The sequence below is a fragment of the Streptomyces sp. NPDC002734 genome (assembly GCF_040295685.1).
In the GTDB taxonomy this organism is placed as follows: Bacteria; Actinomycetota; Actinomycetes; order Streptomycetales; family Streptomycetaceae; genus Streptomyces.
This window is the reverse complement of the sequence record NZ_JBEOVU010000017.1, coordinates 1-108,325: the sequence shown is the minus strand read 5'-3', so window position 1 is coordinate 108,325 and position 108,325 is coordinate 1. Positions and strand designations below refer to the sequence as shown.

The 108,325-nt window shown below is 71.6% G+C and carries 109 protein-coding genes and 10 pseudogenes (1 of these 119 cut by a window edge); 62 read left to right on the top strand and 57 right to left on the bottom strand.

Annotation, left to right across the window (positions count from 1 at the left end; all coding sequences use genetic code 11):
* From ABT026_RS17500 to ABT026_RS17480, 5 genes are all read right to left on the bottom strand, one after another.
* On the bottom strand, positions 1-1,361 hold the 5' portion of the coding sequence (locus tag ABT026_RS17500; protein ID WP_351115379.1) for an oxygenase MpaB family protein. It extends 109 nt beyond the left edge of the window; the window shows 1,361 of its 1,470 coding nt (coding positions 1-1,361); it begins with the start codon at positions 1,359-1,361; the stop codon falls past the left edge of the window.
* Positions 1,358-2,044, bottom strand: a complete 687-nt coding sequence (gene uppS / locus ABT026_RS17495) for a polyprenyl diphosphate synthase (RefSeq protein ID WP_502968001.1) — start codon at positions 2,042-2,044, stop codon at positions 1,358-1,360. The genes ABT026_RS17500 and uppS overlap by 4 nt, the downstream gene beginning before the upstream one ends.
* 430 nt (positions 2,045-2,474) lie before the next feature.
* Entirely contained in the window at positions 2,475-2,903 is a 429-nt protein-coding gene (locus ABT026_RS17490; protein ID WP_351115376.1) for an STAS domain-containing protein, read from the bottom strand.
* Positions 2,904-3,130: 227 nt separating this feature from the next.
* Entirely contained in the window at positions 3,131-3,667 is a 537-nt protein-coding gene (locus ABT026_RS17485) for a MarR family winged helix-turn-helix transcriptional regulator (RefSeq protein WP_351115375.1), read from the bottom strand.
* A 136-nt stretch (positions 3,668-3,803) separates the two neighbouring features.
* The gene (locus tag ABT026_RS17480) at positions 3,804-4,454 is read right to left on the bottom strand and encodes a hypothetical protein (RefSeq protein WP_351115373.1); all 651 of its coding nucleotides are present in this window, start codon (positions 4,452-4,454) and stop codon (positions 3,804-3,806) included.
* Between ABT026_RS17480 and ABT026_RS17475 the strand changes: the two are divergent.
* Both ABT026_RS17475 and ABT026_RS17470 read left to right on the top strand, forming a co-directional pair.
* A pseudogene (locus ABT026_RS17475) lies at positions 4,447-5,067 on the top strand (carbohydrate binding domain-containing protein); the annotation flags it as partial. The gene ABT026_RS17480 and the pseudogene ABT026_RS17475 sit on opposite strands and share 8 nt — an antisense overlap.
* Before the next feature lie 51 nt (positions 5,068-5,118).
* Positions 5,119-6,129, top strand: a complete 1,011-nt coding sequence (locus tag ABT026_RS17470) for a right-handed parallel beta-helix repeat-containing protein (RefSeq protein ID WP_502968000.1) — start codon at positions 5,119-5,121, stop codon at positions 6,127-6,129.
* A gap of 57 nt (positions 6,130-6,186) precedes the next feature.
* On the opposite strand, the gene ABT026_RS17465 is transcribed toward ABT026_RS17470, so the two are convergent.
* From ABT026_RS17465 to ABT026_RS17455, 3 genes are all read right to left on the bottom strand, one after another.
* The gene (locus tag ABT026_RS17465; RefSeq protein ID WP_351115372.1) at positions 6,187-7,677 is read right to left on the bottom strand and encodes a gamma-aminobutyraldehyde dehydrogenase; all 1,491 of its coding nucleotides are present in this window, start codon (positions 7,675-7,677) and stop codon (positions 6,187-6,189) included.
* Positions 7,678-7,842: 165 nt separating this feature from the next.
* Complete coding sequence (locus tag ABT026_RS17460) at positions 7,843-9,213, bottom strand: aspartate aminotransferase family protein (protein WP_351115371.1); 1,371 nt, start codon at positions 9,211-9,213, stop codon at positions 7,843-7,845.
* A gap of 13 nt (positions 9,214-9,226) precedes the next feature.
* Positions 9,227-10,735 carry a CoA-acylating methylmalonate-semialdehyde dehydrogenase gene (locus ABT026_RS17455; protein WP_351115370.1) on the bottom strand — a complete coding sequence of 503 codons (1,509 nt, stop codon included), beginning with the start codon at positions 10,733-10,735 and terminating at the stop codon, positions 9,227-9,229.
* A gap of 149 nt (positions 10,736-10,884) precedes the next feature.
* Between ABT026_RS17455 and ABT026_RS17450 the strand changes: the two genes are divergently transcribed.
* Positions 10,885-12,486, top strand: coding sequence for a PucR family transcriptional regulator (locus ABT026_RS17450; protein ID WP_351115368.1), 1,602 nt, complete (start codon positions 10,885-10,887; stop codon positions 12,484-12,486).
* A 29-nt stretch (positions 12,487-12,515) separates the two neighbouring features.
* Here ABT026_RS17450 and ABT026_RS17445 read toward each other — a convergent pair whose 3' ends face one another.
* Positions 12,516-13,502: an alpha/beta fold hydrolase gene (locus ABT026_RS17445; protein WP_351115367.1), complete on the bottom strand. Its 987-nt coding sequence runs from the start codon at positions 13,500-13,502 to the stop codon at positions 12,516-12,518.
* A 141-nt stretch (positions 13,503-13,643) separates the two neighbouring features.
* Here ABT026_RS17445 and ABT026_RS17440 point away from each other — a divergent pair, with 141 nt between their 5' ends.
* The 8 genes from ABT026_RS17440 (at position 13,644) to ABT026_RS17405 (ending at position 22,600) form a co-directional block, all read left to right on the top strand.
* Positions 13,644-14,246 carry a helix-turn-helix domain-containing protein gene (locus ABT026_RS17440; protein WP_351115365.1) on the top strand — a complete coding sequence of 201 codons (603 nt, stop codon included), beginning with the start codon at positions 13,644-13,646 and terminating at the stop codon, positions 14,244-14,246.
* A 180-nt stretch (positions 14,247-14,426) separates the two neighbouring features.
* Complete coding sequence (locus ABT026_RS17435; RefSeq protein WP_351115440.1) at positions 14,427-15,608, top strand: ROK family transcriptional regulator; 1,182 nt, start codon at positions 14,427-14,429, stop codon at positions 15,606-15,608.
* 159 nt (positions 15,609-15,767) lie between these two features.
* Positions 15,768-17,276 carry a sugar ABC transporter ATP-binding protein gene (locus ABT026_RS17430; RefSeq protein WP_351115438.1) on the top strand — a complete coding sequence of 503 codons (1,509 nt, stop codon included), beginning with the start codon at positions 15,768-15,770 and terminating at the stop codon, positions 17,274-17,276.
* Positions 17,273-18,322 carry an ABC transporter permease gene (locus ABT026_RS17425; protein ID WP_351115364.1) on the top strand — a complete coding sequence of 350 codons (1,050 nt, stop codon included), beginning with the start codon at positions 17,273-17,275 and terminating at the stop codon, positions 18,320-18,322. The genes ABT026_RS17430 and ABT026_RS17425 overlap by 4 nt, the downstream gene beginning before the upstream one ends.
* 31 nt (positions 18,323-18,353) lie before the next feature.
* The gene (locus ABT026_RS17420) at positions 18,354-19,391 is read left to right on the top strand and encodes a substrate-binding domain-containing protein (RefSeq protein WP_351115363.1); all 1,038 of its coding nucleotides are present in this window, start codon (positions 18,354-18,356) and stop codon (positions 19,389-19,391) included.
* A gap of 102 nt (positions 19,392-19,493) precedes the next feature.
* Positions 19,494-20,687, top strand: coding sequence for a Gfo/Idh/MocA family protein (locus ABT026_RS17415; RefSeq protein WP_351115362.1), 1,194 nt, complete (start codon positions 19,494-19,496; stop codon positions 20,685-20,687).
* 92 nt (positions 20,688-20,779) lie between these two features.
* Entirely contained in the window at positions 20,780-21,781 is a 1,002-nt protein-coding gene (locus ABT026_RS17410; RefSeq protein WP_351115361.1) for a sugar phosphate isomerase/epimerase family protein, read from the top strand.
* A 528-nt stretch (positions 21,782-22,309) separates the two neighbouring features.
* Positions 22,310-22,600 carry a hypothetical protein gene (locus tag ABT026_RS17405; protein ID WP_351115359.1) on the top strand — a complete coding sequence of 97 codons (291 nt, stop codon included), beginning with the start codon at positions 22,310-22,312 and terminating at the stop codon, positions 22,598-22,600.
* Between the two features lie 165 nt (positions 22,601-22,765).
* On the opposite strand, the gene ABT026_RS17400 is transcribed toward ABT026_RS17405, so the two are convergent.
* Entirely contained in the window at positions 22,766-23,254 is a 489-nt protein-coding gene (locus ABT026_RS17400; RefSeq protein ID WP_351115358.1) for a DUF4265 domain-containing protein, read from the bottom strand.
* 281 nt (positions 23,255-23,535) lie between these two features.
* Positions 23,536-25,680 (bottom strand): MMPL family transporter, encoded by a 2,145-nt coding sequence (locus ABT026_RS17395; protein WP_351115357.1) that lies wholly within the window; start codon positions 25,678-25,680, stop codon positions 23,536-23,538.
* Positions 25,681-25,771: 91 nt separating this feature from the next.
* Here ABT026_RS17395 and ABT026_RS17390 point away from each other — a divergent pair, with 91 nt between their 5' ends.
* On the top strand, positions 25,772-26,284 hold the full coding sequence (locus tag ABT026_RS17390; RefSeq protein ID WP_351115356.1) for a MarR family winged helix-turn-helix transcriptional regulator: 513 nt from the start codon (positions 25,772-25,774) through the stop codon (positions 26,282-26,284).
* A 61-nt stretch (positions 26,285-26,345) separates the two neighbouring features.
* On the opposite strand, the gene ABT026_RS17385 is transcribed toward ABT026_RS17390, so the two are convergent.
* Entirely contained in the window at positions 26,346-27,242 is an 897-nt protein-coding gene (locus ABT026_RS17385) for a helix-turn-helix domain-containing protein (protein WP_351115355.1), read from the bottom strand.
* A 284-nt stretch (positions 27,243-27,526) separates the two neighbouring features.
* Between ABT026_RS17385 and ABT026_RS17380 the strand changes: the two genes are divergently transcribed.
* Positions 27,527-27,787: a hypothetical protein gene (locus ABT026_RS17380; protein WP_351115353.1), complete on the top strand. Its 261-nt coding sequence runs from the start codon at positions 27,527-27,529 to the stop codon at positions 27,785-27,787.
* 102 nt (positions 27,788-27,889) lie between these two features.
* On the opposite strand, the gene tpg is transcribed toward ABT026_RS17380, so the two are convergent.
* The 5 genes and pseudogenes from tpg to ABT026_RS17355 form a co-directional block, all read right to left on the bottom strand.
* Positions 27,890-28,447, bottom strand: coding sequence for a telomere-protecting terminal protein Tpg (gene tpg / locus ABT026_RS17375; RefSeq protein WP_351115352.1), 558 nt, complete (start codon positions 28,445-28,447; stop codon positions 27,890-27,892).
* A gap of 15 nt (positions 28,448-28,462) precedes the next feature.
* Positions 28,463-30,438: pseudogene (tap, locus tag ABT026_RS17370) on the bottom strand (telomere-associated protein Tap); the annotation flags it as partial.
* Between the two features lie 423 nt (positions 30,439-30,861).
* Positions 30,862-31,023: pseudogene (locus ABT026_RS32180) on the bottom strand (hypothetical protein); the annotation flags it as partial.
* Positions 31,024-31,035: 12 nt separating this feature from the next.
* Positions 31,036-31,401 carry a hypothetical protein gene (locus ABT026_RS17360; protein ID WP_351115348.1) on the bottom strand — a complete coding sequence of 122 codons (366 nt, stop codon included), beginning with the start codon at positions 31,399-31,401 and terminating at the stop codon, positions 31,036-31,038.
* A gap of 157 nt (positions 31,402-31,558) precedes the next feature.
* Positions 31,559-32,032: an HIT family protein gene (locus ABT026_RS17355; protein WP_351115347.1), complete on the bottom strand. Its 474-nt coding sequence runs from the start codon at positions 32,030-32,032 to the stop codon at positions 31,559-31,561.
* Between the two features lie 104 nt (positions 32,033-32,136).
* Between ABT026_RS17355 and ABT026_RS17350 the strand changes: the two genes are divergently transcribed.
* A complete protein-coding gene (locus ABT026_RS17350) occupies positions 32,137-32,694 on the top strand; it encodes a GNAT family N-acetyltransferase (RefSeq protein WP_351115346.1) in 558 nt (185 codons plus the stop codon).
* A 65-nt stretch (positions 32,695-32,759) separates the two neighbouring features.
* On the opposite strand, the gene ABT026_RS17345 is transcribed toward ABT026_RS17350, so the two are convergent.
* From ABT026_RS17345 to ABT026_RS17330, 4 genes and pseudogenes are all read right to left on the bottom strand, one after another.
* The gene (locus ABT026_RS17345; RefSeq protein ID WP_351115344.1) at positions 32,760-33,485 is read right to left on the bottom strand and encodes a septum formation family protein; all 726 of its coding nucleotides are present in this window, start codon (positions 33,483-33,485) and stop codon (positions 32,760-32,762) included.
* Between the two features lie 164 nt (positions 33,486-33,649).
* Positions 33,650-33,880 (bottom strand): annotated as a pseudogene (locus ABT026_RS17340) (DUF4190 domain-containing protein); the annotation flags it as partial.
* Between the two features lie 104 nt (positions 33,881-33,984).
* A pseudogene (locus ABT026_RS17335) lies at positions 33,985-34,427 on the bottom strand (nucleotidyltransferase family protein); the annotation flags it as partial.
* 22 nt (positions 34,428-34,449) lie between these two features.
* Complete coding sequence (locus ABT026_RS17330) at positions 34,450-35,100, bottom strand: ribonuclease FAU-1 family protein (protein WP_351115343.1); 651 nt, start codon at positions 35,098-35,100, stop codon at positions 34,450-34,452.
* A gap of 18 nt (positions 35,101-35,118) precedes the next feature.
* Between ABT026_RS17330 and ABT026_RS17325 the strand changes: the two genes are divergently transcribed.
* A complete protein-coding gene (locus tag ABT026_RS17325) occupies positions 35,119-35,271 on the top strand; it encodes a hypothetical protein (protein ID WP_351115342.1) in 153 nt (50 codons plus the stop codon).
* Between the two features lie 20 nt (positions 35,272-35,291).
* Here the strand turns inward: ABT026_RS17325 and xynA are convergent, their stop codons facing one another.
* The gene (gene xynA, locus ABT026_RS17320; RefSeq protein ID WP_351115341.1) at positions 35,292-35,978 is read right to left on the bottom strand and encodes an endo-1,4-beta-xylanase XynA; all 687 of its coding nucleotides are present in this window, start codon (positions 35,976-35,978) and stop codon (positions 35,292-35,294) included.
* A 312-nt stretch (positions 35,979-36,290) separates the two neighbouring features.
* The gene (gene map / locus ABT026_RS17315; RefSeq protein ID WP_351115340.1) at positions 36,291-37,058 is read right to left on the bottom strand and encodes a type I methionyl aminopeptidase; all 768 of its coding nucleotides are present in this window, start codon (positions 37,056-37,058) and stop codon (positions 36,291-36,293) included.
* A 71-nt stretch (positions 37,059-37,129) separates the two neighbouring features.
* Between map and ABT026_RS17310 the strand changes: the two genes are divergently transcribed.
* Both ABT026_RS17310 and ABT026_RS17305 read left to right on the top strand, forming a co-directional pair.
* The gene (locus ABT026_RS17310; RefSeq protein ID WP_351115339.1) at positions 37,130-37,405 is read left to right on the top strand and encodes a helix-turn-helix domain-containing protein; all 276 of its coding nucleotides are present in this window, start codon (positions 37,130-37,132) and stop codon (positions 37,403-37,405) included.
* Positions 37,402-37,923, top strand: coding sequence for a hypothetical protein (locus tag ABT026_RS17305; protein WP_351115337.1), 522 nt, complete (start codon positions 37,402-37,404; stop codon positions 37,921-37,923). Before ABT026_RS17310 ends, ABT026_RS17305 begins: the two co-directional genes overlap by 4 nt.
* Before the next feature lie 140 nt (positions 37,924-38,063).
* On the opposite strand, the gene ABT026_RS17300 is transcribed toward ABT026_RS17305, so the two are convergent.
* From ABT026_RS17300 to ABT026_RS17290, 3 genes are all read right to left on the bottom strand, one after another.
* On the bottom strand, positions 38,064-38,426 hold the full coding sequence (locus ABT026_RS17300) for a hypothetical protein (RefSeq protein ID WP_351115336.1): 363 nt from the start codon (positions 38,424-38,426) through the stop codon (positions 38,064-38,066).
* Positions 38,427-38,482: 56 nt separating this feature from the next.
* Positions 38,483-39,346, bottom strand: a complete 864-nt coding sequence (locus ABT026_RS17295; protein WP_351115335.1) for a site-specific integrase — start codon at positions 39,344-39,346, stop codon at positions 38,483-38,485.
* 108 nt (positions 39,347-39,454) lie between these two features.
* Positions 39,455-40,402, bottom strand: a complete 948-nt coding sequence (locus ABT026_RS17290) for a helix-turn-helix domain-containing protein (protein WP_351115334.1) — start codon at positions 40,400-40,402, stop codon at positions 39,455-39,457.
* 124 nt (positions 40,403-40,526) lie between these two features.
* Here ABT026_RS17290 and ABT026_RS17285 point away from each other — a divergent pair, with 124 nt between their 5' ends.
* From ABT026_RS17285 to ABT026_RS17275, 3 genes are all read left to right on the top strand, one after another.
* A complete protein-coding gene (locus ABT026_RS17285) occupies positions 40,527-41,555 on the top strand; it encodes a saccharopine dehydrogenase family protein (RefSeq protein ID WP_351115333.1) in 1,029 nt (342 codons plus the stop codon).
* A 114-nt stretch (positions 41,556-41,669) separates the two neighbouring features.
* Positions 41,670-42,467: an aminoglycoside adenylyltransferase family protein gene (locus ABT026_RS17280; protein WP_351115332.1), complete on the top strand. Its 798-nt coding sequence runs from the start codon at positions 41,670-41,672 to the stop codon at positions 42,465-42,467.
* Positions 42,454-43,140, top strand: coding sequence for an HAD family hydrolase (locus tag ABT026_RS17275; protein WP_351115331.1), 687 nt, complete (start codon positions 42,454-42,456; stop codon positions 43,138-43,140). The genes ABT026_RS17280 and ABT026_RS17275 overlap by 14 nt, the downstream gene beginning before the upstream one ends.
* Positions 43,141-43,225: 85 nt before the next feature.
* Here ABT026_RS17275 and ABT026_RS17270 read toward each other — a convergent pair whose 3' ends face one another.
* Both ABT026_RS17270 and ABT026_RS17265 read right to left on the bottom strand, forming a co-directional pair.
* A complete protein-coding gene (locus ABT026_RS17270) occupies positions 43,226-44,572 on the bottom strand; it encodes a hypothetical protein (protein WP_351115330.1) in 1,347 nt (448 codons plus the stop codon).
* A gap of 9 nt (positions 44,573-44,581) precedes the next feature.
* On the bottom strand, positions 44,582-45,346 hold the full coding sequence (locus ABT026_RS17265; protein ID WP_351115329.1) for a helix-turn-helix transcriptional regulator: 765 nt from the start codon (positions 45,344-45,346) through the stop codon (positions 44,582-44,584).
* Positions 45,347-45,500: 154 nt separating this feature from the next.
* On the opposite strand from ABT026_RS17265, the gene ABT026_RS17260 reads away from it, so the two are divergent.
* The 3 genes from ABT026_RS17260 to ABT026_RS17250 are packed head-to-tail and all read left to right on the top strand — an operon-like array spanning position 45,501 to position 47,668.
* Positions 45,501-46,415 carry an SDR family NAD(P)-dependent oxidoreductase gene (locus ABT026_RS17260; RefSeq protein WP_351115327.1) on the top strand — a complete coding sequence of 305 codons (915 nt, stop codon included), beginning with the start codon at positions 45,501-45,503 and terminating at the stop codon, positions 46,413-46,415.
* Positions 46,416-46,431: 16 nt separating this feature from the next.
* Positions 46,432-46,998, top strand: a complete 567-nt coding sequence (locus ABT026_RS17255) for a TetR/AcrR family transcriptional regulator (protein WP_351115325.1) — start codon at positions 46,432-46,434, stop codon at positions 46,996-46,998.
* Positions 46,999-47,053: 55 nt separating this feature from the next.
* Positions 47,054-47,668 (top strand): DUF4865 family protein, encoded by a 615-nt coding sequence (locus ABT026_RS17250; protein WP_351115324.1) that lies wholly within the window; start codon positions 47,054-47,056, stop codon positions 47,666-47,668.
* 24 nt (positions 47,669-47,692) lie between these two features.
* Here the strand turns inward: ABT026_RS17250 and ABT026_RS17245 are convergent, their stop codons facing one another.
* Entirely contained in the window at positions 47,693-48,787 is a 1,095-nt protein-coding gene (locus ABT026_RS17245) for a DUF2332 domain-containing protein (RefSeq protein WP_351115323.1), read from the bottom strand.
* An 83-nt stretch (positions 48,788-48,870) separates the two neighbouring features.
* On the opposite strand from ABT026_RS17245, the gene ABT026_RS17240 reads away from it, so the two are divergent.
* Positions 48,871-49,215: a DUF6233 domain-containing protein gene (locus ABT026_RS17240; protein WP_351115321.1), complete on the top strand. Its 345-nt coding sequence runs from the start codon at positions 48,871-48,873 to the stop codon at positions 49,213-49,215.
* A 160-nt stretch (positions 49,216-49,375) separates the two neighbouring features.
* Here ABT026_RS17240 and ABT026_RS17235 read toward each other — a convergent pair whose 3' ends face one another.
* From ABT026_RS17235 to ABT026_RS17220, 4 genes are all read right to left on the bottom strand, one after another.
* Complete coding sequence (locus ABT026_RS17235; protein WP_351115320.1) at positions 49,376-50,812, bottom strand: GH1 family beta-glucosidase; 1,437 nt, start codon at positions 50,810-50,812, stop codon at positions 49,376-49,378.
* 55 nt (positions 50,813-50,867) lie between these two features.
* Positions 50,868-51,797 carry a carbohydrate ABC transporter permease gene (locus ABT026_RS17230; RefSeq protein WP_351115318.1) on the bottom strand — a complete coding sequence of 310 codons (930 nt, stop codon included), beginning with the start codon at positions 51,795-51,797 and terminating at the stop codon, positions 50,868-50,870.
* Positions 51,798-51,809: 12 nt separating this feature from the next.
* On the bottom strand, positions 51,810-52,802 hold the full coding sequence (locus tag ABT026_RS17225) for a carbohydrate ABC transporter permease (protein ID WP_351115317.1): 993 nt from the start codon (positions 52,800-52,802) through the stop codon (positions 51,810-51,812).
* A gap of 92 nt (positions 52,803-52,894) precedes the next feature.
* Positions 52,895-54,205: an ABC transporter substrate-binding protein gene (locus ABT026_RS17220; protein WP_351115316.1), complete on the bottom strand. Its 1,311-nt coding sequence runs from the start codon at positions 54,203-54,205 to the stop codon at positions 52,895-52,897.
* Positions 54,206-54,528: 323 nt separating this feature from the next.
* Between ABT026_RS17220 and ABT026_RS17215 the strand changes: the two genes are divergently transcribed.
* A complete protein-coding gene (locus ABT026_RS17215; protein ID WP_351115315.1) occupies positions 54,529-55,545 on the top strand; it encodes a LacI family DNA-binding transcriptional regulator in 1,017 nt (338 codons plus the stop codon).
* Positions 55,546-55,628: 83 nt separating this feature from the next.
* Here ABT026_RS17215 and ABT026_RS17210 read toward each other — a convergent pair whose 3' ends face one another.
* Complete coding sequence (locus ABT026_RS17210) at positions 55,629-56,411, bottom strand: DUF899 family protein (protein ID WP_351115313.1); 783 nt, start codon at positions 56,409-56,411, stop codon at positions 55,629-55,631.
* A 188-nt stretch (positions 56,412-56,599) separates the two neighbouring features.
* Between ABT026_RS17210 and ABT026_RS17205 the strand changes: the two genes are divergently transcribed.
* A complete protein-coding gene (locus ABT026_RS17205) occupies positions 56,600-56,851 on the top strand; it encodes a ribbon-helix-helix protein, CopG family (protein ID WP_351115312.1) in 252 nt (83 codons plus the stop codon).
* Positions 56,851-57,222, top strand: a complete 372-nt coding sequence (locus tag ABT026_RS17200) for a toxin Doc (RefSeq protein ID WP_351115311.1) — start codon at positions 56,851-56,853, stop codon at positions 57,220-57,222. Before ABT026_RS17205 ends, ABT026_RS17200 begins: the two co-directional genes overlap by 1 nt.
* 525 nt (positions 57,223-57,747) lie before the next feature.
* Here ABT026_RS17200 and ABT026_RS17195 read toward each other — a convergent pair.
* Positions 57,748-58,096 (bottom strand): annotated as a pseudogene (locus ABT026_RS17195) (transposase); the annotation flags it as partial.
* A gap of 291 nt (positions 58,097-58,387) precedes the next feature.
* On the opposite strand from ABT026_RS17195, the gene ABT026_RS17190 reads away from it, so the two are divergent.
* The gene (locus ABT026_RS17190; RefSeq protein ID WP_351115437.1) at positions 58,388-59,152 is read left to right on the top strand and encodes a GNAT family N-acetyltransferase; all 765 of its coding nucleotides are present in this window, start codon (positions 58,388-58,390) and stop codon (positions 59,150-59,152) included.
* A 165-nt stretch (positions 59,153-59,317) separates the two neighbouring features.
* Here ABT026_RS17190 and ABT026_RS17185 read toward each other — a convergent pair whose 3' ends face one another.
* Positions 59,318-59,848, bottom strand: a complete 531-nt coding sequence (locus ABT026_RS17185; protein WP_351115310.1) for a hypothetical protein — start codon at positions 59,846-59,848, stop codon at positions 59,318-59,320.
* Between the two features lie 410 nt (positions 59,849-60,258).
* Here ABT026_RS17185 and ABT026_RS17180 point away from each other — a divergent pair, with 410 nt between their 5' ends.
* Positions 60,259-60,792 carry a CbrC family protein gene (locus tag ABT026_RS17180; RefSeq protein ID WP_351115309.1) on the top strand — a complete coding sequence of 178 codons (534 nt, stop codon included), beginning with the start codon at positions 60,259-60,261 and terminating at the stop codon, positions 60,790-60,792.
* Positions 60,793-60,808: 16 nt separating this feature from the next.
* Here the strand turns inward: ABT026_RS17180 and ABT026_RS17175 are convergent.
* The 5 genes and pseudogenes from ABT026_RS17175 to ABT026_RS17155 form a co-directional block, all read right to left on the bottom strand.
* Positions 60,809-60,970 (bottom strand): annotated as a pseudogene (locus tag ABT026_RS17175) (transposase); the annotation flags it as partial.
* 329 nt (positions 60,971-61,299) lie between these two features.
* On the bottom strand, positions 61,300-62,001 hold the full coding sequence (locus tag ABT026_RS17170; RefSeq protein WP_351115308.1) for a response regulator: 702 nt from the start codon (positions 61,999-62,001) through the stop codon (positions 61,300-61,302).
* 27 nt (positions 62,002-62,028) lie between these two features.
* Positions 62,029-63,300 (bottom strand): sensor histidine kinase, encoded by a 1,272-nt coding sequence (locus ABT026_RS17165; RefSeq protein WP_351115306.1) that lies wholly within the window; start codon positions 63,298-63,300, stop codon positions 62,029-62,031.
* 121 nt (positions 63,301-63,421) lie between these two features.
* Positions 63,422-63,991 carry a DUF4232 domain-containing protein gene (locus ABT026_RS17160; RefSeq protein WP_351115305.1) on the bottom strand — a complete coding sequence of 190 codons (570 nt, stop codon included), beginning with the start codon at positions 63,989-63,991 and terminating at the stop codon, positions 63,422-63,424.
* A 434-nt stretch (positions 63,992-64,425) separates the two neighbouring features.
* Positions 64,426-64,893: a MarR family winged helix-turn-helix transcriptional regulator gene (locus ABT026_RS17155; RefSeq protein ID WP_351115304.1), complete on the bottom strand. Its 468-nt coding sequence runs from the start codon at positions 64,891-64,893 to the stop codon at positions 64,426-64,428.
* Positions 64,894-64,923: 30 nt separating this feature from the next.
* Here ABT026_RS17155 and ABT026_RS17150 point away from each other — a divergent pair, with 30 nt between their 5' ends.
* Positions 64,924-66,042, top strand: a complete 1,119-nt coding sequence (locus tag ABT026_RS17150) for a GNAT family N-acetyltransferase (protein ID WP_351115302.1) — start codon at positions 64,924-64,926, stop codon at positions 66,040-66,042.
* 172 nt (positions 66,043-66,214) lie between these two features.
* The gene (locus ABT026_RS17145; RefSeq protein ID WP_351115301.1) at positions 66,215-67,513 is read left to right on the top strand and encodes a vanadium-dependent haloperoxidase; all 1,299 of its coding nucleotides are present in this window, start codon (positions 66,215-66,217) and stop codon (positions 67,511-67,513) included.
* Between the two features lie 150 nt (positions 67,514-67,663).
* Here ABT026_RS17145 and ABT026_RS17140 read toward each other — a convergent pair whose 3' ends face one another.
* The 3 genes from ABT026_RS17140 to ABT026_RS17130 form a co-directional block, all read right to left on the bottom strand.
* Complete coding sequence (locus ABT026_RS17140; protein ID WP_351115299.1) at positions 67,664-68,137, bottom strand: hypothetical protein; 474 nt, start codon at positions 68,135-68,137, stop codon at positions 67,664-67,666.
* 108 nt (positions 68,138-68,245) lie between these two features.
* Positions 68,246-69,337 (bottom strand): ABC transporter substrate-binding protein, encoded by a 1,092-nt coding sequence (locus ABT026_RS17135; protein WP_351115297.1) that lies wholly within the window; start codon positions 69,335-69,337, stop codon positions 68,246-68,248.
* 106 nt (positions 69,338-69,443) lie between these two features.
* Positions 69,444-70,622 (bottom strand): MFS transporter, encoded by a 1,179-nt coding sequence (locus ABT026_RS17130; RefSeq protein WP_351115296.1) that lies wholly within the window; start codon positions 70,620-70,622, stop codon positions 69,444-69,446.
* Between the two features lie 88 nt (positions 70,623-70,710).
* Between ABT026_RS17130 and ABT026_RS17125 the strand changes: the two genes are divergently transcribed.
* From ABT026_RS17125 to ABT026_RS17110, 4 genes are all read left to right on the top strand, one after another.
* Positions 70,711-71,658, top strand: a complete 948-nt coding sequence (locus tag ABT026_RS17125) for an aldo/keto reductase (protein WP_351115295.1) — start codon at positions 70,711-70,713, stop codon at positions 71,656-71,658.
* 31 nt (positions 71,659-71,689) lie between these two features.
* The gene (locus tag ABT026_RS17120; RefSeq protein ID WP_351115294.1) at positions 71,690-72,046 is read left to right on the top strand and encodes a MerR family transcriptional regulator; all 357 of its coding nucleotides are present in this window, start codon (positions 71,690-71,692) and stop codon (positions 72,044-72,046) included.
* Positions 72,047-72,092: 46 nt separating this feature from the next.
* Entirely contained in the window at positions 72,093-72,608 is a 516-nt protein-coding gene (locus ABT026_RS17115; protein ID WP_351115292.1) for a DinB family protein, read from the top strand.
* A gap of 204 nt (positions 72,609-72,812) precedes the next feature.
* On the top strand, positions 72,813-73,658 hold the full coding sequence (locus ABT026_RS17110) for an aminoglycoside phosphotransferase family protein (protein WP_351115290.1): 846 nt from the start codon (positions 72,813-72,815) through the stop codon (positions 73,656-73,658).
* Positions 73,659-73,677: 19 nt separating this feature from the next.
* On the opposite strand, the gene ABT026_RS17105 is transcribed toward ABT026_RS17110, so the two are convergent.
* On the bottom strand, positions 73,678-74,025 hold the full coding sequence (locus ABT026_RS17105) for a transposase (protein ID WP_351115289.1): 348 nt from the start codon (positions 74,023-74,025) through the stop codon (positions 73,678-73,680).
* Positions 73,994-77,602 carry an ATP-binding protein gene (locus ABT026_RS17100; protein WP_351115288.1) on the bottom strand — a complete coding sequence of 1,203 codons (3,609 nt, stop codon included), beginning with the start codon at positions 77,600-77,602 and terminating at the stop codon, positions 73,994-73,996. Before ABT026_RS17100 ends, ABT026_RS17105 begins: the two co-directional genes overlap by 32 nt.
* Before the next feature lie 271 nt (positions 77,603-77,873).
* Between ABT026_RS17100 and ABT026_RS17095 the strand changes: the two genes are divergently transcribed.
* The gene (locus ABT026_RS17095) at positions 77,874-78,329 is read left to right on the top strand and encodes a hypothetical protein (protein WP_351115287.1); all 456 of its coding nucleotides are present in this window, start codon (positions 77,874-77,876) and stop codon (positions 78,327-78,329) included.
* A 137-nt stretch (positions 78,330-78,466) separates the two neighbouring features.
* The gene (locus ABT026_RS17090) at positions 78,467-78,946 is read left to right on the top strand and encodes a hypothetical protein (RefSeq protein WP_351115286.1); all 480 of its coding nucleotides are present in this window, start codon (positions 78,467-78,469) and stop codon (positions 78,944-78,946) included.
* Between the two features lie 155 nt (positions 78,947-79,101).
* Here ABT026_RS17090 and ABT026_RS17085 read toward each other — a convergent pair whose 3' ends face one another.
* The 5 genes from ABT026_RS17085 to ABT026_RS17065 form a co-directional block, all read right to left on the bottom strand.
* Positions 79,102-79,278 carry a hypothetical protein gene (locus ABT026_RS17085; RefSeq protein WP_351115285.1) on the bottom strand — a complete coding sequence of 59 codons (177 nt, stop codon included), beginning with the start codon at positions 79,276-79,278 and terminating at the stop codon, positions 79,102-79,104.
* 173 nt (positions 79,279-79,451) lie between these two features.
* A complete protein-coding gene (locus tag ABT026_RS17080) occupies positions 79,452-79,988 on the bottom strand; it encodes a GNAT family N-acetyltransferase (protein WP_351115284.1) in 537 nt (178 codons plus the stop codon).
* The gene (locus tag ABT026_RS17075) at positions 79,957-80,307 is read right to left on the bottom strand and encodes an ATP-binding protein (RefSeq protein WP_351115283.1); all 351 of its coding nucleotides are present in this window, start codon (positions 80,305-80,307) and stop codon (positions 79,957-79,959) included. The genes ABT026_RS17080 and ABT026_RS17075 overlap by 32 nt, the downstream gene beginning before the upstream one ends.
* 383 nt (positions 80,308-80,690) lie before the next feature.
* Positions 80,691-80,888, bottom strand: coding sequence for a hypothetical protein (locus ABT026_RS17070; protein WP_351115282.1), 198 nt, complete (start codon positions 80,886-80,888; stop codon positions 80,691-80,693).
* 182 nt (positions 80,889-81,070) lie between these two features.
* Positions 81,071-81,232, bottom strand: a complete 162-nt coding sequence (locus ABT026_RS17065) for a hypothetical protein (protein ID WP_351115281.1) — start codon at positions 81,230-81,232, stop codon at positions 81,071-81,073.
* 208 nt (positions 81,233-81,440) lie between these two features.
* On the opposite strand from ABT026_RS17065, the gene ABT026_RS17060 reads away from it, so the two are divergent.
* Both ABT026_RS17060 and ABT026_RS17055 read left to right on the top strand, forming a co-directional pair.
* Entirely contained in the window at positions 81,441-82,337 is an 897-nt protein-coding gene (locus ABT026_RS17060; RefSeq protein ID WP_351115279.1) for an NAD-dependent protein deacetylase, read from the top strand.
* Positions 82,338-82,445: 108 nt separating this feature from the next.
* Positions 82,446-83,576 (top strand): MerR family transcriptional regulator, encoded by a 1,131-nt coding sequence (locus ABT026_RS17055; protein WP_351115278.1) that lies wholly within the window; start codon positions 82,446-82,448, stop codon positions 83,574-83,576.
* 63 nt (positions 83,577-83,639) lie between these two features.
* Here the strand turns inward: ABT026_RS17055 and ABT026_RS17050 are convergent, their stop codons facing one another.
* Positions 83,640-85,418, bottom strand: a complete 1,779-nt coding sequence (locus ABT026_RS17050) for a glycoside hydrolase family 6 protein (protein WP_351115276.1) — start codon at positions 85,416-85,418, stop codon at positions 83,640-83,642.
* Between the two features lie 445 nt (positions 85,419-85,863).
* Between ABT026_RS17050 and ABT026_RS17045 the strand changes: the two genes are divergently transcribed.
* The 7 genes from ABT026_RS17045 (at position 85,864) to ABT026_RS17015 (ending at position 92,257) form a co-directional block, all read left to right on the top strand.
* Positions 85,864-87,015: a glycoside hydrolase family 12 protein gene (locus ABT026_RS17045; RefSeq protein ID WP_351115275.1), complete on the top strand. Its 1,152-nt coding sequence runs from the start codon at positions 85,864-85,866 to the stop codon at positions 87,013-87,015.
* Between the two features lie 197 nt (positions 87,016-87,212).
* Positions 87,213-87,983, top strand: a complete 771-nt coding sequence (locus ABT026_RS17040; protein WP_351115274.1) for a Type 1 glutamine amidotransferase-like domain-containing protein — start codon at positions 87,213-87,215, stop codon at positions 87,981-87,983.
* Positions 87,984-88,188: 205 nt separating this feature from the next.
* On the top strand, positions 88,189-88,890 hold the full coding sequence (locus tag ABT026_RS17035) for a response regulator transcription factor (protein WP_351115273.1): 702 nt from the start codon (positions 88,189-88,191) through the stop codon (positions 88,888-88,890).
* A gap of 131 nt (positions 88,891-89,021) precedes the next feature.
* Positions 89,022-90,251, top strand: a complete 1,230-nt coding sequence (locus ABT026_RS17030; RefSeq protein ID WP_351115271.1) for a cytochrome P450 — start codon at positions 89,022-89,024, stop codon at positions 90,249-90,251.
* Positions 90,252-90,271: 20 nt separating this feature from the next.
* Positions 90,272-90,469: a ferredoxin gene (locus ABT026_RS17025; RefSeq protein ID WP_351115436.1), complete on the top strand. Its 198-nt coding sequence runs from the start codon at positions 90,272-90,274 to the stop codon at positions 90,467-90,469.
* Positions 90,466-91,668 (top strand): NAD(P)/FAD-dependent oxidoreductase, encoded by a 1,203-nt coding sequence (locus tag ABT026_RS17020; RefSeq protein WP_351115270.1) that lies wholly within the window; start codon positions 90,466-90,468, stop codon positions 91,666-91,668. Before ABT026_RS17025 ends, ABT026_RS17020 begins: the two co-directional genes overlap by 4 nt.
* Positions 91,669-91,867: 199 nt before the next feature.
* Positions 91,868-92,257, top strand: coding sequence for a VOC family protein (locus ABT026_RS17015; RefSeq protein ID WP_351115268.1), 390 nt, complete (start codon positions 91,868-91,870; stop codon positions 92,255-92,257).
* Between the two features lie 60 nt (positions 92,258-92,317).
* Here the strand turns inward: ABT026_RS17015 and ABT026_RS17010 are convergent, their stop codons facing one another.
* Positions 92,318-93,385 (bottom strand): glycoside hydrolase family 43 protein, encoded by a 1,068-nt coding sequence (locus ABT026_RS17010; RefSeq protein ID WP_351115267.1) that lies wholly within the window; start codon positions 93,383-93,385, stop codon positions 92,318-92,320.
* A gap of 270 nt (positions 93,386-93,655) precedes the next feature.
* Here ABT026_RS17010 and ABT026_RS17005 point away from each other — a divergent pair, with 270 nt between their 5' ends.
* The 8 genes from ABT026_RS17005 to ABT026_RS16970 all read left to right on the top strand — a co-directional run bounded on the left by ABT026_RS17005 (position 93,656) and on the right by ABT026_RS16970 (position 98,694).
* The gene (locus tag ABT026_RS17005) at positions 93,656-94,282 is read left to right on the top strand and encodes a GNAT family N-acetyltransferase (RefSeq protein WP_351115266.1); all 627 of its coding nucleotides are present in this window, start codon (positions 93,656-93,658) and stop codon (positions 94,280-94,282) included.
* Positions 94,283-94,292: 10 nt separating this feature from the next.
* The gene (locus ABT026_RS17000; protein ID WP_351115265.1) at positions 94,293-94,901 is read left to right on the top strand and encodes a chloramphenicol phosphotransferase CPT family protein; all 609 of its coding nucleotides are present in this window, start codon (positions 94,293-94,295) and stop codon (positions 94,899-94,901) included.
* A gap of 16 nt (positions 94,902-94,917) precedes the next feature.
* Positions 94,918-95,937 (top strand): phosphotransferase family protein, encoded by a 1,020-nt coding sequence (locus ABT026_RS16995; RefSeq protein ID WP_351115263.1) that lies wholly within the window; start codon positions 94,918-94,920, stop codon positions 95,935-95,937.
* A gap of 58 nt (positions 95,938-95,995) precedes the next feature.
* On the top strand, positions 95,996-96,517 hold the full coding sequence (locus ABT026_RS16990; RefSeq protein WP_351115262.1) for a GNAT family N-acetyltransferase: 522 nt from the start codon (positions 95,996-95,998) through the stop codon (positions 96,515-96,517).
* Complete coding sequence (locus ABT026_RS16985) at positions 96,514-97,275, top strand: Type 1 glutamine amidotransferase-like domain-containing protein (protein WP_351115261.1); 762 nt, start codon at positions 96,514-96,516, stop codon at positions 97,273-97,275. Before ABT026_RS16990 ends, ABT026_RS16985 begins: the two co-directional genes overlap by 4 nt.
* 50 nt (positions 97,276-97,325) lie before the next feature.
* Positions 97,326-97,853, top strand: a complete 528-nt coding sequence (locus ABT026_RS16980) for a GNAT family N-acetyltransferase (protein ID WP_351115435.1) — start codon at positions 97,326-97,328, stop codon at positions 97,851-97,853.
* A 176-nt stretch (positions 97,854-98,029) separates the two neighbouring features.
* Positions 98,030-98,290: a hypothetical protein gene (locus ABT026_RS16975; protein ID WP_351115260.1), complete on the top strand. Its 261-nt coding sequence runs from the start codon at positions 98,030-98,032 to the stop codon at positions 98,288-98,290.
* Positions 98,291-98,448: 158 nt separating this feature from the next.
* Entirely contained in the window at positions 98,449-98,694 is a 246-nt protein-coding gene (locus ABT026_RS16970) for a DUF2283 domain-containing protein (protein ID WP_351115258.1), read from the top strand.
* A 307-nt stretch (positions 98,695-99,001) separates the two neighbouring features.
* Here the strand turns inward: ABT026_RS16970 and ABT026_RS16965 are convergent, their stop codons facing one another.
* Positions 99,002-99,394, bottom strand: a complete 393-nt coding sequence (locus tag ABT026_RS16965) for a MerR family transcriptional regulator (RefSeq protein WP_351115257.1) — start codon at positions 99,392-99,394, stop codon at positions 99,002-99,004.
* A gap of 58 nt (positions 99,395-99,452) precedes the next feature.
* On the opposite strand from ABT026_RS16965, the gene ABT026_RS16960 reads away from it, so the two are divergent.
* From ABT026_RS16960 to ABT026_RS32175, 3 genes and pseudogenes are all read left to right on the top strand, one after another.
* Complete coding sequence (locus ABT026_RS16960) at positions 99,453-100,661, top strand: MFS transporter (protein ID WP_351115255.1); 1,209 nt, start codon at positions 99,453-99,455, stop codon at positions 100,659-100,661.
* Between the two features lie 35 nt (positions 100,662-100,696).
* The gene (locus ABT026_RS16955; protein WP_351115254.1) at positions 100,697-101,491 is read left to right on the top strand and encodes an alpha/beta fold hydrolase; all 795 of its coding nucleotides are present in this window, start codon (positions 100,697-100,699) and stop codon (positions 101,489-101,491) included.
* Positions 101,492-101,868: 377 nt separating this feature from the next.
* Positions 101,869-101,937: pseudogene (locus ABT026_RS32175) on the top strand (hypothetical protein); the annotation flags it as partial.
* Positions 101,938-102,102: 165 nt separating this feature from the next.
* Here ABT026_RS32175 and ABT026_RS16950 read toward each other — a convergent pair.
* Positions 102,103-102,324, bottom strand: coding sequence for a hypothetical protein (locus ABT026_RS16950; protein WP_351115253.1), 222 nt, complete (start codon positions 102,322-102,324; stop codon positions 102,103-102,105).
* A 354-nt stretch (positions 102,325-102,678) separates the two neighbouring features.
* Here ABT026_RS16950 and ABT026_RS16945 point away from each other — a divergent pair.
* Positions 102,679-103,057 (top strand): annotated as a pseudogene (locus tag ABT026_RS16945) (transposase); the annotation flags it as partial.
* Positions 103,058-103,136: 79 nt separating this feature from the next.
* Here the strand turns inward: ABT026_RS16945 and ABT026_RS16940 are convergent.
* On the bottom strand, positions 103,137-103,934 hold the full coding sequence (locus ABT026_RS16940; protein WP_351115251.1) for a DUF1963 domain-containing protein: 798 nt from the start codon (positions 103,932-103,934) through the stop codon (positions 103,137-103,139).
* Positions 103,935-104,062: 128 nt separating this feature from the next.
* On the opposite strand from ABT026_RS16940, the gene ABT026_RS16935 reads away from it, so the two are divergent.
* The 3 genes and pseudogenes from ABT026_RS16935 to ABT026_RS32170 form a co-directional block, all read left to right on the top strand.
* Positions 104,063-104,254, top strand: a complete 192-nt coding sequence (locus tag ABT026_RS16935; RefSeq protein WP_351115250.1) for a hypothetical protein — start codon at positions 104,063-104,065, stop codon at positions 104,252-104,254.
* 158 nt (positions 104,255-104,412) lie between these two features.
* The gene (locus ABT026_RS16930; protein WP_351115248.1) at positions 104,413-105,315 is read left to right on the top strand and encodes a class I SAM-dependent methyltransferase; all 903 of its coding nucleotides are present in this window, start codon (positions 104,413-104,415) and stop codon (positions 105,313-105,315) included.
* 101 nt (positions 105,316-105,416) lie between these two features.
* Positions 105,417-105,637, top strand: a pseudogene (locus tag ABT026_RS32170) (transposase); the annotation flags it as partial.
* Between the two features lie 256 nt (positions 105,638-105,893).
* Here the strand turns inward: ABT026_RS32170 and ABT026_RS16920 are convergent.
* Positions 105,894-106,412 (bottom strand): GNAT family N-acetyltransferase, encoded by a 519-nt coding sequence (locus ABT026_RS16920; RefSeq protein WP_351115246.1) that lies wholly within the window; start codon positions 106,410-106,412, stop codon positions 105,894-105,896.
* A 128-nt stretch (positions 106,413-106,540) separates the two neighbouring features.
* On the opposite strand from ABT026_RS16920, the gene ABT026_RS16915 reads away from it, so the two are divergent.
* Complete coding sequence (locus tag ABT026_RS16915; protein ID WP_351115245.1) at positions 106,541-107,911, top strand: MFS transporter; 1,371 nt, start codon at positions 106,541-106,543, stop codon at positions 107,909-107,911.
* Positions 107,912-108,325: the final 414 nt, after the last annotated feature.

The window sequence follows — 108,325 nt, the reverse complement described above, 5'->3', positions numbered from 1 at the left end:
ACGAGGTCGCGGTGGAAGGCGGTGCGGAAGAGTACCCGGTACTCGTCCGCGTCGATGGCCCCGCTGCCGTCCTTGTCCGTGGCGTCGAAGAGCACTTCGGCGACGCGGATGAGCGCGGGACCGGCGAGGGAGGGTACGGCGGCGGCGTACTCGTCGATGCTGACCCGGCCGTCGCCGTCAGTGTCGAGGGAGGCCTGGAGCTCACGCCACCACGCGGCGAAGGCTTCGTAGAGCCGGGTCTCCTCGGGTTCGTCCAGATCGAGACGGGTGGCCAGTTCGCGTGCCATGGCGGCGAGGTCGGGCCAGTCGAGGTGACCGTCGCCGGTCTGGTCCAGCACCTGGCGGAAGAACTCCTCCGCCGAGCGCCGGCCCTCACCGGTGGCCGTCGTGGTGGGCGGCGCCGGTTCGGGGTCGGTGTCGTCGACGAGGGGGGTGACGAGACGGAGCAGGGCCGACGCCCGTTTCACGTGGGTGCGCAGGGCGCTCGTGGTCCCGGCCCGGGCGGCGTGACCGCCGGGCGGGGTGGAGAGGATCTCGATGATGGTCGTGGCGTCGATCCAGCCCTTGGGCAGGAAGCGGGTGAGTCCGGCGGCGAGGTAGGCGCCCTGCATGAGGGTCGGGGCGCCGGGGGTCTCGGGCAGGCCTGCCTTGCGCCGGTAGGACTCGGGCAGTGAGGCGACGGTGATCGCGCCGAGGAGCGGACCGACGACGGCCCGGCCCGCCGCCCACAGCGTCGGCGCGCCGCCGAGCAGCGCCGGGGCGGGCAGGTGGTCGAAGAGCCGGAAGAGGATGACGCGGGCCGCCTCGGTGTCCTCCAACTCCTCCTCGACGATCCGGTCGAAGTACGGCCAGAAGTCGTTGAGTTCCTCGGGGAGTTCCCGGGCGTCGCCGTCGAGCGCGGCGAGGAAGGCGCGGTACTCGGCGTACATGTGCTCCATGGTGTCCTGGTCGAGCGGCTGACCGCTCAGCCGGCACATGGTGACGGCGCTCTCGAAGAGGGTGGCGACCACCCAGGCCCGGGTGGGACGGTCCATGGCGTCGTAGGCACGGCCGCGGGAGTCGGAGCCGCTCATGCGGGCGTGCAGCCTGTTGAGCCGGGCGGCCTCCCGTTCCCGTACCGCCGGGTCGGCGTCGAACATGCGCCGCATGCTCAGGAAGGTGTTGCGCAGCCGGCGCCAGGGGTGGGCGACGAAGGTGGAGTTCTCGGCGAGGGCTGCGCCGACCTGGGGGTGGGCGGCCTCCAGCACGGTGGCGCGGATGACGGCCAGCGCCCAGCGTGGGTCGTCGAAGAACGCACGGAACTGCTCCTCCGTGGCGGAGTGGGGATCGCCATCGGCCGCGCCGGTGGTTCGGGTCGTCATCTCGTGTCTCCGTTCGTCTGGGACGGCACGCCGCCGAAGCGGCGGTCACGGCGCCGGTAGGCGTGCAGGCAGGCGAGGAAGTCGGGGGCGCGGAAGTCCGGCCAGAGCACCTCGGGGAAGACCCACTCGGCGTAGGCCACCTGCCAGAGCATGAAGTTGGAGATGCGCTGTTCGCCGGAGGTGCGGATGACGAGGTCGACGTCCGGGGTGTCGGGGAACGGCAGGTGGTCGGCGAAGAGCTGTTCGGTCACCGCGTCGGCCGGCGTCGCGGTGCGGATCAGCGACCTGGCGGCCTCGACGATGTCCCGGCGTCCGCCGTGGTCGAAGGCGACGGTCAGCGTCATGCCCCGGTTGCCGGAGGTGAGCGTCGCCAGGTCCTCGAAGTCCTGGGCCAGCGCGCGGGGGATCCGTGGGTCCGAGGCCCCGAGGAACCGGCAGCGGATGCCGCGGGCGAGCAGCAGGGGGGCGTGCTTGCGTACGACGCGGCGGACCAGGCGCATCAGGTAGTCGACCTCGGGGCCGGGGCGGCTCCAGTTCTCGGTGGAGAAGGCGTACAGGCTGAGCCATTGGACGCCTGCCGCCCGGGCGGCTTCGATGATGTCGATGACGGTGGTCTCCGCGGCCCGGTGGCCCGCCGTCCGGGGAAGCGAACGCTGCTGTGCCCAGCGGCCGTTGCCGTCCATCACGCAGGCCACGTGCCGCGGCACCGCACGTACCGGCCCGTCGTCGCGAGGGTGCTCGTCCCGATGACGTGGCCCGCCCGGCCGGTCCACCGTCGCCGCGTTGGTCCGCCGGCCGCCGCGGTCCGTCGTCGGCCCCGTGTCGCCCCGAGCGGCTCGGTCGCCCCTTCCGCGCTCGGTCAGATCCACCCCGTACCCCTCACCCCTCGTGCGTCCGCCGACGGGAACGCTCCTGGCCAGCAGTCTGAAGGCACGAAAGAGGCGTGACCGGCCGAACGGGTGGGGCATCACCCTCAGGTCATGTGCCCGATTCCCCAAGGTGTGGGCACCTTCTGAGAGAAACGTCGATCGGCGGCGCGGGGTCCGGCCACTGCTCTCCGCTCCCCTTCGCATTCTTTGGACTATGCAAGGGTTTTTTCTGGCAGGCGGCGGGTCAGCGTGGTTCCTCCCCGGCCCTGTCGAAGTCCAGCTCGGTGGACAGGCCTGCTCTCCGCGCAGCGGCCCGAACGGGGGCACTGGGCTCGACGAGCCGCACATCGATGCCGGCCAGGGGCAGGGTCCGGTAGATGCCCAGCAGGGTGTACAGGCTGGCCAGGTCGCAGAAGGTGACACCTGACAGGTCGAGGACCAGCGACGCGGCGGTCGCGCGGGCGGCGAGCAGAGTCAGGTCGTCCCGCAGGGCGCCGGCGGTGTCCACATCGAGCTCTCCGTCGAGGAGCAGGCGCAACCCGGTCGACGGGTCGTGACCGGTCCCGGGACGGACACGGAGTCTCGTCGCGCCCGTCGTCGAAGCCGGCTGGTACCGCCAGGACGGGACGCCGTCGGCCGCATCGTCGTGCGGAACGGGTCGGGACGGTGGCATGGCCGGGCCTCCAGAAGGGTCGTCTCAACAGACGCCGACCAGGCTTCCCGGCACTCCAGGCGGGGCCCTCCGACACCGCCATTGCCGAATCTTTGCACAGGGCAAGGATTTTCTCCACCTGGGCCCGGGCCTGACCGCGGGAGCCTTCAGGGCGGTCGATGGCGTGACGACCGCGACGCGCGTACGACCGCGCCGGACATCGGGTCCCTTGATCGGTCGTTGCGCGCCTACGGGAGGTCGGGCAGTTCGCCGGTCCACCCCAGCGGATGCGGATGCGCCTGCGCACCCTCCGCTACCGGCGCCAACGGCTCCGCCCCGGCCTGGTTGAAGGCGTTGAGTGCCTCGACCAGGGCCAGCCGCTGCACGGGGGTGAGTCGTTCGACGATGGTGGTGATCTCGGTACGCCGACGGGCCGTGACGCTTTCGACGGTGCGCCGCCCCTCGACCGTGAGCTGCAACAGCGTCTCCCGACGGCTGTGAGGGTTGGCCTGTCGGTCCGCCAGGCCGGCCGCGATCAGACGGTCGATCATGCGCATGGCGGTGGAGGGCGCCACCTGGAGCTGCTCGGCCAGCGTGACGAGCTTGGTGGCGCCCCTCGTGGCCAACACCACCAGCATCCGGAACTGCGGCAGCGTCACCCGCTCCTCGACCTCGGCGAGGGACCTCGCGGACACCGCGACCAGCAGGCGTGAGGCGGTCAGCACCGCTTGGGTCACGGCGTCCACGTCGTCCATCGCCCTCACAGGGCTCTCGCTCTCGCGCATGACACCTTTCTACCGTCCCGCGATCACCCGGAGCCGCCGGGCGACACCTGGCCGCCCGCCGCCACCGCCGGCCGCCCGCCTCCGCCGGAGCAGTCCCCGCGGCGTAGGACCCTGGGAACGGCGGACCGCGGAGCGGTCAGTCGCCGAGCGCGGCCGAGGGCGCGTCGCCGTTCTGCGCCTGCTGGGAACGTTGGGCGAGCACCGCGGCCAGGTCGCGGATCGTGTTCTTGTCGAGGTCGCCCTTGTGAGCGGCGGACTCCATCGTCCACAACAGGGTCGTGCCGACCCGGATCTGGGTCACCGCGCCGGGCTCGCCGCGGAAGCCGGCGGTACCCAGCCGGGCGTCGCGCTCGTCACCGATCGGGCCGAGCGCGAGCGGCTTGGGCTTCTGCCCCACCCGGTTGCCGTAGTAGCCGTCCCAGAGGACGTCGTACGCGTCCTGGGCTGCCTGTTCACTGTCATAGGCGACGATCAGGAAGGTGACCTCGGAGAGGGGGTCCTCGCGCCGGAAGGTGGAGGCGCCGAAGAAGCGGGAGTTCTCGCAGCCCGCGCGGTCCTTGATGGGGCAGGCCTGCGAACGGTAGAGCTTGTCCATCTTGACGGCCGTGGGCCGGGCGGACTTCTTCCAGCCCCGCATGGCATGGCCGTCCGGCAGCGTCCGGCGGACCTGGTCCTTGGTGAGCGCCGCCGCCTTGCCGGTGGTGCTGTCGCTCTCCGCGCCACCACACCCGGCCAGCAGCGCTACCGCCGCGGTCGCCGCGCACCACCGGTGGATATTCATGACCATGCCATCACCCCTTGAAGGTCATCGTACGGGGAGGGCGTGGCTCTTCGTCGGCGGTCGGCGGGGCGTGCGGGGCGGTCCGCGACGGTTGACGCCCCCTCTTGGTCCAGTCCAATCTGAGTTCCCGTCATCTGCTCTGCGATCGAGGCAGCCTCGTGACCGCGTCTGTGGAGGTACCGCCGTGCCCCGAACCTCTTCCCGAGCGGTGCTCGGCTCCCTCACCGCCGCTGCCGTGCTCGTCGGGACCGGTGTGCTGGGACTGCACGGTGCGGCGGCGGGCGAGCCGGAAAACCTCGTCCGCAACGGGGACTTCGAGTCCGGAGACACCGTGGGGTGGACCTGCCGGGGCAACTCCTCCGTGACGTCCACGGGAGTGCACGCAGGGGCGCACGCACTCGCCTCCACACCGGGCAACGCCGACACCGCCCCGTGCTCGCAGACGGTCGCGGTGCGGCCCGGCACGACGTACGCGGTCGGCGTGTGGGTGAAGGGGGCCTACGGGCAGGTGGCCGTGACGGGCGCCGGGGTACAGGAGTCCATGTGGACCGGGTCCTCGACCTGGAAGCGGCTCGACCTCAGCGTGACGGCGGGCGCGACCACGACGGAGCTCACCGTGACGGTCAGCGGCTGGTACGCGTCCGGCGTACTGGAGGTGGACGACGTCTCGATGACTCCGCTGCGAGAGACACCGGACCCCACGCCGGCACCGTCCACGTCGTCCTCGGCACCATCCCCGTCCCCGTCCGTGTCCTCGCCGGCGCCCACCGTCCCGCCGACGCCCGGCTCCCCCGGCGGGACGACCGTCCGCGTGTCGGACGGCGGGCAGCTCAAGGCGGCGTTGGCGGCTGCCGTTCCGGGGCAGACGATCGAACTGGCGGACGGCTCCTACTCGGGCAACTTCAAGATCGCGGCCCGGGGCACCGCGAGCGCCCCGATCACCCTGACGGGCTCGCGGGCGGCAGTGCTGACCACTCCCACCGGGGGCGGCAACGGCATCCAGCTCACGAGTGCCCCGTACTGGGTGATCAAGGGGATCACCGTCACCGGCGGCCAGAAGGGCATCATGGTCGACTCCTCCGACCATGTCGTCCTCGACTCGGTGGAGGTCCACCACACCACCATGGAGGGCATCCACTTCCGGACGTCGAGCAGCTTCGGGGTGGTGCAGAACTCCTTCATCCACCACACGGGCACGTCCGGCAACGGCATGGGGGAAGGGGTGTACGTCGGGACCGCGAACACCCTCACCGATGCCAGCGACCACGTCCGCATCATCGACAACCGCATCGGCCCCGCCGTCGGCGGCGAGAACGTCGACGTCAAGGAAGGCACCACCGGCGGTCTGATCTCCGGGAACACCTTCGACGGCAGCGGCCTCACCGGCGCCAACTACGACGACTCCTGGGTCGACATCAAGGGCAACGGCTACACGGTGGAGAACAACCGCGGCGTCAACACCACCAACGACGGCTTCCAGACGCACAGTCAGGACCCCGGGTGGGGGTGCGGCACGGTCTTCCGCAACAACACGGCGGATCTGACCGGTGCCACCGGGTCCACCCGCTACGCCATCGACGTCACCCGGTACGACCCGTCCGGCTGCCCCGTCACCGTCACCGCCGACAACCGGGTGGTCGGAGGCCGGGGGCTGGTGAATCCGGGCGTGCCCGTCACCTGACCAGGCCCGCGCCCCCCGTCGCCGCCCCGGTCGCCGCCCCCGCGACCGTCCTGCCGGTCAGCGGCTGGTGAAGATCACGTCGTGCCAGGGCTTGTGCGCGGCGCCGGTGTTCTCGGACATGACGTGCTTGACGTTGGTGTACTCCTCGAGGGAGTAGAGCGACATGTCCTTGCCGTAGCCGGATGCCTTGAATCCGCCGTGCGGCATCTCGCTGACGATGGGGATGTGGTCGTTGATCCACACGCAGCCCGCCTGGAACTCGCGGGAGGCGCGGCCGGCGCGGAAGACGTCGGTGGTCCAGGCGGAGGCGGCCAGGCCGTAGGGCGTGTCGTTGGCGAGCCGGACGGCGTCGTCGTCGGTGTCGAAGGGCAGGCAGACGAGGACGGGCCCGAAGACCTCCTGCTGCACGATGGCGGAGTCCTGCGCCGCGCCGGTGATGAGGGTGGGTTCGTAGTGGGCGCCCCGGTCCAGGCCGTCGCCAGGGGCCCGGCCTCCGCGGACCACCGTCGCTCCCGCCGCGCGGGCGGCGTCGACCATGGAGGCGACCCGGTCGCGTTGTACGGAGGAGATCAGCGATCCCATGTCGGTGGCGGGGTCGTCGACCGGGCCCAGGCGGACCTCGTCCATCAGCGCGGCAACCCGCTGGACGAACCGGTCGTACAGCGGGCGCTGGACGTAGGCGCGGGTGGCCGCCGTGCAGTCCTGGCCTGCGTTGATGAGGCTGCCGGCGACGGCGCCGCGGGCGGCCGCCTCCAGGTCGGCGTCGTCGAAGACGACGAACGGGGCCTTGCCGCCGAGTTCCAGGTGGACGCGTTTGACCGCTCCCGCGGCCCGCGCGGCGATCTGCCGGCCCACCGCCGTGGATCCGGTGAACGACACCATCGCGATGTCCGGGTGGGCGACCAGGGCTTGGCCGGCGACCGGGCCGGTGCCGATGACGACGTTGATCACACCGTCGGGTATGCCGGCCTCCTGCGCCGCCTGGGCGAACATCAGGGAGGTGAGCGGGGTGAGTTCGGAGGGTTTGAGTACGGCGGTGTTGCCGGCCGCGACCGCTGGGAGCAGTTTCCAGGCGGCCATCTGCAGGGGGTAGTTCCACGGTGCGACGGAGCCGATCACGCCGAGTGGTTCGCGGCGGACGGAGGAGGTGTGGTCGCCGGAGTACTCGGCCGAGGCGCGGCCCTCGAGGTGGCGGGCGGCCCCGGCGAAGAAGCGGATGTTGTCGATCGTTCCGGGGACGTCGAATCCCCGGGTCAGCCGGATGGGCTTGCCGCACATCCGGCTCTCGACGGCGGCGAACTCCTCACTCCGCGCCTGTACGCGGTCGGCCCAGCGGGTGAGGGCCTCGGACCGCTCGGCGGGCGTGGTCCGCGACCAGGCGGGGAACGCGGCGCGTGCCGCGGCGACCGCCTCGTCGACGTCCTGCGGGCCGGCCAGGATGCCGGTGGCGAGGACTTCCCCGGTGGAGGGACCGGTCACCGAGAAGTGCTCGCCGGACGTGCCGGGGCGGCGGCGGCCCGCGATGAAGTGGTCTGCGCTGCTGTGCATTGCCGTCAAATCTCCCGTCGGATCGTGCGGGTGCCGTGCCGAGTCGCCTCCGGCCCCCGGAATGCGGGGACACAGGGTGGGGGTGCGTATGCGGGTGCGGTGTCCCCTGCGCCCGGGCGCGGGGGACGGTGGACGCCGGTGCCTGGTGTCGGCGTGGGCCGGAGGTCAGGCTCCGGTCGAGGTGGTGGGGAGGTCGTCGAGGCGGCCGAGGACCTCGTCGATGACGCGCAGGCCCTCGCGCGCCTCGTCGGCGCTGACGGTGCACGGCGGGACCAGGTGGATGCGGTGGGAGTTGGTGAACGGCAGCAGGCCCCGCTCCTTGCAGAGGCGGACGGCCTGCGCCATCACCGGGCTGCTCCCGCCGGTCGGCGCGACGGGTTCGCGGCTGTCCTGGTCGGCGACCAGTTCGAGGGCCCAGAACACGCCCCGTCCGCGGACCTCTCCGACGATGGGGTGGCGTGCGGCCAGCTCCGCCAGGCCGGGGCCGAGGACGTCGTCGCCGATGCGGCGGGCGTGGTCGACGATGCCGTCGCGCTCCATCACGGTGATCGCCGCGACGGCCGCCGCGCAGGCCAGCGGGTGCCCGGAATACGTCAGGCCGCCGGGGTAGGGGCGGTGCGCGAAGTGGTCGGCGATGCGCGATCCGATGGCGACGCCGCCGAGCGGCACGTAGCCGGAGTTGACGCCCTTGGCGAAGGTCAGCAGGTCCGGGACGACGCCCTCGTCCGAGGCGACGAACCAGCTGCCGGCCCGCCCGAAGCCGGTCATCACCTCGTCGAGGATGAGGACGATGCCGTACCGGTCGCACAGCTCCCGCACACCGGCGAGGTAGCCGGGCGGGGGCAGCATGATGCCGGCGGTACCGGGGATCGACTCCAGCAGGACGGCCGCGACGGTCTGCGGCCCCTCGAGCTCGATGACCTGCTCGAGATGGGCCAGCGCCCGCTCGCACTCCTCGCTCTCGGAGGTGGCGTGGAAGTGGCTGCGGTAGAGGTACGGGCCGAAGAAGTGGACGACGCCGGCGTCGCCGTTGTCGTTCGGCCAGCGTCGGGGGTCGCCGGTGAGGTTGATCGCGGTCTGCGTCCCGCCGTGGTAGGAGCGGTAGCGGGTGAGGACCTTGGGGCGGCCGGTGCTCAGCCGGGCCATGCGCACGGCGTGCTCGTTGGCGTCGGCGCCGCCGTTGGTGAAGAAGATCCGGTCCAGGTCGCCGGGGGTGTGCTCGCTGATCAGGCGGGCGGCCTCGGAGCGCCGGTCGTTGGCGTGCTGGGGGGCGACGGTGGCCAGGGTGCGGGCCTGGGCGACGATCGCCTCGACCACGTCGGGGTGCTGGTGTCCGATGTTGGTGTTCACCAGCTGGGAGGAGAAGTCCAGCAGGCGGTTGCCGGCGCCGTCCCAGACGTAGGAGCCCTCGGCGCGGGTGATGACCATGGGGGTGATCTCGGCCTGGGCGGCCCAGGAGTGGAAGACGTGCTTGCGGTCGAGTTCGTAGGTCCGGGCGGCGTCGTCGAGCAGGGTTCGGGAGTCGGCTGGGGTCATGACGGTCGTCCTCTCAGACGTTCTGCGGGAAGCCGAGGTCCACGCCGCCTTCGGCGGGGGCGCGCCACCGGGTGGTGACGACCTTGCCGCGGGTGAAGAAGTGGACGCCTTCGGTGCCGTGCGCGTGGGTGTCGCCGAACAGGGAGTTCTTCCAGCCGCCGAAGCTGTAGTACGCCGTCGGCACCGGGATCGGCACGTTGATGCCGACCATGCCGACCTCCACCTCGTTGTTGAAGCGCCGGGCCGCGCCGCCGTCGTTGGTGAACAGGGCTGTGCCGTTGCCGAAGGGGTTGGCGTTGACCAGGTCCAGTGCCTCGTCGTAGGTGTCCACCCGGAGCACCGACAGGACCGGGCCGAAGATCTCGTCGGTGTAGCAGGACATGTCGGTGGTGACGTGGTCGATGAGGGTGGGCCCGAGCCAGAAGCCGTCCGGTGCGCCGTCCGCGGTGATCTTCCGGCCGTCCACCACGAGGGTCGCGCCCTCGGCCTCGGCACGGTCGACGTAGCCGGCGACCCGGTCACGGTGCGCGGCGGTCACCAGCGGCCCCATGTCGCAGCCCCGGGTGCCGTCGCCGGTGCGCAGCGCGCGGGCCCGCTCGGCGATCCTCGCGACCAGGTCGTCCGCGACGTCGCCGACGGCCACCACGGTGGAGATCGCCATGCAGCGCTCGCCCGCCGAGCCGAAGCCGGCGCCGACCAGGGCGTCGGCGGCGGTGTCCAGGTCGGCGTCGGGCAGCACGACGGCGTGGTTCTTCGCGCCGCCCAGTGCCTGGACGCGCTTGCCGTGGGCGGTGGCCGTCGCGTACACGTACTGGGCGACCGGGGTGGAGCCGACGAAGCTGACGGCCTTGACCGCCTTGTGGGTGAGCACCTCGTCCACGGCCGCCTTGTCGCCCTGGAGGACGTTGAACACCCCGGCGGGCAGACCGGCCTCGGCCCACAGTTCGGCCAGCCACAGCGCGGCCGAGGGGGCCTTCTCACTCGGCTTGAGGACGACGGTGTTGCCGGCCGCGATGGCAAGGGGGAAGAACCACATCGGCACCATGGCGGGGAAGTTGAACGGGGCGATGATCCCGACGACGCCGAGCGGCCGGCGGACCGAGTGCACGTCCACCCCCGTCGACACGTTCTCGCTGAACGCGCCCTTGAGCAGGTGGGGCATGCCGCAGGCGAACTCCACCACCTCCTGGCCTCGATTGACCTCGCCCAGCGCGTCGGAGAGCACCTTGCCGTGCTCGGCGGTGATGATCGCCGCCAGTTCCTCCTTGCGCGCGTCGAGCAGCTCCCGGAAGCGGAAGACGATCGCGGTGCGCTTGGCCAGGGAGGTGTCCCGCCAGGCCGGGAAGGCCGCCGCGGCGGCCTCGATGACGGCCCTGGCGTCCGCCTCGTGGGCGAGCGCCACCTCGCGGGTCACCGCGCCGGTCGCCGGATTGGTCACCGGCGCGGCGCGCTCGCTGCTTCCGGCGAAGGGCTGGTTGTCGACCCAGTGTCCGATCCGCTGCGGGTTCGTCGTCGTGTGCACGGTTGCCTCACCTTGTTCCGTCGCGCTGTGCTGGTGCGTCAGGGCAGTGGCGCCGGCCGCGCGGAGTCGGCGGCCGGTTCGCGAGAAGCCTGTCAGCGCGGCGGCCGACAGTCTGTACAGAAGGACGGCCGGATCTTTACGGTGTGTCGATGCAGCAGCCGACCGTCCGGGAAGTCCTCCAGTTGTCCGCCCTGGCCGCGGGAAGACCGGCCGTGGTCGGGGGCCACGCCCGGCTCGACCGTCCGGTGCGCTGGGTCCATGTCAGCGACCTCGTGGACCTGACGGACCTCCTGGCCGGCGGCGAGCTCGTCCTGACCACCGGCGCGCCCCTGACCGGCGACGCCTACGCCACCGAGGCCTATCTGCGCATGCTCGCCGGGCAGAAGGTGGCCGGTCTGGTCGTCGAACTGGGCACGTTCCTGCACGCCGTCCCCGACTGTCTGCCCGCGCTGGCCGACTCCCTGGGGATCCCGGTGGTGACGCTGGCCGCCAGGACCCGCTTCATCGAGGTGACCCAGCAGGTGCACCGGCTGATCGTGGCCGACCAGTACGAGGAGGTCGAGTTCGCCCGCACCACCCACGAGGCGTTCACCTCGCTCAACCTCGCCCGCGCCTCGACCACCGACATCGTCACCAAGGCCGCGCAGACCCTGGGCGCCTGTCTGGTCCTGGAGGACCTCAGCCGGCACGTCCTGGCCTACTGCGCCCTCGACACCTCGACCGCCGGGCTCCTGCACCAGTGGGCCGAGCGCTCACGCCTCCACACCCCGGCCGACGGTCTCGAGCCCGGCCGGCCCTGGACGGCGGTACCCGTCGGCGTCGGTTCCGAGCAGTGGGGGCGACTGGTCCTGCCCGGCCACGGGCCGCACCACCCCCGCGCCCGCATGGTCCTGGAACGGGCCGCCCAGTCCCTCCAGTTGCACCGCATGATCCAGCAGGAGCGCGAGGCCCTCGTCGTCCAGGCCCTCGGCGGCCTGCTCGACGACCTCGTCAACGGCAGGATCGGCGAGGAGGGCGAAGCCCTGGCCAGGGCCACCTCGCTGGGACTGCGCGCCAACAGCGGCTACGCGCCGCTGTGCGTCCGTGTCCCCCGGCCCGTCGGGGCCCATGTGCTGGCCCAGGGCGAGGTGGACCGGCGCCTGCTGTCCTCCCTGCGGCAGGCCGTCACCGCGGCCGGAGCGAGCGCGATCTTCGCCGTCCGCCGGGCGGGCACCGTCTCGGCGGTCGTCTCCTGCCCGCCGGCCGGGGCGGACCGTGTGCTGCGCGCCGTCTGCACCGGCCTGCGCGAACGCCTCGCCGGCAAGGACGGCACCGATGCCTGGGTCGCGGGCACCGCAGCCGCCTCCCCGCGTCTCACCGAAGCCGCCCGCGGTCTCGACGAAGCCGAGCACGTCGCCGACGTCGGCCTGTCCATGCCCGAACCGAACCGTCTCTACCGGTCGACGGACGTACGTCTGCGCGGGCTCGTGACCCTCCTGCGGGAGGACCACCGGGTCCAGCGGTTCGCGCAGACCGAACTGGGCGGTCTTCTCGACCACGACGTCCGCACCGGCGACGACCTCGTGGGACTGCTGCGCGTCCACCTCGACGGCGGAGGCAGCAAGACCCGGACCGCGCGGCTGACCGGGCTCAGCAGGCCCACCCTCTACAGCCGGCTCCGCACCGTGGAGCGCATCCTGGGCGTCTCCCTGGAGACCGCCGCGTCACGCACCTCGCTCCACACCGCCCTCATGATCATCGACACCCGCTGAGAGACAGGCGGCACGGTCGCCCGTCCGGTTCAGCCGTCGAGGGTGGCGAGCCAGTCGGTCAGCAGACGGTTGACCTCGTCGGGGCGTTCCTGCTGCACCCAGTGGCCGCAGCCGTCCAGGAGGTGGGAGGCGGACAGGGCGGGGAGCGTGGTGGGGTAGGCGTCGATGGCATCGGCCATCCAGGTGGTGGACGCGTCCAGCGTGCCGCCGATGAACAGGGCGGGCCGGGTGATCGGAGCGCCGTGATGGGGGGCCATGTCCTCCCAGTCGCGGTCCATCGCGCGGTAGCGGTTGAGGGCGCCGGTCAGGCCGGTGCGCTCGAACTCCCCCGCGTAGACGTCGAGATCGTCCTCGGTCAGCCAGCCGGGGAGCGGACCGGCGGGGAAGCGGTCGCGCAGCCGGCCGCCCGGGGCGACGAAGTGCGGGTCGGGCTCGTCGGCGGCGGGCATGGTGTCGGCGGACAGCGCGGCGTAGAAGCCGGCGAGCCAGCCCCGGACGTCGGGCTCGATCTCCGCCTCGGCGCGGCCGGGTTCCTGGAAGTAGGAGACGTAGAACTCCTGCTCGGGGCCGCCGATCCGGCCGAGGACGGCGCTGGGCCGAGGGCCGCCGGGCGGTGCGTAGGGGACGCTGAGGAGGCCGACGGCGCGGAAGATCTCCGGGTGGAGCAGGGCGGAGGTGGCAGCGATGTTGGAGCCCCAGTCGTGGCCGACGACCACGGCGCTGTCCTCGCCGAGGGCGCGCACGACGGCGACGTTGTCCTCCACCACCTCGAGCATGCGGTAGGCGTCGGTCCGGGCGGGCTTGGAGGAACGGCCGTAGCCGCGTACGTCGATCGCCACCGCCCGGTATCCGGCCGCGGCGAGGGCCGGGAGCTGGTGGCGCCAGGAGTACCAGGACTCGGGGAATCCGTGCACGAGCAGGACCAGGGGGCCGGTGCCCTGCTCCACCAGATGCAGGCGTCCGGCCGGGGCCTCGACGGTGCGGTGGCGGAGCACGGTGTTCGGCTCGGATCGCATGGGTGCTTCTCCTCGGTTCGCGGGCGGACGCGGTTGCCTTTCGATCATGCGGCGCGACCCCCGCCCGACGCGATCGGACGTGCCGTCCTGGCAAACTCGCAGGCGGACCATGGGGCGACGCGGACGGAAGGAGTGGGCGCGGTGGCGGTCGATGAGGTGGACGGCACGGTGGCGGCGATGGGGCCCCGGCTGCGCGCGGCGCGCGAGAAGCACGGCGCCACGCTCGCCGGGGTCGGCTGCGCGACCGGCATCTCACCGAGCACGTTGTCGCGGATGGAGACCGGCCGGCGCAGGCCCACCCTGGAGGTGCTGCTGCGGCTGTCAAGGGAGTACGGCGTCACCCTGGACGAGCTGGCCGGTACGGCACGCGTCCCGGCGGGTGAGCCGCGCACCCCGGCTCCGCCGCGCCTCGCGGACAGCAAGGTGGTGCTGCCGCTCACCCGGTACGTCGGCGGTCTGCACGCCCACAAGCACGTCCTGCCCGCCGTCGAGGGCCCGCCCGCACGGCCGCGTCAGGTCTCCCACGAGGGCCACGAGTGGCTGTGCGTCCTGTACGGGCGGCTGTGGCTCGCGCTGGGCGCCCAGGACCTGGTCCTGGCTGCCGGGGACGCCACCGAGTTCGACACCCGCGTACCCCACGGAGTGGCGAACGCCGGCTCCGACGGACCGGTCGAGTACCTGGTCCTGTTCGGGCCGCAGGGAGAACGTCTGCGGCAGCGCACCCCTCCGGTCGCCGGCCGCTGACCCCTGCCGTCCCTGCGGCACGGCTGAACACGCGAGCCCGGGCGAGGCTTTGTCCTGTCGCGGGAAGAAGTCGCGCGGATTCGTGCGCGACTTCTGTTCACCTCACGCTGCCGCTGCTACGTTCTCCGCGAAAGCAACCCGCAATGAGGGCAGTTGGGCCGGGAGGGGATCGTGAGACGTATGACCGCGCGGCCCGCCAATGCCCATCAGGCCCGTCTGCTGCGGCTGTTGCGGGACGAAGGTCCCCACTCCCGTGCGCAGTTGGGTGACCGCATCGACCTGTCGCGGTCGCGACTGGCCGTCGAAGTGGACCGGTTGCTGGAGACGGGGCTGGTCGTCGCCGACGGCCTGGCCGCCTCCCGGGGCGGACGCCGCTCGCACAACGTCCGGCTGGCGCCCGGCCTGCGTTTCCTCGGTGTGGACATCGGCGCGACCTCGGTCGACGTCGCCGTCACCAACGCCGAGCTGGAGGTGCTGGGACATCTCACCCAGCCGATGGACGTGCGAGAAGGTCCCGTGCCGGTCTTCGAGCAGGTCCTGGAGATGGCCGCCAAGCTGAAGGGATCGGGGCCGGCGGAGGGATTCGACGGCGCCGGCATCGGCGTTCCGGGGCCGGTGCGGTTTCCCGAGGGCGTTCCGGTCGCGCCGCCGATCATGCCCGGCTGGGACGGTTTCCCGGTGCGGGAGGCGCTCAGCCAGGAACTGGGCTGCCCGGTCATGGTCGACAACGACGTGAACCTGATGGCGCTGGGCCAGATGCACGCCGGTGTGGCCCGCTCCGTGGACGACTACCTGTGCGTCAAGATCGGCACCGGTATCGGCTGCGGGATCGTGGTGGGCGGCAAGGTCCACCGGGGCGTCACCGGCAGTGCCGGCGACATCGGCCACATCCAGGCGGTCCCGGACGGCCGTCGCTGCGCCTGCGGCAACCGCGGCTGCCTGGAGGCACACTTCGGCGGGGCCGCGCTCGCCAAGGACGCGGTGGAGGCCGCCCAGCAGGGGCGTTCACCGCAACTGGCCGCACGGCTGGCCGAGAACGGCCGGCTCACCGCGGCCGACGTGGGCGCCGCAGCCGCGGCGGGCGACGCCGCCTGTCTCGACCTGATCCGCGAGGGCGGGACGCGCGCGGGCCAGGTCATCGCGGGCCTCGTCAGCTTCTTCAACCCCGGCCTGGTGGTGATCGGCGGAGGGGTCACCGGCCTCGGCCACAACCTCCTCGCCGCCATCCGTACCCAGGTCTACCGCCAGTCCCTCCCCCTGGCGACCGGCAACCTGCCGATCGTCCTGGACGAGCTGGGGGCCGCCGCAGGAGTGGTCGGCGCGGCCCGGCTGATCAGCGACCACGTGTTCTCCCCCGCCTGACAGCACCGGACACAGTCTCCGCCCCACCCCCCGACGACCGGGGCCGTGCCACCGCCCGGCCCCGAGCCGTACCCGCCGTGACCTCGCGCGATCCGTGCCGCCCTGCCTACCACCGGGAGATGCGTCATGCCGTCCGAAGCCTCCGCACCACTGCTCACCATGACCGCGATCACCAAGTCCTTCCCGGGCGTCCGCGCCCTGGACGGAGTGGACCTGGAGGTCCGGGCCGGCGAGGTCCACTGCCTGCTCGGACAGAACGGCGCGGGCAAGTCCACCCTGATCAAGGTGCTGGCAGGTGTCCACCGGCCGGACGGCGGCGCCGTCACCTGGCGCGGGGAGACGGTCTCCCTGCGCTCCCCCAGCGACGCCGTCCGCCTCGGGATCGCCACTATCTACCAGGAACTCGACCTGGTCGGACACCTGTCGGTCGCCGAGAACATCTACCTGGGCCACGAGCCCACCAGGGCCGGGTTCGTGGTCCGGCCCCGTGTCGCCCGCGAGGCCTCCGCGCGGTTGCTGTGCCGGCTCGGGCACCCGGAGATCGACCCGGCCCGCCCGGTCGGCGCGCTGTCCGCCGCGCAGCAGCAGATCGTCTCGATGGCCCGCGCGCTCTCCCACGACGTCCGGCTGATCGTGATGGACGAGCCGTCCGCCGCCCTCGATCCCGGCGAGGTCGACAACCTCTTCCGGATCGTCGCCTCCCTCACCGACGAGGGCGTGGCGGTCGTGTACATCTCCCACCGGCTGGAGGAGATCCGCCGCATCGGCGACCGGGTCACCGTCCTGAAGGACGGCCGGGCGGTGGCCGGAGCACTGCCCGCGCGGACCACCCCCACCCGGGAGATCGTCTCCCTGATGACGGGCCGCAGCGTCGAGCACGCCTTTCCGCCCCGGCCCGCCCGTCCGCCCGAGGCGGTGCCCGTGCTCACCGTCCGGGGTCTGGCCCTGGAGGGGAAGTTCCGTCCGCTCGACCTCGACCTGCGGCCCAGCGAGATCGTCGGGCTGGCCGGGCTGGTCGGCTCCGGCCGGTCCGAGATCCTGGAGACCCTCTACGGCGCGCGCCGGCCCACCGCCGGACGGGTCCTGGTGGACGGACGGCCGTTGCGGCCCGGCAGCGTGCCCGCCGCGGTCCGCGCCGGCCTCGGTCTGGCCCCCGAGGAGCGCAAGGCACAGGCGCTGCTGATGCTGGACAGCGTCACCCGCAACGTCTCCGTCTCCACACTCGGCAGGTTCGCCAGGGGCGGCTGGCTGGACCGCCGCGACGAGCGCGCCGCCGCCCGCGCGGCGACCCGGGAGCTGTCGCTGCGCCCCGACAACCCGGACGCCGCCGTGCGCACCCTGTCCGGAGGCAACCAGCAGAAGGCCGTGCTGGCCCGCTGGCTGCTGCGCGGCTGCCGCGTCCTGCTGCTGGACGAGCCCACCCGGGGCGTGGACATCGGCGCCCGGGCGGAGCTGTACGCGGTGATCCGCCGCCTGGCGGACGAAGGGCTCGCGGTACTGATGGTCTCCAGTGAACTGCCCGAGGTGCTCGGTCTCGCCGACCGCGTCCTGGTGCTCCGGGAGGGCCGGGTGGTGCACACCGCGCCGGCCGGCGAACTCGACGAGCACCGGGTCCTCGATCTCGTGCTGCACGCCACCGACACGGCTGCCGAAGGGAGCCAGACATGACGCACCCCGTGTCTCCATCAGCGGGCGGGGCCCCGCCCGCCCCCGGTGCGGAGAAGCAGGCGCCGCCCGCCGAGGGCCGCCGCACCGCGCCGCCGCCCGTGTTCGCGCGGCTGGACGTGCGGACCCTGTCCCTGTTGGGGGTGCTCGCCGCGCTGGTCGTGGCCGGTTGCGTCACCCGGCCCGAGGCGTTCTGGGACGTCGACAACCTGCGGCTGGTGCTCACCCAGGCCTCGGTGGTCGGCGTGGTCACCGTCGGCATGACCTTCGTGATCACCGCCGGGGGGATCGACCTGTCGGTCGGCGCGATCGTGGCCCTGTCGTCGGTGTGGGCGACGACGGTGGCCACCCAGGAGTTCGGCTTCGCCGGCATCCTGTTCACCTCGGTGGTGGTGGGGCTGGGCTGCGGTCTGGTGAACGGGGCGCTGATCGCGTACGGCGCGATGGTCCCGTTCATCGCCACCCTCGCCATGCTGGCCTCGGCGCGCGGGCTGGCCCTGCTGATCACCGAGGGGCGCACCCAGCGGGTGACCGTGGAGGGGGTGCTCGACCTGGGCGGGCGTGACGCCTACGTGCTCGGCGTCCCGCCCCTGGTGCTGGTCTTCGCGGGGGTCACGGTCGCCGGATGGCTGCTGCTCAACCGCACCACCTTCGGCCGCCGCACGGTGGCCGTCGGCGGCAACGCGGAGGCCGCCCGGCTGGCCGGCATCGACGTCCGCCGCCAGCGCCTGTACCTCTACCTGCTGTCCGGCCTGTGCTGCGGCATCGCCGCGTTCATGCTGGTCGTGCTCTCCGGCTCGGGCCAGAACACCAACGGGAACCTCTACGAACTCGACGCCATCGCCGCCGCGATCATCGGCGGCACCCTGCTCAGCGGCGGCCGCGGCACCATCGTCGGCTCCGTCCTCGGCGTGCTGATCTTCACCACCATCACCAACATCTTCGCGCTGAACAACCTGCAGAGCGACGTCCAGCAGATCGCCAAGGGCGCGATCATCGTCGCCGCCGTCCTGGTGCAGTCCCGCACCGTCAAGAACGACCTGACCTGATCCGTCCGAGCCGACAGAAGGGTCCACCACCATGCCCGACCTCACGAGCCGCAGGGGACTGCTCTTCGGGACCGCCGCCGTTTCGGCCGGCGCCCTCCTCGCGGGCTGTACCAGCAACGAGAAGGACAAGGAAAACACCAACTCCTCCCAGCAGGCCGCCGACGACAAGCCCGGCAAGGCCGTCACCATCGGCTTCGCCGGCCCGCAGGCCGACCACGGATGGCTCAACGCCATCAACGAACAGGCCCGCGCCCGCGCCGAGAAGTACTCCGACGTCACCCTGGACATCACCGAGGGGTCCAACGACACCGCCACCCAGATCGGCCAGATCGAGACGCTGATCAACAAGAAGGTCGACGTCCTGGTGATCCTGCCGGCCGACGGCGCGGCGCTCACCCAGACCGGTCTGAAGGCCATGCGAGCGGGCATCCCGGTGGTCAACCTGGACCGCGTCTTCAGCTCGCCGCAGGCCTTCCGCTGCTGGGTGGGCGGCGACAACTACGGCATGGGCCTCAACGCCGGCCACTACATCGGCGAGAAGCTCAAGGACACGGCGAACGCCAAGGTGGTCGAGCTCGCCGGCCTGGACAACCTGGAGCTCACCCGGCAGCGCACCAAGGGCTTCGACGACGCGCTGAAGAACTACCCCAACATCAAGAAGGCCGCCCGGCAGGCCGCCGAGTTCACGGTCGAGAGCGGACAAGCGAAGATGGCCCAACTGCTCCAGGCGCAGCCGAAGTTCGACGCCCTGTGGAACCACGACGACGACCAGGGCGTGGGCGCCCTGCGGGCCGTCGACCAGGCGGGTCGTAGCGGCTTCCTGATGGTCTGCGGGGCCGGAGCGCTGTCGGCGTTCGAGGCGATCAAGGCGGACGACGGGGTGCTGAAGGCCACCGTCCTCTATCCGCCGACCATGGCGGCCTCCGCGATCGACCTGGCCCGCGCCCTCGGGCAGGGCAAAGGGGTCGCCGGCCTCGCCGAGTTCGAGATCCCCTCGCAGGTCACCGCGTACTCGGCCGTCGTCGACAAGTCCAACGTCGACCGGTACATGTCCGTCGGCTTCGACTGATCCCGGAGCCGAGCGCGGGCCCGGCCGTGGGGCCGGGCGAACGGTGCGCTGCTCGGGCGGGTCCCGTCCGAGCAGCGCGTGTCGACGAGGAGGAGAACCCGCATGCCGCAGTCCGCTCCGTCAGCACGACCCGCCCTCGGGATCGGCATGGTCGGCCACGCCTTCATGGGCGCCGCCCATTCCCAGGCGTGGCGCACCGTGGGCCGGGTCTTCGACCTGCCCCTGGAACCCCGGCTCGCCGCGATCGGCGGCCGTGACCCCCGGGCGGTCCGCGCCGCGGCCCGGCGGCACGGCTGGGCGGCCGCCGAAACCGACTGGCGTGCCCTGATCGCCCGCGACGACGTCGACCTCGTCGACATCTGCACCCCCGGCGACAGCCACGCCGAGATCGCGATCGCCGCCCTGGAGGCCGGCAAACACGTCCTGTGCGAGAAGCCGCTGGCGAACAGCGTCGCCGAGGCGGAGGCCATGACGGCGGCGGCCCGGGCGGCCGAGGAACGCGGGCAGATCGCCATGGTCGGGTTCAACTACCGCCGCGTCCCCGCGGCCGCCCTGGCGCGGGAGATGATCGCCGCCGGGCGTCTGGGCAGGCTGCGTCACGTGCGGGTCGTCTACCTGCAGGACTGGCTGGTGGACCCCGACTTCCCGCTGACCTGGCGGCTGCGCAAGGAGACCGCCGGTTCCGGCGCGCTCGGGGACCTCGGCTCCCACATCGTCGACCTCGCCCAGTACCTGACCGGCGACACCCTCGACGGGGTGTCCGCCCTCACCGAGACCTTCGTCCGCGAACGGCCGCTCCCCGCCGCCGCCTCGATCGGCCTGGCCGTCACGGACGCGTCGTCCGGCAGCGGCGCCGTCACCGTGGACGACGCGGCGGTCTTCACCGGCCGCTTCGCCGGCGGCGCCCTCGCCACCTTCGAGGCGACGCGTTTCGCGACCGGCCGGAAGAACGCCCTGCGCATCGAACTCAACGGCTCCGACGGCTCGTTGGCCTTCGACCTGGAGCGGCTGAACGAGCTGGAGTACCACGACCACCGCGAGGCCGCCCCGCACGCCGGGTTCCGCCGGATCCTGGTCACCGAGCCCGAGCACCCGTACCTCGGCGCCTGGTGGCCGCCTGGACACGGCCTGGGCTACGAGCACAGCTTCGTGCACCAGGCCCGCGATCTGGTGCACGCCGTGCACACCGGACGACCGGCCTCCCCCACCTTCGCCGAGGGCCTGCGGGTCCAACGCGTCCTGGCGGCGGTGGAGGCGAGCGCCGCCGAGGGCTCCGCCTACACCCCGGTGGGGTGAGCCACTCCCCCGGCCTCCGCCACCTCTCCCCTGGGACCCCGGCGCCGCCCGCGGTGCCGGCCCTTCACCCGAACCGACCGAGGAGACGTTCCGTGCCCCGCGACTTCACGCTCTTCACCGGCCAGTGGGCCGACCTGCCGCTCGAGGAGGTCTGCCGGCTGGCCCGCGACTTCGGCTACGACGGACTCGAACTCGCCTGCTGGGGCGACCACTTCGAGGTCGACAAGGCCCTCGCCGATCCGTCCTACCTGGACGGCCGGCGCCGGCTCCTCGAGAAGTACGGTCTGAGGTGCTGGGCGGTCTCCAACCACTTGGTGGGGCAGGCGGTCTGCGACGCGATCATCGACGAGCGCCACCGGGCGATCCTCCCCGCCCGGATCTGGGGCGACGGCGAACCCGAGGGCGTTCGCCGGCGGGCCGCCGCGGAGATCGCCGACACCGCCCGGGCCGCGGCCGCCTTCGGCGTGGACACCGTCATCGGGTTCACCGGCTCGGCGATCTGGCACCTCGTGGCCATGTTCCCGCCCGCCCCCGAGTCGATGATCGAGCGCGGCTACCAGGACTTCGCCGACCGTTGGAACCCTGTCCTGGACGTGTTCGACGCCGAGGGCGTGCGCTTCGCCCACGAGGTCCATCCCGGCGAGATCGCCTACGACTACTGGACCACGCGGAAGGCCCTGGAGGCGGTGGACCACCGGCCCGCCTTCGGACTCAACTTCGACCCGTCGCACTTCGTGTGGCAGGACCTCGACCCGGTCGGCTTCCTGTGGGACTTCCGCGACCGGATCTACCACGTGGACTGCAAGGAGGCCCGCAAGCGGCTCGACGGCCGCAACGGCCGGCTCGGCTCGCACCTGCCCTGGGGGGATCCGCGGCGCGGCTGGGACTTCGTGTCGGCCGGGCACGGCGACGTTCCCTGGGAGGACGTCTTCCGGATGCTGCGCTCCATCGACTACACCGGTCCGATCTCGGTCGAATGGGAGGACGCCGGGATGGACCGCCTCCAGGGTGCCCCTGAGGCGTTGCGGCGCCTCAAGGCCTTCGACTTCGACCCGCCGGCCGCCTCCTTCGACGCGGCCTTCGGCGGCAACTAGGGACTGTCTCCCCAATCGCCCATGAGATCGTCGTGCTTGTGATCGATTCCTGGGTGATCAATGACGACAGCTCTACGCCTGTCCTTTGGACGCTAGTGACGCAGTGACAGTTTTCGAACCAGAGGAAGAGGTGGCCGAGACACTGGCAGGTGCTGGCTGGTTCCCCGGCCGGGCCGTCGACGTGACGCCTTGGGTGCAAGGGCTGGGATAGGCAGGGCTGGTGACTCATCCGGCCGGCCGGGCCTTCTTGTCCCAGTTCGCCGGTCTGAGCGTTCCCGACCGCGGCCCGGGTGTCACCGTGTTTCGCGCCGCCTTTTCATTCCCGTCGGACGGGTCGCGCGGAGTGACTGCAGTGCCGCTTGCAGAGCGCTTTGTCCCGGCAGCGTTGTTTGGAAACTCTGAGGTGACTTGGTCCGGGTAATCACCCGTGTGAGGATCGTGCCGTGCGCGCTTCGTCTTGCGCAGTGGCGGGTGTGACGGTGCAAGATCGAAAGGCCTGGAATGTTCGCAGGGAGCACAGCGCGACTGGTGATCAGAAACGATGGCGAGAAGCTGCTAGAGCTGACTGTGGAGCCCTGGGCGGACATCCACCGGATCCGGCCGAAGGAGACCTGCATCGTGGTCACCCACTCGCCTGCAGGTGAAGGGAGTTGGGGTGGGACCTCGTATGGCGACGAGCCGTTCGAGGTCGAGCACCGACCCGATTCGGTCACGGTGTGGGCCAACGGCTACTGCTTCCACCTCAGCGACAGGGAGGGCAGCCCGATCTACGCGAATGCCTACGGGGGCGGTTGCCCTGCCCGGAACCCAGCCACCTGAAGGTGTCTTTATCCTGGCGGTCTGATCTTCGCCAGTCGACGGCGAGCTCGTGGTGCTGTCACATGTCAGGCATTGCGCCAGTTCGGAGTCGACTCTCGTGTGAGCCTGCGGCTGATCAGGTCGATCATCCTGAGAAGGATCGGACGGGACGGAGCATCGCTGCCGTCACGGCCGCGCGGTGGCCTTCCAGGCGGCAGTGACACACCCTTCTTCCCAGTGCCACCACTCCTTCGACTCGCCGTGCTCCAACAGGGCGCGAATTTGCGGCAGGTCTGCCTGCGGTGGGACATCCAAGGCCACCATCCCGAACCGCTCGACACCTTCGCCCGTCGTGCCGAGGCGGTGGAAGCCCTCCAGCACGCTCTGTCGGGCAGCGGCGGATCCGCCGTCCTTCAGCACGATGAGCCGGATGGTGCAGTTCTGCGAGGGCTCCACTGTTTCTCCGGCCCACAGGAGACCATCATCATCCGGTTGAACCCCGATGACGTCACCACTGGCGACTCCGCGGACGAACCAAGGAGTGTTGTCCAGCCGCACCGTGCCATCGCCCAGGTCGACAGCCCACAGGCTCTCGACACTCGCCGGCGGCCATCCGGCCTCGTCCATCTCCATACGGAAATGGACTTTCACGTGGTCGCCACTGATGTTCGTCACCGGACCATCATCCACTTCGCATCCACCGGCCCCGACTGCGGAGCACGCACACGCGACGTTCCAGGCCCGGCTGGCAGCTGGCTAAGAGCTCCGATGGCCGCCAGACGATCGGCTTCTCAAACACGGCCTGGGCCGGTCCACCCTTGCGGCTTCGCACAGGCCCATGACGTGACGGCCGCTGGGATACCGCTTGGCCATGGCGACCGGCACCGCCCGCCGCCCGTCACAACGCGACGGGCGGGCGGACGGGGCCACGGCCTGCCGCCATGGTCGGAGGCGGATCAGCCCGGCTTCGTCTGTGCCTCCACCGCCTCGGCCGGAGCCGCCGGCCGGTCCTGATCCTGCTCTTCCGCCCCTGCACGGGCCAGACGGCTGGGCCACCAGACCTTGGGGCCGATGTCGCGGACCAGGGCGGGGACGAGGAGCGAGCGCACCACGATGGTGTCCAGCAGCACGCCGAAGGCCACGATGAAGGCGATCTGCGCGAGGAAGGCCAGCGGGATGACGATGAGGGCCGCGAAGGTGGCCGCCAGGACGACACCCGCCGAGGTGATCACGCCACCGGTGGCGACCAGTCCACGCAGGACGCCCTGCCGCGTGCCCAGGCGCAGCGTCTCCTCCCGCACGCGGGACATCAGGAAGATGTTGTAGTCGACGCCCAGGGCGACCAGGAAGACGAAGCCGTACAGCGGGACGGAGGCGTCCGTGCCGGAGAATCCGAAGCCGTGCTCGAACACCAGGCCGGCGATGCCCAGCGTCGCGAGGTAGTTGAGCGCCACGGTCGCCACCAGCAGCACCGGGAGGAGCAGGGACCGCAGCAGGAGGATGAGGATGACCAGGATGATCGCGAGGACGACGGGGATGATGAGCGTGCGGTCGTCCTCCGCGGTGCTCTGGGTGTCGTACTGCTGCGCGGTGTAACCGCCGACCAGGGCAGTGCTGTCCACCTTCTCGAGCCGTTCCCGCAGCGCGCTCACGGCGTCCTTGGCCGCGTCGCTGTCCGGTGCGGCGGTGAGGGTCGCGTCGATGCGGACCCGGCCGTCGGCCACCAGCGGCGCCGCGTCCGGCCTGCCGGATTCGGTGACCACGCGGACGTCGGCCACCCCGGCCGTGGCGGCGGCGACATCGGTCACGTCCGCCCGCTCGTCCGCGTCCGCGATGATCACGGCCGGCTGGCCGGAGCCGCCCGGGAAGTGCTTGCCGAGGGTCTGCTGTGCGGCCACCGACGGCGCGTCGTTGACGAAGAGTTCGTCCAGCGGCACGCCCTTCGACTGCAGGGTGGGGAAGAAGGCGGCTCCGGCCACCAGCAGGACCATGGTGCCGAGCCACAGCCGTCGCGGGTTGGTGTCGACCCGGTGCGCGACACGTCGCCAGATTCCGTGGCCGCCGGTCTCCGCGTCGGCGGAGCGGGGCTTGGCCGGCCAGAAGGCGGCCTTCCCCATCAGGGCGAGCACGGCGGGCAGGAACGTCAGCGTGGTGAGGACGGCGCAGACGATGCCGATCGCGCCGACCGGGCCGAGCGCGCGGTTGTTGGTGAGGTCGCTGAGCAGCAGGGCGAGCAGGCCCAGGGCGACGGTCGCGGCGCTGGCGGTGATCGCGCCGAAGGAGCCCCGCGTCGCGGCGACGGCCGCGGCCACCTTGTCCCCGCTGTGCGACAGCTCCTCGCGGAAGCGTGCCGTCAGCAGCAGCGCGTAGTCGGTGGCCGCGCCGATCACCAGGATCGACAGGATGCCCTGCACCTGGCCGTCGACCCGCACGATGTCGTGGTCGGCGAGGACGTACACGACGGCGCACGCCACGCCGAGCGCGAAGACGGCGCTGATGATGATCGTGAAAGGCAGCAGGACGCTGCGGTAGACGAGCAGCAGGATGACGAGGACGGCCGCGAGCGCGACGCCGAGGAGGATGCCGTCGATGCCGGCGAAGGCCTCGCTCAGGTCGCCCTGGGTGGCGGCCGGGCCCGCGAGCTGCGCGCGGGTGCCCGGCACCTCGGCGGCGGCCGCCTTCACGTCGTCCAGCACCTCGGCGAGCCGGTCGCCGAGGTCCGGGCTCAGCGGCACGACGCCTTGGAGGGCTTCCCCGTCCTCGGAGCGCAGCGCAGGTGAGGGGGTGCCGGCCACCCCGTCGGCCTCGGCCAGGGAGGCGAGCCGGCCGGTGGCTGCCTTCTGCTGGGCCGCGTCCACCGGGCCGCCGCCCTCGGCGGTCCAGACGATGATCGCCGGGAGGGTCTCGTCCTGGTTGAAGGCCTTCTGCTCCTCTATGACCTTGGTGGACTGGGCGTTCTGCGGCAGGAACGCCGCTTGGTCGTTGGTGGCGACCTCCCCGAGCTTGCCCGCGTAGGAGCCGAAAGCTCCTCCGAGGCCGAGCCAGACGACGACGAGTACGAGAGGGACCAGCCAGCGGACTGGTCGACGCAGGGTGTTCATGCACTTCCCAACGGACGCGGAGCGAAGGACGAAGGTCAATATATCTCAAAGATAAAGTATCTCAATGATCGAGAGATCTTAGAATGGAGTCATGGAACGGACCAGTCCGGAGAGCCGGAACGACACCGCGCACGACCTGCAGGCATTCGCCGTCCTGCTGCGGACGCTGACCAGCGAGACCAACCGGCGCGCGCACTCCTTCGCGCACAGTCACGGTCTGCACGCCACCGACGTCCACGCTCTGGCCGCCGTCATGGACTCCGCCGTCACGGAGGGCCGTCCGATGACGCCCTCACGGCTGGCCGAGCGCCTGAGCCTCACCTCCGGAGCCGTCACCGCATGCATCGACCGGCTGGAGCGGGCCGGCCACATCGGCCGGACACGTGACAGCGCCGACCGCCGGGTGGTGCACCTGGAGTACAAGCCGGCGGCCCGCGCGCTGGCCCGTCAGTACTTCAGCCCGCTGGCGCGCAGCACCGAGGCGGCGATGGATCAGTTCACGCCCGAGCAGCTCGCCACGGTGGCGGACTTCCTGCACACGCTCAACCAGGAACTCGCCGCCGACCGGTTCGGCGGAGGGCAGGGTCAGGAGCCGAGCCGGTAGACCGGCGCCCGACGCCGGGGCCCCGGCAGCTTGGCGCTCCGTCGGCCGAAGGGCGCTCGCCTCAGGGGGTGCAGCGGGGCAGCAGCCGGGCGAGTTGGTCCAATTCGTCGGGGGCGACGCGAATTCCGGGGAGCCACACCTGCCCGCCGTCGCGGGTGACCTGGATCCAGATGCTGCTGTGCTTGCCGTTCTCGTCGGTGACGGTGACGCCGTCGGCGACCGTGCAGCGCGCCTGGAGCAGGTCGTGGTGCCAGACCCGGCCCGCGGCGTTGGATCTGACGTAGGGGCGGTAGGGGTCGTAGGCCAGGGAGAGGGCGCAGTCGTGCGTGCGGGGCTTCCGGCACACCTCCTCCGCGTTGTGGACGACGACACCGGCCTCGCCCTGCCCGCCCGCCCTGCCCGAGGCGCCCTGGGCCTGTGGGGCATCCGGCCCGCCCAGGGGAAGCAGCAGGGCGGCCAGCATCCAGGTCACCAGGCTCCCCGTGGCGGTCGCCGTCGCGGCCACCGCCACGACTCCACCGCGGGTCAGCCCGCCGCCCGGCCGGTGCCACCATGCCCGACCGCGGCGCCGCGGAGGACCGTCGGCGGCATCGGGGGCCGCGTCGACGGCGGCATCGGGGGCTTTGCCGACGGGGGGAGCGAGGGCGGGGTCGAGGGCGGGATGGAGGCCTGGGTCGAGGGCGCGTCCCTCGCTCTCCTCGCCACGGCGGGCGCGATCGGCGGCCTCCCACGCGGCGCGGAACTCGGCCGGGTCGGCGCCCATCGCCCGGCAGAGGTCGCGCACCACGGGCCAGACCGGCACGCTCTCGCCCCGGAAGTAGCGGGAGAGCGACGAGTCGCTGATGCGGACCTGCGCCTCCAGGGCACGCAGTGTGCGGCCCGAGCGCTGTTGGAGTCCGCGCAGCGCGTTCGCCAGGTTCCGTACCGCCGCGTCGTGCTCCGGCCGCGAACCGGTCATCGAAGAGCCCTTCCGCCGAGCAGGACAACGGGGGCGACGCGATCCCACACGGCCGTCCCGCCTCCCGGGACGATGACGTCCCAGCAGGTCAGAACCCTATTTGTCCCGACATCGGTGAATCAAGCGGGATCCGGTGGTGAAAGCGCGCCTGCCTGCGCAAACTCGGCGTACCGGCTCGACGGATCACCCCCAAGGGTGAGCGTCGGCCGGTTCCGATCCTGGTCCCCGTCGTGCCGGCGCACGCCGCTCGGCGGGACCGAACCCACCTCCGAAAGGGCTTCATCATGCGTGTACGCACGGCACTCACGGCTTTCGCGACGATCACGGCGGTCGCGATCGGGGCGGCCTCGGCGCCGCCCGCCTTCGCCGCGCCCCACGGTGCGGCCGCCGTGCGGGCGGCCGACGGCCTCGACGTCCATCGCGGCAAGTACGTCACCCTGGGCGGTTGCCAGACGGCGGGCCAGCAGGGCATCGAGCGCGGGCACTGGGACCGCTACCAGTGCGCCGAGGGCACCTTCTTCTGGAACCTGTGGACCAACCGCTGACCCGCTCGAGCCGTCGTCGGCCTCGCCCCGTCGGGGTGGGGCCGGCGACTTTGCCCCGACGGGGTGTCGGCGGCCGCCCCCTGGACCTGCGACCGGCGGCTGTCAGAGCTCGAACTCCAGGTGCTCCACGTCGGTGAAGCGGACCTCCTCCAGGCTGCCGGCGCGGCGTCCGTTGTCCTGGAAGTAGACCTCCCTGAGGGCTTCGGCGGCGATCTGCTGGAGCTGCTGGTCGCCCGCGCCGGCCTGGTGGGCGTCGAAGAGGCGGGCGGCGTGCTGCGGGGGCAGGGCGACGGTCAGGTGCCGGACGCGGTCCTGGTCGGTCGACCCGATCGGCGCGGTGTAGCCGAGGCGGGCGCGGGTGTCGATGACGATGCCGTCGGTGGTGGCGGCCCTGGCCCTGGCCTTGGCCCGGACCTGCGGCTGCCAGCGCTTCCTGACCTCGCGCTCCAGGCGCGCCGCGAGGTCGGGGCGGGGCTTCTTGATCTGGTTCTTCACGTACCGCTCCACGGTGCGCTGGGAGACGCGCAGCAGCTGGGCGACCGGTTTGGTGCCGCCGAGCTGCTTGACCAGGTAGCGCATCTGCGTGCCCGCCCTTCTGGGCACCGGGCGGGTGAACGCCTTCTCGACGGCGGCGTCCAGGCCGTCCGCGAACATGCTCATCGCCTGTCCTCTCCCCTATTCGCGGTTGTCGGTGTCGGTGACGCTGCCGTCCTTGATGTAGCGGGCGAGGTTGAGGTCCGGGGCGTCGAACCGTTCGCGGACCTCCTCGCCCCACAGGACGCTCTGGGTGCCCTCGTGCTTGACCAGGCCGGGGTTGACGCCGAGTTTGAAGCCGCCGGGCAGCGGCTTGCCGTCGCGGTAGGGCAGGAGGTCGAGCGGCGAGGGGCCGGCGGCTGCGTAGACGACGCAGTCGGAGAGGACCGCCACGGGGTACCGGCCGGTGAACGCCGCGTGCTTGACGATCTTGCGGTGGAGGTTGACCCGGGTGCGGGAGATGACGGCGGCGCGGATGTCGGGCCGCCACGTCGGCCGGGACAGGGCGCGCCACGGCAGGCCCGGTCGCCAGCCCTCGCCGCGGGGTCGTTCGCGCAGTTTGCCGAGGCCGCCCTTGACGGTGGCCTTGATCGCGGAGACGACGATCGCCAGGTGCGGGTCGCGTTCCTTGTGGTGGCGCATCGCGGTGAGGAAGTCGGCTGCGGGCATGTCGGGGTGGACGCCGAGGTCGGCCATCGTGGCGAGGTAGGCGTCGCGCAGTCGCTGGTACCAACCGTCCAGGTAGCGGCCGCTTTCGGGGCGTACGTAGGCCTCCAACGGCTGCACGCCGTAGCCGAGTTCGACGGCGTACGCGACGGTGGGGGTGGCGTACCAGCCCGGGCCTTCGGGTCGTTCGCCCTTGGGGGTGAACGGGGAGGGCAGCAGGCCGGCGTCGAGCCGGACCCACTCCTTGCCCACCTTGACCCGTGACAGGTCGACGTGGGAGAGGTCCACCAGCCAGCTGCCGGGGAGCTTGAGGTCGAACTCGGGGCGCGTGACGTGGGTGGGCGCCCCGAGGCCGACGGTCAGGCCGTTGGCGCCGGCGGCGAAGGCCATGTTGACGTCGATGCCGACCAGGTGCCGCAGGGTGCACTCGTCGTCCGTCATCGGGCGGGCCCAGTCGTAGGCCTCCTCGAACAGCTTCTGCTCCGGTCCGCGGATGTGGAAGCGCGGAAGGTCGGCCAGGACGGGGTGGCCGTCCGGTGCCTCGCACGGCGCCGGGTCGACGGGGTGGCTGCCCAGCGATCCCGGGTTGTGTTCGGAGTGCCTCCTGCCCTCGGCGTCGGGCGCGGAGGCGCGGGTGGGCGGGTGCAGGGCGGTCATCAGTTCCAGACCGGTCACTGCGGTGGAGCCGCGGGGCGTCGTCACGCGGGAGGCGTACAGGCCCAGCACCCGGGCGAGGTCGGCCGGGGCGAGGTCGGCGGCCTCACCCCAGTGGCGGGTGTCCAGGGCGTTCCATGCCGGGACGCACAGCTGGACGCAGGAGCGCTCCGCGCCCTGGGCGGGGCGGTAGATCCGCGCCCACGGGCCCAGGCCGCGCTTGGTGAGCTGCCAGTGGGCACGGGCGAGTTGCTTGACGGCCTTGTGGCTCTCGGGGAGGCGTCCGGCGAGCCGTTCGGCGTCGGTGAGGGCCGTGGGCAGGCCGTAGCGCTCGAGGGCGGTCCCGGTCAGGACGAGGAGCGGGTCGGCGTCCTTGCCCGGCCCGGACAGCCTGGGCTGACCGAGCTTGGCCTCGTCGAGCGTCCACTCCACCAGAGCGGGGAGGGTGGTGGCGGGCACGTCGAGGACCAGGCCGCCGACACAGTACGCCCGCACCTTGCCGTTCGGGTCGGCGTCGAGGACCGCGAGGGGGCCGTTGGCGAAGCGGGGGTCGTCCGCTGCCGGGGTGGGGGCGGGGGGCGCCTTGCGGTTGCCGGCAGCCGTCGGGGTTCCGGCCGGCGTCGAGGCCTTCACTCCGGCCCGGGCGGGCTTCCGCGCGGCGGGACGGCGGGGCGGTGACGGCGGGGCGGTGCGTGATGGGAGGGACGTCGCGGGCGCGGCGGCGGGGGCTGGGGGTCACTGGGGGCGGGAGTCGTGGCGGGGCCCGCGGCCTCAGCCGCTCCCGGGGTCGGAGCCGCACCCGTTGCGGGGGCCGGAGCCGGAACCGTGTCGGGGGTTGAAGCCTCGGCGGTGCCCGGAGCGGGAGGCGCGCTGGTGCCGCCGCCCGGGGCGGGAGCGCCAGCCGCTCCGAGGGACGGAGTCGCGGCGCCGCCGAGGGCGGGAGCCTGGGCGGTACTCCCGGGGGCGGGAGCCTGGGCGGTACTCCCGGGGGCGGGAGCCTGGGCGGTACTCCCGGGGGCGGGAGCCTGGGCGGTACTCCCGGGGGCGGTAGCCTGGGCGGTGCTCCCGGGGGCGGAAGCCTGGGCGGTGCTCCCGGGGGCGGGAACCGCAGGGCCGGCGGGGGCGGGATGGCGGGCAGCCAGCCCGTCGAGCAGCCGACGGTAACCCTCCAGGCGCTCGCCCTTGGGCTCCGAGCGGCCGGCCTCCCACGCCTGGACGCTCGCCACCCGCGCGCCCAGGGCCTGGGCGACGGCAGCCTCGCTCAGCCCGGCTGCCTCACGCAGCCGCCTCCGCTCGGCAGGGGCCGGCAGCAGACGGCCGTCGTCGACCGCGGCGAGAAGCGAATCGACGGCAGCGAAGAGCTCTGGCTGCTGATGCGTCACCGGACTTCTCCCTTACCTGACGCCCTGGCGGATCTCTTCCAGCCGCGTCACCAGCCGCTGATGGCGCTGAGAGGCCGCCTGGGAGGAGTTCAGGCCCCGGTGGCGGGCGATCTGCCGCCAGTCCAGACCGCGGCGACGCGCCTCCATGACCACCTGCGCCTCCACCTCGTCCAGCGCCGCCCGCATGCTCTCCAGCAGACTCAGCGCCGCCCCGCTGTCCTCGACAGCCGCTCGGCCCGAGCCGTCCGCACCCTCCGCACCGTCCGCAGCGGTGCCGACCGTCGCGAGGAAGCGCCCTATCAGGGCGGAGTCCTCCTCGAGCCGAACCGCCGCGACCTCACCGCCTGCCACGTCCGCGGGTGCGGTCAGAGCGGACAACCGCCTACGGGCAGCATCCCGAACATCGGAAGACATGCGGGACAACTTATCACCGAGCAACGAAACGTTGTTCCGTTGCTTCACGTGGCTGGAGCCACGCACGGCCACCGCATTCGGGACGGACTCCACGCCCCTCGCGCCGGTGCTCGCGCCCCGGTCACGAGCGCGGCCGGTCCAATTCGCTGCGGATCGCTTCCCGCAGCGGGTCGTGCCGAGCGCCGAGTTCGGTTCGCTCGTCGTGCCACCGCTCGGGCGGGTACAGCCACACCGGCTTGCCCACAAGATCAGCAGGTTCCCAGTCGAACCTCGGCCAGACGTGCGCGTGCAGAAACGGATCCGTGTTTCCGAGGATCTCCAGGTTGACCCGGCGGAACGCGGGGTCCGACCGCCGGCAGGCCCGCTCGACCGCTTCTGCGAGCTGTTCCATGTCGGACAGGAACGCGAGCCGTTTCGACCTCGGCAGGTCCGACAGTCGCTGCACGTCCGGTTCGTCGACGAGCAGCACCGAATAGCCCGGCAGGAACTGCACGTCCCCGATCACCGCGTACCCCGCCGTCATCCGCCGCAGCACGGTCGGGTTCTCCCCGTTGAGTGCGGCCCCGATCCGGTCGGACCGCCAGTCACCAGCCATGACCGCAACCTACAACCCGCGGAGAAGCAACCCGCCGGGAAAACCCGTTGCGGGTGTTGCGGGGCAGCTGTCTGATGGGCCGGTCACCGATCACGGGAGGACCCATGGGGGCATCGCTGCCCACACCGGCGTTGCGGACCGCTCGCCTTCGGCTGCGTGCCTTCGAGGCCACCGATGCGGACGATCTCTTCGCGCTGCACAGCGACGCCCACGTGCTGCGTTACTGGGACTCGCCGCCGTGGACGGACCGCGCACGCGCTGAACGGTTCCTCGAGGTCTGCCGGCAGATGGAACGGGACGGCACCGGGACGCGGCTGGCCGTGGAGCGTGCTTCCGACGGGGCGTTCATCGGCTGGTGCACCGTGGCCGGGTGGAATCCGGAGTACCGCAGCGCGTCGCTCGGCTACTGCTACGGCGAGGCCGCGTGGGGCCACGGCTACGCGACCGAGGCCGCGCACGCTCTGCTGCGGTGGGCGTTCGACACGCTCGACCTCAATCGCGTCCAGGCGGAGACCGACACGCGCAACGTGGCTTCGGCCCGCGTGCTGGAGAAGCTCGGCTTCGTGCGTGAGGGGACCTTGCGGGAGGACTGCGTCGTCAACGGCGAGGTCTCCGACTCGTGGGTCTTCGGGCTGCTCCGGCGGGAGTGGCAGCCGGCGTAGGAGCCGGCGCCCGCCCGCCGAGTCTTCCGTCGCTCGGCACCCCCGGTCTTCTTGAGCACAGCTCTTCAGAACAGCAGGGGAGACTGCGGGTACTGGTACTCGGTGGTGACGGGACGGGGGGTGGACAGCTTCAGCTGGGTGCGCAGCGCGGCGACCGTTCCGGCGACGTCGTCCGCCACCGTCTGCTCGGCCACGGCCCACTGGTCGCAGAATTCGTCGACGTCCTCCAGCATCGCCAGCTTCTCCCACTCGCCGCGAACGCCGTCGGCCGCCTCGGCGAGTTCGGCGGCCAGCGGGGCGGCCTCCTCCTCCCACTTGTGGTCCCGCAGGTCCTGGGCGAACAGCCCGAGGTAGCCGGCGACATAGGATCCCCACTCCTGGTGATGGACGAGGGTTTCCTCCACGTCGTCGAGCGGCACTCGGGCCAGGGCGGCGTTCAACTGGCCGGCGGCGTCCAGGTAGGTCCGCTGGTGACGGTCAAGCGCGTTGCCGTCCTGACGGAGCGACCCGGTGAGCTGGTCGCCGTACTCCGCCGGGGCGAACGCGCAGACGGCGCCGCGCTCGCCGCGGGCCCAGTCCTCCTCCGACGGAGGGTAGAAGTTGAGGCGTGCACGCCCGTAGAGCTTCCAGGCGTCCGGACTGTACGAACTCATCCGCTCCGTGCACCACTTGTCGACCACGGCGACCACCTCGCCGTCCCCCGGGAACGCGCCGGCCGGGAGATCGAAGCGTCCGTACACCTCACCGTCGTGGGGGTCCTCGCAGGACGCCTCGTCGATGTCGGCGACCACGTACGTCGCCAGATCCGCCGGGTCCTTCGGCGCACCCGGCTCGTCGAAACAGTCACGGGGCTCCAGGCCTGCCGTGACGGAGGTCTGTCCGGGCCCTGCCCCAGGCCCTTGAGGAGCTTCTCCCGCAGGGCCTCGCCGCCCGTAGTGGTGAAGAACAGGACCATGAGCAGCGTGCCGGTGGCGGAGAGAGCCATCCCCGCGAGCGCCGGACCCCGGCCACGCCGACCGGTCCTTCTGATGCCGACGAGGGCGACCGCGCCGAGTATCAGACCGAGTGGCGGGACGAAGCACAGGAGGCCGGACGCCAGGGCGGCGATGGCGAACCGGTCGTAGGCGGGCCTGAGGTCGACCTCGGGGGTGCCGGGTCTGTGCGGTTCGGGCTGGTCGGTGGCCATGGATGGTGCTCCTCGTGAGGACATGACATGTCGACGGGTGAATGGCGTGCGCATGTTATGCGCACGCCATCTTTCAGTCGCTCACCGCCCCCGCTTTCGAGCGCTCACCGCCCCCGGCTTTCATGGCACGCGGAGCCGGGCGGGTGGAGTTCGCCCGTCGGGGCGGGCCAGTCCAGGACGGTGAGTTCGGGCCACTGGCGGCGCCATCGGGACGTCTTGGTCTCGTAGACCTCACGCGGAGCGAGCACCGGGTTGGGGCGGACGACGAGGTTGAAGACGTCGGCTAGACCGTGGGGTGCGTACACCCGCCATCGCCCTGACGGGTCGAGGCGCACGCCCAGGCAGCAGGTGGTGGCGGCGAAGCTGTCGATCGCGGCCTCGGTGGAGGTGTACGGCGGGCACGGGACACCGAACTTCTCCTCGTACCAGAGGTGCACACGGGCCTCGTTGCGGATCTCGACCTCGGCGGGCAGACCGGCGAAGACCTCCCGCCGGTCCTGATGACCGCGTCCTCCGCCTCCCAGGAGAGGTCGTGGTCGTCGAAGTAGAGTCGAGCGGGAGGGGTCCGATCAGTGCTCGCCGCGCCCGTCGCTCAGGCGCGGGGTGGGCCACAGAGAATCCCAACGCCACGTCTGCCAGGCGGCGGCGTCGGCGAACGGGCCGGAACGTTCCTCGATCATGGAAAGGGCTTCGTCGCGGGCGGAGTTGACGGCTTCGTGCTCGGTGTCGGTGACGATGCCGAGGCGTCGCACGTGCGCGTACTCGTCCTCGTCCTTCCAGCGCCAGGTGGTCAGGTCGGGGGCGACGAGGAGGTCGACCGTGAGATCGAGGGTGTCGTAGCCGTCGGGGGTGCGGGTGGCGGGATGCTCGAAGTTCACGTACCAGGTCCGCAGCCCGGCGGCGGTGTAGAAGGCGTTGACGCTGAACCAGGCGTGCTGCGGCCTCCACAGCAGTACCTCGGTCTGTTGCCAGGTCGCGGCGGTCAGCTCCCAGGTGTCGGTCGCCATCGCGTCGAAGGCGGCCAGCCGGATCGAGCGGTCCCCGTCCGCGCGGGCCTGGGTGTAGAGGGTGGGCCAGCGGGTCTCGGCTCCCGGAGGACAGGCCGCCAGAAGGGTCTCGCCGGTGTCCTCGATGACGCGCAGCGCGTGCTCGCTCCATACCCGGCCGGAGCGGTGCACGTCCCGACGGACCACGGTTCGGCCCGTGCTGAACCTGTGCATGCGGGTGTCCTCTCGTTCGTGCGGGCCGACGATGCCGTCGGTGTCTTCCTCCATACTCCGCTGGAGCAAGAGGGCACGGCGAGCGGTGCGTTCGCGCGGGTCCATGTGTGTCGTCGCTTCGTCGGCACGCTGCTGGAGGCGGACGAAATGGGCCGTACGGGCGGCGGGTGACCTGAGGGGGCAGGGAGCCTTCAGCCGACCGTGAGGCTGGAGGCGCCGGAGCTCTGGTAGCCCTCGGTGGCCATGATCATGTAGTGGCTGAGGCTGCCGAGCTCCATGCCGGCGCGGGACCAGGCGTCGAAGTGGTTGCCCGTGGTGATGGCGCCCCCGGTGCGCTTCTGCTGCCGGACACTCCAGAACTGGCTGAAGGTCTTCGTGCCCTCCACGGACGGCGCGTTGTACCGGGTCGTCTGGTAGATGTCGTAGGTGCCGCCGTCGCTGGTGACGGTGCCCCGGGGGGAGCCGGTCGGACGGTAGGCGCCCCAGTTGTCGACGACGTAGTACTCGACCAGGGGGTTCGCGGTCCACCCGTACAGACACAGGTAGGCGTTGCCCGAGGGCGAGAAGCTTCCGGAGTAACGCACCGTGCGGCGGCTGCCGTTGCTCCATCCCTTGCCGGCCACGAAGTTGCCGGTGTTGCGCCAGGTGGTGCTGTAGGCGCCGCCCGGCTGCAGCGTCAGCGAGACGGTGTCGGGGGCGTCGGTCCAGAAGGAGTAGAAGAACCCGCTGTCCGTGCCGGTCCGGTTGGCCGTGACCGTCGTGTCGGCATGGGCCGTGCCGGGCAGGAGCAGCCCCGAGGTGGCGGCGACCAGGGCTCCCGTGCCGCCGATGAAGCCCCTGCGGCTCGGTCCCCGGACGGGGGTCTTCTCGTCGTGCACGACTCCTCCTGCCGAAGGCTGGCGGGCGCCGGGCGGTCGTGGGACACCCGGGCGGCCTTGCAGAACGCCGAGTTTCGTGACGGTCCGCCTGGTGTGTCAATACTTTCGACCGGTGTTGCGAAAGTCGTTGCGTGAAGGTCCAGTTGGGAGTGGGTGAATGGTGCAGGTCGTGGACGTGGGGCGGACGCTGCGGAGGGAAGGGGGGTGCGGGTTCCCGGCTTTCACGGGGAACGGGTGGGGATCGACTTTCGCCGGATCTCGCAAGTTTCGGCGACGAGGGCGAAAGGGCGCAGCGGCGCGCGGCGGACGCCGTCAGGGCAGGGTGAGGATGCGAGGGCCCTGGTCGGTGATGGCGACCGTGTGCTCGATGTGGGCGGCGCGGCTGCCGTCGGTGGTGCGGAGGGTCCAGCCGTCGGGGTCGGTGCGGTAGGCGTCGTTGCCACCGGCCATGAGCATGGGCTCGATGGCGAGGACGAGGCCGTGGCGGAGCGGATAACCGCGGCCGGCGCGGCCGCGGTTGGGGACGTGGGGGTCCTCGTGCATCTGGCGGCCGATGCCGTGGCCGCCGAAGTCGGCGGGCATGCCGCAGCCGGCCTCGCGGGCGACGGAGCCGATGGCGTGGGAGATGTCGCCCATCCGGCCGCCCACCCGGGCGGCGGCGATGCCCGCGTCCAGGGCGCGGCGGGTGGCGTCGATCAGGGCGACGTCGGCCGGGCGTGGCGTTCCGACGGTGAAGGTGATCGCGGCGTCGCCGGTCCAGCCGTCGAGGCGGGCGCCGCAGTCGACGCTCACCAGGTCGCCGTCGGCCAGGCGGTAGGTGGTGGGGATGCCGTGGACGACGGCGTCGTTGACCGAGGTGCAGATGACGGCGGGGAAGGGGACCGGGGCGAAGGAGGGCCGGTAACCCAGGAACGGGGAGGTGGCGCCCGCCTTCCGAAGGACCTCACGGGCCGCCTCGTCCAGCTCCCGCAGGGACACCCCCACGGCGGCCGCCTCACGGACCGCCGCCAGGGCCTGCCCCACCACGCGCCCCGCTTCCCTCATCGCGTCGAGCGCCGCGTCGGTCTTGATCTCCACCATGTGTCCTGGAACTCCCGTCTCGGAGGCGTCCGCCTCGACCCAATACTTATACCGGTATTAGTATCACGGTCATGGTGCGAACTCCTCTGACCCCCTGGGAACGTGAACGCGGCGAGCGGTTCGGTGCGCTGCTGCGCCGCGCGCGTGGCGACCGGAGCATGGCCGACGTGGCGGCGGCGGCAGGTGTCTCGGCGGAGACCCTGCGCAAGATCGAGACGGGAAGGGCGCCGACCCCTGCCTTCTTCACCATCGCGGCCCTGGCCTCCGCGCTGGACCTGTCCCTGGACGCGTTGGCGGCGGCCGCCGCGCCGGAGAGCGACGGCCAGGAGCAGGCCTTGTCCGCATGAGCGGGGACGGGGCGGCCGAGCACTGCGGACATGACGGCCCCGGGGAGCCGAGCGAGCACCGGCGGTACGCCGCGTACCGCGCCGCGCTGGGGCAGGTGGGCGAAGGGGCTGAGCTCGCGCTCGTCCGGCGGGTGCTGTCCGATCCGGACGAGGTGATGGCACGGTCGGCCGTCCTGGAGCATCTGGACCGGCGGGCGGCCGCGCTGCTCACCGAGCCGGGGTTCGAGGCCTGGACGGAGACGCTGGTGGAGGTGGTGGGAGGGGATGCCTTCCTGGCCCGGCGTGTGGAGGAGTGGCGGCTCCTGCGTGCCGTGGTGCTCGGCCGGTCGTGGGGGCGCGAGGCGGTGCTTCAGGCGTCGGACTGGTTCCAGTGGCGGGTCGTCGCCGTGGCGGCGCCGCCGGAGGTCCTGCGGGTACTGGCCGAGGACGGGCGGACACGGCGGGTGCGGCACGCCGCCGGGGAGCGTCTCGGAGGGCGCGGGGCGGCCGGGGGCGGCCGGGGGCCTCGCCGCGCATGAGGGCCCCGCCGCGTCCGACGGCACCTGCCCACCGCGTCCGGCGGCTTTCGTCGCGCCGGGGTGCCCGCGGCGGACGGCTCTCCCCCGCGTCGGACCGGCCCTCGCCGGGTGCGGGAGCGCTCGTTCGGGGAGCGGGCCGGTCAGCGCACGGGGCGCAGTCGGTGGAGGGTGGTCGCGAGCGAGACCGCGGTGTCGTCGCTCCAGGTGCAGACCTCCAGCCAGGACAGATGGCCGTCCTGGACGAACAGCAGGACCTCACCGGGGCAGGTTCCGTCCTCCATGACGAACCGGGCCTCGGCGGCGATCGCCGTGCCGGGACCGGTGGGGGCGCGTTCCACGGTCTCGGTGTCGAGCTGGAAGTAGGCGCTGCCGCATCCGCAGGTGCAGCGGGTGCGGACGGTCAGGTGCGGTATCTGGGCCCGTAAGGCGGCGTGGACGGCGTTGTCGGGGCCGAGGACGGCGTCCAGCGCTTCGGTCACGTCGGCAGGCAGTGCAGCGTTCATCCGTGCACGGTAGCCGGTGGTCCGGTTCGGGAGGGAGGGGCCGGCGCCGATCCGGGTCAGTCCGTCGGGAGCAGCGCGCCCGGCCGCACGGGACGGCCGAGGAGTTGCAGGACCAGGTTGCGGTGGGCGGCGTGGAGCGTGCGGACGGCGGCGCGGGCGATGCCGGGCTTGAGGGCGCGGGCGCCGTCGCGGGGGCGTCCGGGCTTGGTGGGGATCCACAGGTGGCCCGGGTCGCTGCCCTCGAGGCGGTCGGTGATGTGGCCGCGGACGTCGAGCCAGCGGCCGAGGATCTCGGCCGTGCGGGCGTCCAGGGGTTCCGGGCCGGTGTCCAGGTGGACGAGGCGCCGCGGAAGGTCGATGTCGGCGGTACGGAGCCGGTGCAGTTCCGGGACGGTCCGTCCGGTGCGGGCGACGAGGGCGGCCACCGCGGCGGTGCGGATGCTGGTGGCCGCGTTGGCTCCGGAGGGCCGCTTGACGGCGAGGGTGTGCAGGAGCCGGTCCGCCTCGGTGGGGGTGAGGCGTTCGCCGATGCCCTGGGGCGCCACGTCGAGGCGGTGCGGGGCTCCCAGGTGGGCGGCGAGGCTGTTGTAGCTCTGGGCGCGGGCGCGCTGCGACTCCTCCGACGCCCGGGCGTCCGGTCCGCGCAAGGTGTTACGTCGGCGGGTCTCCCCCGCGGCGGCCGCCTCCAGCCACGCCGACGCCCGGTCCGGGTCGAGGAGTTGACCGGCGCTGAGGGCGACTGTCCCCGCCGCGTCGAGGGCGTGGTCGAGGAACTCGCCGAGCAGTCCGGCGCGCAGTCGCCGCGTCGCGGGGGCGTACCCGCCGCGGCTCAGCGCCTCGAGGTAGTCCTCGACGGCCGCACGGGCGTCCTGGCTCGCCCAGGCGTGGGGGTCGGCGGCGGGCTCGGGCGCGGTCGGCATGGGACCAGGGTACGGAAGACGCGCGGTGCCGGTGGTGGGTACGGGGCGGGGCCGCGTGGTCCGACCGCGCGGGGCATCCGGGGAGGGCGAGCGGCGGGCGGGTGTTCGTCAGCGGGGCCGGGCGCGGAAGGTGCGGCGGTAGGTGTCCGGGGGCACGCCCACCGTGCGGTGGAAGTGGCGGCGCAGGGTGGTGGCGGTGCCCATGCCGGTGGCGGTGGCGATGGTGTCGACGCCGTCGTCGGTGGTCTCCAGGAGTTCCTGGGCGCGTCGAATGCGCTGGGTGAGCAGCCACCGCAGCGGGGTGGTGCCGCTGACCGAGTGGAAGTGGCGGGTGAGGTGGCGGGAGCTCATGCCGGCCCGGCGTGCGAGGTCCTCCACGGTGATCGGCTGGTCGAGCCGCTCCATGGCCCAGGGCAGCAGGTCGGCCAGTGGGTGCTGGGCGGGGGCAGGCACCGGGGTGGTGACGAACTGGGCCTGGCCGCCGTCGCGGTGGGGCGGGACGACCAGCCGGCGGGCGACCGCGTTGGCGACGGCGGAACCGCGGTCCTGGCGGACCAGATGCAGGCACAGATCCATCGCGGCGGCCTTGCCCGCCGAGGTCAGCACACGGCCGTCGTCCACGTAGAGGACGTCGGGGTCGACGTCCACGCCGGGGTGGCGGGCCTTGAGGTCGGCGGTGTGCGCCCAGTGCGTGGTGGCGCGGCGGCCGTCCAGCAGGCCGGCGGCCGCCAGCACGAACGCCCCGGTGCACAGGGACACGAGGCGGGCGCCCGCCTCGTGGGAGGCGTGTATCGCGGTCAGGAGTTCGGTGGGCGGCGGCTGGTCGATGTCGGCCCAGCCCGGCACGATCACGGTGTCGGCGTCCGGCAGCCTCTCGAGGCCGTGGTCGGGTTCCAGGAGGAACCTGCCGCTGCCCACGGGCCGGGGCGCACAGACGACCAGCTCGTACCAGGGGCCCTTCACGGCGTCGGGCGGGCTGCCGAACACCTCCAGAGCCAGGGCGAGTTCGAAGTTCAGCATGCCGTCGGTGACAGCGACCGCCACGGTGTGGTCCATGTCCGGAAGTGTATGCGTCGTGTCGTTCCGGACACTCACGATCGCGTCAACTCCCCCACCAGGATGGGCGCGACGGGTCAGACGGAGGCACTTCGGCTCTCCGCCCGGTGACGAGGGAGAAGTCATGCGCCAGGTAGTGGTGTTCGGGGCGTACGGGCACACCGGCCGTTTCGTCGTGGCCGAGTTGGCGGCCCGCGGCCTGGTGCCCGTGCTCAGCGGCCGGAACGCCGTGCGCCTCGAGGAGTTCGCCGCCTCGGTGGGCGGTCCGCGGACCCGTCCGGCGGACGCCGGTGACGCCGCCTCCCTGGACCGCGCGCTGGCCGGCGCGGCGGCCGTCGTGAACTGCGCGGGACCGTTCGCCGACACCGCGGCCCCCGTCGTCGAGGCGGCGCTGCGGGCCGGCATCCCCTACGTGGACGTGGCGGCCGAGATCGAGGCGAACGCCGACACCTTCGAGGGCTTCGCGGACCGTGCCCGTGAGGCGGGCGCGGTGGTCGTTCCGGCGATGGCCTTCTACGGCGGGCTCGGCGACCTGCTGGCCACCGCGGCGCTCGGGGACTGGGCGTCCGCCGACGAGGTGGAGATCGCGTACGGGCTGGACCACTGGCACCCGACGGCCGGCACCCGTGCCGCGGGCGCCGTGTCCCGCCGTCGTCGTGGCGGCCGCCGGGTCCGCTACGCCGCCGGTCGCCTGGAGTACCGGGACGACGCGGCGCCCACGACGACCTGGAACTTCCCGGAGCCGATGGGGCGGCGTGCCGTCATCGGCGAGTTCTCGATGGCCGACATCGTCACCGTGCCGAGCCACCTGCGGGTGCCCGAGGTCCGCACCTACATGACCGTCGAGGCCGCCCAGGACATCGCCTCCCCCGACACCCCCTCCCCCGTCGCGTCCGCCTCCGACGCGCGGGGCCGCTCGGCGCAGACGTTCCTCGTCGACGTGGTGGTGCGCAAGGACGGGGTCGAACGCCGGGCGGTGGCACGGGGCCGGGACATCTACGCCGTGACCGCCCCGTTGGCGGTCGAGGCGGTGGAGCGCATCCTCTCGGGACGTATCCGCACCAAGGGGGTGGCCTCGGCCGGTGAGATCTTCGACGCGGCGGACTTCCTGGGCGCGCTGTCGGAGCACCTGTCGGTGGAGTTCTCCGGCTGACGGTCTCCGGCACTCCGGGGCCGACGGGACCGACGGGGCGGGTCAACGGGGCCGACGGGTCGGGCCGACGGAAAAGACCGTGCGCCGGAGGGCCGCACCGGCGATGCTCGTGGGATGGACCAGACACGGGAAGTCGTGCGCCTCGCCGACAAGGTGCTGGGGAGCGGCCTGGCCGGCGCCTACCTGCACGGGTCGGCCGTGCTCGGGGGGTGGCGGCCGGCCAGCGACGTCGACGTGTTGCTCGTCACCCGCACGGGGATGGACGAGCGGCGACGGCGGGCCCTGCTCGCCGGACTGCTGCCGATCTCGGGTTCCCGCAACGGGCTGCGTCCGCTCGAGGTCACCGTGGTCGTCCGGTCGCAGGTGCGCCCGTGGCGGTACCCGCCGGTGGGCGACTTCCTCTACGGCGAGTGGCTTCGGGACGCGTACGAGGCCGGACTGGTGCCGCGGCCGCGGCGCATTCCCGACCTGGCGCTGACGGTCGCGACGGCGTTGGCCGGTGACAAACCGCTCGCCGGGCCGGAACCGGCCCAGCTGCTCGACGAGGTCCCGCACGCGGACATCGTCCGGGCCTGTCTGGAGGGGGTGCCCGGACTGCTGGACAGCGTCGAGGAGGACACCCGCAACGTCCTGCTGACCCTGGCCCGTGTCTGGTACACGCTCGGGACCGGCCGGATCGGCCGCAAGGACACCGCGGCGGACTGGGTGCTGGACCGTCTGCCGACCGGGCTCCGGCCCGTCCTGCGGCATGCCAGGCATCTCTACCTCCACTGCGGCTACCACGAGGAGACCTGGGACGGGGAGCTCCTCGCGCGGGTCCCCGAGTGGGTGGCGTACGTGGTTGCCGTGATCGAGCGGTGCGGCGCCGGTGGCGCGGGGACGACGGAGGCACTGGCCGATGACGCGGCGTGAGGCAGTCGGGGCAGGTCTGCTGATGATCGATCTGGACAACACCTTGATCGACCGTGACGCCGCCTTCCGCGCGGCCGTCGCGGCGTTCCTCGCGGAGCAGCGTCTGCCCGCGGACGATCTGGCGTGGGCGATGGCGCTCGACGCGGGCGGCTACGCCACGCGCGAGGACGTGGCGGCGGCCCTTCTCGACCGGTACCGGGGGCGGGCCGCGTCCGCTGCGGTGCGCGCTCTGGTGGACCGGGGTGCGGCCGATCGGGTGGTCCTGATTCCCGGTGCCCGGGAGGCGCTGAAGCGAGCCGTGGCCGAGGGCTGGACCTGTGTGGTCGTGACGAACGGGCGCACGGTGCAGCAGAAGGCGAAGTTGCGCCGTACCGGTCTCGACCGGCTGGTGCAGGGGTGGGTGGTGTCCGAGGCGGTGGGCTGCGCGAAGCCCGACCCGGCGATCTTCCGGGCGGCCGCGGAGGCGGTGGGGGCGTCCGTGCGCTCCGCGCCGGGCGCGTGGGTAATCGGCGACTCGGCCCACGCCGACATCGCGGGGGCCGCCGCGCTCGGACTGTCGAGCGTGTGGGTGTCGAACGGCCGGACGTGGGCCGGGGACTCCTGTCGACCGACCCATGTGGCTCCGGACGTCGTAGCCGCGATCAGCCACGTGCTCGCTTCCGGGCGGCGGTAGGGCCCGGGGGGACTCGCGACCTCGGGCCGGGTCCGGCTCCCCGCCGGGTCCGGCTCTCCGCCGGGCACGGGCCCGCGTCGGCGCCCTACGACGGTTCGGGGAGCGGTATCCGCTCGCGGGGTGCGCCGGAGTGCCGGAGGTCGGCCGTCCGTGCGGCTCCGTGTGCCTGGAGTCGGCGTGCGATGACGCGGACGGCCGCCGGGAGGTCGTCCCTGACGAGGACCGTCAGCAGGTCCGACGCGTGCACGTAGCCGCCCTTCGCGTCCCGCACGGAGGTGCTGCCGGTGGTCTCCGCCCAGCCCAGGCCGGTCTCCTCCAGCGCCGCGGAGAGTTCCGCGGCGAACGTCGAGCCGAAGCGGCTTCCGTGTCCGGCGGCGGCCAGGGTGAGGTCGAGGTACCAGGTGCGGGCGTCCGCCAGAGGGCTCCGGCCGAACCAGGCGGCCGCCACCCGGCCTTGTGGGAGGCCTGCCAAGGTCTCCACCGCCCAGGCGGCCTCCGCCCGTGACGACGGCCGGGTCACGGCCCGCAGCAGTGGCCCCTCCGTCAGGCCCGCCGCACGCAACGCGGTTGCGAGGCGGCTGAGTTGGGTGTGTCCGTCCGGCTCGGCGCAGCGGTCGAGGGCCCTGCGTGTCTCGGGGCGGCGGAGGGCCGGATGGGCTCCGGCGTCCTCCAGGGTCCGCGTCGCGCCCCGCAGGAGCCGGGACCAGGCGGTGAAGGGGAACTCCTCCTCGGTCGCCTCGGGTGCGCGCGAGGAGTACAGGTGGGTGCCGGAGTCTTTCTCCTGGTGCACGGCGCGGTGGCCGTCCGGGCGGGTGGACCAGGTGACACCGGTGCCGCGCAGGTCCCGCTGGTCGAACCAGGCGCGGGTCTCCTCGCGGACGCGCACGGCACCGTGTGCGATGTCGTGCGCGGGGTCGGCAGGTGCGGTGCCGGCGGGTCCGGTGGAGAGCACCACGGCATCGGAGATCCGGTGGGGGCACGTCTCGGCGAAGGCCGCGTCGGTGAACGGGGTGATCGTGTCGAGGTCGTCCTGCTCGGTGAGGAAGGCGAAACGGAGCAGCAGGGCGGACATCGCGCCCGGGTGACGCAGTGTCGGGTCATGGAGGGCCGTCGCCCTGCAGAGCAGGTCGAGCTCCGACCAGGGCATGACGTGCGGATGGAAGTGCGCGGTGTCGTCCCAGCCCACGATCTCGGGCTCCGCCGCTTCGGGGGACACCACGGCCAGGTCGACGTACGAGAAGCCGGGCTCGAACCTGAGCTCGAGGCCCAGCTCCCGGGCCGGCAGGAAGCGGGTGCGGAACTCCTCCTCGTCCTCTTCTCCCGCCTCCCCCCGCGCTTCGTCGTGGGCGCGGACCGCGGTGGCGTCGAAGGAGTACAGGGGCCAGAAGTCCGGCTGCGCCATGCGGGCGGCGAGGTCGTGGTCGAGGGGCATGGGCGCACGCTATCGGCGGGGACCGACAGGGGGTGGTGCGGTGGGGGCCGGGTCGGCTGTGGCGCGGAGCAGGTCCAGCGCGAGGGCGTCCGCGCTCCCGGCGGCAGCCGTGGGGATGGACCAGAGCCGGTCGAAGTCCGGCGAGGAGTCACGCAGTTCACTCAGCAGACGGGCGAGATCCCGGTCCTCGGGACAGCGGGAGGCGGCGTCCTTGAGGTCGGCGACGAGGGAGGCGGCGAAGGCGTCGGCGCCGCGTTCGGACCGGACGGCGTACGTCCTGGCACGGGCGGCGCCGCCACCGAAGAGCGCGCGGGCCAGGTTGCGTTCGGCGGCGGGCAGGGCACACGGGTCGCCGTGCAGGGCGCTCCAGGCCGGGTTCCAGCACAGCAGGGTCCAGTCCGCCGCGAACACCCCGGCGGGGACGTCGTCCAGGCGCTCGACGAGCCGTCGGACGCCGGGCGGCACGTGGGTTCCGACGGTCCCGTCGCGAGGCGGCAGGAGTCCGGCGCTGCGGTGGAGCTGGTCGCGTTCGGCGCGGGTGAGCCGGAGGGCCCGGGCGAGGGCTCCGACGACCTGGGCCGAGGGGTTCTTCGCGCGTCCCTGTTCGAGGCGCAGGACGTGGTCGACGGAGATACCGGCCAGTTGGGCGAGTTCCTCACGGCGCAGTCCGGGCGCGCGGCGTCCCGTCGTGACGGTGATGCCCGCGTCGGCCGGGGACAGCCGGTCGCGCCAGGCATGGAGCAGGGCGGCGAAGTCGGTCGGGGCGGAGGGCATGGGGACATTCTCGCCGCCGCGGACCGCGTCAGCCTGGGTACTGCCGGTCCCAGGGACGGGCAGGGCGCTGGCACGACGCCGCCGCGGCAGGCGACCGTGGGGCGGTGCCGGAGCCGGGTGGGCTCCGGCGGCAGGGCGGCTGAGGAGTGGTGCGGTGCGGTACACGATCGTGATGACGGGTGCGAGCCGGGGCATCGGCCGGGCGGCGGCCCAGGCGTTGTCGCGTCGCGCGCCCGACGCCCACCTGCTCGTCGTCGTCCGTGACGCCTCCGGCCGGGGCCCGGCCGGGTGGCTCGGTGAGGTGGAGGGGCAGGTCTCGCAGGGCACCGCCGATCTCGGCTCGCGGTCGGGCGTCCGTGCGGCCGTCGCGGAGATCACTGACCGGCTCGACCAAGGCTCGCTGCCGCCGCTGCGCGCCTTCGTCGGCAACGCGGGCGTCCAGTACACCGACGCGCAGACCGTGACGCCCGAGGGTCTGGAGGCCACGTTCGCCGTCAACGTGCTGGCCAACCACCTGTTCGTGCGCCTGCTGTGGGACCGGTTCTCCGCGCCCTCCCGGATCGTGCTCACCGCCGGCGACACCCACTTCGGGGATCTCCGGCACAACCTGGGCATGGTGCCGGGCCCGGCCTGGCGGTCTCCGCGCGTGCTGGCTCGCCCCGGCGCCTTCGCCCCGTCGGGGACGGCGACGGCGGGGCGCACCGCGTACGCGACGAGCAAGCTGGCGGTGATCCACCTGGTGCACGAGTACGCGCGCCGGTTGCCGGCCGGGGTCGAGGCCGTGGCGTACAACCCCGGGTTCGTCCCCGCCACGGGACTCGCCCGTGACGCGGGCCGTGCCGCCCGCGTCGCGGTGCGGTACGTGCTGCCGGCGCTGACCCTCACGCCGCTCGCCACGGGCCCCCGCACCGCCGGCCGGCGTCTCGCCGACATCGTCCTCGGCGCTGTCCGGGCGCCGTCCGGCTCGTACGTCGACCGCGACCGGGCGGCTCCTTCGTCACCGGAGTCCTACGACGCGCACCGTGAGGCCGAACTGTGGGCGGTGCTCGAGGAGTTCTGTACCTACTAGTAGGTACACTGCTCGCGTGAACGCAGCGGAACGTCTCGTCGAAAGCACCCGCGCACTGCTGTGGGAGCGCGGGTACACCGGCACCAGCCCGAAGGGCATCCAGCAGCTGGCCGGCGTCGGACAGGGCAGCATGTACCACCACTTCGCCGGGAAGCGGGAGTTGGCGCTGGCCGCCATCGGCCGGACGGCCGAGGAGATGCGCGCCAGGGCCGAGGAGCAGCTGTCCGGGAGCGGGAGCCCGGTGGAGCGGGTGACCGCCTTTCTGCGCCGGGAGCGGGACGTGCTGAGGGGGTGTCCGATCGGGCGTCTCACCCAGGATCCGGAGGTCATGGCGGACCCCGTGCTGCGGGAGCCGGTCGACCGGACGCTGGCCTGGCTGCGTGAACGGCTCGCGCAGGTGCTGGCCGAGGGGTGTGAACGGGGCGAGCTGGACGCGGCCCTGGACCCGCGGGCCGTGGCGGCGACGACGGTGGCGGTGCTCCAGGGCGGGTACGTGCTGGCGCGGGCCGCCGCCTCGGTCGAGCCGTTCGACCTGGCCGTCGACGGTGTGCTCGGACTGCTCGCCGCGTACGTCCGCCCCTGACCGGCCGCGCCGGTCCCCCCGCCCTCCCCGCCCACTCCTTCGGAAGGTCACCGCCGTGTACGCCAAGCAGTACGAGATCACCCTGCCCGCCGACTACGACATGGGGATCATCCGCGACCGCGTGGCCAGGGGCGGGCATGTCCTGGACGACCGCGCCGGGTTGGGACTGAAGGCCTATGCGATCCGGGAACGCGGCGTCGACGGCTCCCCGGTCAACCAGTACGCGCCGTTCTACCTGTGGAACGAGCCGGGGGCGATGGCCCGGTTCCTGGTCGGAGGTGGCGGCTTCCAGAACATCGTGCGCGACTTCGGCCGGCCCCAGGTCCTGCACTGGACGGGCATCGCCTGCCACGACGGCCCGGCGCGCACCGCCCCGGTCCGGGCGGCGTCGCGGCGGCTGACCGCGGTGGCCGTGGACGCCGATCCGGACGGAACGGGGCTGGGCCTGTCCGCGCTGGTCGAGCGGGAGAGCGAGGAACTGCGCCGCCTGTCCCGGCTCGACGGTGTGCACACCGCCGCGCTGGCCGTCGACCCGTACCACTGGCGGCTGCTGCGGTTCGTCCTGTGGGCGGGGACCTCCGCGGACGACGTGGAGGCGACGGAACGCTACGAGGTGCTGCACCTGTCCGCCCCGGAGCTCGACCGTCTGCCCGAAGGGCGGAACCGGTAGGGAGCCCGGGCGGGGCGAGGAGCGTCAGTCGACGCCGCCGGCCGGCCAGCTCAGGATGCGGCCCTGGGACCAGCACCGGCCGACCGCCGTGGTCCGGGTGTCCGGTCCGTCGAACAGCGCGAGGCCGAGGATGCTGTGGCCGGAGGCGGGCCGGTCGCCCAGAGTGGGGACCGTGGGGGCGACCCCGACCCCTTCCGCGGATACCCAGGCCACCAGCCGGGCGTGCGCGGCGTCCCGCAGGTGGTCCAGGAAGCGCAGGCGCCGCTGGGGGCGCAGGCGGGAGAGCGCCCAGGTGGTGGTCACGACGGGGAGGGCGTCGGCGGGGACCCGCGCGAACGCCTCGGGCAGGGTGTCGAGCACGTCCCCGGCCAGAAGCAGCGGGGGGTCCGCGGCGGCCAGGGCGATCTCCGCCTCGAGTGCGGCGATCTCCTCCGGGCGGTCCGGCCACCGGCCCGCGCGAAGCCAGCGGGCCTCGGTCGCGTCGGTGACGTCCACGGGGTGCGCGTCGAGGCCGAGGCGGGCGACGACCTCGGGCAGGGCTCGTTCCGGCAGGGGCCGGTCCCCCACGACCGAGGCCGTGCGGCGCACGGGCGACGAGGGGTCGCCCAGTGTCTGACCGTTGTCGTAGGCGACGACCGCGCGGTGGACGTCGAGGTTGAAGCCCGCGGCGCATTCGAGGTCGATCAGTGCGATCGCGCGGGCGTCGAGGCGGTGCGCGGCCTCGGCGACGAGCGGGCGCAGAACGGTGTGGCGCCCGCTCATGTCGGCCGGGGTCCGGCGTCGCGCGGCGGTGGCCACGACCGCGTCGGCGCAGCGCAGGAGGGTGTCGACCGCTGCCGCGGCGGCGGCCTCGGCGTCCCGGGCTCGGTAGGCGGCCGCCAGTGCGGGGGCCCGGCCGGCGAGGGCGAGGTCGTGCAGGGCGGCGAGGATCAGCCGAGGGCCGCGGCGGCGCGCGGGTGCCGTGTCGAGGACGCGCAGGGCCGAGGGGGAGGCGCTCAGGGCGAGGGCGACGTGCGCGGACAGCGGTGAGGCCTTGGCGGCGTCGGACTCGCCGAAGCGGCGGTAGGTGTCGGTGAGGGTCCGGGTTCCACCCGGGGATGCGGGCCTGCTGCCTGGCATCCGGTCAGTCTAGGAGGAGTCTGCCAGCGGTTTCGTCGGGTCGCCGGAACCCACTGCGACTGTTCGAACGTATACTCGAATACGTGACCGAGTCCGATGCCGAGCCCTCACGGCTCGCCCTCCTGCGCTTCCTGGAGAGGGTGCAGCTGCGCGACCTCGAGCGCACCCGTGGGTGGATCGCGCAGGAGGAGCAGCGCGCCGCGGTGGCCCGGCGGCGCGCGGAGCGCGACGGACCGCCGGAGGCCGAGTGGCTGGTCGAGCACGGGCTCGGCGGCCGCTCCCCCGTCTACGTCCACGTCGGCGGGTGCTGGAGCGGCGGCCGGCGCAGCCGGGGCGTCGCGCGCGAGCAGGCGCTGCGCGCTCTGGCCGAGGGGGTGCAGCCGTGTCCGCAGTGCCGGCCGGACACGGAGCTCGGTCTGCTTGAGTGACGAGCGGTCGCCCGGCGGTTTCCCGCGCGGCGGGCCGCCGGGGCCGCCGCGCGGGAAACAGGCCCGCCCCCGGGCCCGGGAGAGCGGGCGTTCGGGGGCGGGTCCGCGGTGCGGCGACATGCGGGCTGTGGGACGCCGCACCAGGTCGGTGGCCGGGCTGTCAGGCTCCGGGCACGATGCCGGTCCGGGCGACCTGGGAGTACCAGCGGGCGCTGGCCTTGGGGATGCGCCTGCCGGTCGGGTAGTCGACGTAGACGGCGCCGAAGCGCTTGCTGTAGCCGTAGCCCCACTCGAAGTTGTCCAGCAGTGACCACAGGAAGTAGCCCCGCACGTCCGTGCCGTCCTGGACGGCACGGTGGACGGCGGCCAGGTGGTCGCGGACGTACGCGATGCGCCCGGGGTCCTTGACCTCGCCGTTGGGGTCGGCGTAGTCGTCGAAGGCGGCGCCGTTCTCCGTGATGATCAGCGGCAGCTCGGGGAAGTCCGAGCCGAGGCGGCGCAGCAGCTCGTACATGCCGGAGGCGTCGATCGCCCAGCCCATGGCGGTGGTGTCGCCGGGCGGCTGGTGGAACGCCACCTCTTCGGCGGCCGGCCACGGGCTGTGGGCGCTGCGGCCGTGGCCGTCGGAGTTGTGGGTGCCGCTGCCGTCGGCGCGGGAGACCAGGGTCGGCGAGTAGTAGTTCACGCCGAGGAAGTCCAGCGGCTGGTGGATCTCGGCCAGGTCGCCGTCGTGGACGAAGGACCAGTCGGTGAGCTGGGCGGTGTCCTTGAGGAGGTCCTCCGGGTAGGCGCCGTTCAGCATCGGGCCGGTGAACACGCGGTTGGCCAGCGCGTCGATGCGGCGGGCGGCGTCGACGTCGGCGGCGTCCTGGGTGAGGGGGCGCACGTGGTGGATGTTGAGCGTGACCGAGCACTGCGCGTCGGCGGGGATCCGGCTGCGCAGCGCCTGCACCGCCAGGCCGTGGCCGAGGTTGAGGTGGTGGGCGGCGCGCAGGGCGTCGACCGGGTCGGTGCGGCCGGGGGCGTGCACGCCGGAGCCGTAGCCGAGGAAGGCGCTGCACCAGGGCTCGTTGAGGGTGGTCCAGGTCTTCACCCGGTCGCCCAGGGCGTCCGCGGCCAGGGCCGCGTACTCGGCGAACCGCTCGGCGGTGGAGCGCTCCGGCCAGCCGCCCGCGTCCTCGAGCTCCTGCGGGAGGTCCCAGTGGTAGAGGGTCGCCACCGGCTGGATGCCCTTCTCCAGCAGCTCGTCGACCAGGCGGCGGTAGAAGTCGAGGCCCTTCTGCACGGCGGGGCCCCGCCCGGTGGGCTGGATCCGCGGCCAGGCGAGGGAGAAGCGGTAGGCGCCGATGCCGAGCTCGGACATCAGCGCGACGTCCTCGCGCCAGCGGTGGTAGTGGTCGGTCGCGATGTCTCCGGTGTCGCCGTTGCGGACCTTGCCCGGGGTACGGGAGTAGGTGTCCCAGATGGACGGCGTGCGGCCGTCCTCGGCGGCCGCGCCCTCGATCTGGTACGAGGCGGTCGCGGATCCCCAGAGGAAGCCCTCGGGGAAGGTGAGGTCGGCGCCGGGGGTGGAGGCGGCCTGATCAGCGGTGACCATGTGTTTCCTTTTCACGTTCGAAGGAAGGAGGGGGGAGGGTTCCTGCGGCGGCGGTTCAGCCCTTGACGGCGCCCGCCATGACGCCGCTGACGATCTGTCGGCCGAAGACGATGAACATCACCAGCAGGGGCAGGGTGCCCAGCAGCGCGCCCGCCATGATGAGGGACTGGTCGCGGATGTAGCCCGCGCTGAGCTGGGTGAGCGCGACGGGGACCGTGGGGTTGGTCATGTCGAGCACGACGAACGGCCAGAAGAAGTCGTTCCAGGCGTGCACGAAGGTGATCATGAACAGGACCGCCATCGCGGGCCGCGCGACGGGGAGCACGATGCTCCAGAAGATGCGCAGCGAGTGGGCGCCGTCGATGCGGCCGGCCTCGACGAGCTCGTCGGGCAGCGCCTCCGAGAGGTACTGGCGCATGAAGAACACGCCGACCGCGCTCACCAGCGTCGGGAAGATGACGGCGGGCAGCTGCTGCGACCAGCCCAGCTCGGCCATCATCATGAACAGCGGCACGACGCCCAGCTGCGGCGGGACCATCATGGTGCCGATGACCAGCATCAGCAGGACGTTGCGGCCCTTGAAACGCAGCTTGGCGAAGGCGAATCCGGCCAGCGTCGCGAACATCACCGTGGACAGGGCGATGACGCCGGCCACGATCAGGCTGTTGAGCATGGCCTTGCCCATGGCCGCCTCGTCCCAGGCGCGGGCCAGGTTGCTGAAGAGGTTGGGGCCGGGCAGGAACGGCGGCGGGGTCTCGCTGACGCGGGTGTTGTCGGTGGAGGCCGCCACCATCGTCCAGTACAGCGGGAAGATCGACAGGAGCGCCGTGATCCCGAGCAGGATGTAGGCGAGCGGGCCCGCGTGGTGCTGGCGGCCGGCGCGCTGGCGCAGCGCGAAGCGGCCGGGGCGGCCGGTGGGGGGCTTCACCGGGGTGGTGGTCCCGGCCGGTGCGTTCGTCCGGACCGAGAGGCTTTCTGTGGTCATGGAGTCTCCTGGTCAGGACGTGCGGGAGCGCAGGCGCTTGATCAGTGCCTGGGCCGCGAAGACGATGATGAGGAGCAGGAACATCGCCCAGGCGACGGTCGCGGAGCGGCCCATCTGGTAGTTCTTCCAGCCCTCCTCGTAGAGGAGGAGTCCCAGCGTCTGGTACTGGTTGTCCGCGCCGCCGGTGATGCCGTTGGGGCCCTGGCCGAAGATCAGCGGCTCGCCGAAGAGCTGGGTCGCGCCGATGGTGGACAGCACGATGGTGAAGACCACCGTGGAGCGGATCCCCGGCACCGTGACGTGGATGAACTGCTGCCAGCGGGAGGCGCCGTCGATGCCGGCGGCCTCGTAGCGCTCGACGGGGATGGCCTGCATGGCGGCCAGGTAGAGCAGCGCGTTGTAACCGGTCCAGCGCCAGATGACGATCGTGGAGATCGCGAACTGGGCGGGCCACTTGTCGGACTCCCAGTTCACCGGGTCGATGCCGACCGAGCCGAGCGCCCAGTTGATCATGCCGAAGTCGCGCTCGAAGAGCATGGTGAACACCAGGGCGGCGGCGCCGACCGAGGTGGCGTACGGCACGAGCGAGGCGACGCGGAAGAACAGCGAGCCCCGCATCTTGAAGTTGAGCAGGTGCGCGAGACCGAGAGCCATCAGCAACTGCGGCACCGTGGAGAGGATGCCGATGGTGATGGTGTTGCCCAGCGCGTTCCAGAACCGCGAGTCGCCCCAGAGCGCCACGTAGTTGTCGAACGCCACCCACTCCATGATGTCCAGAGTGGCCAGCTCCACCCGGTGCAGGGAGATCCAGGAGGTGTACACGAGCGGGTAGAAGCTGAACGCCGCGAACACGACGAAGAACGGCGCGACGAACGCGTAGGGCGCGCCCTTGATGTCCAGCCGGTGCAGCAGGGCGCCGCGACGGCGCCGGCCGTCGGAACCGGGCTTCGGTGCAGGGCCTTCGCGTCCCTCGCCGGTCTGGGCCTTGGTGGTGGAGGTGGCCACCGGACTTCCTTCCTGAGAGCAGATGTACGAGCCGGGCTCCGGGCCCGCCGGCTCGTGGCCGGCGGGCCCGGGGCGGCCGGGAGGAGCGTCGGTCAGCCGACCGCCTTCTCGATGCGCTCCGAGGTGGTCTCCCACGCCTTGGCACGCGCGGTCCCCTGCTCCACCAGGGTCAGACCCTGGGAGAAGGTGTCCTTGATGGTGCCGTCCTTACGGCCGAGGACCTGCTTGTCCGGGATCTCCTGGGCGGCCTGGCCGAAGATCTGGCCGATCGGGGCGTTGCTGAAGTACTCGGAGGTGCTGTCCTTGACGGCCGGGTCCTCGAGCGCGGCCTGGGAGGACGGCACGCTGCCCTGCTTCTTGAAGATGTGGGCCTGCTGCTCCGGCGCGGTCAGCCAGGCGACGAGCTTCTTGGCCTCCTCCTTCACCGGGCTCTGCTCGACGACACCGAGGAAGGAGCCGCCCCAGTTGGCGCCCTTGGGGGCCTTGGCGACGTCCCACTTGCCCTTGTTCTTGTCACCGGCCTTCTCGCCGATGTGGCCGAGCATCCAGGCCGGGCACACGGTGGTGGCGAAGGTGCCGTTGGACAGACCCGGGTCCCAGCCCGGCTGGAACTGGCGCAGCTTGGCGGACAGACCGGCCTCGGCGGCGTCGGCCGCGAGGTCCCACGCCTCCTTGATGACCGGGTTGTCCTTGTAGATCAGGTCGCCCTGCTCGTTGTAGAACTGCTCCGAGTGGCCGTAGATCATGGCGTTGAACAGGCCGCTGGAGGCGTCCATGTAGGAGACCTTGTCGCCCTTGAAGTTCTTCTTGAAGGTCTTGCCGACCTCGACGAACTTCGTCCAGTCGCCTTCCCACAGCTTGGCGACCTCTTCGCGGTCGGTGGGCAGACCGGCGGCCTCGAAGTGGTCCTTGCGGTAGCAGACGGCCATCGGGCCGATGTCGGTGCCCAGGCCGAGGACCTTGCCGTCCTTGGTGGTGATCTGGGCCTGCTTCCAGGGAAGGAAGTGGTCGGTGTCCGCCATGCCCTTGAAGTCGGCGAACTTCGTGGCCTGGGTGTCGACTATCTCCTTGGCACGGCCGATCTCGATGCCCTGGATGTCCTTGAGACCCTTGCCCGCGGCGAGCTTGGTCTGCAGGGCGGTGTAGTAGGTCTGCTCGTCGCCGGCCACCTCGGCCCGGATGTCGACGTTGGGGTTCTCCTTCTCGTACTGCTCGAGGAGGCCGGTCTCCTTGAAGCCCATCACCCCGTACATGCCCATGGTGATGATGACCTTGCCGTCCTTCTTGCCGCCGCCGGTGACGGACTCGTCGCTGTCGCTGCAGCCGGCGAGGAGCGAGATGGCGCTGACCGCGGCGACGAGCGCGACCGCCCTCGTCCGTGCGGACCTGTGAACAGTGGTCATGTTTCTTTCCTCCAAGCGACGGCGCTGACGCACCGGAGTTACGAGTCCTGTAAGAACCACGGCAAGTGGGACGATCCAGGAGGAACGTGTCGATTCACCGGGTGGGAACGTTCCCAACGCGGGGTGGGAACGTTCCCACCGACGGATGGAACACTCGTACCAACCGGGGGCACATGTCAATAACGTGAAACCAACTTGTTTCCGGAACCCGTCGTGCCGTTCACACGGACGTGCGCCACCCGGGGCCGGGAACGGCTCGGCGTCTGCCACAATTGCGGCGATCATGTCCGTGGCCGTCGCCGCGGCCACCGAGGGAGAACCGCATGTCAGAGGGCCGTCCGCCCACGATCAAGACCGTCGCCGCCCGAGCCGGAGTGGGGCGGACGACGGTCTCCCGCGTCCTCAACGGCTCGGAACTGGTCAGCGCCGACGCGCGGGAGAGGGTGCTGCGAGCGATCAAGGAGCTCAACTACGTCCCGAACTCCGTCGCCCGGGGTCTGGTGACCAGCCGGACCGAGGCGGTGGCCCTGGTGATCCCCGAGTCGGAGAGCCGGCTGGGGTCGGAACCGTTCTTCGCGGCGTTGATCCGCGGCGTCAGCGGAGTGCTGACCGAGACCCGGACCCAGCTGCAACTGGTCCTGGTCCGGGACCAGTTGGAGCGGGATCAGTTGACCGCCTCGATCGCCACGCGACGCGTGGACGGGGTGCTGCTGGTCTCGGTGCGGGCCCAGGAGCGGGTGGCGGCCATGTTGGAGGAGATGGGCCTGCCCACCGTCCTGGCCGGCCGTCGCGGGGAGGACGAGCGGCTGAGCCACGTCACCTCGGACAACATCGGGGGCGCGACCGCGGCGGTCGAGCACCTGCTGCACGGCGGCCGCGACCGCGTCGCGACGATCACCGGAGATCTGGACATGGACGTGGGCCGCTCCCGGCTCGCCGGCTGGCGCCGCGCCCACGAGCTGGCAGGGCGCCGGGCCGACGAGTCGCTGGTGGAGCCCGGGGACTTCTCGGAGGAGGGCGGCCGCCGGGCGATGCGTTCGCTTCTTGAACGCGCACCGGATCTCGACGCCGTCTTCGCCGCGTCCGACCTGATGGCCGTGGGTGCGCTGGCCGAGTTGCGGGACCAGGGGCGCCGGGTACCGGCGGACGTCGCGGTGGTGGGGTTCGAGGACTCCGTCCTCGCCCGGCACACCAATCCGCCGCTGTCTACGGTCCGTCAGCCGGTGGAGGAGGTGGGCCGGATGATGGCCCGGATCCTGCTGGCCGAGATCGCCGACGCCGGCGCGCGGCGGCAGCAGGTGACGCTGCCGACCGAGCTGGTGGTGCGCGAGTCCTCCTGAACGCGGTGAGCCCGCCGCGGCTCGCGGTTCCGTGGTGGGGTTTTCCCTGGCGGGCTCCGTGGCGGGGTTCTTCGTGGCGAAGGTCAGTGGTGGGGGCCGTGCCGGCCGAGCGTCCGGACCGGGGTCGCGCCGGGGCGGGTCCACTGCGGCACGGGGCGGCTGGTCGGCCCCCAGGTGGCACTGCCCTGCTCGTCCGTCCGCCAGTACCAGCACGGCTCGTTGCCCTCGGGCCAACCCTCGGGCTTGTCCTCCCACGCCTCGCCGCGGCCGTAGGGAGTCATGTCCAGCAGCCCCATCGAACTGTTGGCGCGCTCGGTGCCACGGCCGGTCGTGGAGTACGTGAGAAAGGTGCGGTCTCCGTCCCTGAGGTAGGAGGCGAGGTAGCCCATGCTCCCGCCGACCGGCTCGTCCACGTCGTGCACCGAGTACCAGGGCTGGGTGTAGCCCATGAACTCGACGAAGGCGGCCACCTCGTCCCACCGGCCCGTGGTCACCACGGCGAACGAGACGCCGCGGGCGTTGAGGTAGACGGCGTCCTTCAGATGCCAGGCCGTCGTGGTGCAGCCCTCGCACTGCCCCTGGGGCGGTGCGCCGTGGTACCACATGTGCTTGTACAGCACGAGCTCCTGGCGTCCCTGGAACAGGTCCAGGAACGGGACCGGGCCGTCGGGTCCGACGACCTCGACCGTCCCGTCGAACTCCACCATCGGCAGCCGGCGGCGGGCTGCGGCGATGGCGTCGCCCTCATGCGTGTGGGCCTTCTCGCGCCGCAGCAGCTCGTCGCGGGTCGCCTGCCAGGTGGCCATGTCGACGACGGGCGGGCGGCCGGGGAGCTGGGCGGGCGGGCCTTCGGGCGTGCTCGTCATGGCGGCGTCCTCCGTGGTGTGTTCGTCTCGTCGGGTCCCCGGTGACGGTCCACAGCGGGCGGCGGCCGACCCGGGGATCAGTACAGACTCCGGTCCGGGGCGGAACTCGTCGCCACTCCGGGAGCTCCTCCCCCGCGACCGGAACGGGTGAATCGACCACGTACAGCACGCGCTGTACGCTGGGCCGCATGGCGAAGTCCGTGACCATCCGCGTCCCCGACGAGGTCCACGCCAGGCTGCAGGAGCGGGCCGCCCGTGAGGGCAGCACCGTGACCGCGATCCTGACGGAGGCCGCCCTGCGCGATCCCCGGCTGTCCGATCCGGCCTCGCTCGGCCGGGCTGCGGCGTGGGTGCGGCAGCACGCCGAGGAGTTCGCGGAGGCGTTTCCCGAGGAGGAGCCGGTCCCCGTGCCGCGGGGCGCCGAGGCCGACGCCGCCTGATGGAACTGCTGATAGACCTGGCGTGGCTCCTGGAGCGCCAGGCGCTGCTCATGCCGCGCGAACTGGACGTGGCCGACTACTCGGCGCTGGCCGCCGCCGTGCAGCGCCATCGGGTCAATACCCCCCGGATCGGCTACGAACCGGACAACGCCTGGCGTGCCGCGGCCCTGCTGGTGACCATCGCCCGCGAGGAGCCGCTGCCGGCGCGCAACGCGTTCTTCGCGGCACTGACCGCGGTGGAGTACATGGCGCAGGCCGGCGAGGCGGTGGACGCGCCACGGGGGGCGCTGCCGGAGCTGGTGGCCCAGGTGAGGACGTACAAGGCCGACGTGTACGCCGCCGCGGAGAGGCTGCGGGCCTGGCGGGCTTAGTGAGCGTTTGGTTCGCTGTTGTCCGTTTGGGTCGGAGCTGGCTGGCAGCCAACCGCCCTCGCTCGCCAGCACGCCCAACGCACGGCTTCTCCATCTCCCCCGCTACAGTTCCGGCTCGTGACCGAGCCCACCCGCCGAACTGCTGCGGACGACGACGCGCTTCTGGAGAGGCTGCACGCACTTGCATGGAGTGCGGAAGGCGCGATCCCTTCCCGCGGAGGTCTCCCGGACAAGCCCTTCCCACCCGTCACGATGGCCGAAGTCGAGCACGTGGAACAGAGGCTCGGGTATCAGCTGCCCGAGTTGCTTCGGCGCATATACACCGAGATCGGGGACGGAGGATTCGGGCCGGATGGCGGCCTCGCATCACCGTGCAAGTGGCCTTCTGCACCACGTCAACCCGCGGATCGGCCTGCGCGAGGATGACTTCCGGACTCTCGCCGACTTCGCCCGTTCTTTGGGTACTTCACAGGCCACCGGCTGAGCCTGGTCCTCACCCTCGGGGAGCTCTGCCCCGAACTCCGTGATCGAGTAGGGCCAGCCGGGAACCGGGATGTGCTGGTCCTTGCCCCGGCCATAGGTGTGGCACAGAATCCGCTCCGCTCCGGCAAGGTGTCGGCGTGGAGCCGCATCCAGCAGGTGACGTCGACGGCCAGGAGCAGCGGGCCATCCGCCGTTCGGGGCAGAGGCACCGAAGCCAGGGCCCGTCGCATCCGGTCCGCGTCGACCTGACCTCGGGCGGGGGCGGCGTAGAGCCCGCCGTGCCCACGGCGGTGTTCACCCACCAATGACAACTCGGCCAGCAACTTCACCGGCCCGTCCCGCACAGAACCGCATCCGCCGGCTCGAACAGGGCATCGGTCCCGCCGGGCATCGTGATGCTGCAGACTCATCCTCACGGCCCTCATGCCGGACGTGTGTGTTCCTTGGTCGGAGCACGTGTGCAGGCGAAAACCGCTTCTGGGTCCGCCGGTTACCGAACCGAGTGATCAAGTACGACGCATCGTTCAACGCCACACGTTGCAGATCAAGTCAGGGGCGTGTACCGAAAGTGCTGGTCGTCGGCGAGACGCTGCCCAAAATGGCATGCGATGTTCGCCCGGTCGTGCTGGGATCATTCGCCATGAACAATTTCGCCCCTGCCGAAGCCGACTTGCCGGACAGGATGGAACAGAACCTGGCGGAACACGCCTGTCATCTGCACCGGAGTTTGTCCAGCGCGACCGTCACAGAGGCTGGTGACCTCCTGGTCGCTGACAGCGGCCTGGACGACGACACGTTCAACATCGTTGCCGCGGCCCGCTTCACCGCCGCCGACGTCACGGCCCGCATCACCAGAACCACGGAGACGCTGGCCGGTACCGGCCGTCCTTTCTCCTGGTGGGTGGGGCCCGCTTCGACGCCGGCGGACCTCTCCGCCCGTCTGACGGCGGCCGGTCTGCCTGTGTCCGAACGCGAGACGGCGATGTGGGCTGAACTGGACGATACTCTGTCGCCTCCCGTCATCCCGGGACTGGACATCCGGAGCGTGACCACTCCCGAACAACTCGCCCACTACGCCTCAGTCCTCGCCGCGAACTGGAACCCGCCCGCCGAAACCGTCCGACGCTTCTTCGCCCAGGTCGCTTCGCAGGCACTGGCCGCGGCTTGCCCGGCCCGGTACCTGGTGGGCTACGTGGAGAACCGCCCGGTCTGCTCCGCCGAGGTGTTCCGCCACGCGGGAGTCGCCGGCATCTACAACATCTCCACCCTGGCCGCCCACCGCCGGCGCGGCTATGGCGGCGCCATCACGCTCGCGGCCCTCCGCACGGCCCGCGAGCAGGGCCACCGCTTCGCGGTCCTGCAGGCGTCGGCCGACGGCGAGCCCGTCTACCGCCGCCTGGGCTTCCGCTCCTGCGGACAGTTCGTCGAACATGCCCTCAACCCCTGAACCGCCAAGACCCTACGGCTGTCCGCCCGTCATTTTTGAATGGGCTTGTCACAGCCACACGTTGATGGCCGCTACGAGGACAGTGGCCCCATACGGCAGGCTGCAGTGCAGGCATGATGCTCTCTGGCTGCTGCGAAGGCTGAGCGTTCTCACCGAAGACCGGGATCAGATCCGGCGGCGTCGGTAGTACGCATACGTGAGGACCAGAAGCAGTGGACCCCACAGGTTCATCAGCCCGCTCATCGCCATCGCGAGGACATCCCAGCCCTCGTCGTACGGCCAGGCCGCCGTGCCCGCGGTAGCGGCTTCGTACAGCCAGTGGATGCAGAGCGCGGTGAGGAGGAGGCCGCCCAAAGTTGCGGGGATGATCGCGGCGGCCGGCGGGATGCGTCGCCCTCCCAGCCTCGGCACCCAGTGGGGAACGACCTCGCCCCAGCCGCGGACCAATCCGAAGCTGAGCAGCGCGAGGATTTCGGTGAGGATCGTCAGCCCGATGACGTAAGGGGCGCTGTACCAGGCAGGGGACATGGGCTCTCCGCCCATGCCGTACCCGAAGCCGATCGGTAATCGCCAGATGCCGACGGGCAGCACAACCAGAGGGATGGCGTGCGCGACGCGCTCTGCCCAGGCGGGCACGCTGTGCTGGGCGGGGCCCGTCGCTTCGGAGTCCGGGCGGGAGTGCCGTGTCGTCGTCATGCATCTACCCTGCCGTGAGGCACGGGGACGCGGATCAACTCGGAGGTTGGCCTTGTCCCGCCCCACGTCCGCCCCGCGGTGGAGCAAGGTCAGCCTCCGAGATGATGAGGGTGGAGTTTCGCGGCTTGGGGTCGCGACGAACTCGGCCACCAGGCAGCCCACTTCGTGGGCGTCGAACAGTCGATCGCCCAAAACTCGAAGGCTCCGCCCAACCTTCGATGAGAATGCTCGACTTTCGCTGCGGCAGGTTAACGGAGATCACGCTCTACAGTTGGAGTACTACAGGCTGTCTCAATTGGCTGGGCCGCGAAGAAGCTGAGGCCGAGCTTGATCGGGGACCTGCTCGCGGACAGACTGCTCTCCATGGGATCAGTGGGCATGGCAACCAGGCAGCAGGGCGGGAACCGACGATGAGTGCCGGCCTGCCCTTCTTTCGCTATCACCCCGATCCCCTCGCCAGCGGGTCCATCCGTGCGGCCTCCGATACTTGTGCCTGCTGCAAACGCAGCGTGGGCTGGATCTACACGGCCACCTTCTACACCGCACACGAGGTGAACGGACGTTTCTGCCCGTGGTGCATCGCAGACGGGAGCGCAGCCGAACGCTTCGCGGGTGAATTCACCGACTCCTATGGGCTTGACGGTGTCAGCGAGGACGTCCTGCATGAGGTCACCCGCCGCACCCCTGGCTTCCACGCATGGCAGGACCCGCACTGGCTGGTCCACTGCCAGGACGCGGCCGCATTCGTCGGCGAAGTCGGGTACACCGAGTTGGCGGCGCATCCCGAAGCGCTCGCCCAACTGCGGGCCGACATGCGCGTTGAGGGCTGGCACGACGAAAACCAGCTTGAGCACTTCCTGACGCATCTTGGCGAGGGGGCGACCGCCATGCTCTTCCGCTGTACCGTCTGCGGCGCCCATCTCGCCTACGCCGACGCGTCCTAGAAGTCGCCTGCTCGGGTGAGGAGCAGATGAGGGTGCAGGCGAGGCTGGTAACCGCGAGGAAGTGCTCGGCCTTGCGTTCGTAGCGGCGGTGGAGTCGGCGGCAGCCGGCGAGCGAGGCCATGGTTCGTTCGATGGTCCAGCGGTGTCGGCCGAGTCGCTGTGATGTCTCGACGCCCCGGAATCAGGGCCCGGCTGCCGTGTGGGCCACCACCTGACCTGGGGGCACTCGCCTCAAGTCCCCGCCGTCCGCAGAGACTTCTCACCCCGAGTAGTCCAGCCAGTTCAGACCACCATGACGTAACGCAGCGTTGGGAAGCCCTGCCCATGATCGTGTTACGAGCTCTACTGACCGGCAGAAGCTGGGCTGGTGCCGCGGTCGGGCGCGAGAGTCCCGAACGCGTCGGCAACGGACTCCGCTAACTCACCCCGAAACCGTTCCACTCCCCGAGCTTCCCCTTGAGAGGCTGCCCATCACCGGTCGAGATCACTCAACGTAACGCTGCACTACTACTCGCCGGGGGTACTCGGCTGTGCGGACCGGTCGCCCGCGCGCACGATGCCGGTCTCGTAGGCGTAGACCACGGCCTGGGCCCGGCTGCGGAGGTTCAGCTTGGTCATCACCCGGTGCAGGTGAGTCTTCACCGTGGACTCGCTGACGCGTAGACGCGTGGCGATCTCCTCGTTGGCGAGGCCCTGGGCCACGAACCCGAGGACCTCGATCTCGCGGCCGGTGAGCGGGTCGGCCGGATCCCCGGCGGACCTGGGCGGCGGCAGGTTCACGGCGTTGGCGGCGTGCCGTTCGACGAGGCGCCGGATGCGGGCGGGGGCGACCAGGAGGTCGGCGCTGAGGGTGGCGGTGACGGCGCTGAGCAGCTGGGCCGGCGGCATGTCCTTCAGCAGGAAGCCGCTGCAGCCCGCACGCAGGGCGGCGTAGACGAATTCGTCCTCGTCGAAGGTGGTGAGGACGACGATGCGCGGGGTGGGCTCCAGGCCGAGGGAGAGAATGCGTTCGGCGGCGGCGAGGCCGCTGAGGCGGGGCATCTTGATGTCCATCAGGATCAGTTCCGGGCGGTGGGCCCGGGCGGCGGCGACGGCCTCCTCGCCGTTCGACGCCTCGACGACGGGGCCGAGTCCCTCCACCGTGCGCAGCAGCGTGACGATGCCGGAGCGGATCAGGTGCTGGTCGTCGACGACCAGGATGCGGGCCACAGGGCTCCTCAGGAAGTGCTCTCGGGGTCAGCGGCCCGCCAAATCCGGCGCCAGCGGGATGCAGAGCCGTACCTGGAAGCCTCCCCCCGGGTGCGGCCCGGCGGTCAGCGAGCCGTGCCAGATCCTTGCCCTTTCCCGCATCCCGATCAACCCGTGGCCGGTCCCTGCAGGTGAAGCGGCCGGAAGTCGACGTCCTTCGTCGGCACCCTCGTCGGCGCCCTCGTCGCTGACGGACACGGTGAGCCGGCTCTCCCCATACGTGACGTTCACTGCGGCCGCGCGCGCTCCGGAATGCTTCACCACGTTGGTGAGGGCCTCCTGCACGACGCGGAAGGCGCACAGTTCGATCCCCGGGTGGAGGCGCCTGGGCTTTCCGATCACACGGACGTCGACACGTACACCGACCCGTTCGAGTTGTTCGGCCAGCAGGGGGATGCGGTCGATTCCGGCCAACAGGTCCTCGGCAACCGGAGCGGTCGGGTCCTCGGCTCCGCCAGGGCCTTGGACGTCACCGAGGTCGTGGGTGCGGAGCACCACCAGCAGGCGCCGGAGTTCGTCGAGGGCGTCCCGCCCGGCCGCGGCGGCGTCGCCGAGCGACTTCCGGGCGGCATCCGGGTCGGAGGGCAGGAGGTATTCGGCGAGTCCGGTCTGCAGGGTGACGATGGTCATGTGCTGCGAGATGGTGTCGTGCAGTTCGCGCGCGATGCGGAACCGCTCGTCGAGCACCGCGCGCCGGGCCTCCTGCCGTTGCTGTTGGTCGAGCAGGGTGTTCAGACGTCGCAACTCGACGTTCTTGGCGGCCAGTCGGCGCAGTGCGAGCCCTATGGCCGCGGCCACGGCGGGCACGATCAGCGCCTGCACGACGACCACGGGCCAGGGCAGGCGTCCGCACACCCCACTGAGGGCGAGGACCGCGGCGAGCAGCGCACCGCCCCACAGGGCCGTGCGGCACCGTGCCCGGGCCGCGACGAAGACGAAGGCGACGGCGGGGACCCAGTAGTTGAGCGAGGGCTGGTATCCCGAGAGGAGGTACGCGGTGAAGCCCGTGGAGGTGACCACCAGGACGGGGAAGGGCCGGTTCTCCCGCCACGCGAGCGGCAGGGAGACTCCGACGGTCAGGAGGTGGCCCCACAGGTCGAACGGCCGCCAGGAGGCCGCGTGGTAGAACGCGCCGGCCAGCGTTCCGGCGACCGCGAAACCCACGGCCAAGGCGATGTCGCCGGTACGCGGTCGGCGGACCGGTCGTGGGCGGCGGGCCGGGGGCGCGGTCGTCCCGCCGTCGCGGGTGAGGCTGTCCAAGGTTCCGGCCCCCAGCGTGTGGTGTGGCGTACGGGGATGCGACCGGCCCCGGGCCTGGCTTGGGCCCGGGTGCCGGTCGCGGTGTTCCCGGCGTCGTTCGTTCGCTCGTTCGCTCGAAGTACTAGCCGAGGAGCATCTCGGTGGTCCAGTAGTTGACGGAGGCGCCGTTGTTGAAGGGCATCTCGTCAAGGAGTTCGACCACGGCGGGTTGGCCGAGACCTGCGCCCGACGGGCCCTGCATCTGCAGGGTGACGGTGTCTGTCAGGTACTCGTCCATAGGGGTGTCGCCGCCCCACAGAACCGTGTATGCCGATGTGCCCGGGCCGAGGGTGACAGCCGCCTTGGGCTTGGTCTGGTCGTCAGCGGCGATGTGCTGACGCGTTCCGCTGCGCTCGGACGGCGGACCGGGCCAGACGTAAGGGTAGGCGTGGACCCGGCAGGTCCTGTCGCCCGTGTTGGTCACGGAGAGGAGCGCGCTGAGCGGCGGGTCGCCCCGATCTCCCTTGTCGTCCACCGCCTTGAAGGTGAGGTCCACGATGTCGCAGGAGGGCGCCTTGCCGCCCTTGCCGCTCCCGCTGCCGGCGGTGCCACCACTGGTCCCCGTGCCGTCGCCACTCCCCTGCTCCGAGCCATCCGTCTCGCCGTCTCCCGTCTCATGCGGCGTGGCGGACGGGCTCTCCGCCGGCTTCACCGACTCCCCCGTGCCCGGTGAAGCCGACGGCGTGCTGCCGCCCGCTGCTTCCTCTCCCGTGGGCCCGCAGGCCGCGCAGGCGAGCAAAGCGGCGACTGCCGTGGCCCCGCGGAGGCGATTCCCCCGGCGAGGAGGTCGTGCGGCGTCGGAGCGGCGCGTGCGGATAAAAGTGTTCACGGTACCCCCGTTTCATGTCTTTCCCCGAGGCTAGGAGGGCTCGGGTGGGCACGCATTCGCCTGGGGGACACCGCGCGCGTCAACTTCCGCAGGTGGGAAGCCCGGTCCGTCAACCAGGGACTGATCCGGTTGTCAACCTCCGGTTTCCGGGTCGCACGTGTCGTCCGCCTGTTCCGCGCGTCGGATCCGCGTCCGGGCGTCATCGCTCACGCCGGGAACCCGCACGGCCCCGGGCGGCGAGGCACCGGGGCGGCGGGTCAGTCCTCGTCGTCCCTCAGTTTCGCCGCCACGCGTTCGAGCACGCGGAGGTCGTCAGGGGTGAGGCGGTCGACGAAGTGGCGCCGTACCGAGGCGAGATGGGCGGGGGCAGCCACTTCGAGGGTCTCCATCCCGTGGTCGGTCAGCACCAGGAAGCAACCCCGGCCGTCCGCGGGGTCGGGTTCGCGCCGCAGCAGGCCGCGGGCCTCCATGCGGGTGGCGTGGCGGGAGAGCCGGCTGCGCGACCAGCGCATCTTGGCGGCCTGGTCCCGCAAGGTGCTGGTGCGTCCGGGCAGCTCGGACAGGGTGCTGAGCACCTCGTAGTCGGGCTCGGACAGACCCACGTCGGCCAGGTCGCGCGCGGTGGCCGCCTGCACGGCGAGCACCATGCGCCGGTAGGACCTCCAGGCCCGTTCCTCGTCGTGATTCAGCCAGTTGACGGCTTCCGGCGACTCGTTCGTTGACATGGAACCAATTTACACCTAGATTTCATTTCCATGACAACGAAAACGATGCGCGTCCTGGTCCTCGTCTGCAGCACCCGTCCCGGCGCCCTGGGACCCGCGGTCGGCTCGTGGCTGACCGAGGCGGTCGGCGCACGCGCCGCCGAACTCGGCGTCGAGCTGGTCCCCGTGTCGCTGGCCGACCTCGCCCTGCCCTTCCTGGACGAGGAGCAGGAACCCGCCTCGGGCGTGTACGCCCACGAGCACACCCGCCGCTGGAGCGCTCTCGTTGACTCCGCGGACGGCTTCCTCGTGGTCACTCCGGAGTACAACTACGGGATGCCCGCCGCCTTCAAGAACGCGCTCGACTACCTGACCCGGGAGTGGGCGTGGAAGCCGATGGGCTTCGTCAGCTACGGCCACACCTCCGCGGGCACGCGGGCCGTGCAGCACGCCAAGCAGGTGGTGACCACCCTGCGTCTGGTGCCGCTCGGTTCCACGGTCGCGATACGCATCAACGACGCCGTCGAGGACGGGCGGGTCCGTCCGGCCCCGTCGCTGGCGGGGGCGGCGGTGGGCGTCCTGGATGAGCTCGTCCGCGTCTCGCACACACTGCGGCCGCTGCGCGAGAAGGCGCGCCCGGGTGTGCAGGCCGGTCCGCTGCCGGGTTCCTACCTGCGGCGGCTGACGCCCGAGGACGCCGGCGAGGTGACGGTGCTGCAGCGCTGCTGCTGGGTGGACGAGGCCCTCGCCAACGACAGCCTGGCCGTTCCGGCTCTGCGTGAGTCGCCGGAGCAGGTGGGCGAGTGGCTGGGGACCTGGCACGCCACCGGGCTGTGGCAGGACGGTCGGCTGCTCGGCATGGTCCGGGCCCGGCGGACCGGCGAGGAGTGGCACGTGGGGCGGCTCGCCGTCGCACCGGACCTGCGCGGACAGGGACTCGGCCGGTGGCTGCTGCGCGTCGGGGAGGGGCAGGCCGGACCGGGGTGCGACACCTTGGTGCTCCATACGGGCGCCCGCAGCGAGGGCAACATCCGCCTCTACCGCAGCGAGGGGTACCGGGTGGTGCCGGGCCCGGACGAGGACACCGTCCGTCTGGTCAAGGAGGTGCCCGGCCGGTCCTCGCGGGAGGAGGCCCCGGTGTCGGTCCCGGCCTCCGGTGTCCGGCCATGAGCATGATCGGGGAGTACGCGCGCCTGTCCCCGGGGAACTCGAGCGGGCGCTGGTCGGGTGCTCCGTCGGCGGGGGCGGATACTCCCGTCGGCGCAGCGGCGGTCGCCTGGCGGTGCCGGGTTTCGTGCGCTGGGGCAGAGTGCTGCGGGGGACTTGTGCGAGGAGCCTCTTGATGACGAAGAAGAACAGTTCTGTCGCGTCCGCGCCGCTGGCTCGGCTGGCCGTGGGCCTGGCGGCGCTCGTCTCCGCCCTTCCGACGGCGGCGACCGCCGCCGCGGAGGAAGTCGCGCCGCCCGTCGGCCGGGACCCGGCTGTGGTCTCCGACTGGATGCGCACCGCCGCCGACACGATCGCCGACGAGGTGGACGGCACCCCGCCGGACCGGGCGTTCTGGGAGGCGTACGCGGCGACCGCCGTGTACAACGCCGTGACCGGGATCGAGGGCCGGTACGCGTCGTACCGCTGGCGGGAACGCGGACCGCGCCACGCCTCCTCCACGGCGGCCGCCGCCGCGGCCGCCCACCGTCTGCTCACCCGCTACTTCCCCGCCTCGGCGGCCGGCCTGGACACCGCTCTGGCGGCCACGCTGGCGAAGATCCCCGACGGCCGGGCGGAGCGCGAGGGCGTCGCCTTCGGCCGGCGCGCGGCGGACCACGTCGTCGAGCTGAGGGCGAACGACGGCCGGGGCGCTCCGGTGTCCTTCGACCGGCCGCCGGCTCCGGGTGTCTGGCGTCCCGCACCGCCGGCGTTCGCCCCCTTCTCGAACGCCTGGCTCGGCCGGATGCGCCCACTGCTCCTCCGCTCCCCCGACATGTTCCGCCCCGGCCCGCCGCCTGCGCCGGGCTCCGCCCGGTACGTGCGGGACCTCGCCGAGGTCAGGGCGTTCGGGGCGAAGGACAGCACGCGGCGCACCCCGGCGCAGACCGACACCGCGCGGTTCTTCACCGAACTGGACCTCCCCGGCGCCCTGGGGGATCATGCGGCCCGGCACCGGCTGGACATCTCCGCCACCGCCAGGCTGTACGCCGCGGTGCACACCACCCAGGCCGACGCGATCGTCGCCGCCTGGGACGCCAAGCTGCGGTACGGCAACTGGCGCCCCATCACCGCCATCCACCGCGCGGACGAGGACGGCAGTCCCGCCACGTCGCCGGATCCCGGCTGGGAGCCGCTGCTCACGACGCCGGCCCACCCGGACTACCTGAGCGGTCACGCGACCACCGCGGGTGCGCTGACCGGCACCATGACCAAGCTGCTGGGCTCCGACCGGATCGACCTCACCGTCCACTCCACGCGTGGCGGCACGACGCGGCACTACGAGCACGCGGGACCGTACGACCGTGACGCGATCGACGCCCGGGTGTTCGCGGGCATCCACACCCGCACCGCCGACGTCGTCGGCAACCGCGTCGGTCACCGGATCGCCGACTGGGCACTCGACCGGTACTTCCGCCCGCTGCGCGGCCACTGAGCGACTGCCCGGTCGGTCTCGGGAGCTCCTCGAGGGCTCCTCAGGGACTTCGCGGGGACTGCGCGGGGACTGCGCGGGGACTGCTCGAACGCTTCTCGAGGGCTTGAGAGTTTCTCGAGGGCTTCAGGGGCGGCGTCGGTCGGGGCCGCGTCAGCCGCACCGACCGCGTATCCAGGCGTTCACGGCGCCCAGCCGGGTCGCGGCGACGGCGGGGTCACCGGTCATGGTGGGCTGGTCCACCTCGAAGTCGTGGCCCACCATGCCCGTCTCCTCCTCGACGACGCGGGCCACGAGGTACGCCGCCTCGGCCACGGCCCGCGCCGCGATCCCGGTGTGGGTGTAGGCCACCTCGACGTCGGCGCTGTCCCCGTAGTAGTCGAGTTGTACGCGCCACGGCAGACCGATCGTGTCGAGGGTGAGGCAACGGGGGTACTGCGCGGTCCCGACGGGCGATATCTCCCGCGACACCCGCGTGACGATCCGCTCCCACTCGGCCCACTGCGCGGGGGTGGGATGGAGCTCGGGCAACTCGGCGTCCGGGCCCAGCTCGGCGTTGCGCGCGTCGAGCGTCCCGAGCAGGGTGAGGCCCGGCCGGAGCCGCAGGAGCATGATCTCGTAGGTCACCCCGTCACCGTAAGGACGCGGCGGACCCGCACACCAGCGGATCCCTTCGGTGGGCGGCACTCTCTCCCACGATGCGCGTTCCCCGGGGCCTCCGGGCGCGTCCCCGGTTCAGCCGGTGTGCAGCACGCGGAAGCGTGCCGGTTGCGCCGGATCCCGGTCGGCGACCTGAATCGGTGGGTGGGCCCACTGCCAGACACCGGTTCCGGGGGCGCGGGTGAACCGCATCTCGCCGCGGGAGCCTTCGACCGCGTCCCGCGGCCAGGAGGCGGCGATCGCCGCGGGGTCGGCGCCGTGGGACCGCAGGAGGTGGGCGAGGAGGAGGCCGGTGTCGTACCCCTCGAAGGCGACGAAGGACGGCTCGGCGTCCAACCGCAGCCGCAGGGCCTGTTCGACCCTGGCGCCGAGCGGGCCGAGGCGTTCGGGCAGGTAGCGCAGGAACGGGACGCCGGCGCCGTCGTCACCGAGCAGCCGCGCCCATGAGGCGAACTCCGGCTGCCCCGCCGGGGCGCCGAGCAGCAGGCCGGCGAGGCGCCGGTCGCCGCGCACGGCCTTGACGACGGACACCGCGGGTTCGGGGTGGCCGAGCAGGAGCAGCAGGGCCGTCGACCGGCCCGCGGCGAGTGCGTCGCACACCTCCGCGGGCGTCAGTGCGGGCAGGTCGAGCGCGGTGACGACGCCGCCGCGCGCGGTGAGGTGGTCGTCGAGGATGCGGGTGCCGGCCCTCCAGTACGCGCTCGGTTCACGTACCACGGTGATCCGGCTGTGGCCCGCGGCGAGGAGGAAGTCCGCGTAGGTCCGCCAGCCGTGGGACTGGGGCGGGGCGAGGCGGGCGACGTGGTCGGCGCTCCGGTCGGTGAGCGCGTCGAGCACCGCGGAGGAACAGAGGAAGGGCAGGCCCAGGGCGTCGGCCCTGGCGGCGACGGCGCGGGCGACCACGCTGTGGTATTCCCCCACCAGCGCGGCGACGCCCAGGCCCGCCAGTTCGTCCACGGCCGCCACGGCACGCGCCGGATCCGCCGCGGTGTCCCGGACCACCAGTTCCAGCGGCCTTCCCCGGACGCCGCCGTCCGCGTCGACGTCCTCCAGGGCCAGTTCCAGCCCGGCGAGCAGGTGCCGTCCGGCCTCGGCCCAGCCGGGGCGGGACAGCGGGGCGAGCGCACCGATCAGGAAGGGAGCGGGGAGCGGTCGCGTCTTCTCCATGTGCCGGCCTCTCCCCTTGCGAAGTCGCGGTCGTGGGTGGGCCGATGGCCGCCGCACCCGTCACTACGGCGAGGACCTGGTGACTCCTCGCGCACACCGCATCGTGTCAGGCCGTGGCGACAGCCGGTGGGCGTTCCCGCAGGCCGGGGGCGAGGAGCAGGGTGACGGCGACCGACGCGGCGGCCGTCACCGTCATCGCCACGGCCGGCGTGGTGAGTTCGGCGAGGCTGCCGGCGAGCAGCGCGCCGACGCCCTGCAGGGCGAGCAGGCCCGAGAAGTGGAGTCCGAGGGCCTGCCCGCTCAGTTCGTCGGGTGTGAGCCGCATGAGGCGTTCCTGGAGCAGGAGACCGGCCGCGAAGCCGACGGAGGCGAGGGCGACGGCGGCCGCGGCGACGAACGGTCCCGGCTCGAGGAAGAAGACGAGGTAGGGGACGGCGAGCAGCAAGCGCAGAGGGGCGGCGAGGCGTTCGCGCCATCGCGGGGCGAGGAAGCGGCCGGCGAGCGTGTCCCCCACGAGCATGCCGAGGGCGCCGCAGGCGAAGAGCACCCCGGCGTGGTCGGGGGCGTAGGAGACGAAGAGGGACTCGCAGCCCACGACGAGCCCGTTCGGCACCCACAGCGCCAGGTAGACGTGGCGGCGGGGGGCCGAGGCCCAGAGGCGGGCGTTGGCGCGCCAGGTGGCGGCGACGGTGGGCCGACCGGTCGCCCGGGGCGGCCGGTCGGACAGGCCGAGGCGGCTGACGGCCGCGGCGGCCAGGTACAGCAGCGCGCCGACGAGCAGGGTGCCGCGCGGGGAGAACAGGGCGACGAGCAGGCCGCCGACGGCGTAGCCGCAGATCTGCAGGGTGCCGACCGCCATGTTGAGCACGGAGCGGCCCAGCAGGTAGCCGTCCTTGGTGAGGATGTCGTTGAGCAGTCCGGAGCGGACCCCGCCGCCGACGGATGCCACCAGCCCTTCGGCCGCCAGGACGGCGAAGATCGCCCACACCGGCAGTCCCGGGACGGTCTGGACCGCTGTGGCCAGGGCGAAGACCAGGGCCAGGCCGGTGGACGCGGCGCGCGGACGGAGACGGTCGGCCGCCGACAACAGCGTCGCTGCGCCGACGAGTTGGGCCAGTGACGGTCCGAACATGGCCAGGGCCGTGAGCAGCGGGGAGCCGGTGGCCGCATGGACCAGGGTGCCCAGGGCGAGCCCGGAGACCGTGGTGGCGGCCACCGACAGGGCGCTCGAGACGAAGAGCGGGGTGAACTCGGGGGCGCGGAAGAGTTCTCGGTAGGTGCGCATGGCGGGGAGTGTGTGCCCGAGCGACGCCGCGGTGTCAAACGCATTGCCCCACTTGCTACTTGACCTGGAGCGCGCTCCAGATCCGAGCATGGTCGGTATGAACGGCAACCGACCGCCCGTCGTACTGGGCACCATGGAATTCGGCACGCGCGTTGGCCCGGAGCGGGCCTTCGCGATCCTCGACGCCTTCGTCGCCGGCGGCGGCGTCTGGCTGGACACCGCCAACTGCTATGCCTTCTGGAAGGACCCCGACGGCCTCGGCGGCGCCTCCGAGCGGGTCATCGGGTCGTGGCTGGCGGCCCGGCCGGGCGCGCGCGACCGGGTGCGGATCGCGACCAAGGTCCGTCAGGACCCTCTCGTTCCGCACGTCTGGCCGGAGAGCGCCGAAGGGCTCTCCGCCCGCGCCGTCCACGCCGGGGTGGAAGGAAGCCTGCGACGGATGGGGGTCGACCACGTCGATCTGCTGTGGGCCCATGCGGAGGACCGCGGGACGCCGCTGGAGGAGACGGTGGGCGCGTTCGGCGAGCTGGTCGCGAAGGGGACGGCGCTGCGGATCGGGGCGGCGAACCACGCCGCCTGGCGGGTGGAGCGAGCCCGGTCGCTGGCTCGCGCGCAGGGCGTCGAGCCGTGGTCGGCCCTCCAGTTGCGGCACTCCCTGGTCCAGCCCCGCCCGCTGACGCCGGTGGCGGAGGGCGGTCACCGCATGATGACCGCGGAGGACCTCGACCTGGCCCGCTCGGAGGACCTCGCCGTGTGGGCGTACAGCGCGCTGCTGTGGGGTTCCTACGTCCGCGCGGACAAACCGTTCCCGCGGACCTATGATCACCCCGGCACCACCCGGGTGCTCGCCGTCCTCGAGGGCGTGGCCCGCGAGGTGTCGGCCACGCGGAACCAGGTCGTGCTGGCCTGGTTGCTGCGGCAGGGGATCGGTCCCATCGTGGGCGTGAGCCGGGTGGAGCAGATCGAGGAGGCGCTGGCCGCGCGCCGTGTGCGGCTGACGGACGAACACCTGGCGCGCTTCGCGGAGGCGCGGTAGCCCGCCGGAGCGGTCACCGAAGGAGCCCTTGATGACCACCCTCTCCCCCGCCGCGGTCGCCGACCGTACCGGGGTGTCCATCGACACGCTGCGGTACTACGAGCGGGAAGGGCTGATCGGCCCCATCGGGCGCTCCGCCGGCGGCCGCAGGGCGTACACCGAGGACGACGTCTTCTGGATCGGCCTCGTCACCTGCTTCCGCGAGGCGGGGCTCGGGATCGCCGATCTGCGGGAGTTCGTCGCCATCCTGCGCTCGGACCGCTCCCCGCAGGACAGGGTGGCCTTCCTCCGTGAGCGCCGCGCCGCCCTGGAGGAGCGGGTGGCCGCCCTGCACCGGGCGATCGGGGTCCTGGACGAGAAGATCAGCTACTACAGCCGAGCGGAGTGACCTGCTCGTGGGCGGGCAGGCCGCTCGGCCGTACTAGCGTGAGCGCATGACAGGTTGCGACGAGTGCGGTTTCGAGTACGACCTTTCGCTGGCTCCCTCGGTCCCGCGGCTCGCCCGGGAGCACGCCGGCGAGTACGCGGACCTGTTGTCGGCCGAGCCGTCCCTGCTGCGGCGACGTCCGGCGCCGGACGTGTGGTCGCCCCTGGAGTACGCCTGCCATGTGCGCGACGTCCTGCTGGTGCAGCGCGAACGGCTGCTGGCCGCGCGGCGCCGGGACACGCCCGTCGCCGAGGCCATGGGCCGTGACGAACGGGTCGAGCACGCCGGCTACGCACGGGAGCGGCCGGCCGACGTCGCCCGTCAACTCCGGGACGCGGCGCTGCTGTTCGGCGGAGTGCTGTACCTCCTCACGCCCGCGGACTGGGAGCGGACGCTGGTGTACACCTATCCCGCGCCCGAGGAGCGGTCGCTGTGCTGGGTCGCCGTGCACACGGTGCACGAGCTGCGACATCATCTGCTGGACGCACGCCGGGCGTTGCCCGGTGCGCCTCCCGGCGAGTAGGCCCGGCCGGGCCGAGCTGCTGGATGAAGTGCCGTACGCGATACGGTCGTTGGACGAGGGGGAGCACGTGGACGAAGAGCGCGCGTCGGTCCGTGTGCCGCGGACGGCCAGGGACCGGCTGACCGTGCGCTTCGGGCCGGGCGTGGCGCCTGGTGCGACGCCCTGCCGTCGCTGGTGGAGGAGCTTTCCGCACGCTGGGGCCTCGTGCCCGTGGAGTCGCTGGGCGGCGGCACGTCGCGGGTCGTCCGCTGCCTGCGGCGGGACGCCGGCACGACGGTCTGGCTGAAGGTCACGCCGGAGCTCGCCATCGCCGCGGAGGAGGCGGAGGCCCTGACCCTCTGGTCGGGCACGCCGTCGGTGGTGGACCTGCTGGAGCAGGACCTCGGCGCCGGCGCCCTCCTGCTCGCGGACGTCTCCCCCGCGCCGGTGACAGCGGACGGCCTCCTCGCGGCGCGCCTCTCCCCAGCGCCGGCGACGGCGGGCGGCGGGCCGCGCCTGCCGGAGGTGGCGGTGCTGCTCCGAGCGCTGCGGGAGGGCGTCCCAAGCCGTCCGCGGCGGTCAGGGCTGCGCCCGCTCGCGGACCGGATCGGGCTGCTCTTCACCCTGGCCGAGCGTCGCCTCGCCGCGGCGGACCGCCGTCCCGCGTTGGAGCCGGCGGTCCTGGAGCGTGCCCGCGCGGCCTGTCTCGCGCTGTGCGACACCGGCCCCGTGGGACTGGTGCACGGTGATCTCCATGCCGGGAACGTCCTGGCCGGGGCCGGGGCCGGCGGCCGACTGGTGGCGATCGATCCCCGGCCCACCTGGGGCGACCCGGACTTCGACGCGGTCGACTGGGTGCTGGACGGCGTCGCCGATCTCCCGGCGCTGGAGCGCAGGACCGAGCGGCTGGCTTCCCTGGTGCCCGGTCAGTCGGCGGACCGGGTCCTGGCCTGGTGCCGGGCACTCGCGGCCTTCGAGGCCGTCCCCGCGCTGTGCGCGGGGCGGGACGACGCCCGCACGCGCTTCCTGCGGACCCTGGCCGGACAGGTCGGGTCCGGAGAGGTCGGATGAGGTTCCCCGACGTGCCGCGCTATTCGCGCCGGCGCCTGCGGTACAACCGGGTTCCGAGAACGATCGCTATGCAGAGCCATATCGCCAGTACGAGACAAGAACTCCACGTGGCACGGACCGCTGTGCTGGTCTCCCGGGCGGCGTCCGGACCGACGCCGCGGCGTTCCCGGGCCCGCAGCACCCAGTTCCGCAGTGGGTTCCTGGTGATGCCCAGGTCGGCGGCGATGCTCCTGCAGGTCGACCCGGGTATGGACTCGAACAGAGCCACGGCATCGGCCTTGAACCCCCGCGAGTAGTCCTTCATCGCCACCGGCGATCTTCTCGTTTCTTCCGGATCAAGCAGATCCGGTATCAGCGTGTCCACCACTCGGGGGAGCCTCCGTTCGCGTGGCGATACGACGGTGTTCCTGATCGGCCAGTTCGGACAGGGACGTTGCCCCGCATCTGGTGAACAACGCTCTTGCTCGTTCGATCTGAGCACGTCCTTCGTATTGGCGGTCGACGACGGACAGTGCGATGCCGGCCGTCAGCCGGGCTGTGGCTTCGTAGAGCGGCATGCGAGCCGCGCAGAACGCGTCAGCCGCTTCGCACGCGGCCTCTGCCGCGGCCGGGTCCCCCTTGGCTAGGTGGATCTCAGCGCGGGCCAGCACAGCGAAACCGAACTCTCTGGGCGGCCGGTCGGGGCTCACCGCTGCCGCTGCGCGGTCGGCCCACAACTCAGCAGCCGCCACATTGCCCCGGGCCAGTTCCGCACCAGCCAGCAGCCGCAACCACAGAGGGCGCACAGGTGCTTCGAACGCCGGCATCCCGGGGCCGCCGCCTGCTTCGGTCATCCTGCGGACGCAGCCCACCGGATCACCGTCGAGCAGCAAGACATTGGCGAGCATCCCAAGGATGGTCGATCGGTGCCGGGCAGGTTCGGGACCGGCCTGCGTAAGCGACTCCTCGCAGATCTTCCGTGCTCCGGCGAAGTCGCCCCGCCACATCGAGACCGCCGCGTGGACCGCCTCGGCCAGTGAGCGCGGCTCGTCGCTGCCGACGAGGTACGCCGCCTCCAGTGCGTCGTCGGCGTACCTCGCTGCCTCGTCCAGATGCCCGCGCCACATCAAGACGTACGCGGAGGCGGCCAGGAGATCCGCAAGCATGAGGCTCTGACCGGTACGACGGGAAAGATCTATGCCCTGACGGAGGTGGCGCAGCGCCGGGTCGTAATGTCCCAGGAACATCTCCGTCCAGCCGACCGTGACAAGGGTGTCGATCCGGTCGGCCGGGTGTTGGTCATCGGTTTCGTCGATTGCCTCCCGGACCAGGCCCAGGCATTCGGTCGCTCGGGCGGAATCCCCGGCCAGAGTATGCGCCAGTGCCAGGAGGCCCCGGATCTTGGTGATCTGTGACGGATCACCGAAGGCTGTTGCCGAGTGCAGCGAGCGTTCGCCCCAGGCGACGGCCGTGGAGAAGTCCGCTGTGCGAAGCGCTACTGTCGCAACGCCCATCTGCAGCGCTGCGATCGTGGATCCCGGCAGGCCGGCAGGGTCATCCAGTTCCCGGGTCAGCAACGACATCGCCGCCTCGTACCGGCCGAGCTTCCACTCCATCGTGGCTCGAGAGACGGTCAGCCGAGCCCGCTCGTCCCGTGCCTGCGCAGGCCAGAGAGAAGCAGCCGTGCGCAGGACGTCGCGGCTCTCCACCAGGCGTCCGGCCATGCCCAGCGCATCAGCCTGCTGGAGCCACAGTTCGGGCCGGAGCCGACTCTGCTCGCCGAGCAGGCGCAAGCCCTCCTGTGTCCAGTGCGCGGCAGCGGCCGGTGCGATCATCATCACCTGGCGGGCAGCCCGCACGAGTACGTCGACGGCGTGTGCGTCTCCTACGCGCGCCGAACGCTGCACGTGCGACGCCTGCGCGGTCAGTGGTGCGTCGTGCAGTGCGAGGAAGTCCGCGGCACGGGCGTGCGCCTCGATCCGCCAGCCGGCGCCCGTCCCCTGGTACACCGCTGTCCGCACCAGCGGATGACGGAACCGGAATCGGCGCGTGGAGCCGACCTGGCGCACCAGGTCCCGTTCCGCAGCCTCGTCCAGGGCCGCGAGGGCCTGTGCCTCACCGGTGCCGGCCACAACTGCCACCACCTCGGCCTCGAACGAGTCGCCAAGCACCGCGGCCGCCTGTGTACAGACTCGCGCGGTGGCCGACAGACCTCCCAACTCCTCCAGCAGCGCGGCTTGCACCGGCTGCGGCAGATCGTCGGAGACGGGTACGGAGTCGACGGAAACCGCCGGCGGGTTCTTGCTCCCGATGCTCCGGGTCAGCGCCTCCAGGTAGAACGGGTTGCCGCCGCTGGCCTCGTACTGCCGTCGGTAACGCCAGTGATCCGGCCTGGCACCGCACAGTTCCGCTCCCTCGGCCGGGGACAGCGGGCCCAGCTCCACCCTGACAACCCTTCCCTCCCCATCTGCGCGGGCCAGTGCCGCGGCCAACCGCTGCGGGGTCTGTCTGGGGCGGTGGGCGAGGGCCAGGAGCAAAGGTGCCCTGGGCGGGTGCCGTACCAGATGGTCGATCAGCTCCGCCGTACCGTCATCCGCCCACTGCAGGTCGTCCAGGCAGAGGACGAGCCCGCCGTCGGCACTCAGCGTCTCCAGCAACGTCCGCACCGCCCGGTGGAACCAGTACCGCTCGACCGCCACGGGCTCCGACACGGTCGGGAGACGGTCACAGAGTGCAGGGAAGACCGTGCTCAACAGGGCGAACCCGCCGAACGATGATCCCTCCTGCGAGGGCCGAAGTAATTCCACCTGGCCGAGGTGATCGTCCAAAGCGTCCACGAACGCGCTGTAGGGAGCCCGGTCGAACTCCACACTGCGGCCGACCAACGACACGAAACCGCGCTGTCTCGCGCGTTTGCACAGTTCGTCGAGCAACCGTGTCTTTCCGATACCCGGATCACCAACCACCTCGAGCACACCTGGCGTACCGGCCAAGGCGTCCTCGATCGCACCGTCGAGGACCGTCAACTCCACCGTTCGCCCGACCAGGTGGCCCTGTGGCCGGGAATGCCGCGGTGTTGGCGGGGGAGGAAGGCCGACACCGTCCCGCGGGGAGCGCACCGGGCCGGGCTTGGAGGGCCGAAGCGGTTCGAGGGCGGGTGCGCATCCCGGAAGGCGCCGGCCGGGCGGGTGCACAGCGGGGTCGGCGGCTCGGACGTCCAGTGCCGGATCGCCGGTCAGGATCTGCTGATGCAGCTGCTGCAGTGGGAGGCTCGGGTCACAGCCGAATTCCTCGGCCAGCAACAGCCGTGTCCGCTCGTAGTGGCCGAGGGCATCGGCTGGACGACCACCGCGGTGGAGAGCGAGGATGAACTGGCCGGCCAGCCGTTCGTCCAACGGGTGTTTCTCCACCTGACCGGACAGCTCGGCCAACAGGCCGCTGTGGTGCCCGCGGCGGAGCCGAGCATCGGTGTGGTCCAACTCGGCCGCGACCCGTTCCCGATCCACGGCGGCACGGAGGACGTTGATCCACGGCGTGTCCAGCCCCGCGAAGGCATCTCCCCGCCAGAGGCCCAGTCCCTGCCCGAACAGGTCCGCCGCCAGCTCATCCTGCCCACTCCGCGCGGCCGCCCGAGCGCGAGCGACAAGGTCGTGGAAGCGGTGCAGATCCACTGCCGCCGCTTCGACGTCGAGGACGTACCCTCCGGATCGCCGGACGATATCCGCCCCGTCTGTGACCGCCAAAGCCTGCCGCAGACGGGAGACATAACCGTAGAGCGTGTTCCGGGCCCGCTGCGGAAAACGGTCCGCCCAGACGCGCTCGACGAGCTGGTCCACCGAAACCACCCGGTTCGCGTCCACCAACATGACCGCGAGCACACACCGCTGCCGGGCGTGACCGAGATCGATGATCCGTTCGCCCACACGCGCCTCGACGCTGCCGAGTACAGCGAACTCCACCGTCACCGCACGCCCCCAAGTCTTTGGCTCCCTGTCCTGGCATAACACCTTCGACCAGCCGATTCAATGTTTGTCCAAGGTTCGCCGACAGTCGGCCGAGCACCTTGGTCCAGGACAGAAACAGGGCGCCCGGAGGCACGGCTGCGGCAGGCATCCGGCCGTACAGCGGATGAACGTCCCGGCAAGGGGCCCCGCGGTGGAGTGCGGGCAGTTCCGTGCTGCCGCCCACCCAGCTGGTCCGTTCCCACTCGCACCATCGACATCCAGGAGGACTGCCATGGTCAATGGCATCACGTTCAAGGGCATTCGGCGGAATCTGGTGGTTGTAGCCGTCGCCGCCGGACTCAGCTTTTCCTTCGCCGGCTCAGCCCACGCGGCCGAAGGGTACGACTTGACCCCCACCACGGGGGATGTCGCAGGCGCCTGGGCACACGGCACCTGGTGGCAGGCGGCGAACGGCCGCTACCACCTCAAGGGCGAGCTGAAGGACACCGGAAACAACGACGGCAAGGGTGCCGCATTCAGGATCAAGGCGGTGTACAAGGACGGGGGGGTGCGCCGCGAGGAGGTGTGGAACTCTCTCGGCTACGGCAAGATCATGCCGATAGGCGAGTACAACTTCGCCTCCAACCTGAAGTACTGGGAACTTCAGGAGTGCATCCTGGTTCAGGACGGCAACTACATCCGTGTCGGATACTGCGCGCCGGGCGTTTTCACCCAGTACGTCTACTAGGACGGTCCAGGTCGCGCGGGCGGCCGACCGTGTGGTGCGGCCGCCCGCGCGACGGCTCCCGCATCCCGGCCCCCTGGACGACGTCGACGTCGACCGGCCAACTCATGTGCGTGTTGCGAACTCATAGCAGAGATGGCGTGACTCTGCTCTGCCTGTGCCGCGCATCGACAAACACGTATTCGCGAGCTTTCTGCTCAATCCAGCATCAGGGGATAAAAATGGAAAGTAGAAGAACGGTTCGAGCCGCTGTAGTGACTGCCGCCATGGCCCTGGCAGTCTCGGTGGGCGGCGCAGGCTCGGCCCAAGCAGCTGAGATCGAGTACTGGCCGGGCAAAGATGCCACGGTCGGATCCTGCAAGGGCTGGCTCAACAAGCGCACATCTGACGGCTACGTGCAGGCCGTCGCCCAGTCCTGGGGAGACGATTGCGCTTACTGGCTCGAGCGGAAGCGTCTGGGGACTGGCGGTTACGACTGGACACGAGTGTCCGACTATGTCGTAATCCACGTGGCGCAGAGTAAAACTGGATTCCACTGGAATGGAACGGACGCGGGATCCCGGGTCTGCGTATCGCAGAACCGCACCGATACCACCGTCTGCGGCGCTGGCGCCTGGTAAAGGGAGAGACGGGGCGTGCCGTGATCAGGGCACCCCGGCGGGCGCGCTCCGCTGACAAGGCCGGCAGCACGGAGGAGGCCCGCGCCGCCAGGCCGCGGGCCTCCTCCGTGCTGTGGGTGATACCTGTCGCACTTGTAGCACGCGTGCGACAGGTATCACGGTTGGTCAAAGTAGAGGCTCTTGAGCCAGGCGCTGTGTTCCTCGGCATGTCCCTCGGCCCATCGGCCCCACTGGTCGCCGAGGAGGGCGAAGGCGACCGTCATGGTGAGCGGCTCCTCGGGAGCCGGGGAAGCTGTCGGCATGCGGTCCGGTTGATAGGTCTTGTGAGTCATGCCGCGCACCATGACCTGTCCGATGCCCTACGTGGGGTCCAGCCAAGGTGAGCCCAAAAGGAGCAGTGGGACGATCTTTGAGGGGTGAGCCCCGTGCTCCGGGCCTACCACCGAGAGCTTTGCCCTGGCCTGGGTTCCACTGTTCCGATCCTCCTCCGAAGTTGACGCCGCGATCAGGTCTTGGGCGGGAAGCTCTCGTCGTGAATCTCCGTCGGCGAGATGCTGTGGGCGGGGAGGCACTCCATCAGCAGGTGGCTCCCCTGTCGGCCGACCGGGCGGAAGCCCGCTTTTGCCCAGGCCCGGATGGCACGGGTGTTGGACGCTTCGGGATCGACGGTCACCTGCGTCCAGTCCAGCACCGTATGAAGATGCTGGACGAGTGCGCGGGCGGCGTCCGGGCCGAGGCCTTTGCCCTGCGCCTGAGGTAGGAGGACCATATCGATGCCTCCCTGGCCGGGGCCGGCGGGTACGTACTGGACATAGCCGACCGGGATGGTCCGGGCGAGGATCAGGAAGGACTCCACGTCGGGGCGGCGTCTTCCCGTGTACTTCGCGGCGACTTCCTCACGGGTGAGAGGCTGTCCGCCCCAGTTCCGCACGAATTCGGGGTCGGCGAACCAGCCGGCGAGCAGTAGCAGATGCGCTTCGGTGGCCGGGATGAGGCAGGTCCGATCGCCTTCAATGACGCAGTTCCCCGACTTGCTGTGCATCGCTGTGCCTCCCGGCGGCCGTTCTTCCCGGTTCATTGTCCCGGAAGAGGGCTTGCTGGGTGGCCTGGAAGCGGTAGGACTCGGTGCCGGTCTGGATCAAGGTGCAGCGGAAGGCGATCCGGGCGGCGATGGCCGCGCTGAGCCGGGCGTCGCCGAATGTCTTGTCCCATTCGGTGAACGGTGAGTTCGCCAGGCCCGGACCTGCTCGCGGGGCAGGTCCTCGAGGACGAGCTCCTGCTCTTGAGCGACGGCCGGGACCGGCGCGGGGGCCGGGCGGGCGCGGGCACGACGACGGCACCGCGGTGGTCTGCCGTTCCATCGCCTCTGCGATCGCCGGGCCCCAGCAGGAGGACAAGACCAGGGACGGACTCCCCAAGTGGGAAGTCCAGGTCGCGGCCAGCCCGGCGCAGCGCTGCAACCCTCCGGTGGGGGGCGAGCGCCTAGTGGCAGCCGTATGCCCTGTCAGGGGAAGTTCCCGCCCCGTCGACGGCAGGAGCTCGTGACAACTGCAGTGCTCGGAGAGCACGGCCCACCGGATGGCCGAGTTCAACTGCCGGGAGAACATCTGGTCAACCGGGCCCGAGGCATGCTCTCAGTACCTCACGTGTGCGCGCTGGTGCGGGTGGCCGAACCCTGCGCCGTAAGCCACCCGTACCGGGGAACCGAGGACGGAGTTGATCCGGTCGATCAGGTGTTTGTCGATCAATAGTCCGTGATCGTACTGGTGCATGATTCGATGGTGAGCGTGAGGATGCCGGTGTCCGAGTCGAAGGCGACGGCGGTCCAACGGGCGGCTGTGGCTGGCCCGACCAGCTGCGGCCGGCGGGACAGCACTGCGGCAGCTACGGGATCCGCCCAGCCGCCCGTGGCGGTCACCAGCTCGTGGATCTTCACGCTCAACGGGGCCGGCCTGCGCCGGCCTGGGCGGGATCGTGAACGGCGAGCACGGATCGTGTCGGTGTGGGCTTGACCGCCGCGCGGCTTCACGGGCGTGCCGCAACGCGATACGCGCCATGTCGGGCTTACGCCAAGGGCAATTCCACCGTCAACGCTTTCTCCTTCGCTCTGCCGGCATTCGCACGTCATTCCCCGGCCCCGGCCGCACAGAGGATTCCTCCGACGACCAACAGCCAGCCGACGAGGCGGTGGGCGAGGGCGTGGGAGCTCCGGACACGCTCACCCGCGTCGCTGCCGAAGACCTCCGCCCATTTCCGCGCGCCGCCCAGGGCGGAGAACAGCCCCATGAGGACCAGTGATATCCCGACGCCGATCCGCATGACCGATACCTCCCGAGCCGTCGCGAGACGGCCGCTCCCCGGGTGTCATGGCATTGAGGGTGCCCCCGGAATTCCCGTTGAAGCCAGGCCGGTACGGACGGTGATCGCCGCGGCCGGTGTGCCTTCCCGGGCGGGGCGCGGGCGGGCGTCGGCGCGCCTTCCGTACCCTGGCCGCATGCGCACGCGTCCCACCTTGAGCTGGACCCCGCCCGACGACCTGCCCCCGGGCACCACGGATCCGGGACCGGTCGTCGACGCGCTGCGCGCCGGCGGTGTGCTGGTCCTCAGCGGGGCGGGCATCTCCACCGAGTCCGGCATCCCCGACTACCGGGGCGAGGGCGGCAGCCTGAGCCGCCACACCCCGATGACGTACCAGGACTTCGTCTCCGACCCGCAGGCCCGGCGGCGCTACTGGGCGCGCAGCCATCTCGGCTGGCGCACCTTCGGCCGCGCCCACCCCAACGACGGGCACCGGGCCGTGGCGGCGTTCGAGGAGCAGGGGCGGCTCACCGGGGTGATCACCCAGAACGTCGACGGTCTGCACCAGGCCGCCGGCAGCGAGGCGGTGGTGGAGCTGCACGGGAGTCTGGCCCGGGTGGTCTGTCTCTCCTGCGGCACGCGGAGCGCGCGTCGTGAGCTGGCCGAACGGCTGGAGGCCGTCAACGCGGGGTTCGCGCCGGTGGCCAGTGGGCTGAACCCGGACGGCGACGCGGATCTCAACGACGAACAGGTCGGCGACTTCCACGTGGTGCCGTGCACGGTCTGCGGCGGCGTCCTCAAACCTGACGTGGTCTTCTTCGGGGAGAACGTGCCGCCGGAGCGGGTGGAGCACTGCCGCCGCCTGGTGCGGGAAGCGACGTCGTTGCTGGTCCTCGGGTCGTCGTTGACGGTGATGTCCGGCCTCCGGTTCGTGCGGCTGGCCGCGCAGGAGGGCAAGCCGGTGCTGATCGTCAACCGGGACCCGACCCGCGGCGACCGTCTCGCCCTCACCCGCGTCGCGCTCCCGCTGGGGGCGACCCTCACCGCCGTGGCGGCGGAACTCGGACCCGCCGGGGCGCCGGACGAGGTCTGACGGCACCGGCGAGGTTCGTCCGGAGGCGGAGGTTGACCTTCACCCTGGGGAAAGCCACAGCATCGGGAGGGCCGGGCGCGAGGCGTCCGGTACGAGGAGGGGGCTGTCATGGAGGCACGGGTGGAGTCGGAGCTGCTGACGATCGGGGCGTTCGCGAAGGCGTCGCGGCTGTCGCCGAAGGCGCTGCGGCTCTACGACGAGCTCGGTCTGCTGGCGCCCGCGCACGTCGACCCGGTGAACGGCTACCGGTGGTACGCGCCCGAGCAGCTGGAACGGGCCCGGCTGGTGGCCTGGCTGCGACGGCTCGGCATGCCGCTGGCCCGCATCCGGCACGTGTGCGCGCTGGAGGCCGGGCCGGCCGCCCGGGAGGTCCGCGCCTTCTGGGCCCGGGTCGAGACCGAGACGGCCGCGCGACGGGACCTGGCGACCTTCCTCGTCGACCATCTGCAGCGGAAGGACCCTGCCATGTCCACGAACATCTCGACGGCCGCCGAGCCCCTGGGCATCCGATACGCCGCCCTGTCCGACAAGGGCCTGGTCCGCGAGAGCAATCAGGACGCCGTCCACGCCGGCCCCCGGCTGCTGGCCGTGGCCGACGGCTACGGCGTCGGCGGAGCGCCCGCCAGCACCGCGGCCCTCGGGGCGCTGCAACGGCTGGAGAGCGACGGCGTGCCGGCTGCCGGGCTCCTCGGCGTCCTGGAGGACGCGGTCGAGCAGGCCGAGGAGGCGGTCCGGGCGGCCGTCGGGAACGGGGCGTCCACCGCGGGCGAGGGCGTCGTCGCGGGGACGACGCTGACCGCCATGCTGTGGACGGGCTCGCAGCTCGCGTTGGTCCACATCGGCGACTCGCGCGTCTACCTGCTGCGCGACGGCGGCCTGTTCCAGATCACCCACGACCACACCATGGTGCAGTCCATGGTCGACGAGGGGCGCCTGAGCCCCGAGGAGGCGTCCTCGCACCCGGAGCGGTCGCTGCTGGTGAAGGCGCTGGGCCCGGGGGCGGACCACTCCCCCGACATGCGCCTGCACGACGCACGGCCGGGTGACCGGTACCTGTTGTGCTCGGACGGCCTGTCCACGGTCGTCGCGACCGCGGAGATACGCCGGGTGCTCACCCAGGTCGAAGACCCGGAGCAGGCGGTGCGTGATCTCGTCGCCCTGGCCAACGCGGTGGGCGGACCGGACAACGTGAGCTGTGTGGTGGCCGACGTCTTCGGGCCGGAGCGGGCCTCGGCGTGAACGCGGGCTGCCCGCCCCGCCGTGTCGACGGCGGGGCGGGCAGCCTTCTGTGCGGCGCCGGTGTCAGGACAGCGGCGGGTAGGCGTTCTTGACCAGCTCCTGGAACTGGGCCGAGAACCACTTGCCGGACAGCGGCGCGTTGGGCAGCGCCCCGGACATGCTGTTGCCGTTGCGCGCGTTGCCCGTGTAGGTCGGGTCGCACATCCGGTCGAAGCCCTTGCCCTCGTCGTTGTCGATGAGCTGGCTGGCGCCGTCGGACTCACCCGGGGGCTTCATCCAGACGTAGGCGTCGATGCCCGGCTCGGGGTTGGCCTTCGGACGCTCGCCGAGGCCGGCACCGGACTGGTTGCACCAGTTGCCGAGGTGGATGCGCCGATCGACGCGACCACCGTTCACGTAGGCGTCGACACTGGTCGTCGGGCCCGCGGCGGTCGGACGGGCGGAGCCGCCCCAGCCGTTACGGGAGGTGTCGATCAGGACGCCGATGTTGCTCGGGAAGCCGGCCGAGATCGCCTTGTCCCGCAGCATCTGCGCGTAGGTGACCTCGTCGACGGACTGGTTCCAGTCCACCCACTTGGACTGGCGCACGGACGTGCCGTTCACCGAGTCGGTGACCTTGAAGTACGGCTCCTTCAGGGCGCTGTAGTTGGCCGTGTTCACGATGAAGCCGTGCACGTTCGACAGCTGGGCGCCGTCAGTGGTGGCCGTCGTCTTGAACAGGTCGACCGTCGGGCCCAGGTTGGTGTCCCAGCCCAGCCACCCGTGGTGTCCGGCGTCCACGTAGTTGTAGACGTTGGGGATGGCGCCGAGCGTCTTGAGCGCGTAGGCGACACCCTTGACGTAGTTCCCGTTGCTCTTCATGGTGTCGCACATGGCCACCGAGGTGTCACGGCCGGACACGTTGGTGATCAGGTTGGGCAGCGAGTCGACCTCGATCGTCGTGACGATCCGCAGGCTCGCGTACTTCGGGTCCTTGAAGATCGCGGCGATCGGGTCGATGTACTGCGTCTTGTACTTGTCGATCTCCGTCGGGCCGAGCTCACCGTTGGAGGCCAGGGCCGAGCAGTCACGGCCGGGCAGGTTGTAGATCACGAACTGGATCGCCAGTTCGCCGGAGCCCTTCTGCTCCAGAGCCTTGTCCAGGTGGGCGCGGACGCCCATCGCTCCGTTCGCGCCGTTGATGGCGGCGATCCGGTCCACCCAGACGCCGGTGGGCTGGTTGGAGACCTTGGAACCACCCGGCTCGGCGGCCGCCTTGGCGGACCAGTCCGGGTTCACGTACCCCTTGGCGCCGGCGTACGGGTTGTCCACCTTCTGGCCCGGAGGCTGGGAGGTGGGCGGCTGGCTCGTCGGAGGCTGGGAGGTGGGGGGCTGCGAGGTGGGGGGCTCGCTGGTCGGCGGCTGGCTCGTGGGCGGCTGGCCGTCACCGGTGTCACAGGCCGCGCCGTCGAGCGTGAACGCCGTGGGCGCCGCGTTGGTGCCGCTGAAGGTGCCGTTGAAGCCGAAGCTGACCGAGGCCCCGCTGCCCAGCTGGCCGTTGTACGACTCGTTGGCAGCGGTGACGGCGGCGCCGCTCTGGGTGATCTTGGCGTTCCACCCGTTGGTGACCTTCTGGTTGCCGGCGAAGGACCAGCCGACCTTCCAGGAGGACTTCGCGGCCGAGTTGTTGGTGAGGGTCACGTTGGCGGTGAACCCGCCACTCCACGAGCTCTGCACCTGGTACTTCACGGTGCAGGCCGCGGCGGCTGCGGCCGCGGTCGAGGGCTGCATGGCGGCGGCCACTCCCCCGGCCCCCGCGACCATCGCGAAAGCTGAGAGTAAGGCTGTTCTGGTACGGCGCATCGTGTGCGGGTCTCCTTGTCCGTGCGGTTCGACTCCGCCCGGCATCCGGGAGCACGCCGCGTCACGCCGGGGGGCGGGAACACGGGACTTTCGCATCTGAGCGACTCCTGGCGGGCCGGACACGTACAGGCGGACGTGTCGACTGAAAACGGAATCGCTCCCACTGGTGCTACGGACGTTAGCGTCAACTCCTGTACGCGTACAGATGAATGACGGGCCTTTTTCCCGCCGGCTTCCGCAAAGTGTCTTCGAATATTTTCGTTCCCTCCAACACCTTGACCACTCCCATCACCACCCACACCATGGGAGCGCTCCCACTGGTGCACGACCCCCACACGGTCCCCCACGGGCCATCCGCACCCCCCATGCAAGGAGTGATGCGCGACCGTCTTCGATTCGCCCCGAGCACCACCCCCCACCAGCTCGTTTCGATGAAGGGACCCGCATGTCCGCCCTGTTGTCCAGGCTTCGCGCGCTGCACCCCGCACTGGCCGCGTTGATCCTGACAATCGCTTCGCTGACCTCGGTCGGTCTTGCGTCAACGTCGGCGCAGGCCGACACCCTGATATGCGACCAGTACGGCTCCACCACCATTCAGGGCAAGTACGTCGTACAGAACAACCGCTGGGGAACCAGCGAGCAGCAGTGCATCAATGTGACCAGCAGCGGCTTCCAGGTGACCACGGCCAACGGCTCCGTCCCCTTCAACGGCGCGCCGAAGTCGTACCCGTCGATCTACAACGGTTGTCACTACACGAACTGTTCGCCGGGCACGAACCTGCCCAAGCAGATCAGCACCATCTCCAGCGCTCCGAGCAGCGTGTCGTTCAGCTACGTCTCCAACGCCGTGTACGACGCGGCCTACGACATCTGGCTCGACCCGGCGCCCAAGAAGGACGGCGTCAGCGCCACCGAAATCATGATCTGGTTCAACAAGGTCGGCTCGGTCCAGCCGGTCGGCTCCAAGACCGGTACCGCGACGGTCGGCGGCCGGACCTGGGACGTCTGGGAGGGCAACAACGGCGGCAACGACGTCATCTCCTTCGTCGCTCCTTCGGCGATCAACAGCTGGAGCTTCGACGTCATGGACTTCGTCAACAAGGCGATCTCCGAGGGCCTCGCCCAGCGGTCCTGGTACGTCACCAGCGTCCAGGCCGGCTTCGAGCCCTGGCAGAACGGCGCGGGTCTGGCCGTGAACTCCTTCTCGTCCACGTTCAACTCGGGCACGTCCACCCCGCCGCCCACCGACCCGACCACGCCGCCGCCGACCAACCCGAGCGGTTCCTGCAAGGTCACCAACACGGTGAGCTCGTGGCCGGGTGGCTTCACCTCCAACATCACCGTGACCAACACCGGCTCCACGGCGATCAACGGCTGGAAGGTCGGGTTCACCCTGCCCTCCGGGCAGACGGTCACCAACGCGTGGAACGCCACCGTCTCGCCGAACTCCGGCGCGGTGACGGCGACCAACACCTCGTCCAACGCGCAGATCGCGGCGGGCGCCAGCCAGTCGTTCGGCTTCCAGGGGACCTACTCCGGGTCCTTCACCAAGCCGGGCTCCTACACCCTCAACGGCACGGCCTGCACGGTCGGCTGACCTGAGGACGCTCGTCCCTCCCCGGCCGGGGCTCGCACCACGCCTGGCGTGGTGCGAGCCCCGGTCTTCCTCGCGCCCTCGGCGCTCGGCCTGCCGGACCCGGAAATGCGTCGACCGGTGCCGCCCCTCCCCCTTACGCTGTGCGCCTTCCCGCTGATCAGGCGGGTTCGGGGGCTGGAGAGAAGCGGAGAGTGCGGATGAGTGACGGGCGGACCGGGACGCGGATCCATCTGATCGGCGGTGGCCGGGACGAGGCCTTCGTGCCGGCGCTGTACGGGCCGTTCCTGCAGGACGCCGGGGAGGGGGCCCGGGTCGGCGTTCTCCTGGTGGACGAGGGGGACGGTGACGGCGCGACCCAGTTCGAGCGCTTCGCCGGTGTGCTGAACGCGAGCGGGGCGTGCGTGCCCGTGCCGCTGCTGGTGCCGATCGGCGAGCGTTTCGACGCCGCGCTGCTGGACGGAGTCGACGCGCTGTTCGTGGGCGGCGGGCTGACCCCCGCCTACCAGGAGGCGCTGGCCGACTGCCGTAAGGCGCTGGCGGATGTGCTGTGCGAGCGCGGCATGCCGTTCGTGGGGTTCTCCGCCGGAGCGGCCGTCGCCGCCCGCGACGCGGTGGTCGGCGGCTGGCTGGGCGACGGGGTGCCGGTGTGTCCCGAGGACACCGCGGAGGACCTGGAGGAGGTCGAGGTCCGGCCCGGACTCGGTCTCGTGCCCTTCTCCGTCGACGTGCACGCCGCGCAGTGGGGCACGTTGGCGCGGCTGGTGTCGGCGGTCGGGCGGGGGCTGACCACGTCCGGGGTCGCCCTGGACGAGAACACGGCGCTGCGGATCACCGCGGAGCCGGGCGCGGCGGCTCCCGTGGCGCGGGTCGACGGCGTCGGCCGCGCCCACCTGGTGCGCCGCGAGGCGGACGGGGACGGCGTCGTGGTGCGTTCCTACCGTGCGGGGGCGGTCGTCCCCGCCTGGTGAGCGTCGTTCCCGCCAAGCCGCGGCGCCCGGCCCGTCCGGGCGTCCCGGCGGGCAAGGCGTCGCGGCGGGCGGGGCGCCGCGGCACGGCGACTTTCGGACAGCTCTCCCCACCCTCCCGCCCTGTGGGCGACCAGGTGTTGCCTGCGGGGAGTCGATGGTCTTCACTCGTCAACGCCCGGCGACCGGACCGAGAGGGTGACCTGGGGTGGACCACCACGACGAGCAGATCGCCCAGGGCCGCCGTCTGCTCGTGGCCACGCCGGACGCCGGCCTCCGGCGTTCCCTGACCGGCCGCCTGGGCGCTTCGGGCCACGCGGTCGAAGCGGTGGCGACGGGCGCCGAGGCGGTGCGTCTGCTGGGGCAGCGGCGCTTCGATCTGATCGTCATGGACGTGGACATCCCCGACCTGCGGGACCTGTCCCGTCACCGTCCCACGCTGACCGAGCGTCCGCCCATCCTCTGCGTCGCCTCCTGCGAGTCGCTGGACCAGCTGGTGCCCGAGATCGGCACGGGGGTGGCCGACTACGTGACCAAGCCGTGCCGGGCCGCCGAACTGCTGGCGCGCGTCCAGGTCCTGCTGCGGGCGGCCGGCCCCGCGCGCGGACCGGTGCTGCGCTACGCGGACCTGGTCCTCGACGAGGTCGTCTACCAGGTGTGGCGCGGCGACCGGCGCCTGGAGGTGACGGCGGCGCAGTACCGGCTGCTGCGGCACCTGCTGCTCAACGCCGGGCGGGTGCTGTCCAAGGAGCAGCTGGCCTGGCAGGTCTGGGGCGAGTCGCGCCCGGCCAACACCGTCGAGCGGCTGATGTCCCGGCTGCGGGTGACGGTCGACCGCGCCGAACCCGCCCTCATCCACACCCGGCGCGGCTTCGGCTACTGGCTGGGGGAGGCCGGAAGCGGCATGTGACCCGCGTCACGTCAGGCTTCTGTCAGGTTGCCGTCCGCCAAGGGTCAGGTGGCTCTGTTTGCATGCGCCTTCCGATGTTTCCGTCATCCGGCGCCCGCCGTGGCGCCCGGGACGACGCACCGAGGAGGCCCATGTCCGAGACGCCGCAACCTGCCGGCCCCGTCCCCGACTACCCCATGGAGCGGGAGGCGCGGTGCCCGTTCGCCCCGGCCGCGACGGTACGTGGGATGACCCGCGAGGATGCGGTGGGCAAGGTGCGGATCTGGGACGGCAGCACGCCGTGGTTCGTCACCCGGCACGCCGACCAGCGCGCCCTGCTCAACGATCCCCGGCTGAGCATCGACGAGAAGCGTCCTGGCTATCCGCACATGACGCGCAGCCGCGCGGCGAGCGCCCCGCACCACCCGGCGCTGATCACCAACACCGACCCGCCCGAGCACACCAGGCTGCGCCGCACCGTCAACGCCCCCTTCATGGTCAAGCGGGTCGAGGCGCTGCGGCCCCGCATCCAGGAGGTCCTCGACGGGCTGATCGACGACATGCTCGCGGGGCCGAGGCCGGCCGACCTGGTCCAGGCGATTGGACTGCCGGTGCCCACCCTCGTCATCACCGAGATCCTCGGCGCGCCCTACGAGGACCACGAGTTCTTCCAGACCACCAGCCATGTGCTGATCAGTCACGACTCCACGCCCGAGGAGGCGCAGGAGGCGGGCCGCGCGCTGGGCGGCTACCTCGGGGACCTGTTCGCCAGGAAGATGGCCTCGCCCGGCGACGACGTGATGTCCGAGATGGCGGGGCGCGTCAAGGCCGGGGAGATGTCCCCCGAGGAGGCCGTGACGATGTCCACCGCGATCCTCATCGCCGGCCACGAGACCAGCGCGAGCATGATCTCGCTGGGCACCCTCGCCCTGCTGCGGAATCCAGGCCAGCTGGAGCTGCTGCGCGAGCACGGCGACGACCCGCGGTTCGTCGCGGGCGCGGTCGAGGAGCTGCTGCGCTACCTGACGATCGTGCACTCGGGGATCCGGCGCATCGCGGAGGAGGACATCGCCGTGCGCGACACGGTCGTCAAGGCCGGGGACGGCGTCATCTTCGAGCTGGCCGGGGCGAACTGGGACCCCGAGGCGTTCCCCGAGCCGGAGCGGCTCGACCTGCGCAGGCCGGCCCGGCATCACCACGCGTTCGGCTACGGCGCCCACCAGTGCCTGGGCCAGTCGCTCGCCCGGGTCGAGCTGCAGGTCGTCTACGGCACGCTCTACCGGCGGATTCCCACGCTGGCGCTCGCGGTGCCCTTCGAGGAGGTGCCGTTCGCCATGGAGGGCGTCGCCTACGGCCTCAGGTCCCTGCCGGTCACCTGGTGAAGGAAGCAGACGTCATGACCCTGTACATCGAGTTCGACGAGCCCCGGTGCGTCGCGGCCGGCCAGTGCGCGATGGTCGCGCCCGCCGTGTTCGACCAGCGTGACGAGGACGGTGTCGCGGTCGTCCTGGACCCCGAGCCCGGTCCGGAGCACCACGACGAGGTCCGTGAGGCGGCGGCGGTGTGCCCGGCGGCCGCCCTGCGTCTGGTGGAGCGGTGAGACGGATCGTCGTCGTGGGCGCCTCGGCCGCGGGTCTCACCGCGGCCGAGACGCTGCGCCGTGAGGGCTTCGCGGGCTCCCTCACCCTGATCGGTGAGGAGCCGCACGCCCCGTACGACCGTCCGCCGCTGTCCAAACAGGTCCTCGCCGGCGCGTGGGAGACGGGGCGGCTGTCGCTGCGGACCGAGGAGGCGCTGCGGGCGCTCGAGCTGGACCTGCGGCTCGGCGCCGTCGCCACGGGCCTGGACACCGCCGCGCGGGTGGTGCGTCTGGGTGACGGCGGTGAGGTCGGCTACGACGGTCTGATCGTGGCCACCGGCGTCCGGCCCCGTCGGCTGCCCGGCGGCGGCCGGGTGCTGCGGACCCTGCGCGACGCCCTGCAGCTCCGTGAGCGACTGGGTGCGGGCAGACGGCTCGTGGTGGTGGGCGCCGGCTTCCTGGGCGCCGAGGTCGCCGGGGTCGCCCGTGGACTGGGCTGCGAGGTGGTGCTGCTCGAGCCCGCCCCGGTCCCGCTGGCCCACGCCGTGGGAGCACGGGTGGGAGAGGTTCTGGCCGCGGCGCACCGCGAGCACGGCGTCGACCTGCGCACCGGTGTCGCCGTCACCGAGGTCGTCGGCGGCGGGGTGCTGCTCGCCGACAACTCCTCGGTCGAGGGCGACGAGGTGCTGGTGGCGATCGGCTCGCGGCCCAACACCGAATGGCTGGAGGGCAGCGGCCTCGAGGTCGCCGACGGGCTCGTCTGCGACCGGTTCAGCGAGGCCGCACCCGGCGTCTACGGCGCCGGGGACGTCGCCCGCTGGCACAACCCTCTCTTCGGGACGTCGATGCGGATCGAGCACCGCACCAACGCCGCCGAGCAGGCCATGGCGGCGGCGCGCAACCTGCTCCGACCGCAGGCCCGGACGGCGTTCGCCCCACTCCCCTACTTCTGGTCCGACCAGTACGACATGAAGCTCCACGCGTACGGCCACCTGCGGGGTCACGACACCGTCGAGATCGCCGAGGGCGACCTCGGGCAGCGGCGCTTTCTCGCCGCCTACCGCGCGGAGGGCCGCCTGGTCGGGGCCCTGGCGGTCGGCATGCCGCCCAAGGCGGTCCGCCCCTGGCGGCAGGCGCTTCTCGACGGACCGCGCAGCGAGCACCTCGACGGGCATCTCGGCAGCGCTCCCGGCAGGCATCTCGTCAAGGAGGAACACTGACCGAAGCCGACGTCGTGGTGGTCACCGGAGCGGGCGGGATCGGCTTGGCCGCCGGCCGGCGCACCGGCAGCGGCCGGACGGGGCTGAGGGGTGGGTTCGCCGGATCGCCGGATCGTCCGAGTGGGTGGAACCGGCCGAATTCGGCCCGGAACCCGCTCCCCCGGTCTTTCGGTCACGGCAGGCGGGCAACACGTACCGCATGACGAAGCAACCACGGTTCACTCTGTCCGCCACCACGCTCGACGCTCCCGACGTGAGCGAACTCGCTGGCTTCTACCACGAGTTGCTCGGGTGGTCCATTCGCAGGGAGGAGAGCGACTGGATCGAGCTCGCGGCGCCCGGCGGAGGCGCCGCGTTGTCGTTCCAGACCGAGTCGCGGTTCACCCGGCCCGTGTGGCCCGCCGGCCCGTCCGACCAGCAGATGATGATGCACCTGGACATCGAGGTGGACGACCTCCCCTCGGCCGTCGACCGCGCGCTAGCCCTGGGCGCGAAGGAGGCGGACTTCCAGCCGCAGGACGACGTACGCGTGCTGATCGACCCCGCGGGCCATCCGTTCTGCCTGTACGTCCCCGACGGCGGGGAGTGACACGGTTCCGGCACCGTGAGGGGAGGGCCCGCTCCGTCGGGCCCTCCCCTCACCGACGGGTCACTCGAAGAACTTCAGGCTCCACCCGGTGTCGGTGTTGGGGCCGGGGACGTTGGCCCTGCTGTAGGCGGTGTTGCCCCACCAGCAGAAGCTGCCGGTGTACCAGTACCGGTTATCCCAGGCGTACGGGGTGCCCTTGGGCACGGCGTGGAACATCAGGGGGAACGTCGGCCCGGCCGGCGGGCTGGTGGCGATGTCCCCGTCGAGCAGCACGAAGGTGTGATGGCCCGGGCCGTTGACGTGCAGCGTCGGGTCCCAGCCGGCCATCATGGTCGCCCGGTTGGACCCGAACAGGCAGCCGTTGGACTTGTACCAGTCCCAGACGTAGGTCGGGTCGCCTCCGGCCCGCAGCCGGAGGTCGGCCAGGCAGTACTGGTCGCTCCAGCTGCCGTTGGCGGAGTAGACGATGTGCAGCTGCCCGTTGGGATCCTTGATCGCCTCGGGGCTCTCGTTGATGTACGGGTTGCCGACCACGCGCTCCCAGCTCTCGCGGGGCTGGGAGATCACGTACCGCCCGCCGGTCGGGGTGGTGGGGCTGCTCATCCGGGCGATGTAGAGGTTCTGTTCGACGTTGGTGTCACCCGCCCAGCCCGACCAGACGAACCAGCGCTGCCCGTTGAAGGTGAACAGGGTGCCGTCGATGGCCCACTTGTCGTCGGGCAGGGCGAGCTTCGTCTCGCCGCTCCAGCCGCTGTCCGGGGAGGCCGAGCTGATCACGTACATCCGGTGGGCGGATCCCCGTCCCGCGGTGAAGTAGATGTAGTAGCGGCCGCCGTCGCGCACGATCTCGGGCGCCCACACCTCACCGAGGTTCCGGCTGTCCGACCAGACCTGGCGGGGCGTCGCCGAGGCCAGCGCGCCGGTGGAGGACGCCTGGCGGACGGCGATGCCGGCGCCGGTCGACTGCACGGAGATGTAGGTGCCACCGACCCGCAGGACACTCGGATCTGCGGCGCGGAGGCTCGTCTGGCCCGCCTCGGCGGGCCCGGCCGACGTCAGCGACAGGGTCAGGGCCAGGAGCAGGGCCAGCGCGAGGGCGGCCGCTGCGGACGCACGGTGAAGTCTCATGCCGTCTCTTTCCGGTGGGGGGCGGGGACGAGCAGCGTTTCCGCCGATACCTACCCACCAGAAGGGCGTGCTCATGTCATCTCACTCGCCACGGCCCGGTGCGGGCTCTGCGGTGGCGCGACGACGGGGCCGCGACCCGGCCGACCCTGGACGCCGACACCGCGCCTTGGCGCGACGCGATCGGCGGGTCGTGGCCGGGAGCGGACCGCCACCGCACGGGACCGGCCGCGGTCGGCGACGCACAGCGGTGCGCGTGGGTATCGTCACGTCATGCCTGAACTCATCGCGCCCACCGCGGACTTGCACGCCGCCTGGCTCCAGGCACATCACGAGTGGGGTCCGGGCCCCCACGAGGACGGATTCGGCCTGGAGCCGACCGACGAGGTGGAGTCGCCGGCCGGCTTCGCGGCCTGGCTGGCGCGGATGGCCGACGAGTCCTTCCCGGCCGTCGGCCCCGATGAGGCGGCGCGGACGGTCTGCGTGTACCGGTGGATCGTCGAGGACGGACAGGTGCTCGGCGGCATCGCGCTGCGTCAGGGTCACGACGACCACATCCTGCAGTTCGGGCACATCGGGTACGGCATCCGGCCGTCCTCACGCCGTCGCGGACTGGCCGGCTGGGCGCTGGGCCGGATGCTCGGCGAGGCGTGGAAGCTGGGGATGGAACGCGTCCTGCTGGTCTGCGAACGGGACAACCTGGCCTCGGCGAGGACGATCGAGCGCATCGGCGGTGTATTCGAGGGGATACGGGAGACCGAGGACGGTCCGGTGAGGCGCTACTGGTTCCGGCTCCCGCCCCCGGTGCCGCCGCCGCCCGCGGCGCTGCCGCCCACCGCACTGCCGCCCGCGGCGCTGCCGGACACCGGCGGCCGCACGCCTCGGCGCGACACCGTGTGATCATGGCCGCATGGAACCCGGGCGCATCATCTTCCTCAACGGCACGTCCAGTTCGGGCAAGTCGAGCATCGCCCGCGAGCTCCTGACCGTCCTGGACGACGCGGTGTTCTTCCACCTGGCGGTCGACAGTTTCAACGCCATGCGGACCAAGCGGGAGTTGGGGCAGGCGGAGCTCGACGCCGCGCTGCGGAGGACCCGGATGGGGTTCCACCGCTCGATCGCCGCCATGGCGGAGGTGGGCAACGACGTCGTCGTCGACCACGTGCTCAGCGAGCCGTGGCGGCTGGTGGACTGCCTGACCGTGCTGCGGCCGGAGAGCGTGCTCTTCGTCGGGGTCCGGTGCTCGCTGGACGAGCTGCTCCGCCGCGAACAGGCGCGTGGGGACCGCCCTTCCGGGTTGGCCGCCCACCAGTACGACCTCGTGCACAGCCACGGCGACTACGACCTGGAGTGCGACACCACCCGCACGGGCGCGCGCGAGTGCGCCCTGCGGATCAAGGACTTCCTCCCGCGGCGTCCGACGCCCACCGCCTTCAGCCGCCTTCGCGCCCGCCACCTGCCGACTGGCGAGCTGCAGACTGGCCAGTTGCCGACTGGCGAGCTGCCGACCGCCCCATGATCGCTAAGGTGTGGCCATGACAGGCAGCGGCGAAGCGCCAGGACACGGGGCGAACGGTACGGTGGCGACGGCCGACGGCGTGGATCCCTCCGACCCGGGCTGGGCCGGTACGCGTGCCTGGGTGGAGCACCAGCTCCCCCGCGGTCACCGGATCCGCGCGGCAACACGACTGTCCGGCGGGTGGACCGCGTGGATGCGCCGGCTCGAGATCGAGGGGGAGGGCGACGCCTACTCCCTGGTGCTCCGGTCCTTCGTCAAGCCGTTCTTCGTGAAGCACGCTCCCGGGCTGCTCACCCGGGAGGCCGACGTCCTGCGCCTGCTCGCCGGCACCGATGTCCCCGCGGCCCGCCTCGTCGCGGTCGACGCGACCGCCGAACACTGCGACCACCCCTCGCTGCTGATGTCGCTGCTGCCGGGGAGCCTCAGGGTCGACGACGAGGGGACGGGCGTCGCGCACCGGAGCGAGCTCCTCGCCCGGCAGTTGGCCGCCGTCCACGGCGTGCGCGTCACCGAGGCGACCCGTCCGCGCGACTACCAGGCGTGGACCGACCCGGAGTCGGTGCGGCTTCCCGAGAACCCGCAGTCGCCGGAGGTATGGCGGCGGGCCGTCGAGGTGATCCGCCGGCCGGCCCCCGACCACCGGCCCTGCTTCCTGCACCGGGACTTCCATCCCGGCAACGTGCTGTACTCGGGCGAGGGCGACCGGCTGCGGATCAGCGGGGTCGTGGACTGGGTCGAGACCTCCTGGGGGCCGGCCGACCTCGACGTGGCCCACTGCTCCACCGCCCTGGCCCTGCTGCACGGCGTGGAGGCCGGCATGGCGCTGGCGGACCGCTACGTCGCGGCCGGCGGAGTGCTCGCGGAGAGTCCCGCGGATCACCTGTACTGGCGGGTCCTCGACGCCCTGGCGTTCGCGCCGGACGCGGAGAAGGTCGCCGTGCCCTGGCGGGAGCTCGGGCGCGAGGACCTGACGCCGGCCGTTCTCACGCAGCGGCTTGAGCGGTACCTCGAGGCTCTGACGGAGCGGTACGGATGAGGCGGCCCGGACGCGGCTCCGCGCCGTGCCGGCGGACGACCCACGACGGAGGCGAGCGGTGACCTTCACGGCGGGAAGCATCCCCACGAACCGGCTGGTGCTGCTGCCCCTTCGCGTCGAGCACGCCGAGGAGATGGCCGCCGTGCTGGGCGATCCCGCGCTGCACGCGTTCATCGGCGGCGAACCGGAGACGCCGCAGGGACTGCGCTGGCGCTACCGGCGCCTGGTCGCGGGCTCCTGCGACCCGGCCGTCGGCTGGCTGAACTGGGTGGTCCGGCTCCGTGCCGCCTCGTGCCTGACGGGCACGGTGCAGGCCACCGTCCACTTCGACGGCCCCGACACCGTCGCCGAGGTGGCCTGGGTGGTCGGGACTCCGTGGCAGGGCCGCGGCATCGCCGGCGAGGCGGCCCACGCCCTCGTCGACTGGCTCGGACGGCAGGGGGTGCGAACCGTGGTGGCGCACATCCACCCGGACCACGCCGCCTCCGCCGCCGTGGCCACCGCCGCCGGACTCGAGGCCACCGACGAGTGTCACGACGGTGAGATCCGCTGGGTGACGACGTCGAAGCAGGAACGATGACTTCGGGAGGCGATCCGATGGCGATGGCGGGTGCTCCGGCGCGGCGTGTGGCACTGCTCGGCGGAGGCTTCTCCACGGACGCGGACGGACTGCTGGACGACTGGGTGCTGGAACGGGCGGGGAGACCGCGCCCAAAGGTGTGCTTCGTCCCCACGGCCAGCGGGGACGCCCCCGCATACATCGACCGGTTCCTGGACGCCTTCTCCCGGCGGGACTGCGAGCCTTCCGTCCTGCCGCTGTTCCGCAGGGAGCTGGACGACGAAGGGCTGCGGAGTTTCCTGCTCGGTCAGGACGTCCTCTACGTCGGGGGCGGCAACACCGCGAACCTGCTGGCGGTGTGGCGTGTCCACGGGGTCGACCGGCTGATGCGTGAGGCCTACGACCGGGGGACCCTGCTCTGCGGCATCAGCGCGGGCGCCAACTGCTGGGCGCAGGGGTCCCACACGGACTCCTTCGGCCCCCTCACCTTCCTGCCGGACGGGCTGGGCATCCTGCCGGGCTCGGTGTGTCCCCACTACGACGGGGAGCCGGGGCGCCGCGCCTCCTACTTGGACGCGGTGGCCACGGGCAGGCTGCCCGCCGGCTGGGCCGTCGAGGACGGCGTGGGCGCCCTCTTCACGGACGGCCGTCTGGAGGAGGCGGTCACCCGCCTGCCGCAGGCGCGTCTCCTCCGCGTCGAGGCGGACGCGGAGGAGGGGGTGGAGGAGCGGGCGCAGGTGTGCCGACTGCTCGTCGGCGCGGGCGAGGGCGACGCCTAGCGCCGCGGAATCCGGTGGTGCGGCACGGCCCTGGCATCAAGAATCAGCGGATGCATGAAGTCAGGCTGTCCGACGGGACCATCACGGTGTCCCCCCTGCGGGTGGACGATGTCGAGGCGCACCTCGCAGGCGAGGACGAGGCCCTCGTTCGCTGGCTCAACGGTGGTCCCGGTACGCGGGAGGGCGTTGAAGCGTATTTCCGGCACTGCCGGCACCAATGGGACACCGCGGGGCCACTCCGCGCGTTCGGCATCCGGATGGGTGCCGACGAGGTGCTTGCGGGCACGGTCGACCTGAGGTTCGCAGGAGCAGGTCTGGCGCCCGGCCAGGTGAATGTCGCCTACGGCCTCTATCCGTCCTGGCGGGGACGTGGCCTGGCCACCCGAGCGGTCCTGTTGGCGTCCCGGTACGCGGCGAGGGAGGGCGGGGCGGAGGCGGTGATCCAGGTGGAACCGGAGAATCCCGCATCTGCCGCGGTCGCACAGCGGGCGGGGTTCACCCTCCGCGAGCCGACGCACACTGCGGACGACGCACGCTTCGACCGGTACATCCGGGACCTGCACGACCTCGCCCGGTGACGACCAAGAAACGCAGGGGAGACGGCCGCGGCGAAGTTCCAAGGCAACTGTTGGGAAACGAGCGGGAGTGGGTTGCAGTGAACGCGAAATCCGAGACGTCGAGTTGGGTTCACGAGTACGAGCAGGCGTACACGCACCCTGATGCCGCGCCATGCCAAACATGTCCCAGTTGCGGCATGAAGGATCTCCAGCTGATCTTCATCGTCGACGACATGAGGGACGGCTCAGGCATGTCGGTGTTCTGGTGCAATTCCTGCCTGAGCGGCCTTGCGCCAAATCGCGCGCCACTGCCCCCCGCAGGGAGAAGGGTCCTGAGAGGTTCCGAGGAAGTTCCCAACTTTCGGCTGGTGGCCGGCCCCGCTGCCGACGAGGCGTTCGGCGGCACGGTCACTGCGAACTGGCGGCAAGAACATGACGAAGCCGCCTTCAAAGACTGACCCCTCCTGCGCAAGCTCCATTGCGACACCACCCACATCCCCGACATCGTCAAGCCGTCTCGACCGCACCCCTCGCAGTGCCGGCAAAAGATTGCCAAGGTCTGCGCGCAGCGTGGGCGAGGAGCGCGCCGACACCAACCACGCCAAGGGAGCGAACCGTGGCAGAAGTCAAAGTTACCTACGACAAATCCGTGAACGCGGCGTACGTGTATTTCACGGAGCCGCACGTCCGAGTGAACTCCGCACGCATGTACCCCTGCGACCCTGTGGGCGTCGACGGCATGATCAACCTCGACTTCGACGAGGAGGGCCGCCTCATCGGCATCGAGGTGCTGGCGGCCAGTGAAAAACTGCCCAACTACCTGATCGATTCCGCTGAGCGGTTGGACGCCGAGGACACATAAAGCGATCGAGTACGCGGCCGCCCGGCCGCGCTCTGGGCCGCAGCTTGGAGGAGGCTCACTGCCCGGGGAATTACTGGTTGACTCGGTGGGGGTCGTAGAAGGCGGCCATCAAAGCGGCGATCATGAGGAACAACCCCAACTGCACCCACAGCCGGCATTTCAATGAGCGCACACGCTTCGCATCTCCGCGGGCACCGACGAGAAGGAGCCTCAGGGCCATCACCGCACTGATGGGCGAGGAGTGAGCACGAGGGCGCTGCGTCCCGGCGGGCGCTCAACCTGATGCGTGCCTACATCATGGTTGGCATCAACCCGCTGGCTGGGGAGGCTGGACCGCTTGCCCAGAGTTGGCCGGGCCAGCGGCGAGGACCGTATCGAGTATGCCTCGCGACGTCTGCAGGTCCTTGATCGCGTGGGTGATGCGCTCGCGCTCGCGGCGTAGCTCCGCCACCACGTCGGAGCACACCGGCGCGAGGGCCGAGCCGTCATCACGGACGCACGGGAGGACCTGGGCGATGGTTGCGGTCGGAAGTCCGGCGGCGAGCAGGGTGCGGATGCGCCGGACGGTGTCCACGTCCGCGTCGGTGTAAACCCGATAGCCGCTCGGCAGCCTCGTCGGCGCCAGCAGGCCCTGCTCCTCGTAGTAGCGCAGCAGCCGCTCGCTGACCCCGGTCCGGCGGACCATCTCCCCGATGCGCATGTGATCTGCACCTCACCGCATTGACTCTCACAGCGATGTGAGACTTTAGCGTTCGGCCATGAACACCAGCACCGCGCCCCTGGAGACCGAGACCACCGTCTCCTCAGTACGGCACTGCGGCGCCGCCTTGGCGGTCCTGACCGCCTGTGTATTCGTCGTGGGCACTGCCGAGTGGGTCATGGTCGGGCTGCTGCCGGAACTGTCGGCCGACTGGCACCGTCCGCTGCCGACGGTCGGGTCCTTGGTGACGTGGTACGCCCTGGTCGTCACGGTCGCCGGGCCGCTGGTGACGTTGGGGATGCTGCGGCTGGCGCGGCGCCACGCACTGCTGGTGCTGTTGGGCGTGTTCGTCGCCGGCAACCTCGCCGCGGCGCTGGCAGGCAGCTTCAACGCCCTGGTGGCGGCCCGGATGCTGACCGCGCTCACCCACAGCACCGCCTTCGCCACGGCGATGGTGATCGCCGTGGCCATGATGCCGGCGGCCCGCCGTGGGCGCGCCATCGCCGTCGTAACGGCCGGTTGGAATCTGGCAACGGTTCTCGGTGCACCGCTGGGCACCTGGATCGGTGACCACTACGGCTGGCGCATCACCTTCTGGGCCATCACGGCTCTCGCCGCTCTCGTCCTTTGCAGCGTGACTGTGCTCGTCAGGCCGCCCGCTCTGCGCGCAATCCCTCGCCCTCTGGACGAGGTGCGGGGCCTGCTCCGGCTCCGGGTAGGACTGGTGCTGACGATCATCGCGGTCGCCCAGGCCGGGCTGTTCACCGCCTACACCTACATCGCGCCTCTCCTGCAGCAGGTCAGCGACTTCACCCCGTCCGCCGTCACCACCCTGCTCGCTCTGTTCGGGCTGGGCGCGGTAGCCGGCAATGTCCTCGGCGGCCGCCTGGCCGATCGCGCCTCGTGGGCCGGACTGTGCTCGCTGCTGGTCGCCCTGGCCGGTGTGCTCGCCGCCTTTGGCTTCACCAGCCGCATCCAGTGGACGTCGGCCCTCACCGTGCTCGTACTCGGCGTGGTTGCCGCCGCCCTCATCCCACTGCTGCAGGAGAGGGCTCTGGCCGCCGCACCTGCAGCGCCCACCCTGGTCACCGCCATCAGCGCCTCCGCGTTCAACCTCGGCGTCGCCGGCGGTTCCCAGCTCGGCGGATATGCCCTCACGACCGGCCTGGCCCTCACCGATCTTCCCTGGACCGGTGCCCTGCTCGCCGCCGGCGCCGTGCTCATCGCGGCCGCCACTGCCCAGAACCATCACACCTGCCAGCAGTGATCACCTACTGCCGTACATCCGAAGGAGACACGAAGATGTCCATCCCCCTGCCCGCCTCCAGGCTCGGCCGCATTGTCCGCGGCACCGGCCCCGGTCTGCTTCTCGCCCACGGCGCCGGCGGCGGGATCGACGCCAACTACGGCCCCATCATGGACACCCTGACCGCCGAGCACACCGTGATCGGCCCGGACTATCCCGGCAGCGGCCGCACCGAACGCTCCGAAGAACCACTCACCCTCGGCGGCCTCGCCGACGAACTGGTCGCCACCGCCGTCGAAGAAGGCCTGAACACCTTTGCCATTGCCGGGTACTCGCTGGGCAGCCCGGTCGCCATCCGGGCCGCGACCCGCCACCCCGACCGCGTCACCGCTCTGGTCCTCACCGCCGGCTTCGCCCATCCCAACCCGCGCCTCCTGCTTGCTGCCAAGCTGTGGCGTGACCTACTCCGCGCCGGGGATCTGAAGCAGCTGGCCGCCTACGTCTCATTGATCGGTCTCAGCGCACCTGCTCTGGAAGCCATCGGTCAGGACGACCTCGACACCGCCATCAAGACCACCGCAGCCACCATCCCGCCCGGCACGCCGGATCACCTCGACCTGATCATCGACCACGTCGATGTCCGCGCCGACCTCGCCACGCTGACCGTGCCGACCCTCGTCATCTCCACCATGCTCGACCAGCTCGTCACCCCGCAGCACCACCGGCAGCTCGCCGATGCCATCCCGGGAGCACGCTACGCCGAGGTCGCAGCCGGCCACCTGCCGTTCGTCGAGCAGCCTGCAGAATGGGGCGTCCTCATCCGTGACTTCCTCCGCGACTGTCACACCTGACGGCCGCCAGGCAGCCTGCCGGCGACCTCCTTCGTGACGTCGTCGGCAGGCTGGCTGTCGTCAAAGGATCGTTTGACGACAAGCGGCCGAGGCATCCAATGAACCCGGGATCCGGGGGTCGCGGCGGCGCGAATCCAATCAGATCCGATGGTCATTGCTGACAGGGTTTGACGACAGATAGGGTCCGTTCCTCCGCACGGAAAGGGACCTCGGTGGCAAACCTGATCTACAAGCGGGTCTCGACCGACCAGCAGTCCACCGCCCGGCAGAACCTCGTCCTTCACGAGGCAGGCATCTAGGACCGGGTCGTCTTCGAGGAGGACCCCGGCACCTCCAGCCGCCTCCACCCGCTCCAGCGCCCGAAGTTCCGCGCGCTCCTCACCTACGCCCTGCCAGGCGACACCGTGCACATCTCCGAGATGTTCCGCCTCGTACGCGGCACCGGCCACATCCTAGACGTGCTCGACATCCTCCACCGCGACCAGATCCCCTGCGCATCCACGACGGCGCCTTCTCCGCGATGGACCTCACCGCCCGCCACCCGCGCACCGGCGAACTGCTGTCCACCGTGTCCGCCGCCGGCAAACTTCAGAGAAAACTCCAGCGCGAGCTCACCTACGACGGACTGCGCGCGGCCGAGGCACGGCCTTCCCAAGGACTTCGTGCTCCTGCTCGAGCATCCGGATTCGCTTGCGTGCCTCGCGCAGTTCGGCCAACTCGGTCGGTGCCGTCGCGGGCCTGGCGGTCGCGCTGTTCTCGGTCTCCGCGAGGCGCAGCCACTTCGTCAGCGACGCCAGGTGGACACCGAAGTCGGCGGCCACCTGTTCCAGCATGACGCCGGGCTCGCGGTTGGGCGCGACCCGCACGACGTCCTCGCGGAACTCCTACGGACGCCGTCGAATTCGACGACCACGCTCGTGCCGGCCGGAACGGTGTGTTCTGTCGCCCAAGGCTCGAAGCAGAGCCAGACGTCCCGTTCCTCAGCCCGGACGGTCAGGCGTGAGATCGTGCCGGGGCGCGCGGCAGGCTGCGGCTGATCGCTACTCCTTCGTTCCCCTCAGCATGACCGAGGCCCCAAGCACCGGCTGGTCAGCAACGGTGGTCGACGGCCTAGGGGTCGTACCGAGTCGCGATCATTCTTCGGGTATCGCCCTCGCGTCGAGGCGTGGTCCGGTAGATCGCCTCGCGTGACGCGAGTGCAACTGACCGCCGTGGCGTGGGAGTTCATCGGGCCGTCTCTGCCGATCGGCGAGTACGGCCCGCACCCTGAGCGGCTGCGACAGCAGTTCCGAGGGCGTGATCTGGCGGTTCAGGACGGGTGGGCAGTGGCGGGAGATGCCGGCGGAGTTCGGCGCTTGGTCGACCGTCTCCAACCAGTTCCGGCAGTGGCGTGACGCAGTCGTGTTCGAGGCCCTGCTGGCAGAGGCCGCGAAGCGGGGTGAGGTGGACTTGCCCCTGGTCAGCATGGACTCGACTACTGTCCGGGCCCACCATGACGCTGCCGGTATTGACCTGCCGCACGCCGCGCTGCGGACGGCGCTGAAGGCTGGGGCGGGCAGACGCGAGACCACGAACTGACCGGCGTTGTCCGCAGTCGGGGTGGCGGGCCGTCGTCGTTCCGTTGCGCGCGTGGACCGGGGGAGAGCTAGCCAGCTATGTCGACGGAGATCATCACCCGGTCGAAGCGCAGGTCGGCGAGGTCCTGGCGGCGGATCAACCAGTGCATGCGAGGAAGGGGAAGCGCGACGACGTCGTCGCAGTACCAGTTGGCGAGCAGACACCAGTCGGTCCCGCCCCCGTACTCGTACTCGTTCGCCTGTTCGACAGGATCGTCGTTCCAGAAGTCCGCATGGCCACCGAGGTACAGGTCGGATCCGAAATGGTTGCCGCCGGCCTCCTCCCAGATGTCGCTCAGCTGGTCCATGAGTTCGTAGTCCTCAACGGTCATCTCGGACTCGTCGTCGGAAGGGCCTGCGAACCCGTCGGGACCGGACGAGGGCCATGACGGCCCCACGCGGACCGAGCGGTAATGCCGCTCCTCGTACGAGCCGCGAACGGGCTCCGGGGCAGGGACCTCCGTCGTGGGCGTCCCGGCGGGTACGTACACCACGTAGCCGGGCCCCGGGCCCTGACCGAACTTCTCGGCGTCGCCGAAGAGCAGCAGGTGCCCGTCGGCCGGAAGGGGGAGGCCGGTTGAGTTCGGCGGTATCTGCGCGCAGTCGATGCTGCAGAGGAATGGCTCGCTCGGCTTGTCCGCGCCAATCGGCAGCATGGGGTTGTTGCCACCGAGGTGGACGACGACCGGTCCGTCGCCGCCTGTCTGCGGATAGACCGCCGGCAGGAAGGAGCTGATCAACAGCTCCACGTCACGCGATGACACGCCCGCTTCCGCCGCCTTGGCCCGAAACCGGCTCAGCGTTTCCGCCACGAGTTGATCAGTCATGCGCACAGGCTAAAGACGGGCACTGACACGCGATCAGTAGCGGGCGGCGAAGGTGTGCATTACGTCGCGCACGGCATCCACTTCTTCCACCGCCCCGGACAACCGGTGGGTGAAGGCGGTGGGGGATCGTGTCCGACAGCCCGAGTCAGGGTCCGGCAGTTCCCGGACGCCCCCGGAACTGGCAGCGCACGCACAAGGAGGAACCTGCCGAACTCCACGACGAATGGATCGTCTTCCCCCGTCGCTACCTGTCCAACGAGAGCATGGACGCCCTCTACCCCGACACCCCCATCGTCCTGCCCTCCGCATCAGACGACTGATCGTCTACACCACGGGAAGGGACATGACCGTTCAACTGCGAAGACGCGTATCCGTCGCACGGCATCACGCGAAGATCACCAGTGACCGAGAGGTATATCGCCAGGAGCGACGGGCAAATCGGTGGCGCCGGCGCCACGAGCGTCGCTAGCGTCGCGCCGTGAAGCACCAGAATCCGCTCGCCTACTTGGTGGGCCTTGAAGGCATCGCCCTGCTGCGATCGTTCACCGGGGAGCACGATCGCGAGTTCGTCGATGCGCGTATCGGCGAGATCCGGAGGCTGCTTGACGACGAGACGCTGGCGGATGCCGCTGTGGACGTTGCCCCGGTGGGCACCGTCGACGGATATCAGATCTGGTCGGGGACCTATGACGGCCCCAACTCGGCGTTCGACTTCGACAAGCCGGTGGTCGGGGAAATCCTCGATGGAATGCCGACTGGTGTGGCCTTGGACGCCGCCTGCGGCACCGGTCGGATGACGGCCCTGCTGGCCGAGCGCGGTCACCGGACAGTCGGCGTCGACAGCTCGGCGGACATGCTGGCGCGGGCACGTGAGCGGGTACCAGCAGGCGAGTTCCTCCTTGGCGACCTGCGTCGGCTGCCCGTGGCCGATGATGCCATGGACCTGGTGGTCTGTTCTCTTGCCCTGACGCACGTCCCCGACCTGGGGCCGGTGATGGCGGAGTTCGCCAGGGTTCTGCGTCCGGGCGGGCACCTCGTGATCTCGGACATCCACCCGGAATGCGTGGCGCGGGGTTCGATTCCCTCGGTGCGCTTGGTGGACGGGACGCCGGGGCAGTTGGAGACCTATCGTCATCCGGTCGGGGACTATCTGCGTGCCGCGCTTACGGTGGGGCTACAAGTCCGGCGCTGCGAGGAACCCGAGGAGCGAGCCGGGGGACGGACCGGGGCACAGGATCCGCCACGGAAGCTCCCTATCGACGTGGGTCCGTGGGAGAACTGGCCATGGTGCCTGATGGACCTGGTACCCGAGGCTGCTGTGGCGGCCAACGCCGGGGTTCCGGTGGAGATCATCTGGCACTTTCAACTGGCCGGGACCTGAACGCCCGTACATGATGTCGTCCGCCACCGGAACACCGCTTTCCGGCGCAGGATCATCGCCACCCACAGGCAAGGGCCCCGGCAGACGAGCCGACCGACCATGCCATCGGCCGGTCCCGCGGCGGGCTGACCACCAAGATCCGTCTCGCGGCCGACGGCCACTGCCGCCCGCTCGCCTTCGTCTGACCGGCGGCCAGGCCAACGACGCAGCAGCCTTCGCCCAGGTCATGGCCCGCCTGCGCGTCCCCCGCCGCCGGGGCAGACCTCGCACGCGGCCAGACATGGTCCTGGCCGACAAGGCGTATTCGTCGCGCGCGATCCGCGGGCACCTGCGGCCGTGGCATCCGGACTGTCATCCCGATCCGGGCGGACCAGAACATCCACCGTTTGAGGCGAGGCAGCCGGGGCGGGCGCCCACTCGTCCAGGGACGTTGCGGTCAAGGTGGCCAACGGATTGCGCCCCGTGCCCGCCTGGCAGACAGGCCCAAGACCGCACCTTCAGGCGTGCAACTTCAAGGCGTTTCCAGCCCCAATCAGTTGGTGCCACCCGGTCACCCGCCAAGATCCGAAAGAGAGGCCCTAGTCATCACCTGATCCGCCGGACGGGCCCGAGGCGCGCAGGTTCTTCGACAGGTACATCGTGGCCACCTCGTAGCCGCTGCTCCGGTACAGGGCTATCGCTCCGGTGTTGTCCCCCACGACGTTGAGGTTGAGGGACGTCCTGCCTTCGGCGGCGACGAGGTTCTCCGCGGCAGCGAGGAGGGCGGAGCCGTAGCCGTGGCGGCGGTACGGCGGGAAGACGTTGATGTCGTAGAGCCAGGCCGAGTCGGCGGTGCCGGCGGCCTGGCGCGGGTCCGGGCCGATCCAGGCGTTGCCGACTACCTCGCCCGAGCTGTTCTCGGCGACGACGAGGTGATGGCCAGGGGTGTCGAGCCCGTCGGGGAGGAACTGTGCCGTCCCCTGACGCGCCCGTTCCGCCGCCAGCTCCTCGGGCATGAACTTGCCCAGTGCGCGGGCGGTCTCGCCCTCACGGTGCTCGGTCGCCGCCTCGTACTCCGCGGGCGTCATCTTCCGCAAGGTGACCTTCTGCGTGTCCATGGCGTCATGATCGGCCCTCCGCGGGGGCGGTGACACCTGTTCGCGCGTGGTGAGCGGAAATCCGTTGTCGCCACGCCTCGCTGCGGGGCTACCGTTCGCACGCCCGGCGACCCCGTGAGGAGGTATTCGTGGCCTCCCCTCCCCCACCCGCGCCTCGCACGACCGCGCTGTGGCGGGACGCGGATTTCCGGCGGCTCTGGTTCGGGCAGAGCGCCTCGCAACTGGGCGAGCACACCGGCCTGGTGGTCCTGCCGCTCCTGGCCGTCCTGGCACTCGACGTCGACGCGGGCCGGCTGGGCGTCCTGCGCGCGGTGGGGCAGGCTCCGGTGCTGTTGCTCTCGCTGCTGGTCGGCGCCTGGGTCGACAGGTGGCGGACGCTCACGGTCCTGGTGGTGGCGGACGCCGGCCGGGCGGTGGTGCTCGGCGTGGCGGCCGTGGCCTGCGCGTTCGGCCTCCTCGGCCTGCCTGCCCTGCTCGTGGCCGCGTTCGCCGTCGGGGCGCTGTCCGTGTTCTTCGACGTGGCCTACCAGGCCTCCCTGGTGCGGCTGGTGCCGCGTGATCAGTTGCTGCGGGGCAACAGCGCCCTGGAGGGCAGCCGGTCCGCCGCGCAGATCGGCGGGCCCGCTCTCGGCGGCGCGCTGGTCTCCCTGTTCTCGGCGGCGGTCGGCGTCGCGGCGGGAGCGGCGTTCTTCGTGCTGTCGTTCGTCTCGGTCCGGCGGATCCGTCGCCGTGAACCGGTCCCCGGGCGTGCGGGAGCACCGGACCGGGTGGGACGCCGCATCCGGGAGGGGGTGCGTTTCGTGGCGGGCGATCCCGCGCTGCGGACCGTGGGCCTCGCGTCGGCCGCCTTTCAGTTCTTCCTGGCCGCCTCGATGACGGTGTACCTGGTCCTTCTGCCCCGTGAGCTGCACCTGTCCGGCGCCGCCGTCGGGCTGGCGCTCGCGGCGACGGGGCCCGGCGCGCTCGTCGGTTCGCTGCTCGCCGCCCGTCTGCCGGGCCGGTTCGGCCATGGGGCGGTGCTGGTCGGCGGGGCGCTGGTCGGCGACGGCGTGATGCTCTGCGTGCCCGCGCTGCACGGCCCGGCCCCGCTGGTGGTCGCCGCTCTCGTGGCGGTCAACTTCCTGTTCGGCGCGGGCGGGCAACTGGTCAACGTCACGGTGATGGCGGTCAGGCAGGCGCTCACGCCGGACGGCATGCAGGGGCGGGTGGCCGCGACGATCACCTTCGCAGGGATGGGGACCGCGCCGCTCGGGTCCCTGTTCGGCGGTTTCCTCGCCCAGTCGTGGGGGCTGCGTCCGGCGCTGTTCGCCGCGGCCGCGGGCATGCTGCTGTCACCGGTGCTGATGGCGCTGTCCCCGTTGGCACGGCTGGGGCGCACACTTCCGGGGCCGGGCCTCCCACTGCCCGGCCCGAGCCTCCCGCCGGTGGGGCCCGAGCGACCGGCGGGCACGGAGGACGGCGGCGCCACGGCGAGGACGCCGGAGGTAACCGGGGACTGAGGACCGGGCGTGGGCCCGGACACCACCGCCGCCGGGTCGCGCGTCGCCCACCGGGCCTCACGCGTCGCCCGCCTGGGCCTGGCGGCGGCCGCCCCCGGTGGGGCGTAGTCCCGCCGGCTCGGGCGGCCGCCTACTGGGCCAGGCAGAACACAGGGGGCGAGGCGGCGGCCCACCGGTGCGGCAACGCGCTGAGGCGTCGCACAGCCCCCGGCGGCCTGCCCTGGCGAGGCCACCACGACAGCCGGCAGCGCCCCGCCCCGCCCCGGCATGGCCACCACGCGAACCGGCCGCGAGCGGCAAGGACCGGCCGCGCGGACGTGAACGCGAACGCGAACCGGGCGGCGGGCACCCGGGGCGGGGGGGGCGGGGCCGGCCCCCGCCGCCCGCCCCCGACGCGCCGTCAGCCGTAGTAGG

Excerpts from the sequence above, each read along its gene's own strand:
- uppS (WP_502968001.1), bottom strand. The coding sequence starts at position 2,044 with ATGGACGGCAACGGCCGCTGGGCACAGCAGCGTTCGCTTCCCCGGACG.
- ABT026_RS17490 (WP_351115376.1), bottom strand. The coding sequence starts at position 2,903 with ATGCCACCGTCCCGACCCGTTCCGCACGACGATGCGGCCGACGGCGTC.
- ABT026_RS17485 (WP_351115375.1), bottom strand. The coding sequence starts at position 3,667 with ATGCGCGAGAGCGAGAGCCCTGTGAGGGCGATGGACGACGTGGACGCC.
- ABT026_RS17480 (WP_351115373.1), bottom strand. The coding sequence starts at position 4,454 with ATGGTCATGAATATCCACCGGTGGTGCGCGGCGACCGCGGCGGTAGCG.
- ABT026_RS17470 (WP_502968000.1), top strand. The coding sequence starts at position 5,119 with ATGACTCCGCTGCGAGAGACACCGGACCCCACGCCGGCACCGTCCACG.
- ABT026_RS17465 (WP_351115372.1), bottom strand. The coding sequence starts at position 7,677 with ATGCACAGCAGCGCAGACCACTTCATCGCGGGCCGCCGCCGCCCCGGC.
- ABT026_RS17460 (WP_351115371.1), bottom strand. The coding sequence starts at position 9,213 with ATGACCCCAGCCGACTCCCGAACCCTGCTCGACGACGCCGCCCGGACC.
- ABT026_RS17450 (WP_351115368.1), top strand. The coding sequence starts at position 10,885 with ATGCAGCAGCCGACCGTCCGGGAAGTCCTCCAGTTGTCCGCCCTGGCC.
- ABT026_RS17445 (WP_351115367.1), bottom strand. The coding sequence starts at position 13,502 with ATGCGATCCGAGCCGAACACCGTGCTCCGCCACCGCACCGTCGAGGCC.
- ABT026_RS17435 (WP_351115440.1), top strand. The coding sequence starts at position 14,427 with ATGACCGCGCGGCCCGCCAATGCCCATCAGGCCCGTCTGCTGCGGCTG.
- ABT026_RS17430 (WP_351115438.1), top strand. The coding sequence starts at position 15,768 with ATGACCGCGATCACCAAGTCCTTCCCGGGCGTCCGCGCCCTGGACGGA.
- ABT026_RS17425 (WP_351115364.1), top strand. The coding sequence starts at position 17,273 with ATGACGCACCCCGTGTCTCCATCAGCGGGCGGGGCCCCGCCCGCCCCC.
- ABT026_RS17420 (WP_351115363.1), top strand. The coding sequence starts at position 18,354 with ATGCCCGACCTCACGAGCCGCAGGGGACTGCTCTTCGGGACCGCCGCC.
- ABT026_RS17415 (WP_351115362.1), top strand. The coding sequence starts at position 19,494 with ATGCCGCAGTCCGCTCCGTCAGCACGACCCGCCCTCGGGATCGGCATG.
- ABT026_RS17395 (WP_351115357.1), bottom strand. The coding sequence starts at position 25,680 with ATGAACACCCTGCGTCGACCAGTCCGCTGGCTGGTCCCTCTCGTACTC.
- ABT026_RS17390 (WP_351115356.1), top strand. The coding sequence starts at position 25,772 with ATGGAACGGACCAGTCCGGAGAGCCGGAACGACACCGCGCACGACCTG.
- ABT026_RS17385 (WP_351115355.1), bottom strand. The coding sequence starts at position 27,242 with ATGACCGGTTCGCGGCCGGAGCACGACGCGGCGGTACGGAACCTGGCG.
- ABT026_RS17380 (WP_351115353.1), top strand. The coding sequence starts at position 27,527 with ATGCGTGTACGCACGGCACTCACGGCTTTCGCGACGATCACGGCGGTC.
- tpg (WP_351115352.1), bottom strand. The coding sequence starts at position 28,447 with ATGAGCATGTTCGCGGACGGCCTGGACGCCGCCGTCGAGAAGGCGTTC.
- ABT026_RS17355 (WP_351115347.1), bottom strand. The coding sequence starts at position 32,032 with ATGGCTGGTGACTGGCGGTCCGACCGGATCGGGGCCGCACTCAACGGG.
- ABT026_RS17350 (WP_351115346.1), top strand. The coding sequence starts at position 32,137 with ATGGGGGCATCGCTGCCCACACCGGCGTTGCGGACCGCTCGCCTTCGG.
- ABT026_RS17330 (WP_351115343.1), bottom strand. The coding sequence starts at position 35,100 with ATGCACAGGTTCAGCACGGGCCGAACCGTGGTCCGTCGGGACGTGCAC.
- map (WP_351115340.1), bottom strand. The coding sequence starts at position 37,058 with ATGGTGGAGATCAAGACCGACGCGGCGCTCGACGCGATGAGGGAAGCG.
- ABT026_RS17310 (WP_351115339.1), top strand. The coding sequence starts at position 37,130 with ATGGTGCGAACTCCTCTGACCCCCTGGGAACGTGAACGCGGCGAGCGG.
- ABT026_RS17305 (WP_351115337.1), top strand. The coding sequence starts at position 37,402 with ATGAGCGGGGACGGGGCGGCCGAGCACTGCGGACATGACGGCCCCGGG.
- ABT026_RS17300 (WP_351115336.1), bottom strand. The coding sequence starts at position 38,426 with ATGAACGCTGCACTGCCTGCCGACGTGACCGAAGCGCTGGACGCCGTC.
- ABT026_RS17295 (WP_351115335.1), bottom strand. The coding sequence starts at position 39,346 with ATGCCGACCGCGCCCGAGCCCGCCGCCGACCCCCACGCCTGGGCGAGC.
- ABT026_RS17290 (WP_351115334.1), bottom strand. The coding sequence starts at position 40,402 with ATGGACCACACCGTGGCGGTCGCTGTCACCGACGGCATGCTGAACTTC.
- ABT026_RS17285 (WP_351115333.1), top strand. The coding sequence starts at position 40,527 with ATGCGCCAGGTAGTGGTGTTCGGGGCGTACGGGCACACCGGCCGTTTC.
- ABT026_RS17280 (WP_351115332.1), top strand. The coding sequence starts at position 41,670 with ATGGACCAGACACGGGAAGTCGTGCGCCTCGCCGACAAGGTGCTGGGG.
- ABT026_RS17275 (WP_351115331.1), top strand. The coding sequence starts at position 42,454 with ATGACGCGGCGTGAGGCAGTCGGGGCAGGTCTGCTGATGATCGATCTG.
- ABT026_RS17270 (WP_351115330.1), bottom strand. The coding sequence starts at position 44,572 with ATGCCCCTCGACCACGACCTCGCCGCCCGCATGGCGCAGCCGGACTTC.
- ABT026_RS17265 (WP_351115329.1), bottom strand. The coding sequence starts at position 45,346 with ATGCCCTCCGCCCCGACCGACTTCGCCGCCCTGCTCCATGCCTGGCGC.
- ABT026_RS17245 (WP_351115323.1), bottom strand. The coding sequence starts at position 48,787 with ATGCCAGGCAGCAGGCCCGCATCCCCGGGTGGAACCCGGACCCTCACC.
- ABT026_RS17235 (WP_351115320.1), bottom strand. The coding sequence starts at position 50,812 with ATGGTCACCGCTGATCAGGCCGCCTCCACCCCCGGCGCCGACCTCACC.
- ABT026_RS17230 (WP_351115318.1), bottom strand. The coding sequence starts at position 51,797 with ATGACCACAGAAAGCCTCTCGGTCCGGACGAACGCACCGGCCGGGACC.
- ABT026_RS17220 (WP_351115316.1), bottom strand. The coding sequence starts at position 54,205 with ATGACCACTGTTCACAGGTCCGCACGGACGAGGGCGGTCGCGCTCGTC.
- ABT026_RS17215 (WP_351115315.1), top strand. The coding sequence starts at position 54,529 with ATGTCAGAGGGCCGTCCGCCCACGATCAAGACCGTCGCCGCCCGAGCC.
- ABT026_RS17210 (WP_351115313.1), bottom strand. The coding sequence starts at position 56,411 with ATGACGAGCACGCCCGAAGGCCCGCCCGCCCAGCTCCCCGGCCGCCCG.
- ABT026_RS17205 (WP_351115312.1), top strand. The coding sequence starts at position 56,600 with ATGGCGAAGTCCGTGACCATCCGCGTCCCCGACGAGGTCCACGCCAGG.
- ABT026_RS17200 (WP_351115311.1), top strand. The coding sequence starts at position 56,851 with ATGGAACTGCTGATAGACCTGGCGTGGCTCCTGGAGCGCCAGGCGCTG.
- ABT026_RS17190 (WP_351115437.1), top strand. The coding sequence starts at position 58,388 with ATGGAACAGAACCTGGCGGAACACGCCTGTCATCTGCACCGGAGTTTG.
- ABT026_RS17185 (WP_351115310.1), bottom strand. The coding sequence starts at position 59,848 with ATGACGACGACACGGCACTCCCGCCCGGACTCCGAAGCGACGGGCCCC.
- ABT026_RS17180 (WP_351115309.1), top strand. The coding sequence starts at position 60,259 with ATGAGTGCCGGCCTGCCCTTCTTTCGCTATCACCCCGATCCCCTCGCC.
- ABT026_RS17155 (WP_351115304.1), bottom strand. The coding sequence starts at position 64,893 with ATGTCAACGAACGAGTCGCCGGAAGCCGTCAACTGGCTGAATCACGAC.
- ABT026_RS17150 (WP_351115302.1), top strand. The coding sequence starts at position 64,924 with ATGACAACGAAAACGATGCGCGTCCTGGTCCTCGTCTGCAGCACCCGT.
- ABT026_RS17145 (WP_351115301.1), top strand. The coding sequence starts at position 66,215 with ATGACGAAGAAGAACAGTTCTGTCGCGTCCGCGCCGCTGGCTCGGCTG.
- ABT026_RS17135 (WP_351115297.1), bottom strand. The coding sequence starts at position 69,337 with ATGGAGAAGACGCGACCGCTCCCCGCTCCCTTCCTGATCGGTGCGCTC.
- ABT026_RS17130 (WP_351115296.1), bottom strand. The coding sequence starts at position 70,622 with ATGCGCACCTACCGAGAACTCTTCCGCGCCCCCGAGTTCACCCCGCTC.
- ABT026_RS17125 (WP_351115295.1), top strand. The coding sequence starts at position 70,711 with ATGGTCGGTATGAACGGCAACCGACCGCCCGTCGTACTGGGCACCATG.
- ABT026_RS17120 (WP_351115294.1), top strand. The coding sequence starts at position 71,690 with ATGACCACCCTCTCCCCCGCCGCGGTCGCCGACCGTACCGGGGTGTCC.
- ABT026_RS17115 (WP_351115292.1), top strand. The coding sequence starts at position 72,093 with ATGACAGGTTGCGACGAGTGCGGTTTCGAGTACGACCTTTCGCTGGCT.
- ABT026_RS17095 (WP_351115287.1), top strand. The coding sequence starts at position 77,874 with ATGGTCAATGGCATCACGTTCAAGGGCATTCGGCGGAATCTGGTGGTT.
- ABT026_RS17085 (WP_351115285.1), bottom strand. The coding sequence starts at position 79,278 with ATGACTCACAAGACCTATCAACCGGACCGCATGCCGACAGCTTCCCCG.
- ABT026_RS17080 (WP_351115284.1), bottom strand. The coding sequence starts at position 79,988 with ATGCACAGCAAGTCGGGGAACTGCGTCATTGAAGGCGATCGGACCTGC.
- ABT026_RS17075 (WP_351115283.1), bottom strand. The coding sequence starts at position 80,307 with ATGGAACGGCAGACCACCGCGGTGCCGTCGTCGTGCCCGCGCCCGCCC.
- ABT026_RS17065 (WP_351115281.1), bottom strand. The coding sequence starts at position 81,232 with ATGGGGCTGTTCTCCGCCCTGGGCGGCGCGCGGAAATGGGCGGAGGTC.
- ABT026_RS17060 (WP_351115279.1), top strand. The coding sequence starts at position 81,441 with ATGCGCACGCGTCCCACCTTGAGCTGGACCCCGCCCGACGACCTGCCC.
- ABT026_RS17055 (WP_351115278.1), top strand. The coding sequence starts at position 82,446 with ATGGAGGCACGGGTGGAGTCGGAGCTGCTGACGATCGGGGCGTTCGCG.
- ABT026_RS17050 (WP_351115276.1), bottom strand. The coding sequence starts at position 85,418 with ATGCGCCGTACCAGAACAGCCTTACTCTCAGCTTTCGCGATGGTCGCG.
- ABT026_RS17045 (WP_351115275.1), top strand. The coding sequence starts at position 85,864 with ATGTCCGCCCTGTTGTCCAGGCTTCGCGCGCTGCACCCCGCACTGGCC.
- ABT026_RS17040 (WP_351115274.1), top strand. The coding sequence starts at position 87,213 with ATGAGTGACGGGCGGACCGGGACGCGGATCCATCTGATCGGCGGTGGC.
- ABT026_RS17030 (WP_351115271.1), top strand. The coding sequence starts at position 89,022 with ATGTCCGAGACGCCGCAACCTGCCGGCCCCGTCCCCGACTACCCCATG.
- ABT026_RS17015 (WP_351115268.1), top strand. The coding sequence starts at position 91,868 with ATGACGAAGCAACCACGGTTCACTCTGTCCGCCACCACGCTCGACGCT.
- ABT026_RS17010 (WP_351115267.1), bottom strand. The coding sequence starts at position 93,385 with ATGAGACTTCACCGTGCGTCCGCAGCGGCCGCCCTCGCGCTGGCCCTG.
- ABT026_RS17005 (WP_351115266.1), top strand. The coding sequence starts at position 93,656 with ATGCCTGAACTCATCGCGCCCACCGCGGACTTGCACGCCGCCTGGCTC.
- ABT026_RS17000 (WP_351115265.1), top strand. The coding sequence starts at position 94,293 with ATGGAACCCGGGCGCATCATCTTCCTCAACGGCACGTCCAGTTCGGGC.
- ABT026_RS16995 (WP_351115263.1), top strand. The coding sequence starts at position 94,918 with ATGACAGGCAGCGGCGAAGCGCCAGGACACGGGGCGAACGGTACGGTG.
- ABT026_RS16985 (WP_351115261.1), top strand. The coding sequence starts at position 96,514 with ATGACTTCGGGAGGCGATCCGATGGCGATGGCGGGTGCTCCGGCGCGG.
- ABT026_RS16980 (WP_351115435.1), top strand. The coding sequence starts at position 97,326 with ATGCATGAAGTCAGGCTGTCCGACGGGACCATCACGGTGTCCCCCCTG.
- ABT026_RS16975 (WP_351115260.1), top strand. The coding sequence starts at position 98,030 with ATGAAGGATCTCCAGCTGATCTTCATCGTCGACGACATGAGGGACGGC.
- ABT026_RS16965 (WP_351115257.1), bottom strand. The coding sequence starts at position 99,394 with ATGCGCATCGGGGAGATGGTCCGCCGGACCGGGGTCAGCGAGCGGCTG.
- ABT026_RS16960 (WP_351115255.1), top strand. The coding sequence starts at position 99,453 with ATGAACACCAGCACCGCGCCCCTGGAGACCGAGACCACCGTCTCCTCA.
- ABT026_RS16955 (WP_351115254.1), top strand. The coding sequence starts at position 100,697 with ATGTCCATCCCCCTGCCCGCCTCCAGGCTCGGCCGCATTGTCCGCGGC.
- ABT026_RS16950 (WP_351115253.1), bottom strand. The coding sequence starts at position 102,324 with ATGCTGGAACAGGTGGCCGCCGACTTCGGTGTCCACCTGGCGTCGCTG.
- ABT026_RS16940 (WP_351115251.1), bottom strand. The coding sequence starts at position 103,934 with ATGACTGATCAACTCGTGGCGGAAACGCTGAGCCGGTTTCGGGCCAAG.
- ABT026_RS16920 (WP_351115246.1), bottom strand. The coding sequence starts at position 106,412 with ATGGACACGCAGAAGGTCACCTTGCGGAAGATGACGCCCGCGGAGTAC.